Raw genomic sequence first — 86,024 nt, 5'->3', positions numbered from 1 at the left:
CTAATTGCAGCGCCTGTGGCGCTGCGTTCGCGGCCCCCTTGTGTCTCGCGGCCGAGCGCCCGAGACTTGCGACTTCGTCGCGTGCGCTTCGGCCACTTGGATGCGAGACGGGCCGCGAACCTCGCTCGTAAGACTCGCTCCGTGGTGGCTGAGTAATCGATGAAACCTGCGTTGTCGCCCGCACCGTCTTTCGGGACGGTGCGGGCGGTTTCGTTTGTGGCTATTCGGAGAACGGCGCGCGGCTGATCAGCTGACGGAAGCCTGCGGTTCGGATGAGCCATCGGGTGCGGCCGTCCGGTACCGCGGCCGCCTCGTTCGTGAACGCTTGTGTCATGTGCTGTTTGAAGTTGTGCCGCGGATGACGGCGCAGTAGTTCTTCGACCCAGTTCGGATCGAGATCGGACATTCGAGCCCCGAACACGTCCACGCCCGCACCGGCGGAAACGAAGCCGAGATCGTCGACGTTGTCGGCGACCCCGATGGTGAGATGCGCGGCGATCGCGGCGCCGACCGTCTCCGCCTGCTCCGGTGTCGCACCTGCGCCGAGGACGAAGTCGACGGCGCGCTCCGCCCCGGTCACTGCGAAACATCTTCCGGGCGTTGGATGTTCGAGCTGCAAATCGTGCAGCAGGCAGGAGACGTAGGCCAGTTCGTCGTCGTATTTCGTGCCGTCGAATTCAGCGAGCGCACGCCCGAAGAAGTAACTCCGATACGAGTGCTCCAACACGTGCACCGAAAGGCATTCCCGCGCTTCCTCTTCCGCGGCCTCGGCCAGCTTCGAATCGGGCAGTCGGAGTTCCGCGAAATCCACCCGCCCGCTCCCGCCTCTCCCAAGTGCCAACGCGGCCTGCCCGGCAACGAGCCGAGGCACACCCGCAACGAGCTTGGCCGTCAGCTGCCTCCGCTGACCACCGGAAAGCGCCCCACCGGTATGCCTCGCCCATTCCCAATCCATCCCCACAGGCGCACCCACGTCATCTCCTTCTCCTCGAATACGTCTCACTTTCAGTGAAGCCCCCCGAACCACCCCCCACGAGTAGCACAAATGCCAGTAACCCTCGGATTCCCGCCAATCAGGCCCCCAGCCAAGGATTCGGACTGGACAGGCGATCACGTGGAAACGACGGCGGCAAAACGCGAGAGGCCTCCGCCGTCAGGTCCACCTGATCTTGATCGGTCAGCGGAAGTCGAGAGCGTGATCTTGTGCCCACTGGGCGAAGGTGTGGGCGGGGCGGCCGGTGATGTCTTCGACGATCGTCGATACCTGCGGTGGTTCGGTGACTCCCGCCTTCCATCCGGCCAGGACGGCCTCGACGCCGATCTCCGGCATGGTCTTGCGCATCTCCACGCGGGCCTGTTCATCGGAAATCACTTCGAAAGCGATCTCGCGATCGATGGCCGCACCGATCCGCTGCACCTGCTCGCGCAGAGTCAGTGACTCCGGGCCCCAAACGGTATAGGCCTGGCCTTGGTGACCGGGCTCGGTCAGCGCGGTCACCGCGAGTGCTGCCAGATCCTTCTCGTGGATGGGTGCGGTCCTGGCATCGGGATACGGAATCCGGACGGCGCCCTCGTCGCGGATGGAATGCTGCCACCACCAGAGGGCGTTCGTGGCGAACATGCCGGGGCGGATGAAGGTCCAATTCAGACGGGACTTCTCGATGGCGGACTCGATGACGCTGTGCATCAAGGCAATTGGATTGCTCGACGCATTGCTCTGCAGCACAGCGCCCGACGACAGGAACACCACATGCTGGACCCCGGCGGCCTCGGCGGCTGCCACGAAACCGTCGATCCCCTCGGGCTTGGCGTAGAGGAATACACGCTGCGCGCCTTCGAGAGCGGCGGGCAGCGTTTCGGGCCGCTCGAGATCGGCCGCGACGACCTCCGTGCCCGGCGGGAAGCCTGCGCCGGCGGGTGCCCTGCTCGTCGAACGGACCTGTTCCCCTCTCGAAATCAGGCCCTCCACCACATGGTGACCTACATTGCCTCTGGCTCCGAAAACGACTGTGACCATGGCGGCAGCGTAGGCCGCAGGGCTTACCTGTGGTAAGGACATACCTCCAGGTAAGCTCCAGAAATGGCGGTACGTTCGCAGGTCGAGCCCACTACCTGGCAGGGCATGAGTGACGCATTCAACAGTGAGTGTCCGGCACGCGAGGTGCTCGATCACATCACGAGTCGCTGGGGCATGCTGATCCTGACCGCGCTGACCGACGGGCCGCTGCGGTTCTCCGAGTTGCACGCCAAAATCGGTGGTATCAGCGAGAAAATGCTGTCGCAGACGTTGCGCACCCTCGGGCGCGACGGCCTGATCGCGCGCACCGTCGAGCCCACCACACCACCGCGGGTCAGCTACGAACTCACCGAACTCGGCCACGGGCTCACCGAGTCGCTGCACCAGTTCCTCGGCTGGATCCGTGAGCACACGGTCGAGGTGATGGCCGCCCAGCGCCAGCACGACCGCCAGCGCCGGTGACCTCTCGGTGCTGTCCAAATCGCATGCGTCGCATAGTGATCGGCTATTGCGCACAGGGTATGCGCTGTGCGTGATGGCCAGAGCCTATGCGTCAGCCCAGGAGTCTGGGCATCTGATCGACACGTGCCCAAGGCGGGTGCCGCACCCTCGCGGTGGGTAGTTGTTGGCATGGATTCCGGTGATGCTTGGATTCGTGCCAAACTGAGGGCGTGAAGCAGGTAGTCGCGCTGGCGCTGGATGGCGTCATGACCTACGACCTGGCGTGTGCGGTGCAGGCATTCCGTCACGGGTCGGGCAAGACCGGAGAACCGGTGGGGTTCGAGATGCGGACCTGCGGAGTGCGGCCGGGTCCGGTGTGGACCCCGAACGGTTTCGAACTCCGGGTCGACGAGGGGCTAGAGGCGCTGGCGAGCGCCGACATCGTGGTGGTTCCGGGAATCGGGTTGCCCACGCTGCCGCCGGCCGACGAGGTGCTCGATGCGCTGCGGGCCGCGTCGGCACGGGGCGCGACCATGGTCAGCATTTGCGTCGGCGCGTTCATCCTGGCGCGGGCCGGACTCCTGGACGGGCGGCCCGCCACCACCCACTGGGCGTATTGCGATGAATTCGCCGCACTGTTCCCAGCGGTAAAGCTCGACCCCGCCGCACTTTACGTGGACGACGGCGATGTGCTCACCTCGGCGGGATTGTCCGCGGGAATGGACCTATGCCTGCATATCGTGCGTCGAGAGCTGGGCGCGGGTGTGGCGGCCGATCTGGCCCGCTGGAATGTGACACCACCGCACCGCGAGGGCGGTCAGGCGCAATACATTCCGGATGCCTTGGGCGGCAGTGACTTCCCCGGCGCGCTGGCCGCGACCATGGCCTGGGCGGCGGCGAATCCGGCAGCGGCGCCGGATGTTTCGGCGCTTGCTGGGCATGCGCTGATGAGTGAACGCACGTTCATCCGCCGATTCAAAGCCGAGGTGGGCACCACGCCGCGGCGCTGGTTGGAGGCGCAGCGCACCATGCGTGCTAGAGAATTGCTGGAGACTACCGAACTTCCCGTCGAAGTTGTTGCGGCACAGTCTGGATTCGGTAGCGTCACCGCGCTGCGGGTGCATCTGCGTGCGGTCACGGGTACGACGCCCGCCGGCTATCGCCGGTCGCTGCGTCGCTAGCAAATCTGGTCGGCGAATGCGCGTACCAGGCGGTATCGATCCGCCGATGTTCTCGGATTGCCGGATCTGCGGCCGTCGGTGCGCTACGGTTGATTTGCCGGGACGTGCTTCGTATTGGTAAGAAGCCGGTCCGGGAGGGGCTTATGCTTCGCGTGTTTTCCGTCTCATGACCGACCGGTTCGATTGCCAATCATTAACTGTCTCACTTGGATTGACTGAGCTACTTCCCTTTCGATTCGCGAGTCCGCCTACCTGCGGCCAGCGATGAGATCGACGCATGAGAGGTGGTTGGAACATGACCGATCTGGAAATCGGCCCGCTGGCGGCGCCGCAGGTCGAGCCGGCGACCGCGAGCACACCGCTGCGGCGCGCTGCCGGACGTTTGCAGGATGCGCTGCCGTCGGGTTGGCAGGTCGAAATCGTCGACGCCGGTGCGCCGAGCATCGTCGAGGCACCGGGCCGTCAGCCGGTAGTCCGGGTGGTTATGCCGGGAGCTTGACTACCCCGTCCATCCCATCGGCATCAGCAGGGACTTCTGCTCGCAGAATGCGTCCAGACCCTCTGGTCCGTTCTCCCGGCCGAGGCCGGAGTTCTTGTAACCGCCGAACGGCGAGCTCGGGTCGAATGCGTACCAATTGATCGCGTAGGTTCCGGTGCGCACCCGCGCCGCGATTTCCGCGCCGTGCTCGACATCGGCGGTCCAGACCGAGCCGGCCAGGCCGTATACGGAATCGTTCGCGATGGCGACCGCTTCGTCCTCGGTCTCGTATGGGATGACCGACAGGACCGGGCCGAAAATCTCCTCCTGCGCGATCGTCGACTTGTTGTCGACATCGGCGAAGATGGTCGGCTCGACGAACCAGCCGCGGTCCACATCCGCCGGGCGGCCGCCGCCCAGCACCAGTCGCGCGCCCTCTTCCTTGCCCTTGGCTATATAGCCCTCGACACGGTCACGCTGACGTTCGGAGATCAGCGGACCGAAGGTCGTCGCCGGATCGGTGGGATCGCCGGTCTTCAGTGTCTTCACGTGCTCGACCAGCGCGTCCAGTATCTCGTCGTAGCGGCTGCGCGGCGCGAGAATGCGGGTCTGCGCGACGCAACCCTGGCCGCTGTTCATCAGACCGGAGAAGGCGAGCACCGGAATATTGGCGATATCCATATCCGGCAACAGGATTGCCGCCGATTTGCCGCCGAGCTCGAGCGAGACGCTCTTGAGCTGTCCGGTCGCAATGGCGCCGATCTTGCGACCTACCGCGGTGCTGCCGGTGAAGGTGACCTTGTCGACGCCCGGATGCGAGACCAGATACTCCGCGGCATCCGCCTCGGCGGGCAGGATCGACAGCACGCCCTCGGGCAGGCCCGCCTCGGTGAAGATTTCCCCGATCTTGTTGGCGGTCAACGGAGTCAGCGGCGCGGGCTTGAGTACCACCGTGCATCCGGCGAGCAATGCGGGCGCGAGCTTATTGGCCGCGAGGAACAGCGGGACATTCCAGGCCGTGACGGCCGCGACCACACCGCGCGGCTCCCGCGAGACCCGCGCGGTGCCGAACAGGCCGGTGCGGGTTTCATTCCACGGGAAGGACTCGGCCAGTCCGGCGTACGCGTCGAGCGCGGCCACCGCCGGAATCTGGTTGAGCGTCATCGCGATCATCTGCGGTGCGCCCATTTCCGCGGTGAGCGTGGCCAGCAGATCGGCCGAACGCTCCTCGATCAGGCGCGCGGCTCGCGTCAATACCTGGGCGCGCTCCGCCGGCGGTGTGGACGGCCACGGACCGTTGTCGAAGGCGTGCCGGGCGGTGGCTACAGCGGCGTCGACGTCGGCGCGACCGACCACCGGGACGCTGCCCACCGGCTCGACCGTCGCGGGCGAGATGACCTGGAGGCGCTCGGTGGCGGCGGGTGCGGTCCAGCGGCCGCCGATGAACAGGCTGTCGTAATGCATGAGAACACGTTACAGTTTTGCGGCCCGATTGTCTGTAACGTGTTTCAGTTTTCCGTCGGGCCGACCGTCTGAACAGCGCGAATTCCAACCTGTCGGTTCGCTTTTCAGAGAACGCACTATTGCGTTCTGTTGTTGCACCGGTCATGCTGTAGCTACTGATCAGCTCGCTCGATTCATGAACCGATTACGCAATTGGGGAGTCAGAGTCATGGCGGTGCAAGTGATCGGTCGGTCGCTGATGACCAGCGACCAGACCGAGCATCAAGCTAAAAGTGTCGGCGCAGGTGGGTGGGTGGTTTCCTTCCTACCGGGCCGGACGCTGACCATCGAGCAGGCAACCGCCGCGATGCAGGCCGCCGAGGCGGTCGCGGTCGTCGGAGTGCTGGCTGATCAGGTCGGTCTGACCACCCTGGAGACGGTCGGCTTGGCCATTCAGGAATCGCCATGGGCGGCGACGATCAACGCATGCGGGCGCAGGAGCTGGCGCCGGGGCTGGTTGGAGAAGTAGCGCTACGACTTGGTGGCAACTACCACCAGATTGCTCACCAGTAACTCTCGCAACACGGGTACGCGAACCACCCACCAGGCCCAACGCGGGTGGTAGCGCGGGAATGCGATGCGCACATCTGCGGAAGTGCCTGCCGCCCAACGCAACCCGTCGGCAGCGCCGACCGCGAACAGCGACTTGCCGAAGCGGTTCTTCGGTTCCCGGCCGGTTTTGCGACGGTATCGGCGCGCTGCGTACTCACCACCGAGGTAGTGCCATGGCCCTGTTTCGTGGCCACCGAACGGACCGTGCCACACCGTGTACGAGAGCACGATCAAGCCGCCGGGGCGGGTCACGCGGACCATTTCGTCGGCCATGACCCACGGCTGCGGCACATGCTCGGCGACGTTCGAGGAGAAGCAGATGTCGACCGCGCTATCCCGGAACGGCAGTGCCATACCGGACCCGCGGACCGCGCCCGCTACCGAGAGTCCGGCGGCGTGCATCTCCGATGGGTCGGGCTCGACGGGGATGTAGCGGGCACCGGTCTTGACGAATTCGTCGGCGAAATAGCCGGGGCCGCCGCCGACATCCAGGATGGTCGCGCCCTCGAGGCCGTGTCCGGTGACATCTGTGTAGAAATCGCCGATCATCGCCGCGCTGTCGGCGGCCAGACCGCCGTAGAACAGTGCGGGATCGGTCTGCTCGAACCGGAAACTGCCGAGCAGTCGCAGCGACCGGCGCAAGGTTGCCCGCCGCGCGAACCGGGACATGGCTCGTCCGCGCCGTGGGGCACGCGTCGCCACGGCCTCGGCTGGCTCGGTTTCAGCAGTCGGCACGGCGCAGAGTCTCGCATAGTGCGGGCGACGCACCGCAGTGCCGCCTGCCTGGGGTGGGAATTCCCGCGCGGTGCGGATTGGCCGGTTGGTCGCGCGGGTTAGGGTGTACGGCGATAATCCGTGACCCTGCCGACCGAGAGAAGCTCCACCGTGCGCGAAGTCCTCCTGCTGTGCTGGCGTGACACCGGGCACCCGCAGGGCGGCGGCAGCGAACGGTACCTGGAACAGGTGGGTGCGCAGCTCGCCGCGCGGGGGGTCAAGGTCACCCTGCGCACCGCACGTTATCCGGGCGCAGCGAAGCGGGAGCGTGTCGACGGCATCGATATCAGCCGGGCGGGCGGACGCTTTTCCGTCTATCCGCGGGCGCTGGCCGCGATCGCACTCGGACGGCTCGGCATCGGGCCGCTGCGGGGTCTGCGGCCCGATGTGGTGATCGATACGCAGAACGGGATCCCGTTCTTCGCGGGAGCGGCGACGAAGGCGCCGTCGGTGGTGCTGGTGCATCACGGGCATCGGGAGCAGTGGCCGGTCGCCGGACGGTTCGTCGGGCGGATCGGCTGGTGGATCGAGTCGCGGCTCTCGCCGCGGGTGCATCGACACAACCAATACCTGACCGTTTCGCTGCCCTCGGCCGAGGAACTGGCCACGCTGGGGGTGGACGGTTCCCGGATCGCGGTGGTGCGCAACGGCGCCGAACCCGTTCCAGTGGACGCCCCGACCGGCTGCGCGCAGACGCGCACCGAAGAGCCGCGCATCGTCGTGCTCTCGCGGCTGGTGCCGCACAAGCAGATCGAAGACGCGTTGGCGGTTGTTGCGCGGCTACGGAGTCGGATTCCCGGCCTGCGGCTCGATGTGATCGGCGACGGCTGGTGGGCGGACAACCTGAAGGCCGACGCCCGCCACCTCGGCATCGCCGACGCGGTCACCTTCCACGGCCACGTCGACGAGCGGCGCAAACACGAATTGCTCGCGCGCGCGTGGGTACATGTGCTGCCCTCGCGCAAGGAGGGCTGGGGCCTCGCGGTCATCGAGGCGGCGCAACACGGGGTACCGACGATCGGTTACCGCAGTTCGCGCGGACTCACCGATTCCATTGTCGACGGGGTGACCGGGGTGCTCGTCGACGATGTGAGCCAGCTCTGCGAGTCCGTCGGTGAGCTAGTCGACGACACCGAGGTGTGCGCTGTCATGGGGGAGAAGGCGCGTGCCCGTGCACGTGAATTCTCTTGGGAGCAAACCGGGAACGGTGTGTACGAGGTGCTCGCGGCCGCGGCTCGAGGTGAGCACAGCTCGGGGCTTATCCCGCCCGGACCCTGATCGGTTGTGGATCGCGGTCATGCGACGAACTCGTCGTTGACCGGCAATGCGCGTGCGGGCGTTCGGGATGGCGTGGCCCTTTGAAGCGATCGCGAAGTCGGTGCGCAGTGCGTCTGTGGTTCCTGTTCGGCTGACAGCGGCGGCGTGCTCCCGTCGTGTGCCGGCTGGGGAGGTCGCCGATGTCGAATGTCATAGGCGTTGTAGGCCTGCGCGATTCACGCCCTGCCCTGAGCGTGGGTTGTAGTCCTATTCGTGTGCGTGTGCTGCCGCTCGGGTCAACGGCGTGGGCGCAATACGGCCGCGAGCAGCAGACCGCCGACCAGCAGGGCGGCCCACAGGAAGTGGGCGGCGTAGGCGATCACGCGGTGTGCGGACTGTGATTCTTCGAAATGGCCGGTGGCGTCGGGGACTCGGTACAGCGCCAGTTGGGAGTCGGCGTAGACCGAGTCCAGCTGGGCGAGTGTTGTTTTCGACTCGCCGAGTGGTCCGGGTGTTGTGCGTTCGACGAGAACCCAGCCGACCCCGAGCTCACCCAACCGCCGTGCCGAATCACCGTGCAGCAGTGCGGTTTCCACCTCCCGAGCCCTGGTACCCTCACCGGCCACGGTGCGCCCGTGCACCGGAAGCTCACCGGTCTGCAGCACATCGCGCGGCAACATCCGTGGCGCCGGATCCAACACCGCCACCTTGCCGCTGTACGGAAACTTCCGAAACATCCCGCCGGGCAACACCGCAACATCCCCGGGCCCATCGATCCGCTCCGCAACCCGCTGCCAGCCGACCGGATAATGCACCGGCTTCAGCGCCCCGCCGACGCCCCAAGCCAGATCGAACAGCGGCAGCACCAGCAGCGCGATGAATACCGTTGTGGTCAATGCCATCCCGGGCGAGCGGGCAGGCTCCTTCGTCGCGGCGCTATTCGCCGCGAAGCGCACGGCGACCGCTCGACACCCAGCGGCGGCGCACAGCGCATACGCGGGTATGGCAAGCGCCACATACTTCTGCGTATCCCGCAACAACCCCGCCCCCGGCACATGAGCAACAAGCCACTCCATACCGCTCATACCCCACGATGTCGCCCCCAGTGCAGGCAGCACGACGGCGAAAGCCGCCAGTACCAGCAGCCCCCGGCCAACTCGCAAGCTCTCACGATCGATGCCGTCGCCAGCGGGTGCAGCGTTGTCTCCGCTGGTCGTGACAGCGATTTTCCCGACCTCGGGATGCTCCGACGGGATTGTTGCGGAATCGGATTCGTTGTCGGCGCGACGGCCGATTGCGGCCTCGCCGGTTGTCCCGACCGGAGTTCGGGGCGAATCCGGATCGGCGTCGATGGTGCGGTCGCTCGGGACGGACGACTGGGTTGCGCTGTCGTCGATGGGGGTTGCGCCGAGGCCAGCGGGCTCGGCTGCTCCGCGACTCGAACCGGCGTCGCCTATCTCGGATGCGACGTCATCGGCTCGGCGACGGGTGTCAGACATTTCGTCCGTGTGGGCGGGCGAATGCTTTGTGCCGGTGTTGGACTCATCGACACGTGCGGTGCTGGCCGGGGGTGTGGACTGAACACCGGCATTGCCGTTTGCGCTCGTCTTGATCCCGGCGGTGGTGCGGATGCCGATGGCTACCAGGGTCAGGAGTAGTGCGGTGCCGATCAGGGCGAGGGGGGTGGTGCGGGAGGCGGGGACCGAGTCGGCGTTCCAGATTCCGCCGAGTCCGGCCAGGGAGCCGAGCGTGCCGAGGGCGGGTTCGGCGCGGGCGGCGAAGGCGGCGATTCCTGCGGGGTCGGAGGGTTCGGAGCCTGCGCCGGACAGTGCCGTCGCGGTCGACCACGGTGCGGACGTGGCCAGCAGCAGTGCGAGCGCTCCAAGCAGATTCCGGCGTCCGACCAGGACCATGGCGGTGCAGCCCGCCAGCAACGCACCCGTCGGGGTCAGTCCCGCGGCCGCGAAGCATCCAGCCAGAGCCGCCCACGAACTCACGGCACTCCTGCGCGAAGCGGACTTTCCGCTTCGGCTCGGGGCCGCTTCGGCGTTCGGCTCGAGTGGCGGCTGCTTGCGGGATGCGGCGTCCGGGTTGATCGAACAGCGGATTCGGTAGGCGGCCAATGCGGTCCAGGGCAGGGCTGCATATCCGGTCAGGAGGCTCCAGTGGCCTTGTAGCAGACGCTCGGCGACGTATGGGTTCCACATGGCGACCGTGACGGCGACCAGTTGAGGGCCGATCGATACCCGAAGCAATTCGCGGGACAGGACCGCGGCGCCGAATCCGGCTGCCCACAATGCGACGAGCAGTATTGCCTTGACGATCGAACCGCCGTCGATGAGCGGCGAGAGCACTGCCAGCAGCGCGTCCTGAGGGACTGCGCGTGGGGCCGCGTCGCCGAGACCGAGCGCGGAGTCCGTCAGGTAGGAACGCGGCGTGCTCACTGCGTCGCGCAGCAGAAGATAGCCCGGCCCGAGCAGTGGGCCTGTGATGAGCAGCGCCAGCAGGCCGCTGTAGCAGGCGGGTGCGAACCGTACCCACCGTGCGCGCCGAGCCGGGCTGTCACTCACGCGTGCACCCTACGTTCCGAACGCGAAGCCGGCCGCCCCGGGTTGCTGGGCTGTGTCGGCACTCGCCGGCGCTGGAAGTCAGCGCCCGCCACCGGTTGCGCAAGCAGAACCGACCTGGCGTTCGGCAGCATGCGCCGGCGTAGGCAGACGGCAGCGCCGTTGTCGGAGACCTGTGGGCCGGGGGTGTGCGATCCACGGGACGGTAGGTGGGACGATTGCCGCGTGCCTGCAGTCCGTCGTCTTCCCGTTGTAGCGGATCTGACGTTGGTGACGGCCGGGGCGATGACCGCCAATGTGGCGGGGTATCTGCTGCAGATGCTGGCCAGCCGTTGGTTGGGTGTCACCGGCTACAGCGAATTCGCCAGCCTGCTCGCGGTGCAACTCTTGTGCGCGGTACCCGCCCTTGCCCTCCAGAACGTGGTTGCCAGGGAACTGGTGCGCGGGGCGAATGTGGCGGCGCTGCGCGGGTTGCAGTGGCGGTGTGCGGTGATCGTCGCTGTGATCGCCGCGGTGCTGGTGCCGGTGGTGACGGCAGTGCTGAACGTCAGCGTGCTCGCCTGCGCCGCCGCCCTCGGCGCCGCTCCCGCCCTGGTCCTGCTATCCGGCGAACAAGGAATCCTGCAGGGCGGCAGACGCTTCCGAGCCCTGGCCATAGTCCTGGGCGCAGCCGGAGTAGCGCGCGTGGCCCCGGCCCTCGTGGTCCTCGCAGCCGGTGGCGGCACCGCACCCGCATTGTGGGGCGCTGCCCTCGGAATCATCGTCGCCGCCGCATTCGCCCGCTCCACCGCAGGCTCGCCCCCATCCCGCCCGCGCCCCGCTATTGCCCCGGAGACTGAATGGTCGCCGGGTGTTACCCCCGAAGGGCCGCAAGATGGCACTGCCGTCGAAGGACCTTTGCCTGGGATCGCGGTCGAAGGACCGGCACGTGGAGCTCGGGCACAAGATGACGGTGACTCCGGCACCGAGTGGCCGCCGTCTCTGGGGCGTGGTGTTTCCGAGGGTGAGGTCGCGGCATCTCGGCGCGACGGTGCGGCAGAGCGATCGCGGCTCGGGGGTTCGACCGAGGGGAGAGCCGCGCGAGGGCGGGCACGCGGTACGCCGGGCGAGGCCGTGGGGCGGGGCGTAGGTTCGGTCGGCGTGTTGCCGGTGTTGCGGGCAGCGCAGGTGCAGGCGGCGTTGATGGCGTTGTCGTCGGCGGATTTGATAATTGCGCGGGTCGTTTTGGATGAGGCGGACGCGAGCAGGTATGCGCTCGGGGCGATTGCGGCGAAGATCGCGTTCTGGCTGCCGCAGGCGGTGGGGGTGGTGTTGTACCCGCGGATGGCGCAGCCCACGCATTCGGCGCGGGCGATTCGGGATGCGCTGGCCGTGCTGTCCGGCATCGGGACCATCGCGGTGTTGGGCGCGGCGGTCGCTGCACCGATCGCGCCGGTGTTCGCTGGACAGGACTATGCGCCGATCGAGGGCCTGCTATGGCTGTTCGCCCTACAGGGCGCCATCCTCGCGGTGCTGCAAGGGGCCCTGCTCTCGGCAATCGCAGTAGACCGCACTGCCCTCGCGGCTCTGACCTGGCTCGGCCTGGCAGTCGAAGTGGTCCTCATGATCTCGTTCGCACGCTCCGTCCCCACCCTCATAACCACCGCCGTCGCCGTAGCAGCCGCCACCACCCTCCTCGTCGCGGTCATAGTCCTGCGCACCGCCGCCCACTCTCGCCCGTCCGACTGACGCCTTCTGAACAATCACAGGTGAAAGTCGCTTACGATCACGGCATGATCACCGCTGTGCACACGCTGGTCTATGCGGAAGATCCGGATGCGGCTCGGGGGTTCTTTCGCGATGTACTCGGGTGGCCGAATGTGGATGCGCATGGGGGGTGGCTCATATTCGGGACTCGGCCGAGTGAGCTCGGGGTGCATCCGGCGGATGGGCCGCCGCGTCACGAGATTTCGTTGATGTGCGATGACATCGAGCAGACGATGGCGGAATTGGGCGGGCGCGGGGCGGAATTCGTGGGCGAGATCGCCGAGCGGGGTTTCGGGCGCTGCATCGATATGAAGATTCCGGGCGCCGGAGTGATGCTGCTGTATCAGCCGTCGCATCCCGTTGCGTACCCGCTGGGGCCGTCCGCGCCCTGAGTACCGCCGGAACCATCTTGCGCCGAAACGAACTCGGCTCCCCGACATAACGCCGGGGAGCCGAGTAGGCGAACTAACCGTCAGAGATTCTTCTGGATCCTGATCTGCTCGGTCGGAGCATCATCTCGACCGCGACCCGGCCCACGCCGACCCGCACCGGCCGGAGCTGCCCCGCCGCGAATCCCGAGGAACACGCCGCCGACCACGGCGACAACACCGAGCACACCGAGCACGATCGGCATGATCCGGCCGTACAGCGACAGCTTGTCGATGTTCTCCTTGGCCACCGAGATCTGCGATTCGATGGTGTTCTCGTCGAAGACGAGGTGCGACTTCAGCGCGGTGACATCCGGGTGGTCGCCGCTGCGCGCGTAGTACAGGTGGATCTGCTCGCCACCCTTGATCACGGTTCCGGTCTGCGGCTCGACCCACAGGTCGCGGGTGTCGGTGTAGAAGCGGGTCATGGTGACCGGGTCGTCGCCCTCGAGGCCCCACTTCGAGGCGGGCAGGCTCAGCTTGTTGGTCGGCGACTGGATCACGTCCCACATGTTTGTCACCGGGACCGACATCTGGAAGTGGTAGACCTTCATGTCGTTGATCTCGGACTCATCGATGAACTTGGCGTCGTAGGACTTACGCGCATTGACATCGAAGTACGGGTAGCTCTTCTTCTCGGTGCCGATCGGGAAGCGGTACTGCAGACCGGTGTGCTGGACCGGGTCGGCGATGCTCTGCATGTCCTTGTTCACCGTGACGGCGATGGAGCCGTTGGGGTCCTTGGCCACCGGGGCGCCGGTCTTGCGGTCGATGGTGACCCGGTCGACGGTCGCGGTGAGCAGGCCGGTGTCGCCCTGCTTGTCGATGCGCCGCAGGGTCTGACCGGCCTGGACGGTCATCTCGGTGGCGTCGGAGGGCTCTTCGACGGTGAGGAATCGCTGCGAGATCAGCGGCACATTCGTGTCGATCTTGGCCGCACCCTCCGGTGCGGTGAGCGACTTGGAGTCCAGGACCAGGCTGTCTTCGCCCGGCTGGTTCGTCGCGATGGTGGTGATCTCGAGATCGAGTGGAGTTTTCGCCAGTTTGCTGACGGTGTAAGTCGGGATCATCACCGCGGCGACGATCAACAACGCGCCCAGACCCACGAGCAGGCAGGCCACCGTCCTTCTGGTTCCGGCACTCAGTGCCATGCAAACTCTCCTCGTCGTAGAACACAGGTCTATACGGCGAGTACTGCGGGCGCGCCGCTGCACTCGTGAGCCCCGACACTAACAGCCCGATGTCGTACCATGCGGTGCCGAGCCCGGATTCGACCCAGAAATCGCCCGAGTTTAGCGCGAAATCTGAAACGTGGGGTTACCAGCTGGTAGGACATATCCGTCGCGACTGCTTGCAGGTCGCTCGAAAGGACCTGCAGACTGGAGTTCGATGACCGCCACCCTATCCACGCCGACCATCGACGCACCCGTGCGCACGCGCGGTTTCGTGCCCGCCTTGGAAGGTATGCGCGGCATGGCCGCACTCGGTGTGCTGCTGACGCATGTCGCATTCCAGACCGGCGCGGCGAATGCGCCTGTGCTCGGGCGCGTTTGGGGACGGTTCGATATGGCGGTCGCGGTGTTCTTCGCGCTGTCCGGATTCCTGCTGTGGCGTCCGCATGCGGCGGTCGCGCGCGGACTGGGCACCGCGCCGTCGGTCGGCCATTACCTACGGCATCGGGCGGCGCGCATTCTGCCCGCGTATTGGGTTGTGGTCGCCGCGGTGCTGATCCTGGTGCCGAGTGCGGCCGATACCGCGGGCCTACGGGTATGGGCTTCGAATCTGGCGTTGACGCAGGTATTCGTGCCGCTCACGCTCACCGACGGCCTCACTCAGATGTGGAGTCTGTCCGTCGAGGTGGCCTTCTATATTGCGCTGCCGCTGCTGGCATTCGCGGCGGTGCGGTTGCGTGGCGATGCCGCGCGCTGGCGCATCCCCGCGATCCTCGCGCTCGCGGTGGTGAGCCTGGGCTGGAACTTCATTCCGGTGCCGACTCCCGACGCCATTCACTCCGATAATTGGCTGCCCGGATATCTGCCGTGGTTCGCGGGCGGCATGTTGCTCGCCGAGCTCGTCGACAATAGGGATCAGCTATCACCGCGGCTTCGGCTGCTCGCCAATCAGCCGGTGATGTGGAGCATCGCGCTGGTCGCCTTCTTGATCTCCGCCACCGACCTGGGCGGTCCCGCCGGGCTGACGCGGGCCGAGCCCTGGCAGTACGCGGCGAAGATGGGTTTCGGCGCGATCATCGGTTTCGCGCTGCTCGCTCCGCTGGTGCTGCGCCCGCCCGGCGCGCGTCCACATCGCTGGTTGGAATCCGGGGTCGCCGCGATGATCGGGCGCTGGTCCTACGGCATCTTCCTCTGGCATCTCGCGGTGCTCTCGGTGGTGTTCCCGATTTTCGGAATCCTGCCGTTCGGCGGCAACTTCGGCAAGGTGCTCATCCTGACGATCGCGATCACCCTCCCGATCGCGGCGGCCAGCTATGCGCTCATCGAGGAACCGGCGCGCCGGTTCGCGCGTGATCGCGATCGCGCCAAGGCGGCGCGCTCGGCTACGACCGTGACGGAAGCGCGCGACGAGACGGTCGGCTGACCGGATTCGGGCCTGCGGCGAGTGAATTGCTCACGCTCGGTGACTCCGCAGGGCAGGAGATCGGGCGATTGTGGGAATGATCAGCTGTCGAGCTGGCGGCGGATGTCGAGCAGATGGTGCCGGAGTTCGTGCAGCGTGTGCAGGGCGAGCCAACGCAGCGGACGTTCCTGGCGCTGCGGGAAGTTGTAGATGATGCTCCGGTCCCAGTCCGCGCGTGTCAGCCGATCGAGGACGTTGGCGAAGAGCAGGGCCGCATCGTCGAGCTGTCGGGCGACATCGGCCGGCTGCTGTTCGTTGTACCCGTCGTGCTCGACGCGTTCATCGCGACCCATCGGCTCGAGCGCCGGAGTATCGACCCGGCGCGCGAGCAACACCCGTTCTCGTTGTGCGAGCAGGACATCCCGCACATGGCATGCATACTCCAACGGCGACCACACATCCGGCGCGGTGCGCTGCCGAAGTCCCCGACCGTCGCCGGCGAGCAGTGCCGCGTATTCCGCTGCGTGGCCCCTGGTCAGTGCCGATACCTGGGGAACCAAGGCCGGGTCGTACTCGAATCCGCACTCCGCGCAGTCCGTCACCTATTCGAGGCTATTCCCTCGACGATGTTCACGTCGGGCGGGCAGCGCGGCGATGCCGACGGCGATCACGGCGAGCAGTGCGGGTACTTGCACCCACAGCGAGCCGCCCATGTATCCGCCTGCGGCGCGCCATGGTCCGGTGGACAGGGCTGCCGCCGCGGTGGCGGTGCCGAGGCCCGCGACGGCGGTGAGGACTTTCGGCGTCATCCGTGCGGAGAACCGAGTGGCGGCGAGCGCGACCACGGTCAGTGCGGTGCCGACCGGTCCGGCGATGACTGTTGCGACAGCAGTGATTCCGAGCGCCCCGAGAATGCGATTGCCCCAGGTGGTCGGGGGCGCCGCGCCGGCGGCGGTTTGCTCGGCGTGCACGTTGGAGTCGGCACGGCGGCGCGTACCAGGCGGATTTCGAGTGGCGTCTGCGCCCGCGGGTGAATTCGGCTCCGGGCCAACGGTTGCCGGGATCCGGCGCTTGCGGGGGATGGCGATCAGGATCAGCAGGATGAGCAGCAGCAGGCCGCCGAAGATGCTGAGGCGGTACCAGCGGTCGATGGGGAATGAAACGGTTATGGGATTCGATCCGGCGGCGTAGTCGTCCGGGAGCAGCCAGCCTTGCTGCCAGCCGTTGACCACGACCGGCTCGAGTTCTTTGCCGTCGGCGGTGCGCGCCTGCCAACCGATATTGGTACTGAGCGGCAGGACGAGGAGCTGTCCCGATGTCGTAGTGGGCGTAGCCGCGGGGGCGAAATCGGTCCGGTTCAGGCGAAGCCGGTCGACGAAGAAAAGATCCGTCGGTGCCACCGTCACGTCCGCTCGCCCCGCGGCCAACGCGATCGTGTCGGTGGATTCGATACCGGTGTCGGCCGCATCCGGTGTGCGAGCCGCACTCGCGCCATTACCGAGTGCGGGGTCGGCTGAACCGAGGCGGCCGTTCTCGGTGCCGGCCAACCCGGGCGGAAGTTCCGAGTCCGCACACACACGAGCGGGAACCGGTGCACCAGAGCGCAATTCATCAGCGGTCGCGGTGACGGACGTATGCACGAAACGTCCCCCGAGCGCAATCGTCGGCCCCTGCGCACACGGAACGGTGATCAGCCGATCCCCTGGGGCGGGCGCTGGGTAATCGGGACCGAGTACCGATACCTCGGCGAGACCGGGCGGCTGCGTCTGGGCGAACCCGAGGGCGGTGCGGTCGAGGACCGGCTTCCAGGTCTGGATGCTCAGTTCGATGCGGTCGGTCACGGTGGGCTGCAATGAGACTCGGGTCGATTCGCCCGGTTCGATCTCGCGAACCTGTGGGCCGTCGCCGAGATTTACGACTATCGAAAGCGGTGCGGCGGGCATCTCGCCGAGCGACGGTGTCACGTCCAACCCGGTCACCAGCGCCGGTTCGGGCAATTCCAGTGTGAGTGTCGGTTTGCCGCCTGCCGGATTCCGCACCGAATCCTCCGGCGCGGTCCAACTCGTGCGCGGATCCCCATCGGTGGCCGCGAAGGCGGAACCACGAAGGTCACCGACATCTGCCTTACCCCGGGCGACGGGGTGCGTGTTGTCGGTGAGCAGCGCCTCGAGCGCCGGACCCTGTCGAGTCCGCACGGTCAACTGCGGCGTCACATTCACTGGTTCGGGAACCGACAGGGTGCGTTCGAACGTGCCGGGTTCCTCCGGCGCCAGGGCGAGTCCCTTGCTGCACCGCACCCGATCCGGCGCATCGAAACACGCGCTACGCCCGGGAAATTCCTGGCCGAGATCCCAGGACCGCACCTGCGCGCCCGGCGGGGTGGGCGGCAGCACGGTCCGATGCCGAATATCGACCCGCACCGGCGCACTCCGGTTGGTGTAGTCGTCCAGAGTCAGCTCGCTTATTCCGAATTGCCCACCGCGCGTGCCGTCCTCGGTACGGATGGCGGTGATGGTGAGCCAGTCCGTTTTGCCCGCAGGCAGCGAAATCGACACCGGCATACCAGGTTCGGGAATCCGCGCGGATACACTCCCGTTCGCGGTCCGCACCTCGACCCACTTCACCGGATCGCCGATCGCGGCCGCGCTGGTGGTCAGCTGCAACAGCCCGGAGCTGATCGGATGGTCGAGATCGAGCCGAAGCCATTGTCCCAGTGCGTGTTCGGCGCCATTGCTGATCCACGCGGTCGACGGATCACCATCGACAACCGCGGCCGTCGAACTGCCGGGCGCGGAGCCGCCCAACTGCGTGGCGTCGGCGGCGGAACTCGATGCGGTGACCGTCGCACCCGACCATTCCCCGCGCGCCAATTCCGCACCGGGAACGGGATAGTCGGGCACAAGGTTGTGCGTGCGGCGCGCATCGTCGGGCGCGCGCAGCGCCGAATTGTGATTGTCCACCCGGCCGAAGTCGGCCTCCCGGTCCATCGGCGTATCCGTCACCGTCACAGGCCCGATCGGCAATCCGGCCGCCGCCGCATCGGATGCGAGCAGTGTCGGCGCGGTTCCGGGATCGCGACGCAACCGTTCGAGCACTTCTGGCCCGCCCTGAACCGTCCCAACCGAGGGCATGCGCACCGTGTAGGCGCCAGGGAATGATGTCGGCGCGCCTGTGCCGCTGTGAATCTCGATCGGAGTGCCCGCAGGCGATGCCGCGACGCGATAGATCTCGACCGCCGGATACGCGGGGCGCAGATCACCATCGGCGACCAGACCATCGGGTCTGACAGTCTCGATCGGGTTGCCGAATTCGGCCACCTTGCGCAATCCCGGCGACCCGTCGATCGCCTGATGTGCCAACATCGGCCGTGTCGAACGTGACGTCTCCGGATCGAGATCGTTGCGCAACACCAGAATTCCGATGCCCTGCTCGGCCAGTGTCGCGGCGAGTCCGGTCGACGGTCTACCGTCGGCGATCAACCGCTGTACCGAATCCATGGCCCGGATGGTGCCCGGCGGGTTCAGCGGCACCGCATCCCGGATAGCCCACGGCGTACTCGCGAGCGCCTGTAGCGGTTCGTCGCGGGTGAGGCCCCACACCTGACTGCCGAAGGGTGCGCCGGGCACAACCAGCGCTCGGGTATCGGATGCATTGTGGGACAACCACTGCGCCGTCTGTTTCCAGTATCCGGGCACTTCGTCGTAGGCGCCGCGCGGTGCCAGCTTCGCGGTCCAGGCCAATGAGGTGGACAGCGCGAGCGCGGTGAGGATCAAGGCGGCGACGGCGACCGACTTATCGCGTTCGGGATGGGCGAAGGCGCTGCGCCACACCGGCATCGGGACGGACGCGGGCAACGGCACCTTGCTCAACATATGCGCGAGACCGAGCATCAACGGAATTCGGATCAGCGGTTCCAGCTTGTGCACATTGCGCAGCGGCGCGCCTCCGGCATCCAGGAATACCCGCACCGAATCCGCGAACGGCCCGCTCAACTCACCGACAAATCCGGCACAGATCCCGACCAGCCCGACCAGCAGGATCAGCGCGAGCCGCCCGCGATACGGCATGGACCGCATCGCCAATCCGGCCATACCCGCCGCCGCGAGCAGTCCGGTGGCCAGCACCGCGGCGGGTTGGGTCACCAGCACCGCGCCCGCGATCCGCTCCGGCGAGACGAACGGCGTCCAACTGTCGGTGCCGCGCAGCACTTCACCGAGCGAGGCCCACTGGGTGGTCACCCCTGACGATTCGATGTAGTCCAGGAACGGCGGACTCACCTTGCCGAGCACCAGCAACGGCACCGCCCACCAGAATGTGGCCAGCACCAGCAGCGGAATCCAGGCCCGGGTGAACCGCCACCACTTCCGGTTCGGTCGATACGACGCCCACCACAGCAGCGCGGGCAGAAATGCCGCGACCGTCGCCACCGCATTGACCGCACCCATCAATGCCAAGGCCAGCGCACTGCCGGCGGGCGACGCCGCACCGCCGCGCCGGTTCCGATAGGCGGTGCCCAGCGCGGCGGGCGCGAGCAGCACCCACGGCGCGAGCACCATCGGCAGCGTCTCCGAGGAGATCGAACCCAGCGTGGTCAGCACCCGCGGTGACAGTGCGAATGCGGCCGCCGCCACGATTCTGGACCCGCGCGAGCCGATGCCGAGCGCTTCGCAGAGCCGCACGATGCCCCAGAACCCGGCGAGCAGCAGCAACGCCCACCAGATCCGCTGCGTCACCCAGGCGGGCAGACCGAGTAAATGTCCGGCGGAGAAGAACGCACCGTGTGGGAAGAAATACCCGTAGGCCTGGTTCTGCACCTGCCCCATCGGGGCCTGACTGCTCCACAGGTGGGCGGCGCGTTCGAGGAAGCCGAGCGGATTCTGCGCCAGGTCGTATTTGGTGTCGGCGACCGTCAGGCCGGGCGCCTGGAGAAAGGTGAGCAGGAACGCCGCGACCACGGTCCCGACGAACCAGCCTCTGCCCAGCGGGGCGCTGCCGTGCTGACGCGCCGCGCCGGAGGTTCCGAACGAGTCGGAAAGTGAACCGGAACGCTGTGTTGAATCTGCGGCGCTCACGGGCCCTCCGTGGTTACGCAGGCTGCCGCCTACGGGCCTATCGCTCGCACCGCGGGGGATCAGCGGCTGCCGTACTCAACGTTGTTGAGTAGCGAGGAGGTGGAGTCGGTGCGCTCGATATCGGGCCGCGTGTTCTGCTGCACTGCCATCGTGATGACGAACACCGCGATCACGCCCAAAACGGCGCCCGCGACCGCACTCGCAACACCAGGGACAGCAAACTTCATCGCGGCACTCCAATACATCGATGCAGGCACATTCTGGGCCAACCTAGCAGGGCCGCGCGCGATCACCTACGTTCAGGCCACCGATAGCGGAACCGAATAGCGGGCGCGGGTCGCTCAGCTCGGGATGGCGCAGTGCAAACTGCCGAGCAATGTGCGCAGTTTGGCGGTGGTCTCGTCCAACTCGGCGCGCGGATCCGAAGCGGCCACGATGCCGCCGCCCGCGAAGGCGCGGATCGAGCGCCCGTCGGCGGCGATTTCCGCGCTGCGAATCGCGACCACCCATTCGCCGTCGCCGTATGCATCGCACCAGCCGACCGCGCCGCCGTAGAAGCCGCGTTCCTCTTCTATATGCGCGATGGTGTCGAGGGCGAGATCGGTCGGCGTGCCACAGACCGCGGGGGTGGGATGCAAGCGGATCGCCAGGTCGAGCGCGGTCGTCGCAGGATCGCGTAGGCGACCGGTGATCGGAGTGGCCAGATGCCAGACCTCGTGGGTATTGATCAGCTGCGGGCCGTCCGGGATGGTGAGTTCCGCGCACACCGGTGCGAGCACCTCCCGAATCCACTCGATGACGAACGCATGCTCATCACGATTCTTGGTGCTGGCCAACAACTCTCGCGCCTGCGCGGCATCGTCGTCCGGATCGGCGAGGCGCGGCAACGTCCCCGCGAGCGGATGCAGCGTGACGGTGGCGCCGTGTCGTGCGACCAGTACCTCCGGGGTGGCGCCGACCAGCGTCGCACCCGGCCGCCCCGCGGCCGTCAGGTCGACCGCGAAAACATTCGCATGCGGATGCCTGGTCAGCAGATGTCCCGCGACCAACTCCGGTTCCAGCGCGCTATCGGCTTCGGCCAGCACCGATCGAGCGGCCACGACCTTGCGCAACGGCTGCGCCGTATCGTTCAACTGCTCGACCAATTTCGTCACCCGCGCGACATGCTCTGCCGGACTCGGTATTTCGGTGATGACCCGGACGGCGGGCAAGTCCGGCAGCGCCGCGGGCCGCCATGGCCCGACCGTGCGCTCTGCCTGCTCGGGCACGCAAAGCGCGGCCGGATTCCGGGGATCGAACGGCAGGGCGCCGACGATCAGCTCGGCGGTCCCGTCCCGCAGCGCCGCCACCGCCCGCGTCGCCTCGTCGAAGGTGACCCGGGTCCCCGACGCGCGGATCACCCCACCGGGCTGAGCGAGCAAGAAACCGTTCATGATCCCTCGACCCTAACCCCGCAAACCCGGAGCAGAGCCACCCGAGCGACCCAAATCTCAGCGACGCGGTTCCCTGCCCGGCGGCACCATGAGCACCGGACGGTGGCAATGCTTGAGTACGGCGTCGGCGACGCTGCTGTGCATCAGCGCTCGAATACCGGTGGCGCCGCGCGTTCCTGCCACGATGATGTCGACGTCCAGGTCGTCGGCGGTTTCGACGATGGCGTTCCAGATCGTCGACGTGCACTCCGCGGTGCGCGCCTCGGCGTTGAGGCCGGCGAGTTTGGCCAGGCGGACGCCTTCGGTATTGATATTGCGGGCGTCGACATAGGCGACGTCCTCGATCTCCTCGTCGGGCACCCATTCCGGCTGCATCACACCGGAGAGTCCGGACAGCCGAGCGGCCTGGCGCACCATCGGTTCCCAGGCGGTGAGCACCACCGCTCTGTTCGCCGCGAGGAACCGGCCGGCGTATTCGATGGCCCGCTTGGCATTTTCGGAACCGTCATAGGCAATGAGCATGAGATCGCACGGCACGATGACCTCCAGGTAGGAGTCATTTGGCTACGCCACAACATTACTCCGGACAACCCCGTCACGAGGTATTGCCGCGCGCGGATAATCTGCTGCGGGAACGGATCGGCGGAAAACCGACTGGGCGACATGGACCGGGAGCGGATATGCCCGATGCGAACGAACTGGTGTTCTTCGGCAGGCACGAGATCGACCCGCGGACCCTGCTGTTCTATGAATGGCGACAGCGACTCGAATCGGGCTATCCGGTGGCCGAGTTCGAGTCCGAGGTGCACGCGCTCGTCACCGCCGATCATGTCGAACCGGCCGAATGCTGGGTGGTTTTCGATCGACTCGAAAGCATCGAACGCGATCCCTACTGGGGTTATGACGAATCCGAAACTGCGGCACCACAGTCGGTAGTGCCCCCGGTCGCGCCGATACCCGAACTGTTCGAGCGGATCCACGGCGGATGGCTCGGGCGCTGCGTCGGCTGCACGCTCGGCAAGCCGCTGGAAAACGGATTCGTCTGGACGCCCGCGCGAATCCGCGCCTACCTCGAGCGGGCCGGCGCCTATCCACTTACCGACTATGTGCCCGCATTATTGCCGCCGTCGCCGGAATATCCGTTGAATCCGACCTGGCCGGTATCGGCAAAGGGCCGTATCGACGGTGCACCGCGCGATGACGATGTCGATTACACCGTGCTGGGATTGCACCTATTGGAAACATGCGGAACGAAATTCACGCAATCCGATGTCGCGGATGCGTGGTTGGCACATCTGCCATTTCTGCAGACCTACACCGCGGAGCGGGTCGCTTACCGGAATCTGATCGCCGGTCTGCACCCGCCGGCGGTGGCCAGGTATCGAAATCCGTATCGCGAGTGGATAGGTGCGATGATCCGCGCGGATATCTACGGTTACGTCAACCCGGGTAATCCGGCGCGCGCGGCCGAACTCGCCGCCCGCGATGCCGGGCTTTCACATACCGGCAACGGCGTGTACGCGGCGATGTGGGCTGCCGCTTTGGTAGCCGCGGCCTTCACCGCCGAAGGTATATCGGATGCGCTTTCGGTTGCCCAGCAATGCATTCCGGAACGTTCGAGGTTGCACGTCGCGGTCGCCGAGGTGCTCGCGGACCATGACAGCGGCAGGTCATGGGAGCAGGCTCACGAAGCCATTCACCGCCGCCACGACCACTACAACTGGGTGCACGCCATTCCGAACGCCTGCCTCGTCACCGCCGGTTTACTCTGGGGCGCAGGCGATTTCACCCGCACCATCGCGCTGACCGTGCAAGGCGGTTGCGATACCGACTCCAATGGCGCGACGGCGGGTTCGGTCGCTGGAATTCGCGCCGGTGACCGCGGAATCCCGACCCACTGGACCGATCCGTTCCACGACCGGCTGCACAGCGCGGTCTTCGGCCACGATGGCAGCCGAATCTCCGACCTGGCCCGCCGGACGCTGCGACTGGCCGCTAGCCATACCTGAGTCGGACCGTCCCGAGCACGCCGATTACCGTGGACTTATGCGGAAGACGCCTCTCGTCCTGCTCGCAATCCTCGCCGCCGTCGCGACGGCGTGCTCGAACGGCGACTCCACTCCCGCGCCGTCGAAATCCGCGATTCCGGCCGCGACGGCCGGTTCCGCGGCTCCCGTCACCACCACCGCCAAAGGTGACTGCGGTGCCGACTTCCTCGCGAAACTCACCCTGCGCGAGAAACTGGGGCAACTGCTGACGGTCGGTGTCACCGGTGCCGACGACGCCACGAATGTGGTGCGCAATTCGCAGGTCGGCGGTATTTTCGTCGGCGGCTGGACCGATAAGTCGCTGCTGGCCGACGGCCTGATCAAACAGGTCAAGGCCGCCGCCAAAGTGCCGCTGATGGTGACCATCGATGAGGAGGGCGGCCGGGTCTCCCGGGTCAAGGATCTGATCGGCCCCGCCCCATCGGCCCGGGTGACCGCCCAGACCATGACCGCCGAGCAGTTCCACGACGCCACCGTGACCCGCGGCCGCGCGCTGAAGGATCTGGGCGTCACGGTGGACTTCGCCCCGGACGTCGATGTGAGCAGTCAGCCGGACGACTCCGTCATCGGTGACCGGTCCTTCTCCGACGATCCCGCGGTGGTCACCGAATACGCCGGCGCCTACATCCGCGCTATGAACGAGATCGGGGTCGGCACGGTGATGAAGCACTTCCCGGGCCACGGCTCCGGATCGGGCGATTCGCACACCGGCGCCGTCCGTACCCCGCCGTTGACGGAGCTGCAGAGTGTCGACCTCGTGCCGTTCCGCAATCTGGTCGACTCCGGCGCCGCTGCCATGGTCGGCCACCTCGACGTACCCGGCCTGACCACCCCCGATGTCCCCGCCAGCATCAGCCCGCAGGCCATGGCGCTGCTGCGCGATGGCACCGGCTACGGCGCGGCACCGTTCCAGGGGCCGATCTTCACCGACGACCTCGGCGGCATGGCCGCGATTACGAGCCGGATGAGCATCGAGGACGCGGTCGAGGCGGCGCTGATCGCCGGTGCCGACAATGCCCTGTGGATCACCACCGATGCGGTGCCGCAGGTGCTGGATCGCCTCGAGCAGGCGGTATCGAGTGGACGCCTGTCTGCCGACCGGGTCGACGCGTCGGTGCTGCGGATGGCTCGATTCAAGGGCGCGCTGCAGCCCTGCTGACGGTTGGCCTTTCTGCCGACCCGGCAAGCAGTGGCTAGCGGGTGTCGTATGTTGTACAGCCGCCTTATCGCCGTACACCCGTAGTATTCCTCTGCTGCACAGCTGAACAGCTGGGCACGCGAATCCAAGGACACCGCGGTCCGAAGGATGGGAGCCGAGTGCCGATAGTTCGCCGAACTTACGAACGCGCAATCCGACCCGCCGAACTTACCTTGGAGTAATATAAGAGTTTCACCATGTGGTAGGAGAGTGATGGCGGGCGGAACGAAGCGACTTCCTCGGGCGGTTCGTGAGCAGCAGATGCTCGACGCCGCGGTCGAGGTGTTCTCGCGTAGGGGGTTCCACGACACCTCGATGGACGCGATCGCCGCCGAGGCGAAAATCTCCAAGCCGATGCTGTACCTCTACTACGGCTCCAAGGATGAATTGTTCCGCGCCTGCATCCAGCGCGAGGGGCTGCGCTTCATCGAATCGGTGGCGCCCGCCGGCAATCCGCAACTGTCCCCGCACGAACAGGTCCGCACGGCGCTCGAGGGTTTCCTCGGATTCGTCGATCGCAACCGCAACTCCTGGCAGGTGCTCTACCGCCAGGCGATCGGCCAGCAAGCCTTCGCCTCGGAAATCGAGAACGCTCGCGAACGCGTCATCGAACTGACCGCCAAACTGCTCGAATCCAGTGCCAAGCACGCCGAACCCGGCACCAACTTCGACGTCGTCGCCGTGGCCGTCATCGGCGCGGGCGAGGCCATCGCCGACCGAGTTGCCAGCGGCCGCATCGAAGTCTCCGAGGCGGTCGACCTCCTGGACGACCTCGCCTGGCGCGGTCTCGCGGGCCGCAAAAAGGCCGAATAACCCCGTCACCCTTGTCGACGGTAGTCAAATGGTCGCAGCCACCATTCGACTCCCCCGGCGATGAAACGCTCGAGAACGCCCGGGATGTCGGTGCAGGACAACAGGACCCACCGCAGCAACCCGAATCGGACTGCGGCAACCGGCAAGCACCGCTCGGCTTGCGGCCGTGTTGACAGGCTGCGAGAGTGCGGGAGATCAAGAGAGTGGACCGGCGCTGTGGTCGGGGAACGGGGCGGAATTGTTCGGGATGTTGCGGCCGTGTTCGCATGGGGCCGAGAAGTACGGGATCGATGCGAGCACGTGGCGTGCACATATGTGTGGGCTGTGTTTGGGGTTGCGGGATGGGCACGGGCAGTTGGCGCGGACGGCGACCAATACCGATGCGATCGTCCTGAGCGTGCTGACCGAGGCGCAGATGTCCGGCTCGATCGGGCGGACCACGGCAGGCCCGTGCGCCCTGCGGGGGATGCGTCGCGCGGAGGTGGCGAGTGCGGATTCGCCGGGCGTACTGCTGGCTGCCACCGCGTCACTGTTGCTGGGATCGGCCAAGATTCGCGATCACGTCGACGATGGTGACGGCTCAGCCCTCACTCGGCGTCCGATGACGAAGGTATCGAGCCGCTGGGCCGACCACGCGCGATCGCAGGCATCCTTGATCGGCCTCGATGTGGAACCGCTTGTCGCCGCGATCAATTCGCAGTCGCGGTTGGAAGCTCTCGCCTCGGTGGGTACCATCCGCTCCACCGGCGCCGCAGCGGGCACGTTGCTCGACGAAGCGTCGGAACGTGCATCTCGCACGATCTCGCTCGACGCGCTGACCGCACCGACCCAGATCTGCGCGGCGGAATTCTTCGCGCACACTGCGGTGCTGGCCGACCGCCCGGATAACGTCGCCGCGTTGCGTGAGGCGGGCAGGAATTTCGGACGGATAGCGCATCTCGCCGATGCCGTCGCAGACTTCGACGACGACCGGACCCGCGGCCGCTTCAACCCGCTCGCTGCCACCGGAACCTCCATGCCGGAGGCATACGACCTGCTGCGGCAATCGGATTCGCACCTGCGCAAGGCCGTCGCGGAGGCGAAACTGGACCAGGTCCCGACCATCCGCTGGATGCTGCTCGACCCGCTGCACGCCTTGGTGCACAGGGTCGGCCGCGGCCTCGGCGCAACCGCCCACGCCTGCAGCACATCTCGGCACACCGCGACGATGCAGTACCCGATGCCGCCGGGGACGGGATTCGAGAAGCCGCCGCGTCGCCCTGGCATCGGCGAGGCGCTCGCATTGGTCCTGGGCGTCTATTGCACCGGCTACGCCTGCTGCGCTGACCACACCAACCCGTGCAACGGCAAGCGCAAGGACGCCTGGATCAAGAACTGTGACTGCGGCGATTGCTGTGACTGCGGCGATTGCAGCTGTAACTGCTGCGGCAACTGCTGCGACTGTGACGGTTGCTGCTGCGACGGCTGCGGCTGCGACTGCTGAAACTCGGCCCAGTAACAGCGAAGCCGCACTCCGAACCAGGAGTGCGGCTTCGACGTCGGATCAGCGCAGGGTGGCCGTCAGATGCGGATACCCCTTCTTCGGGTTCAGCAATGCCAGGTCCCAACCGCCGTCGACCTGATCGGCGTATACATTCACCGTGGAGGGCAGCAGGATCGGCTTGCCGAATTTGACCGCGTAGCTGGCCTTTTCGGGAATCCGCCCCTCCACATTCGAGAGGATATTCGCGGCCGACCACATGCCGTGCGCGATCGCCTTCGGGAAGCCGAATGCCTTGGCGCCCAATGCCGAAGTGTGGATCGGGTTGTGGTCACCGGAGGCGGCCGCGTAGCGGGTGATCGTCTTCTGATCCACCCGAACGGTGCGCATCGGCGGCGGCGGAACCTCTTCCGGCTTCGGCTCACCCTTCGGCTCGCCCGAGAGCGAGGTGCGCTGCTGGTGCAGGAAGGTGGTGACCTGACGCCACACCAGCTCCCGGCCGACATTCACCTCGGTGATCGCATCCACCAGCAGCCCCTTCGGGTGCTCGCGCAGATTCTCGATGTGTGTGGTGAAGTCCAGCGGCTCGCTCACCGAGATCTCGCGACGGCGCTCGATCAGATTCTGCGCGTGCACCGCACCCACCGCGACGAACGGAAAGTCCCGTGCCACAACGAGTTGCATCGCCAGCGGGAAGCTGAGGATGAACGGGTAGGTCAGCGGCAGCGAGTCGCCGAACCGCAGCCCGGTCGCCCGGCAGTACGCGGCCAGGTGATCCGGATCCACGCGCAGGCCCTCCAGCCGGACGACGCGGTCGGGCAGCGTCGCTTTGCGCCCCGAGACCAGCGGCACCGGCACCGCACCGAGCGCGGCCTTGACGAAAAGGCTGCTGTTCTTGGGAGGTTCGGTGAGCGTGATCGTCTCGGTCATCATGCTCCGATCAGGCTCTGACCGCAGACCCGAACCACATTGCCGCTCACCGCATTCGACGCCGGGCTGGCGAAGTAGGCGATGGTCTCGGCGACGTCGACGGTCTGTCCGCCCTGCAGCAGCGAGCTCATCAGGCGACCGGCCTCGCGGGTGGCCAGCGGAATGGCCGCGGTCATGGCGGTTTCGATGAAGCCGGGCGCGACGGCGTTGATGGTGATGCCCTTCTCGGCCAGCTTGGGCGCCTCGGCATCGACCATGCCGATGACACCGGCCTTGGACGCGCCGTAGTTGGTCTGGCCGCGGTTACCGGCGATGCCCGCGATGGAGGACACGTCGATCACCCGACCGCCCTCCTTCAGCGCGCCACGCGCCACCAAGCCCTCGGTAATGCGGTGCGGTGCGGCGAGATTCACGTTGATGACCGAATTCCAGCGGCCCTCGTCCATATTGGCGAGCAGCTTGTCGCGGGTGATACCGGCGTTGTGCACGACGATATCGATGCCGCCGAAGCGTTCGGTCGCGAATTCGGCCAGCTTCTCGGCGGCGTCGGGTGCGGTCACGTCGAGTGCGAGCGCGGTGCCGCCGACCTTGTTGGCGGTGGCCGAGAGGGCCTCACCGGCGGCCGGGATATCGGCGACGATCACGGTCGCGCCGTCACGGGCGAAAACCTCCGCGATGGTCGCGCCGATGCCGCGCGCGGCGCCGGTGACCACGGCGACCTTGCCGTCGAGCGGCTTGTCCCAGGCAGCCGGAGCCACCGCGTCGGCTGAGCCGACCCGGATGACCTGACCGTCGACGAATGCCGACTTGGCCGAAAGCAGGAAGCGCAGTGTGGATTCCAGGCCGGACGCGGTGGCGGAGGCCTCGGGGTGCAGGTAGACCAGCTGGGCGGTGGCGCCGCGCAGCAGCTCCTTGGCGACGCTGCGGGTGAAGCCCTCGAGCGCGCGCTGGGCGATCTGCTCGTCCACGCCCGCGGTCAGTTCGGGGGTGGTGCCGATGACGACGATGCGACCGGACGCCGCGACGCTGCGCATGGCGGGCTGGAAGAATTCGAACAGCTGCGAGAGATCCTCGACCGTGCCGATGCCGGTCGCGTCGAATACCAGCGCGCCGTACTTCTGACCCGAGGCGGGCGCATCGGCGAAGGTGTAGTCCGAAAGCAGGGTACGCACCGGTTCGGCGACGCGGCCCTTGCCACCGACCAGCACCGGACCGGGCAGCGGCGGCTCACCGACCCGGTAGCGGCGCAGGTTCTCCGGCTGCGGCAGGCCCAACTTGCTCGCCAGGAATTGGCCGGGAGCGGAGTGTACGAACGATCCGTAGAGGTTGGGAGCACCCTTGCTCTTGCTGGCTACCACTGTTTCTCCCTTTTCTCGTGTGTCGTGGTTTCGCACCCGCCGGTGGCTGCGTTGCCGAATGGTCTGCATGCCCCGGCGCGAATTTACGCAGACTTGCGGGGTACGGTGTCGACAACAAACTTACTCCAGAGTAAGTTTAAAGTAAACCAACCGCGACGGGGCGCCGATCTGCGCGGACACGTCCGTGTCGAACGGCCCACCGGGGCACCCGACGAGACCTTGGAGACTCGAGTGACAACCAAAGCCCGTTCAGCGAAGAGCACGGCAAAGAAGGGCCCACGCCCGGTTGCGATCGTGGGCGGCAACCGGATTCCGTTCGCCCGCTCCGATAAGGCCTATGCCCACGCCTCCAACCAGGACATGTTCACCGCCGCACTGGACGGTCTGGTGAGCCGGTTCGGCCTGCAGGGCGAACGCCTGGGCATGGTCGTCGGCGGCGCGGTGCTCAAGCGGGTCGGCGAGCACGGCATGGTCCGTGAGAGCGTGCTCGGCAGCAAGCTCAGCCCCTACACCCCGGCCCACGACCTCCAATTGGCCTGCGGCACCGGTCTGCAGGCGATCGTCACCGTCGGTGACGCGATCGCCGCCGGCCGCATCGATGCCGGTGTCGGCGGCGGCACCGACACCACCTCCGATGCCCCGATCGGGGTCAGCGAGTCCATGCGCGAGTGGATGCTCGACGCCAATCGCGCCAAGAGCAATAAGGACCGCCTCAAGCTGGTCGGGCAGCTGCGCCCCGCCATGCTCGGCATCGAGATCCCGCGCAATGCCGAACCGCGCACGGGTCTGTCGATGGGTGAGCACGCCGCCATCACCGCCAAGGAATTCGGTATCGCGCGCGAGGCCCAGGACGAACTGGCCTACCTCTCGCACAAGAATATGGCCGCCGCTTACGACCGCGGCTTCTTCGACGATCTGATCACCCCGTTCCTCGGCCTGACCCGCGACGACAATTTGCGTCCCGGTTCCACCATCGAGAAGTTGGCCACCCTGAAGCCGGTGTTCGGCAACAAACTGGGCGATGCCACCATGACCGCCGGTAACTCCACCCCGCTCACCGACGGCGCCTCCGCGGTGCTGCTGTCCAGCGAGGAATGGGCCACCGAGCGCAACCTGCCGGTGCTCGCGCATCTCGTCGACTCCGAGGTCGCCGCGGTCGATTACATCCACGGCCCCGACGGCCTGCTGATGGCGCCGACCTACGCGGTGCCGCGCCTGCTGGCCCGAAATGGCCTGACCCTGCAGGACTTCGACTACTACGAGATCCACGAGGCCTTTGCCTCGGTGGTGCTCGCCACGCTGCAGGCGTGGGAGTCGGATCGGTACTGCAAGGAGCGCCTGGGCCTGGACGGTGCGCTCGGTTCGATCGATCGCAGCAAGCTGAACGTCAACGGTTCCTCGCTCGCCGCGGGTCACCCGTTCGCCGCGACCGGCGGCCGCATCGTCGCCTCCACCGCGAAGCTGCTGGCGGAGAAGGGATCCGGTCGCGCGCTGATCTCCATCTGTGCCGCGGGCGGACAGGGCGTCGTCGCGATCCTGGAGCGCTGAGTCCGAAATAGCCGACAGGAGGTGGTGTCCGGCTCAGCCGGACGCCTCCTTCTGCTTTCGTACCTCGCGAATTGTGAGTTCTGCTCGATGTCAATGGATTTCGTGTCGAGATCGGAGAACTCCGGTTTCGACTCGCCCGACCGGGTAGGTTGGTTCTATTCGGAACCTTTGTCCGAGACCGCTATCGGGTACAGGAGCGATGGATGCCGACCGCGAGGACCCTGGCCGAAGCGCAGATCTACCTGAGCCTGCTCGCCGCCGCTGAGAACGTCGATGCGAGCCCGCCCCAGACCTCGCTGACCGAAGGCGAACACGCATGGACAATGCACTCGACGTTCGGTGACGTCGAAATCCGGTACGACTCCGAGGCGGCGTGCCGGAGGCTCGACGTGCGGTTCGGTCTCGGCGTCTCCCCGCTGGTCGACGCCGGGCAGTGGATCCTGATCTCGGGCACCTTCGCACGCCGTGCGCTCGATGCGGACCTGGCCTACCAGGGCAACCCCGAACAGGATCGCAAAACGGTGGAGATGAACTGGCAGTTCGCCGCCGATGCAATCGACGAGGCGATCAAGTTCCTGCCCGAGGGCACCGACCGCCTCCCGGCCTCGGCATTCTGGTCCGAGCAGGGCGAGCAGCTACAGCGCGACCAGCCCGAACAGATCACGCGTGCTCAGCTCTTCGACGACCTGGAGTACTACACCGGCACACTCGAGGACTTCCGCGCCCTCTACGGCGAGTCCCCCTGAGGACTCATTCGCGAGCCAGTGCCGCCCGATCCTCGACGAGTTCGCGGGTGGTCTCGGCCAGCCGATCCGCCGGAACCTCCACTGCGCCTTCGGCATTGATGACGACCACCGTCGGATAGATGCCACGGGTGAGATCCGGTCCGCCGGTGGCGGTGTCGTCCTCGGCGGCATCGAAGAGCGATTCGACGGTGATCCGCAGCGCCTGATCCTCATCGATGCCACGGCTGTAGGTCTTCTTCAGCGAGGACTTCGCGAACAGCGAACCGGAACCGACCGCGGTATAGCCGAAGCGCTCCTCGCTGCGACCGCCGACGACATCGTAGGAGAAGATCCGCCCGACCTTCTCCGGGGCGGTGGCGCTCAGGTCGTAGCCGACCAGCACCGGGACCACCGCCATATCCTGTAGGGCGGCAGGCAGATTGTCGCGCACCATCTTCGACAGCTTGTTCGCCTTCCCCTCGAAGGTCAGCCCGACACCCTCGATCTTCTCGTAGTGTTCGAGCTCGACCGCGAACAACCGGATCATCTCGATGGCCATGCCCACGGTGCCCGCGAAACCCGCCGCCGAATAGGTATCGGTGATGAACACCTTCTCCATATCCCGGCTGGCCAGCAGATTTCCCATGGTGCCGCGCCGGTCGCCGGCGAGCAGCACGCCGCCGCGGTAGGCGACGGCCACGATCGTGGTGCCGTGCGGCGCGATGTCCTGCCCGTGCACCGTGGCATTGCCGAAATCGCTGCCGGGCAGGAGTTCCGGGGCGTATCGGCGCAGGTTCTCCGAGAAGGAAGACGTCGCGTACTCCATAACGTCTACCGTAACGACTTCCCGCCCGGGCGTCAGCGCACCAGACTTCCGCGGGCGGCGAATCGGACGAGGCTGGGACCGCGGTGAGTCCGTCGCGGGCGTGCGGCGGATTCTCGGCCCAGGTCGAGCGGGAGATGCGCAGTCCGTTGGCCATATCCTGTTTGAATGTCGATGCGAGACAAATGTTCTCGCGCGTTGCCCCCTCGACTGCGAAAAGTCCGGTGCGCCACAGCCGTTCGCTCACGTCGACCTCGATCGCGGCGCTGGGCAGTACCGGCAGTGCGAGGCGGGTCGAGTAGGCGACCGAGCCGAGCTACGCCAGTGCCATTTTGTCTGAGACGGTGAGTTTTCGGGTAGTCCTACTCCGGGGGCAGCTCGATGTGACCGCCGAAGGCCTTGCGCATGGCCGAGAGCATCTTGTCCGCGTATAGCGCCTCGCCGCGCGAGGAGAACCGCGCGAACAGCGCCGCCGCGAGCACCGGCGCGGGGACGCCGGTATCGATCGCGGCGTCGAGGGTCCAGCGGCCCTCGCCGGAGTCCGATACCCGGCCGTCGAAAGATTCCAGGGTCGGATCGGCGTAGAGCTCGCTCGCGGTGAGGTCCAGCAACCACGAGGCGACCACCGAACCGCGCCGCCACACCTCGGTCACCTCGGGCACGTCGATGTCGTATCGGTACCACTCCGGATGTTCGAGCGGGGTCTCCTCGGCGGAGGCGACGGCATCGTGCGTCGCGCCGATATCGGCCTTGTGCAGGATGTTCAGTCCCTCGGCGTAGGCGGCCATCGCGCCGTATTCGATGCCGTTGTGCACCATCTTCACGAAATGGCCGGCTCCGGCCGGCCCGCAGTGCAGATAGCCCTGTTCGGCGGGTGACGGCTCGCCCGTGCGGCCCGGCGTCCGTTCGGCCGCCCCGACCCCCGGAGCGATGGACTTCAGCAGCGGATCCAGATGTGCCACCGGCTCGGCCTCGCCGCCGATCATCAGACAGAAGCCCCGGTCCAGTCCGAAGACGCCGCCCGAGGTGCCGATGTCCACATAGTGGATGCCCTTGGGCTTCAATGCCGCGGCGCGCGCGATGTCGTCGTGGTAGCGGCTGTTGCCGCCGTCGATGACGATGTCGCCGGGCTCGAGCAGCTCGGCGACCTGGTCGATCACCTGACCGGTCACCGCGGCCGGGATCATCACCCAGACCACGCGCGGGGTCTCCAGCCGGGATACGAAGTCCTGGAGATCGGTGGAACCCTGGAAACCATCGCTGCCCAGCTCCGCGACGAGCGTGTCGATCATCTTGGGTCTGCGTTCGAAGCCGATCGCGGTATGGCCGTCCTTGACTATCCGGCGCACGATATTGCCGCCCATCCGACCCAGGCCGATCATTCCCAGCTGCATTCCATCCATCTCCCTCGTCGCGTGCGGAGCCCTGGTGGCAGGAAGTTCAGCTCGATTGTCCCGCGCATGTGTAACGCGCAGTGCGCCGGACCAGATAAACGGATTGGCTCCGCGTAGTTGCCAGACCCCCGACCCGGCAACTTCGCGGGGCCCTTCCATGTGTGGCGTGGTCCGTTGCACGGGATTTGCTGATGGACCGCGCTGTGCTGACGATGTCGGTGGAGACCACTATCGTTGGCGGGGCTCGCACCGTGCGGGCTCCTTACAATCGAGCGGGAGGACGGTTCGTGACGAGCGAATCGAGTACCGGGCGGCAGGGTCGACACGAAGGCGGCCAGGTCGGACTACGACAGCTCCTCGACTCGGCTCGATCCGCCGCACCGCAGCAGCCACCGCCGCCGCGCACGGTTTCGCAGCAGGCGCCGGGCACGGACACGACGCCGCAGCCGCCCAGGCCGCGATCGGCGCAGCAGCAACCGGGGTCGTCCGAGCCCGCGGCGCAGCCCCAGTCGGCCGCTCAGCAGCCGGCTCCGTCGGGACATCAGTCACCGGAGTGGGCTGGGGATGCCATGCCGACCGAGCCACTGCGGGCATCTCGGCGGCCCAAGGCAACCGCGCCCACCGGCGGGCAGCGGGGTCGCGCACCCGAACAGCCGTCCAGACCGAGTGGGCTGAGATCGCCCATCGCGAAACGCATCGGTATCGGCGTCGGCGCACTGATAGCGGTTTGCGGTCTGGCTTACGTTGCGGACCTTGTACTTTCGTCGGGTCACGTACCGCGCGGCGTCGTCGTGGCCGGTATCGATATCGGCGGTGCGGACACCGCGGCCGCGGAGGCTCGGTTGCGCACCGCGCTGGATCCGCGCGCCGACCAGGAACTGCCGTTGCAAATCGGCGACGTGCAGACCAGGCTCACCCCCAAAACCGCTGGCCTGGGGGTGGATTGGGATGCCACCTGGGCCCGCATCGGCGGCCAGCCGCTCAATCCGTTCACCAGACTGACTTCGCTGTTCGTCACGCATACGGTGCCGGTGGCGAGCACCGTCGACGAGAACGCACTCGATGCCCAGCTCACCGCCCTGCGCGTGCACGACCGCGCGACGGTCGAGGGCACCATCGCCTTCGACGGCGCCCGCCCGGTCGCCGTGCCGCCGGTACCCGGCCGCATCCTCGATGTTCCGGCCGCGCGCACCGCGCTCATCGAAAACTGGTATCTCGGTGCGCTGCTGGATCTTCCGGAGACGGCCGCACCAATTGCCGTGCGCGCGGAGGCGGTCGAACAGGCTCTGCACACCATTGCCGAACCGGCGGTGAGTGCGCCGATTGTGTTCGCGGGCAAGAACGATGCGGCGGGCAAGCTGGAGCCGGAGCAGATCGCATCCATACTGTCCTTCGCACCCGATGGTCAGGGCGGTCTCGCTCCGTCCTTCAAACAGGATGTCGCACTCGGGGTGCTGGGTCCGCAACTCGCGCCGTCCGAGGTCGAGGCCAAGGATGCAACCTTCGCTGTGACCGGGTCGAGCGCGACGGTGGTTCCGGCCGTGGTCGGCGACAAGATCAATTGGGCGAAGACGTTCGAGCAGTTGCCGAATCTCGTCGTCGCCCCGCAGGAGCGCACCGCGCAGGCCGTCTACGAGAAGGTGGATCCCAAGCTCACCACCGAGGCCGCCAACGCACTCGGCGTCACCGAGGTGATGGGCCAATTCACCACGAGCGGCTTCAGCGGGCCGTCCGGTGTGAATATCCGCGTGGTCGCCAAGAAGGTGAACGGCGCCATCGTCAAGCCGGGAGAAACCTTCTCGCTCAACGATTTCACCGGCCCCCGCGGCACCGCCGAGGGGTACGTCGAATCCGGCATCATCGACCACGGTCGCCCGAGTACCGCGGTCGGCGGCGGCATCAGCCAGTTCGCGACCACCCTTTACAACGCCGCCTATTTCGCGGGCATGGAAGATGCCGGTCACACCGAGCACAGCTACTACATTTCCCGCTATCCGGCGGCCCGCGAGGCCACCGTTTTCGACGGCGCCATCGACCTCAAGTTCCGCAATAGCAGCCAGTCCGGTGTCTACATCGAAACATCGACCACCGACTCCGAGGTCACCGTCCGCCTCTGGGGCACCAAGACGGTCAACGTCGAATCCATCACCGGGGAGAAGACCAAACCCACCGAGCCCACCGAGATCAAACTCCCCAAGGGCAAGGACTGCATCGCCACCGAAGGCGCGCCGGGGTTCACCATTTCCGATACGCGAGTCATCACCGACCGCAAAACCGGTCGGCAGATCTCGCGCACCACGCGGACGGTGAAGTACGACCCGGTACCTGTCGTGAAATGCGAGTAGGCGACTCCTACAACGGGGTTCGCATCAGCAGGACGTTGTACTGGTTCCATACCGACAGCAAGAAGTACAGGTCACCGCCGGTCTGATACGGGAAGATCATCGGCGCGTAGGCGCTCGGCAGCGCGGGGCCGTCGATGAGCACCTCCGGCTCGCTCCATGGTCCCTCCGGCGCCGATGCGGTGCGCAACACCACCGAATTCCGGGAGTCCGTGGTGAGCATGATGAATTTGCCGAGATGCTCGTTCCACATGACCGACAGTTCGCTGACATCCCCGACGATCGGCGTGGCGTCCTTGGCCTCGGGCTTCCACTCCTTGCCGTCCCAGTATTCGTAGCGATCGAGATCAGCGATATCGGATTCCATTGCCCGCGAGACGAATCCGGGATTCAGCCGACCTGCCGGGGTGCCGTAGCGGTAGACGTAGCCGGCGTCCTTCAGGAAGGCATTCAGCTGAAAGTTCTGATGGCCGTCCACATTCGCGCGCCGGGTCGTGGTCAGCGGGGTCCAGGTCTGCCCGCCGTCACCGGAGGCGGCGAGGGTAGAGAAGTTGGTCGACCACTTGCCGTGCTCACCCCATTCGCGCACCGACATCAGGCTCATGTACTGCACCCCGTCGACCGAAATGCCCGCTGTCGGAATGAGACTGATCTCGATACCCGGAATCTTCGGGCTCGGCAGCGGATTGGTCACGGCGCTGTCGAAGGAAATCCCCTGCGACGGATTCTTGGTCGAGCTGTGGAAAAGTACCTGGCTGCTCCAAGCGAAGACGCTGCCTACGAGCAGGTTTGGGAAGCCGAGGCCCGCGCTGTCACCGAAGGCGGTGATCATCCGGCCGTTGCCGTCGTCCCACATGACGCCGAGGTCGGTGCCGAGCACATTGACGTTCTGGGTGCGATTCGGGCTGTCCATACCGGTCATCTGGAAGACCGCCTGGGTCAGTCCGGGTAACCGCGGCAGGCCGCGTGGCTGTCCGTTGATGCCTGGAATGGGGTTGATGCCAGGAATGGGAAGCAGGAAATTCGAATCTGCGGCGGCCGGTCCGGCCAGCGCGACCGATATTGCGGCGGCGAGTACACCGGCTCTGCTGAGTGCGGACAGCGATCGGTTCATCCGGACGATCCCTTCTTGCGCGCGGTCTGCCCGGTCATTGTGCCCCGTTTTGTGATCTATGTCCGGCTCCTGTGTGCTGGAGGCCGACATGTGACCACCGCTACACTGAAGATCATCAGGAGACGGGGGCTTCGGCAGGGGCTGGCCTGTCACCGCTTGCTTAATGGTCGCTCGAAATGGCAAAGCTGTTCGGTACATCCAGCAGGATTTCGTGAACGCTAGGCGGTGGCTCCATGGGTGACAGTCGCGCGATACTTCGGAGTTGGTGGCGCGATCCGGCGCACTATCGCTGGTTCGTGCGGACACTCGAATCTCATTCCGGGCTGCGCCTGATCAAGGCGATCATCGGCGCGGGCGGTGCGATCATGCTCGTGATCAATATTCTGATCTGGATGTCGCCCGCCGGTCCGAACGGCACGGTGGGCCGCACCATCTTCGCGGTGGCCGGTGCGACGGCCGCGGTGTGGACGGTCCGCTGGTGGCTGTTCCCATGGCCTCGCGCCGTCACCTCGCTGGCCCTGTTGACCTGGGCGGATGTCGCGATCACGGCATCGTGCCTGGTGGACAGCGATCGGGTGTACGGCGCATTGAGCGCGATGCTGCTCGTGGTCACCGGCGCCTACATCACGTTCTTCCACAGTCCGAAGGCACTCGCCGCGCACGCCGGATGGTCGCTGCTCACGGTGGGTGCGCTGGCCGTATTGCTGGTGACCGACGCGCAGAGAAATGATCTCGCGCTGGCCGGCGCGATGGTATTGATCATGGTCGCGGCCATCGTGGTGGTGCTGCCCGCGTTGCAGTTCTGCTACTGGGTGTTGCGCATTGATGTGCTCTCGGATCCGCTGACCAAGCTGTTGAATCGCCGCGGACTCGATTATTACGCGCACCGTTCGCGATACCAGCGCCGACTGTGCGTGATCACCCTCGACCTCGACCACTTCAAGGCGGTCAACGACACCTTCGGCCACACCATCGGTGACGAGGTGCTGGTCTCGACGGCCGCACGGTTGCGCGCCGCGGCCGATCCCGATGCCGTGGTCGCCCGCACCGGCGGGGAGGAGTTCGCGGTGGTCGATCAGTTGGATCGCGCTGCCGCGCTGAGTCTGGGCGAGCGATTGCGCCTGGCCGTGGCGGAGACGCCCGGCATATCCGTCACCGTCACGGCCAGTGTCGGTGTCGCGGTGTGCGACGGCGGCACGGGCGCGGGACGGCCGCGATTGCTGCTGCGGTGTGCTGACAACGCGATGTATCAGGCGAAACGGCTGGGCGGCAATACCGTTGTGCTGGCGGAAGATCCGGAACAACCGACGATCGATCTCGCTGAGCCCGCCCGAGAGATGTTGCACCGCACCAAATAACAACAGCGGCCCCGGAAAATCCGGGGCCGCTGCGTGCGAAACCTATTGGATCAGAACGCCGCTTCGTCCAGCTCCATGATGTCGTTGTCCAGGTTGGACAGGATGGCGCGGGTCGCGGTCAGCTCCGGCAGCACATTGCGTGCGAAGAACTGCGCGACGCCGACCTTGCCCTGGTAGAACGCCTCGTCGGCGCCGGTCGCGCCATTGTCGAGGGCCTTGATGGCGATGTCGGCCTGACGCAGCAGCTGCCAGCCGATGAGCAGGTCACCGACCGAGAGCAGGAAGCGCACCGAACCCAGACCGACCTTGTACAGCTCGGACGGCTGCTCCTGGGCGCCCATGAGGTGCCCGGTCAGGGTGGCGGCCATGGCCTGCACATCCTCGAGCGCGGTGGCGAGCAGCTTGCGCTCGGCCTTCAGCCGGCCGTTGCCCGCCTCGGACTCGATGAACTTCTGCACCTGGCCGGCCACGTGGGCCAGCGCGACGCCGCGGTCACGGGCGATCTTGCGGAAGAAGAAGTCCTGCGCCTGGATCGCGGTGGTGCCCTCGTAGAGCGAGTCGATCTTCGCGTCGCGGATGTACTGCTCGATCGGGTAGTCCTGCAGGAAGCCGGAGCCACCGAAGGTCTGCAGCGATTCGGTCAGGTACTGGTAGGCCCGCTCGGAACCGACACCCTTGACGATCGGCAGCAGCAGATCGTTGACGCGGAAGGCCACATCCTTATCGGCGCCGGAGACCAGTTCGGCGATATCCGCATCCTGGTGTGCGGCGGTGTAGAGGTAGATGGCGCGCAGCCCCTCGGCGTAGGCCTTCTGCAGGGCCAGGCTGCGGCGCACGTCCGGGTGGTGGGTGATGGTGACGCGCGGGGCGGCCTTGTCGGTCATCTGGGTCAGGTCCGCACCCTGGACGCGCTGCTTGGCGTAGTCCAGCGCGTTCAGGTAACCGGTCGACAGGGTCGCGATGGCCTTGGTGCCGACCATCATGCGCGCGTTCTCGATGACGTCGAACATCTGCGCGATGCCGTTGTGCACCTCGCCGACCAGCCAGCCCTTGGCGGGCACGCCGTGGCCGCCGAAGGTGACCTCACAGGTGGCCGAGACCTTGATGCCCATCTTGTGCTCGACATTGGTGACGAAGACACCGTTGCGGTCGCCCAGGGTCTGGGTCTCGAAGTCGAAGTGCCACTTCGGCACGTAGAACAGCGACAGACCCTTGGTGCCCGGGCCTGCGCCCTCGGGGCGGGCCAGCACCAGGTGCATGATGTTCTCGAACAGGTCGTCGGAATCACCCGAGGTGATGAAGCGCTTGACGCCCTCGATGTGCCAGGAGCCGTCCTCCTGCTCGATCGCCTTGGTGCGGCCGGCGCCGACATCCGAACCGGCATCCGGCTCGGTCAGCACCATGGTGGCGCCCCAGTTGCGGTCGGCGATGATCTGCGCCCACTTCTTCTGCTCATCGGTGCCGTTGTTGTAGAACACCTGCGCGAAACCCGCACCGGCGGCATACATCTGAGCCGGCGGGTTGGCGCCGAGGATCATCTCGCCGAGCGCCCAGGAGACGGCACTCGGGGCACCCAGGCCACCCAGCTCCTCGCGGACGGCGACCTTGGCCCAGCCGGCGTCTTCCAGCGCGCGGTAGGACTTCTTGAACGATTCGGGGAGAGTGACCGTGTGGGTCTCGGGATCGAAGGTCGGCGGGTTGCGGTCACCGTCGACGAACGAATCGGCCAGCGGACCCTCGGCCAGGCGACGCACCTCGTTGAGCATCTCCTTGACGGTTTCGCTGTCGAGATCGCCGTAGGCGTCGCTGTCGAGGATGGCGCCGAGGCCGAGTACCTCGAAGAGGTTGAACTCCAGGTCGCGGACGTTGCTCTTGTAGTGGCCCATGTCTGTTACTCACTCTCCGTTGAGTTGGTGCGGTCGGTTGGTTGCCGTTCCCGCCCGTTGTCCGTCCACCGGGTAGCCGTGCCGGTTTCTCCGCATGCTACTCGCGGGTAACTTATGTGCCATATTACCGGTCGGTAATGGGGTCGCAAAGGCTCGAGCGGGCAATGTGACGTGAAAAACACTCGAAGGCGTTGCCGTTCGTCTACGGCTCGCGTAGTAGAGGATCGCGCCGGGTTTGCCGACGCATTCCTGGCGGCCGCCGCGCTGCGGGTGGCTGGGCGTCTCGGGATAGCTGGGGACTACCTTGGAAATGTGCGAATCGAGACGAGCGCCGGGCCCGCGGAGATCGAGTTCGACAAGCCGCGCAAAGCGGCGTTCCTACTGCTGCTCACGCATGGATCCGGTGGCGGTGTCGACGCGAAAGACCTGCTCGCCGTGCGCGACTGCGCCCGCGAACTGGGCGGCGCGGTGGCGCGAGTGGTGCAGCCGTACCGGGTCGCCGGACGACGCGCCCCCGGTTCGGCGGTGAAACAGGACGAGGCGTGGCTCGAGATCGTGACCGACCTGCGCAAGCGAGTGAAGAAGGTTCCGCTGATCCAAGGTGGGCGCAGCAATGGCGCTCGGGTGGCCTGCCGCACCGCCATTGCCGCGGGCGCGCGCGGCGTGCTCGCGCTGTCCTTCCCGCTGCATCCGCCGGGTAAGCCGGAGCAGACGCGTCGCGAAGAACTGCTGGCTCCGGGCGATATCGAAGTGATCGTGATCAACGGCGCGAACGACCCATTCGGGATCCCCGACCCCGCCGACGCTGCCGAGGTCCGCGTAATCCCTGGTCAGCCGCATTCCTTCCGGTCGGGATTCGACATCATTACCGACACGGTCGCGCCCTGGTTGCAGCGCTGGTCCAGCCTCGGCTAGCTGGGAGGCGCGGGTTCGACGGTGGGCGGGTCTGCCGGGGGTTTGGTGGCGATGACCAGGGCGTCTATCGCGTCGCGTTCCTCGGTAGGGCGGTAGACGCGGTCGGCGAGGCGGACCCGGATGCGTTCGGGGTCGGTACCGAGATCGGCGATGATGTCGTCGGGGGTGAATAGGACCGAGGGGTCCTGCGGGCCGCCGAAGCCGTCGGTGAGATTGGTGGTGTCGTGGCCGAGGATCAGCAGGGTGCCCTCGGGGGCGAGCAGATCGGCGAGGCGGCGGACCAGTGGGCGGCGTTGTTCGGCGTGCAGGTGCAGGAAGACCATCAGCACGAGTTCATATGGGCCGGTGATGCCCGCGGCATCCAGATCGGTGACATCGGCGCACTGCCAACTGATCCGGCTGCGGACCGAGCGGGACAGCCGGGTCGCGATGGTGCGGCCCTTGTCGACGCCCACCTGTGAATAGTCGACGGCGTGCACCTGCCAGCCGTGCGTGGCCAACCACAGCGCGTTGCGCCCTTCACCACAGGCGAGATCGAGGGCACGCGGCAGGCCGGGCGGATCGCCGTCGGGAGTGTCCGGTACCAGCGGGGCGATCCGCTCCAGTCCGTAGACATGCTCCACCACAGTGCTGTTCGGCGGTGCGCCCCAAACCAGTTCACTCTGCGCATACCGCGTATCCCAATCGGTCGCGTCCATATGCGCGAGTGTATTTGCCCCGCGTACCTCGCGATGGCCGCGTACCTCGCGACCGCTGTGCGCCCTGCGGCGGTCGTGCGCTTTGCGACCGCTGTGTGCCCAACGATGGCTGAGCACCTTGCGATGGCTGAGCACCTTGCGATGGCTGAGCACCTTGCGATGGCTGAGCACCTTGCGATGGCTGAGCACCTTGCGATGGCTGAGCACCTTGCGACGGCTGAGCGCCCTGCGGTGGTTGTGTGCCCTGCGGTGGTTGTGTGCCGAACGACCGCTATGCACCCTGCGACGGCTAAGCACCTTGCGACGGCTGAGCGCCCTGCGGTGGTTGTGTGCCCAACGACCGCTATGTGCCCTGCGGCGGCTGTGCGGCCTGCGGCGGCTAAGCACCTTGCGGCGGCTAAGCGCCCTGCGGTGGTTGTGTGCCCAACGACCGCTATGTGCCCTGCGGCGGCTGTGCGCCCTGCGACGGTCGTGCGCTTTGCGACCGCTGTGCGCCCCGCGGCGGCTGTGTGTCCTGCGGCGGTCGTGGCGCCCTGCGGCGGCTGTGTGTCCTGCGGCGGTCGTGGCGCCCTGCGGCGGTCGTGCGCCCTGCGGCGGTCGTGCGCCCTGCACCCCGCCGCGCACTGCGTAACAGCCGCACACCCGCGACGATCGCGAATCCCGTCGGCGGCTTTGCGACGGGGATCATCGCGGGCGGTTGCGAGCTCTAAGAACTCGCTTGCGGCAACCAGTGCACCGGCGAGGTCTCGCGCATGTGGACGAGGACGTCGAAAGCATCGACGAGAGATCGCACGCTCGTGTGGGCGGCGGCGTCCTTGGCCGGATCGTAGATACCGCTGATCGTGCGCAGCTTCGCCGGTCCGTGCAGCCACTGTTGCACCGATTCCGGTGCGTCGTTGTGCAAGTCGACGTAGAACGCGGACAGATCTACCTCGCCCAGCGCCGCGTCGACCAAGTCGGGCAGCGGTTCCGGTGCCACCGCCATACCGAGATTCCCGTGATGGAAGCCGATGGCGACCGAGATGTACCGCGCACCGAAATGTTCGCGCAAATAGCTACCGGTACCGCGGAATTCGGCGGCTTCCGCCGGACCGTCACCGAGGGTGAGGGCCGCGGTGTGGGCGATGCCGTCCCAATACGCGATCTTCGCGCCGCTATCGCGCTGCCATTCGATGACCCGATTCGCGGCGGGTCGCTCGTCGCGCGCGAAACCGCCCTGCCCGGCAACGCTCTTCTCGTGGAATTCGACGATGAGCCGCAGATGCGTCAGTACGTTTTCGAGTTCTGTGGTCACCGGAAGCTTTGCGAACAATGCCAAGGCATCGCGGGCGTCGTCGAGGAACGGGCGGCCGGGGTGAATTCCCTGATGGCGCTGCACATGCTCATCTACTTGATGTGCGGTGCGGATCGGAGCGAGGTGGGATTCTATGGCGGCCAACCGATCCGGTGCCTGCTGCCGGACATAATCCAGCACCACGTCGTAATCCGACGGTTCCGCACGCGGCGGTTCGACGCCGAAAATCCGCACGGGATCGTTCGGGTGCTCCCTGTTGAATTCGCGAATCCACACCAGTGCCGCCGCCATTTCGCCGGTACGGGTCGGCCGCCACGCACCCGCGAGCACCGACTCGGGATCACCCGCGCCGTTCCCCGCATAGGCATCGAGCCGCTCACCGGAACGCGCACTGTCCTGCACTGCGAGCGCGCGGAAACCGTACTCCTCGACAAGCACCCGGAATACTCGCTCCCGCAGTCCGAAAGTCTGTCGAGAGAAGCGGGTCGACTCGCCGAGCCCGACCACGGTCGCCGATCCCAGCCGCTCGGTTAGTGCCGCAATATCCGATCCGGTGCCATTCGAATCCGTATCGGAGATCGGCCGCGCATGCGCACGCAGCCATTCACGCAAATCCGAAGTGCCGGTATCTGATTCGCTGGATGTGAGGGTGGTGCCCATGGTCTCTCCCGAAGCTCGGCTACACAACGCGACCCAGCTTCATACCTGAAGTGCAATTGAGGTCAAGTCGGGGAACACGCGCAACGGCACACGGTCGCGGCCATGTGCCGTTGTGGCGGGACTAGAGGGAGGTACGCATCAGGACGACGTTGTACTGGGTGTGAACCGTGGTGACGAAGTACAGGTCGCGTCCGGTTTGGTACGGGAAGATCGACGGAGCGTATGCGGCCGGCAGTTCGCGGGTGTCGATGAGCACCTCGGGATCGCTCCACGGACCCGCGGGCGAGGCGGCTCGTCGCATGACCACCGAGTTGAACGGATCGGTGGTGAGTGAGATGAACTGGCCGAGGTACTCGTTGTACATCACCGACATCTCGCCGACGCCCCCCATGATCGGCGCCGCCGCATTGACATCGCCCTTCTTGCTCCAGTGCTCGCCGTCCCAGTACTCGTACTCGGCCAGATTCGTGACATCGCCTTCGCGGACCCGCCCGATATACGCCGCCCGGTTGCGCCCGGACTGGGTGCCGTATTCGTAGACGTACCCGCCGTTCTTGACGAAGGCGTTCATCTGGAAGTTGGCGTTACCGCCCTCGTTCGGACGTCTGGTCTCGGGTAGCTCGGCCCATGTCTCGCCGTTATCGCCGGAAACGGCGAGCCCAGAGAAATTCGTGGTCCACCGGCCGACATCGTCCCAGCTCTGCACCGACATCAGGCTCATGTACTGAACGCCGCCGACCGAAATTCCCGCGGTGGGGATACGGCTGATCTCGATGAATGGAATCTTCGGGCTCGGAATCAGATCGCGCGCCTGGCCGAAGATATCGCGCACGACGCTGTCGAAGTAGATGCCGTTGGATGGATCGTGGGTGTGGCTGCGCACGAGAATATTGCTGCGCCACGCCCAGGTGCTGCCCGCGAGGAGATTCGGCAGGCCGAGTCCGGCGGTATCGCCGAATGCGGTCAGCATCTCGCCGTCGCCGTTGTCCCACATGATGCCCAGATCGGTGCCGAGCACGTTATAGGCCTGGGTGTTATTCGGGCTGGCCATGCCGGTCACCTGGAATACCGCCCTGGTTCGGCCGACCAGGTTGGGGAGTCCATTGGTGCCGTTCAGCACCGGAATCGGGTTGATCGCATTGGGGTTTGCCGTGGCTTGGGTAGTCGCTACGAGGAGCAAGGCCGAAGCTCCTGCCAGTGCCGAGAGCAAGGCGGACGCGGTCTTGTGCAAGTCTCAAAGCCCTCCGGTTCTGGCCGAAGTGGCACGATACGCACGCCCCCCACCTCGTGTGTCGTGTCACATTTCGGCTGGCTGGCAAATCGTTCAAGATGCTAACAGTGAAACCGGGGAAATTGGTGGCTTGTGTGATTGGTCTGGAAAGTTGTAAGCGCAGCGCTACCTGAATTGTGATCAGCGACTACGAGATATGGCCTGACGCAGGATCAACGGCAACTGAGTGGCCCGCTCGATCGCGAAGGTGCGGCGAGCCGAGGCGTGCCAGGAACGATCGAAGAGTTGTTTGGCTCCCGCGACGGCGAGCGGGGAGCGGATGGCGATGCGATCGGCGAGCTTTTCCGCCGCCGCGACCGGGTCCGCGGCCACCTCGGTGACCAGGCCGATTCGCTCGGCGTATGCGGCGTCGACGATGTCGGCGGTCATGGTGAGCAGCAGCGCCTTGTCGACACCGATCAGCCGGGACAGCGTCGCCGCGCCGGTCATATCCGGGACCAGACCGTACTTGGCCTCCATCACCGAGAATTCCGCGTCGGCGCTGGCGAAGCGGACGTCGGCGGCCAGCGCGATCTGCAGCCCGCCGCCGTAGCAGTGGCCGTGTACCGCAGCGATCACCGGCACCGAGAGCCGACGCCAAGCCCAGCAGGCTTCCTGGAAGGTATTGGTGCCGCGCCAGGGCCGCGGGATGAAGCCGCGGATGACGGCAAGCGGATCGCGGCTCGTACCCGCGATATCGAGGCCACTGCTGAAACTCGGACCGTTGCCGGACAGGATGACCGCGCGGACTTCCTTGTGATCTGCGACGGTATGCGCGGTCGTGACGAGATCGCGCAGCATCTCGATGGTCAGGCCATTGTGCTTATCCGGCCGGTCCAGCGTGACGTAGGCGCGGTCGTCGACGAACCGCAGCGCGATATTCGAGGCCATTCCTGGATCTTACCCGCGAGTCAGTTGGCAGGACATTGCTTGCGCGCATGCGCGTTTGTTCTAATCGAACGCAAGTTACCGTCAACATTGACGGTAAAGAGTGGAGGAACCATGCTGCCACCCGGACTGGACCCGCGCACGCCGGTACTCGCCGGCGTCGGACAGATCGTGCACCGAACCGGCGAGCCCGGACTGCCCGGACCGGTCGAACTCGCCGCCGAATCGCTGCGCCGCGCGGGCGCCGATAGCGGCACCGGGGATCGGCTATTGCGCTCGGCCGATCTGATCGCGGCCGCGGCCCCGGTCAGCAGGCCGTATCCGGATCTCGGCGGGTTGGTCGCGGCGGAACTGGGCGCCGCGCCGAAGCGCACGCTGCAATCCGCGCGATTCGGCGGTGACGCGCCGCAGCGCCTGATCAATACCGTCGCCCAGGCCATCGCCGACGGACGGTGCGAGGTCGCGCTGATCACCGGGGCCGAATCGGTCGCATCCTGGAATGCGGCCACTCGCACCGGCGCCGCCCTCGGCTGGCCCGAGCAGGGCGAGGATGTCCGGCCGACCGAGTTCATCGGCACCGAACGCGGACCCAATACCGAGATGGAGACCGCGGCGGGACTGTGGGGGCCGATCTATTTCTATGCGCTGATGGAGACCGCGCTGCGCGGACGGCTCGGCCTGAGCGAGGCCGCGCATCGCGAGCGCATCGGCGGACTGTGGTCGCGGCTCTCGGCGGTGGCCGCCCGGAATCCGTATGCGTGGCAGCTCGCCGAACAGTCGATCGAGGATCTGGTGACGCCGTCGCGCGCGAATCGCATGGTGTCGTCGCCGTATCCGAAGTTGCTCGTCGCGAATCTGTCCGTGGATCAGGGCGCGGGGCTGATCCTGTGCAGTGCGGCGGCGGCCGATGCTGCGGGCGTGCCGAGGGACCGCTGGGTCTTTCCACACGGTGGGGCGAGCGCCACCGACGAGTGGTTCGTCTCCGAACGTGCGGATATGTCGAGTTCACCGGCCATTGCCGCGGCCGGGCGGGCCGCATTGTCGGGTGCGGGTATCGGCATCGACGATGTCGCGCATATCGACCTGTACTCGTGCTTCCCGGTCGCGGTGCAGGTCGCGGCCGAGGCGCTGGGGCTGCCGATCGACGATCCGGCGCGGCCGCTGTCGGTCACCGGCGGACTCACCTTCGCGGGCGGCCCCGGCAACAACTACGCGACCCATTCGATCGCGACGCTGGCTGGTCGGCTGCGCGATGATCCATCGGCCTACGGCCTGGCGAGCGCACTCGGCTGGTACGTCACCAAGCACGCCATCGGCGTCTACTCCGCTCGCCCGCCCGCGCGACTCTTCCATGCCGACGAACCGGAAGTGCCTGTGGCACGGCGCGATACGGCGCCCGGCTACACCGGACCGGCCACCGTCGAGGCCTACACCGTCGCCTATCGCAAGGGCCCCGCGCCCGAACACGCCGACGAACCCGAGGCCGTGGTGATCTCCGCGTTGACTCCGGCCGGTGCCCGCATACTGGTTCGGGCGTCCGATTCGGAAACCGTCGCGGCGTTCACCGACGGCGACCCGATCGGCGCGCAGGCCCACGTGATCGCCGCCGACAAGCTCACCTTGCTCACCGAGAGGACTGTCAAATGAATGCAGCGTCGCACAGCGACTCCACAACGGGTGGTGGCCGGGAGACGGGTGGGCCCGATCTCGTGCTGGTCGAAAAGCGTGATGCGATAACGCTGTTGACCGTCAATCGTCCGGAAGCCCGCAACGCCGTCAATTTGGCCACCGCGCAGGCCATCGAGGCGGCGGTCGACGAATTCGAGGCCGACGATACCGCGCGCGTGCTCGTGCTCACCGGTGCGGGCGGAACCTTCAGTGCCGGAATGGATCTCGTCGCGGCATCGAAGGGGGAGATGCCGATAACCCCGAAGCGCGGTCCGCTGGGCATCGCCGCGAAACCGCCTGTCAAGCCTATGATTTCGGCGGTCGAGGGTTTCGCGCTGGCCGGTGGCTTCGAACTCGCGCTCTCCGGTGATCTCATTGTCGCCGCGAACAATGCCCAATTCGGAATTCCGGAAGTAAAGCGCGGTCTGGTCGCCGCGGGCGGCGGCGTACTGCGGCTGACCCAGCGGCTGCCGCGTCCCATGGCCGCGGAGCTGGCGCTCACCGGTGGCCGCATCGATGCCGAACGGCTTTACCAGCTCGGACTGGTCAACCGGGTCACCGAGCCCGGTGCGGCACTCGACGGTGCTTTGGCCCTGGCGGCTGAAATCGTTGCGGCTGCACCGCTTTCGGTGGCGGCGAGTAAGCGGATCATCGACGAATCGCCGGATTGGTCCGTCGCGGAGGGTTTCGCCAAGCAGGGCGAAATCGCGCTGCCCGCGCTGTTCTCCAAGGATGCCGCCGAGGGTGCGCTGGCCTTCGCGCAGAAGCGCGAACCCCAGTGGCAGGGACGCTGATCCGATGCCCGAACGCGTCCGGGAGACGCAGGCGCAGCGGCGCTCGCGCATGCGCACGCGGCTCCTGGACGCCGCGGTGGAGAGTCTGGTCGAGGTCGGCTACGCGGGTACCACCACGCTCGAGGTGCAGAAGCGGGCGGGGGTTCCGCGCGGCACATTGCAACACCACTTCCCGACCAAGGCAGACCTGCTCGCCGGTGCCGTAGAACATCTGGCCGAGCGTCGATTCGCCCAGCTGACAGGGGAATTCGAGGCGATCCCGGCCGAGGCCGATCGCCTGGAAAAGGCGGTCGAGCTGACCATGCGCATGTTCACCGGGCCGTCATTCTGGGCGGCGCTGGAGATGTGGGTCGCCGCGCGCACCGATCCGGAACTGCTCGCGGCCTTCCTGCCGCTGGAATATCGGCTATTCGACCTGATACACAACAGCATTCGCGACATCTTCCGTCAGGAATTCCCGGACGACCCGCGCGTGCCGACCATTACCGAATTCACCATCGAGATCATGACGGGTCTCGCCATGCGTGTGCTGCTCACCGGCGATCTGGACCGGAACCGAATCCTGCAGCACCGCTGGGGAAATGCGGTCCGGATCCTGCTCGGCGAGGCGGATCCGGCAACGCTGACGCGAGCGGTCAGGGATGTGGGCTGATGGTGTCGAGCAGAACCCGCGCGCAACCGGCCGGATCGTCGAAGAACGGGGTGTGGCCGCTGCCGTGCAGCGTGACGTGGCGGGCATTGGGCAGCACGGCGCGTGCCTTCCTGCTCTGCGTGGCGTAGGTCAGCAGGATATCCCGGTTGCCCCAGGCGATGGTGACGGGAATGTCGGCCAGCGCACCGATTTCGTGCAATTTCGCATCGGTGAATGAAGCGAGGGCGGGCTCGAAGCCGGGTGCGTCGGCCGCGTCGGCGGCGGTGTCGATGGCCACCTGTGGATCGAGCGCCCAGGGCTTGCCGAAGATCAATGTCAGGAATGTCGTGCGGCCTGCGGCGGTGCCCAGCACGTCGGGCAACCACCGGCGCAGCACCCGGGCGAGTTGGCGGGATTTGCCGAGCGACTGTTGGCACCACACGCGGCCGGGGGTGTCCCAGAATCCGATCGGCGAAAAAGCCGTGACCGAGCGGGCCGCCCCCCGTGCGCCGAGGTTCAGGCTGATGAGTCCGCCCATCGAATTGCCTGCCAGGTGCGGGCGCTCGATGCCCTGTTCGCGGAGGAAGTCGGCGAGCGCTTCGGTGAGAGTGTCGACGGTGGTGTGCTCGATCGGTGCGGACCCCGCGAAGCCGGGCAGATCGACGGCGATGACGTCGAAGGATTCGGCGAGGGTGCCGATGATCGGCTCCCACACCTGCCAGCGGCTGCCTACGCCGTGCACCAGGACCAGCGGTTCCCCCGCGCCTACCCGGTGGTGGTTCAACGTCGTCATATCTGTGACCGTACAGCGATTCGCAGCCGTCGGACCGAGATTTCCGGCCACGACCGGACCGGATTTCCGCTGGCAGTCGGCCGAAACGGCGGTACGATAAATGGTATGGCAACGCGTAAGGTCACCCTTTCGCTGGACGCGGCGTCCTGGGCCTTCGCCGAACAGGCGGCGGCCCGCGCGGGGATGTCGCCCTCGGCGTGGATATCGAAGGCAGCGCGTCGCGAGGCCGTGCGGACCGGTGTCGGCCCGGTACCCGATGTGACGGCCCTGGCCGCGGCGGACGAAGCGGAGCTCGCCGCCGCCGAGGAGGCGATGCGTGCGCAGGGGTGAACTGTGGCTCTATCACCCACACGGTTCGCCGCGGCGCCGTACCGTCGTGCTCATCAGCAGTGATGGCATCAATGAATCACCGAGGCAGTGGCTGATCGCCGCCGAGGTCGTCGACGAGGATCCGCAGGACATTCTGGCTGTGCCCGTCGAGCGGCACGGTTGGGTGCATGCCGGGAATATCGGTCGTATCTATCGCGGCTGGCTGGCCGAGCCCATCGATGAGATGGAAACGGACGCGCTGGATCGGTTGGATACCGCATTGCGCGCGGCCATGGACCTTTAACCCATTTCCCGATTGGGAAGCCGATCGCTCGGCTACCGCTGGGCGTCGTACGGCATTATCGTTGCGGCGCCACCGCGGTGGCCGTAGATACAGACTGAATCGAGAAGAGGAACAGGTGCGGACCTTCCTGATCGCCGCAGCGCTGGTCGCGCTGCCGGTACTGGCGGCGTGCGGTAACGACAAGGCCGCGGACCAGCCCGCGGTGACCCAAGCGGACCTCTCCAAGTCGCTCCAGGACAAGGGACTCAAGGACAAGAACCTGGCCGACTGCGCCGCCAAGCTCTATGTGGACCAAGGCATTTCGCAGGAGGGCCTGCGCAAGATGGTCAGCGACGAATACGACGCCAAAGCCGCCGACGCCAATAACTTCGGCATGAGCCAGTCCGATGCGGACAAGGCCCGTGAGGCCAACACCAAGATCTTCACCGAATGCCGCTCGAAATAACGGGTTTATCAGCCTTTACGCGCCCCGGACCGGCTGGGTTCGGGGCGCGTTCGGCCGAACTCTCAGGCAGCCGGGCAGTTCGCCGACGGAGCCGGATGCCGGGGTAGCGCGACCGGCGTCCCCACCTTCCGCGCCGGATCATCGGCTTTGTCCCGGATCACGGCGATATCGATCGTCGCACCATCGCAGTCGGGCCGATCGGCACAGTGACTGTCGCACAGTCGAATTCGGCATTCTCCTGGCAAGGTTGCCGATTCAGCGTGGGTGTCGGACTCGATGCGGAAGTGCAGACGACCAGTACCAGCGCGGCCACGATGGCGGCGAACATAGTGCGGCGGAAGACCATGCCGCCGATCATCGCCTCGTCGTCCATCCACTCACATCCTCCGTCGAGCCATCCCGCACCAGCACTCGGTAGTGCGCTGGAACGGCTGAATCTGCTCGTGGGGGAAGGGATTTGGCGACAGTGGGGCGGATGAGAAAAGGCTCCCGGCAAGTCGCCGGGAGCCTCGTCCGAGCCGATGACGGGAATCGAACCCGCGCTGTCTGCTTGGGAAGCAGAAGTTCTACCATTGAACTACATCGGCAGACCCCGAAGGGTACGTCCGAGACTGTAGCAGAATCGTCCGGCGGCCGGTAAAACTCCAGGTAGATATCGCTGACCTGCTCTGATGCGGACAGGCGGTGGCAACCCGCCGTGGCCACCGGATCGTAGTCGTCGCGGACACCGGCCTGTGCGATGCGGCGAACCCATCGCGTTCGGCATCGATGTGATGAAATAATCTCTTCGACACCGATTCGCCAATTTCGATGAAAAAGCGAAGATCGCAATACGGCTATCGTGTGTTAACAACAAAATCTAATTTATATGGATTTGCCGTCTTTGTATTACATTTCGGTCGGTTTATACATCGCGTGTATTATCGACGTTTAGAGTATTTGGTCATGGATCCGGGGGCGAAGGTCCCTGTGTTGCAAGACGTTGCATTCCGCCTGTCGATGTGTCGTGCCTCTCGTGGGAGAGCCGGGAGATCCGCAGGTCGCTACCTCGAATCGGGTGAAAATTTCACGGTGCAGATTCCGGAATGTGGGTATACATACGCGAATGATTCGGCTTAGACTGGCCGTGGTCGGGGTTAGAGGAAAGTTCAATGACCGTTCTGCGACCACAGCTTTACCCCGACCGGGGGTCGAGCGTAGTTACCGAGCCGGACGTGTCAGCAATAGTGCAGGTACCGCTGTCCGCTGGGCAGCGTGGGTTGTGGCTGGCGCAGAAATTGAGTCCGGATGTGCCGATATGCGAGGCACAATATATCGAGTTGCGTGGCGATCTCGATGTCGATCTACTGCGCGAAGTCTCGATCCGAGCTGGCCAGGAGTTCCAGTCGGGCTATCTGCGGCTGGTAGAGGTGGACGGCGAGCCGTACCAGTTGTTCGACCCGTTGCTCCATACGACGGGGCCGTTGATCGATGTGCGCGGCGAGCCGGATCCTGTTGCGGCGGGCTTGGAGTGGATGTATCGGGAATACACCACACCGCTCGACATGACGCGGGACCGGTTGCTCGGATCGGCGATTGTGCAGGTCGGCGACCATCATTACCTGCTGTACCTCAAAATCCACCACGTCGCGATGGACGGCTACGCCGGAGTGCTGATCGTGAACCGCATCGCTGCGCTGTACACGGCGGCGGTGCAGGGACGGGAACCGGAGCCGAACCAGGCGGCGGACCTACGCACGCTCTTCGAGGCCGACCGCAGCTATCGGGAGTCGAAGCGCTTCGCCGACGACCAGGAATACTGGCTGAACAGACTCGCCGATGTCCCGGACGAGTCCAGTCTGGTCGCCGGGCATGCACCTGCCCGCGCGGACAGTGCGGTCGCAACCGCCGAACTTTCGCCGGTGACGGTACAGCGGATCGGTGATTCCGCGAAAGCGTTGAACGCGAGCCCGGCCGCGGTGGTGATCGCCGCATTCGGCTGCTATCTGGCCCGGATGACCGGCCGCGACGAGGTCATGGTCAACATTCCCGTCTCGGGTCGCACCAACGCCGTACTGCGGCGGTCCGGCGGGATGTTCGTCAATGTCGCACCCCTTCCGCTCGCGCTGGGTCCGGGCGATACCGCGGCGACATCGACGCGGCGGGTGCAGTCCGATCTGGTCGGGGCATTGCGGCACCAGCGGTGCGGCCTCACCGATATCCGTACCGCCGCCGGATACCACGGCGGACAGCGGCGTTTCGCGGGCCCGGTAGTGAATGTCATGTTCTTCCACCAGGAGATCCGGTTCGGATCGATGAGCGGGGAGTTCCATATCCTCAGCTCGGGGCCGGTCGACGATTTGCTGATCGACCTGTATCAAACCGGGGACACGCCGCGGACGATCCTGCACTTCTTCGCCAATCCCAACCTCTATACCGACGCCGAACTGTCGGCACACTGCACCAGATTCGGGGAGTTCCTCGATGAATTCGCGGCCGATCCGGACGCCGCGCTCGAGCAGATTCACCCCGCCAGCATCGGTGATGGCGTCCGGATCAAGCGTCGCCATGAGAATCTGGCCTTCTGGCGAGCCGCACTCGCGGACCTTCCCGAGGAGCTTCACCTACCGTTCGACCGGCCACGGCCGGCGGTGCCGTCGAATCGAGCCGCCACCGCACGGTACCCATTACGTGCCGATCTGGTTCCGGCGTTGGATCGGTACTCGCGGCAGCACAACTGGTCACTGTTCACCGCGATCCATGGCACGTTGGCGGTTCTGCTCGCCCGGCTGAGCGGCACCACCGACATTCCGATCGGCACACCGATCACCGGGCGCGCTGTGGCCGCGCTCGACGATGTCGCTGACGGGTTCGTCGATACTCCGGTGCTACGGACCGAGATCGATCTAGATGAACCGTTCAGCGACCTGCTCGGCCGCGTCGCACAAGCCGATCTGGACGCCTTCGAACATGCCGATCCTCCGTTCGAGCAGGTGCTGGATGAACTCGTTCCGCAGCGGTCCCGGCATCCGATGTTCCAGGTGATGTTGGCGGTGCGGAGTGTGGAGCCGGATCCCGAACTGTCGGCGGACGATCTGCCAGCTGAAGCATCCCGGTTCGACCTGCAGTTTCTGCTGTCGGCCGACCAGGGCAGCGGCGCCGCGACGATCGCGGTCACCTATGCCACCGACCTGTTCGACGCCGCGACCATCGATTCTGTTGTCCATCGGTGGATTCGGATTCTGGAATCGCTCGCCACCGATCCGACCGTGCCTGTCGGGGCGATCGACGTTCTCGAACCCGCTGAGCGAGCTGATCTGCTGACCCGCTCCGGTGTCCCGTCGGCGTCGCCCACCACGTTGCCCGATTTGCTGGCGGCGGCCGCCGCGCTCGATCCCGACGCCACCGCGATCGTGTACGACGGACAACAGTTGAGTTACCGACAGTTGGACGAACGTTCCAACCGGTTGGCGCGGCAGCTCATCCAGCGCGGTATCGGACCGGAAGACATTGTCGCGATCGGAATCCCACGTTCGATGGACTCCGTGCTCGCGGTATGGGCGGTCACCAAAACGGGGGCTGCTTTCCTGCCGATCGACCCGACTCATCCGGCTGAACGCATCACCCACATGATGGCCGATTCGAAAGCTGCAATCGGTCTGACCGTGACATCCGTCCGGGCACAGTTACCGGACAGCACGGACTGGTTGGTATCGAACAATCTCGACACTTCCGACGACCAGCCGACCACAGACGGTCGGCCCGTCAACGACAGCGACCGGGTTCGTCCATTGCGGATCGACGGCATCGCCTACGTCATCTACACCTCTGGATCAACCGGACGCCCCAAAGGCGTCGCGGTCACCCACCGCGGACTCGCCAACTGCGCCGCAGCACACCGGGCTGCGATGGGCATCGAACCCGGCTCCCGCACGCTGCATCTGGCATCACCGAGCTTCGACGTGTCGGTACTGGAGATGCTGCTGCCCTTACCTGCCGGCGCGGCCATGGTCATCGCACCCGACGACGTCTACGGCGGTAATGAACTCGCCGCACTGCTCGACCGCGAACACATCAGCCACGTCCTGGTCACACCTTCGGTACTGTCCACCATCGACCACGCCCGTTGGCCACTACCGGATCTGAAGTATCTGATGGTCGGCGGCGAGGACTACGGCACCGAACTGGTCGAACGCTGGGGCGTCGACCGCGTCGTGCTCAATGAATACGGTCCCACCGAAGCCACTATCGCGGCGACGCTGATCTCGCCGTTGGCGGCCGGAGAGTTGGTCACGATCGGCGGTCCGATCCGCGGGGTCTCGGTATGGATTCTCGACCAGCGTCTGCAGCCGGTTCCGGTCGGTGTGGCCGGTGAGTTGTATGTCGCTGGTGATCTGCTCGCGCGCGGATATCACCAGCGCCCCGGCGCGACGGCTGGACGTTTCGTGGCCTGTCCCTGGGTATCCGGTCGGCGGATGTACCGCACGGGGGATGTTGTGCGTTGGACTGGTAGCGGAAGGATTCAGCATCTCGGTCGTTCGGACTTCCAGGTGAAGATCCGTGGCTTGCGTATCGAGCTGGGTGAAATCGATTCTGCGCTCGCCGCCCACGAAACCGTTGCCTATGCCGCGACGATCGGTCACCGTAACGACGCTGGGACTCAATCGCTCGTCTCGTATGTTGTGGCCGCATCGGGCCGCACTGTCGATACCACGGTGTTGACCGAATATCTCACCGACCGGTTGCCGTCCTACATGGTGCCGTCTTCGATCATGGTCTTGGACCGTATTCCGTTGACGCCGGTGGGCAAGTTGGATCGAAGGGCGTTGCCGAAGCCGGTTTTCGCAGACCGTAAACCCTTCCGAGCACCACACACACCAACCGAACACATCATCGCCCAGGCAATCATCGACGTGTTGGGCATCGACACAATCGGTCTCGACGATTCGTTCTTCGCCCTCGGCGGCGACAGCTTGATCGCGACCCGCGTCGCGGCGCGACTCGGGGCCACATTGGATGCCGAGATTCCGGTGCGACTGTTGTTCGAGGCGTCCACGGTCGCGGAACTCGCCGCTCGCATCGAGCAGCATGCCGGTACCGGGCGCAGACGCCCACCGCTCGTCGCCGGGCCGCGGCCCGATCTCGTGCCGCTGGCGCCTGCCCAACAGCGGATGTGGTTCTTCAACCAGTACGACACCGCATCGGGCGCATACAACATGCCGATCGCCATTCGGCTGCGTGGCGACTTGAACGTCGACGCCCTGCACGCGGCGGTTGTCGATGTGCTGAGCAGGCACGAGTCGTTGCGAACGCGTTATCCGGATCACCACGGAACGCTGATCCAGCTGATCGAGCCCGTCGAGAACATGGATCGCGAGCTGATCGTGGTGCCGGTCGTGCCGAGCCAGTTGGTCGCGACGGTAACCGAATTCGTCGCCGACGGCTTCGATGTGACCGTCCAGGCGCCGGTGCGTGCCCGGTTGTTCCGCATTGTCGGCGGCGCGGAACCGGAATACGTATTGGCGGTCGTGGTGCACCACATCGCCGCGGACGGCTTCTCCATGACGCCGCTGGCCCGCGACCTGACAACCGCTTATGCCGCGCGGATTCGCGGCAGAGCCCCGGCCTGGACACCGCTGCCGGTCCAGTACGCGGACTACGCGCTGTGGCAACAAGCGACCCTCGGCACACCCGACGATCCGGAATCGCTGTGCGCCGAACAGATCCGATACTGGACCAAGGCGCTGAACGGCGTTGCCGAGGAGCTTCGTCTGCCGTTCGACCGGCCGCGACCGGTGGTGCTGTCGAATCGTGGCGCCACTATCGACTACTCGGTGTCTGCCGGTTCGGTGCGGGCATTGGAACAGTTTGCGCGGCAGCATAATTCGTCGTTGTTCATGGCGATCCACGGCACGCTGGCGGTTCTGCTCGCCCGGTTGAGCGGCACCACCGACATTCCGATCGGCACACCGATCGCCGGGCGCGGAATGGCCGCACTCGACGACATGATCGGCATGTTCGTCAATACCCTGGTGCTGCGGACCGAGATCGATCTCGACGAATCCTTCACCGACCTGCTCGGCCGGATCAAACAAGCCGATCTGGACGCCTTCGAACACGCCGACGTTCCGTTCGAGCAGGTGGCGGACAAACTCGTCGTACAGCGGTCCCAAGCGCGACATCCGCTGTTCCAGGTGCTGCTGGCGTTCCAGAATCTGGAACCGGTAACACTGCGACTTCCCGATCTCGAGCTGTCGGTGGTCGAACTGCCCAACGAGGTTTCCCGGTTCGATCTGCAATTCATCCTGTCGGAAAACCATGACAGCGGAGATATGAGCGTCGCGGTCACCTATGCCACCGACCTGTTCGACGCCGCGACCATCGATTCTGTTGTCCATCGGTGGATTCGGATTCTGGAATCGATCGCCGCCGACCCAACGGTGCCTGTCGGGGTGATCGACGTTCTCGAACCCGCTGAGCGAGTCGATCTGCTGACGCGGTCCGGTGCGCCGTCGGCGTCGCCCACCACGTTGCCCGATTTGCTGGCGGCGGCCGCCGCGCTCGATCCCGATGCCACCGCGATCGTGTGTGACGGACATCGGCTGAGCTATCGAGAGTTGGATGAACGTTCCAACCGGTTGGCGCGGCAGCTCATCCAGCGCGGTATCGGACCGGAAGATGTTGTCGCGATCGGCATTCCACGTTCGGTGGATTCCGTGCTCGCGGTATGGGCGGTCACCAAAACGGGGGCTGCTTTCCTGCCGATCGACCCGACTCATCCGGCTGAACGCATCACCCACATGATGGCCGATTCGAAAGCGGCCCTCGGCATTACGGCCGCATCCGTACCCGCGCGATTGCCGGACGACACCGATTGGTTGACGTTCGACAACCTCGACGAGGCCGACAGCGATTCGATCACCGACGGCGAGCGGGTTCGTCCGTTGCGGATCGACGATATCGCCTACGTCATCTACACCTCCGGATCAACCGGACTGCCCAAAGGCGTCGCGGTCACCCACCGCGGACTCGGCAACTGCGCCACCGCACACAACGGTGCCATAGTCATCCAACCCGGCTCCCGCACACTGCATCTGGCGTCACCGAGCTTCGATGTGTCGGTACTGGAGATGCTGTTGCCGTTGTCGGTGGGGGCGGCCATGGTCATCGCGCCCGCGGATGTCTACGGCGGGGACGACCTCGCCGCGTTGCTCGACCGCGAGCACGTCAGCCACGTCCTGGTCACACCTTCGGCGCTGGCCACCATCGACCACACCCGTTGGCCACTACCGGATTTGGGATGCTTGATCGTCGGCGGCGAAGACTACGGCAGTCAGTTGGTCGAACGCTGGGGCGTCGACCGGAAGCTGTTCAACGAGTACGGCCCAACCGAAGCCACCGTCACCGCGACTCAGAGCCCGTTGGCGGCCGGAGAGTTGGTCACGATCGGCGGTCCGATCCGCGGGGTCTCGGTATGGGTTCTCGATCAGCGATTGCAGCCGGTTCCGGTCGGTGTGGCCGGTGAGTTGTATGTCGCTGGTGATCTACTCGCGCGCGGGTACCACCACCGAGCAGCCACCACTGCCGACCGCTTTATCGCTTGCCCGTGGGTTTCCGGTCGGCGGATGTACCGCACGGGGGATGTTGTGCGTTGGACTGGTAGCGGAAGGATTCAGCATCTCGGTCGTTCGGACTTCCAGGTGAAGATCCGTGGCCTGCGTATCGAGCTGGGTGAAATCGATACCGCGCTCGCCGCCCACGAAACCGTTGCCTATGCCGCGACGATCGGTCACCGTAACGACGCTGGGACTCAATCGCTCGTCTCGTATGTTGTGGCCGCATCGGGTCGCGCCATCGATACCACGGTGTTGACCGAATATCTCACCGACCGGTTGCCGTCCTACATGCTGCCGTCTTCGATCATGGTCTTGGACCGTATTCCGTTGACGCCGGTGGGCAAGTTGGATCGAAGGGCGTTGCCGAAGCCGGTTTTCGCAGACCGTAAACCCTTCCGAGCACCACACACACCAACCGAACACATCATCGCCGGAGCCTTCGCCGAGATACTCGGCGAAGACGCGGTCGGTCTCGATGATTCGTTCTTCGCCCTGGGTGGCGACAGCATTATGGCGATCCAGTTGGTGGCCAGAGCCAGGGCAGCCGGTGCGACGTTCTCCGCCCGCGACGTGTTCGAGCGGAAGACGATCGCCGGACTGGCCCAGGTCGCCGCCCGCGACAGCATCGCTGCCTCCCAGCTGACGGAACTGCCCGGCGGCGGCGTCGGACCGGTACCGCTGACGCCGATGATGCGAAGGCTGCTCGAACGGTCCGGTCCGGAGTTCGCCCGCTATTCGCAGGCGATGATGCTGAATCTGCCGATCGGAATCGACCTGGAGCGGTTGGCGAATACGGTGCAGGCGGTCCTCGACCGGCACGACATGCTGCGCGCACGGCTGTGCTCGGACGACGAAGGCCGCCGGGCGTGGGATGTGCTGCCGGTCGGCACGGTTCGCGCCGCCGATGCCATCCACCGGGTGCCGATGCAAGCAATGCCGGCAAGTGCCGAGTTCCGGACGTTGGCGGCGGCGGAGTCGACTTCCGCTGCGGACCGGCTCGATCCGTACGCCGGGATCGTGCTGCAGGTGGTCTGGTTCGATCCGGCGGATACGGCCGAACCGGGCAGGGCGCTTGTGCTGGTGCATCATTCGGTGATCGATTGGGGTTCCTGGCGGGTGCTGGTGTCGGACCTCGCGGTCGCGTGGGCGCGGATCGAGTCCGGCGAGCCATCCGAGCTGGCCCCGGTCGGAACCTCGATGCGCAGGTGGGCGTATGGGCTGATCGAGGCGGCCCGACGGCCGGAGCGGGCAGCCGAGCTCGAACGGTGGCGAGCGATGGCCGACGAGCCCGACCCGATGATCGGGTCGCGGGCCCTCGACCCCGCGATCGACGTGGCCGCAACTGCTCGGACGGTTGAGGTCGAGCTGTCCCCCGAGGTGACCCAGGCGCTGTTGACCGAGGTGCCCGCGATATTCCACGGCGAGGTGGTCGACGGGCTAGTGGCTGCTCTGGCGGTTGCGCTGACGAAGTGGCGGCGCGAACGGCAGCCCGCGGCCGCGGGGCTGACGGAGGTGGTGATCGGTCTCGAAGGACACGGTCGGGAGGAAGGCGTCGTCCCGGGCGCGGACCTGACCCGGACGGTCGGCTGTTTCACCACGAGTTTTCCGGTGCGTTTGGATCTGTCGGGCATCGATATCGAAGACGCATGCGCGGGCGGGCCGGCCATGGGCGCAGCGGTCAAGTCCGTCAAGGAACAGCTGCTCGCCGTCCCGGACCACGGGATCGGCTACGGCTTGCTGGAGTATCTCGACGAGGACACCGGCGCGCTGCCGATGCCGCAGATCGCATTCGACTACCTCGGCTCGGACTCCACCGGGGTTCCCGAAGGGAAACCGGCGGACGGATGGCGGCCGGTGGACGGCAGCGAGTTCGCCGGTGCGCGGCATCCGGACATGCCGGTTTCGGCGGTACTGGACATAAATGTCCGCACCCGTGACGACGGACGAGGGCCGCAGTTGCGGGCCGGCTGGTCCTATCCCGCCGAGGTACTCACCGCCGACGAGGTGCATGCGGCGGCGGAGTCGTGGCGCCGGGCATCGACCGCGTTGGCGACCCACGCCCGCCGGGCCGGCAGCGGGGGACGGACACCATCCGATCTGGATCTGGTCAGGCTCGGGCAGGCCGAAATCGAGCGACTCGAGCACAGATACCCGACGCTGAGCGACATCTGGCCGTTGACGCCGTTGCAGGAGGGGCTGCTGTTCCACGCGTTGGTGTCCGAGGAGTCGGTGGACGCCTACCTGACCCAACTGGTCGTCGAGTTGCGCGGCCAGGTCGATCCGGAGCGGCTGCGCCGCGCCGGACAAGTGCTGCTGGACCGACACGCGAATCTGCGTACCGCCTTCGACACCGATGTCGGTCCGGTGCAGGTGGTCCAGCAAGATGTCGAGGCCGCCTGGTCGGAGCTCGACCTGTCCGGCCTCGACGACAGTGCCCGCGATCGCGAGTGGGAGCTGCTCATGGCCGCGGACCGGGCAACCAGGTTCGATCCGGCTCGAGCCCCGCTGCTGCGCTGGATGCTGGTCACCACCGGGCCGCAGCGCTATCGGCTGGTACTGACCAATCATCATCTGCTGCTCGACGGCTGGTCGACGCCGCTGCTCCTGAAGGACTTGCTGGTGCTCTACGCCACCGACGGCGATCCAACGGTGCTACCCGAAGTCCGCCCGTACCGGGACTTCCTTGCCTGGATCGCCGGGCAGGACTCGGCTCCGGCGCTCGACGCGTGGGCTCGCGCGTTCGACGGCGCCGAGGAGCCGACCCTGATAGCGCAGGCCGACCCCGGCCGCCGCTACACCGAATCACGCGATGTGCTCGGCGAGCTGACCGAGGAGCAGACAACGGCGCTGACGAATCTGGCCAGGGCCCGTGGCGTCACCCTCAACACCGTGATCCAGCTGGCATGGGCAATCGTGTTGGGCACGTTGACTTCTCGGGACGATGTGACGTTCGGCGCCGTGGTCTCCGGACGGTCCGCGCGGATCGCGGGTATCGAATCGATGATCGGACTGTTCATCAACACAGTGCCGGTGCGGGTCCGTCTCGACGCCGACGAGAGCCTGGGACAACTGCTCGACCGAATCCAGACCGAACAGGCGGACCTGCTCGACCACCAGTTCGTCGGCCTCACCGAAATCGAGCGGGTGGCCGGGCCGGGGGCGGTGTTCGACACGATGACGGTATTCGAATCGTTCCCGATCGACCGTTTCGGGCTGACGGCGGACACCGATATCGCGGGCATGCGAGTAGTCGACGTCGCGGGGACCGACGGCGCGCACTATCCGCTGGGAGTGGTCGCGCGGATCGACACCAGACTCCACCTGAAGATCAAGTACCTGCCCGAACTCTTCGACCACGACACGATGACCGCGACCCTGCAGCGCATCCTGCGCGTGCTCGGTGTCGTCGTAACCGACCCGGATCTGCCGCTGGACCGCCTGAATCTGCTTTCACCCGCGGAATACCGGGAGCTGACGCCGGTATCGGGCTCCCCGGCGGTGCCGGGGCGAGTGCTGCCGGAGCTGTTGGCGGCGACGGTGCAGCGGGATCCGGGCGCGGTCGCGATGGTGTACGAGGATCGGCTGTGGACCTACGGCGAACTCGATGCGCAGTCGAATCGGTTGGCCCGGTTGTTGATCGATCGGGGTGTGGGGCCAGAGACCAATGTGGCGGTGGGGCTGCCACGATCGGTCGAGTCGGTGCTTGCGGTATGGGCGGTGGCGAAGTCGGGGGCGGCATTCGTGCCGATAGACCCGCAGTATCCGACCGGCCGGATCGAGCACATGCTCACCGATTGCGGTGCGGCAGTGGGAATCACCTTGTCACAGTGGCGAGATCGCTTGCCAGGAACGGTGTCTTGGTTGGTCCTCGACGAGGCGGTGGTCGAAGCCGAGGTGTCGGCGGCGTCGGCGGCGCCGGTGACCGATGCGGAGCGAACAGGGCCGATCCGGCTCGATCATGCGGCGTACCTGATCTACACCTCCGGTTCGACGGGTGTGCCCAAAGGCGTGGTGGTATCGCACCAAGGTTTGGCAGACCTGGTGGCCGAGCTGTGTTCGCGGTTCGATATCGAGCCCGGCGCGCGGGTGCTGCATGTCGCGTCGCCGAGTTTCGACGCGGCCGTCCTGGAACTGCTCTGGGCGTTCACATCGGGTGGGCGGCTGGTGATCGCGCCGCCGACCGTCTACGGCGGGAACGAGCTGGCGCGGATCCTGTCCAGCGAGCGGGTGACCCATGCCGCACTGACACCGACGGCCTTGGCGACCGTCGACCCGGCCGGCCTGGAGAACCTCGCGACGGTCGTGGTCGGTGGCGAAGCGCCCTCACCCGACCTCGTGGCACGGTGGGCGCCGGGCCGGAGATTGTTCAACACCTACGGTCCGGCAGAGGCCACGATCCAGACCGACGCCAGCGCGCCGCTGGTGGCAGGTGAGCCTGCGACGGTCGGCGGACCGATCCGCGGGGTCGGGCACGTCGTGCTCGACGCCTGGTTGCGGCCGGTGCCCGTCGGAATTGTCGGCGAGCTGTATCTCACGGGCCCGGCTCTGGCTCGTGGTTACCGCAACCGGATGGGGTTGACGGCCTCGCGCTTCGTCGCCGCTCCGTTCGTGGAGCAGGGCCGGCGTATGTATCGGACCGGTGACCTGGTGCGGTGGCTGCGGCTACCGGAGGGGAATCTGACACTCGACTATGTGGGCCGGGCCGACTTCCAGGTCAAGCTCCGTGGTTTCCGCATCGAACTCGGCGAGGTCGAATCGGGCCTGCTGGCCTGTGCCGGTGTCGCGCGAGCGGCCGCGACCGTCCGCCGGGGCGCGGCCTCGGGTGACCGGTTGGTCGGGTACGTGGTGCCCGAGCCCGGCGCCGAGCTCGACTCGGCCGCGGTCCTCGCGTGCGCCGAACAGCGGCTGGCCCCGCAGATGGTGCCCGCGACCGTGATGGTGCTCGACACGTTGCCGGTGACGGCGAGCGGCAAGCTCGACCGCGCCGCGCTACCCGAGCCGGACTTCACCACCGGCCGGGCCGAATTCCGGGCGCCGGTCACCGAGGTGGAAAGGACGCTGGCCGGACTGTTCGCCGAGGTATTGGGCATCGACAGGGTCGGAGTCGATGATTCGTTCTTCGGCCTGGGCGGCGACAGCATCATGTCGATCCAGTTGGTGACCCGAGCCAGAGCAGCCGGTGTGGTGTTCTCCACTCGGGAGGTATTCGAGCGGAAGACGGTCGCGGAACTGGCCCATGTCGCAGTCCAGGACAGCACCGCGGCGGCCGCTCTTCCGGCGGAGCTTCCCGGCGGCGGCGTCGGGCCGGTACCGCTGACGCCGATCATGTGCTGGATGTTCGAACGCGGCGGATTCGACCATTTCTGCCAGTGGGTGATGCTCACGCTGCCGAGCGGTATCGATGTCGAGGGGATCGAGGCCACCGTGCAAGCGGTGATCGATCAGCACGACATGCTGCGGGCCCGACTGCAGCCGGAGCAAAGGCACCCGTCCGGGTGGGCATTGCAGGTGCCGCCGACCGCGACAATCGCCGCCGGGCTGATCCGGTGTGTGCCGGTGGCAGCGGCGCCGGACAGCGCCGCCTTCGCCGCGATCGCCGACGCCGAGGCGCACGCGGCCGCCGAACGCCTCGACCCCGCCGCGGGCGTCATGCTGCAGTTGGTCTGGTTCGACTGGGCGCAGCGGCCGGGACGGCTGCTCGTTGTCGCACACCACTTGGTCGTCGACGGGGTGTCGTGGCGGATCCTGATTCCCGACCTCGCCACAGCCTGGGCCCAGATCGGTGCCGGGCTACGGCCGCAGCTCGCACCCGTCGGCACGTCGATGCGACGCTGGGCGCACGGCCTGAACGCCGCCGCCGAGAGCCTCGATCAACTCGACTGGTGGCGATCCACGCTCGGCGCCGCCGATCCGCCGATCGGCTCGCGCCCGGTCGACCCCGAGCTCGACGTGCAGGCCACCGTCGCGACCGTCGAGGTGACGCTGCCGACCTCGGTGACCCGCGCTGTGCTCACCACCCTGCCCCAGGTGTTCCGCGGCAGTGTGGACGACGCCCTCATCGGCGGGCTCGCACTGGCACTGACTCGATGGCGACAGCGCCACGGCGACCACGTCACCGAAACGCTGCTCACACTCGAAAGCCACGGCCGCCACGACACCGTGCTCCCCGGCGCCGACCTGACCCGCACGGTCGGATGGTTCACCACCGCCTACCCGGTGCGGCTCGACCTGTCCGGTATCGACATCGACGACGCATTCGCCGCGGGTGCTGCCGCGGCGGCGGTCATCAAATCGGTCAAGGAACAACTGCGCGAGGTCCCCGACCGCGGGATCGGCTACGGGCTGCTGCGCTACCTCAGCGCCGATACCGCCCCCATCCTGCGTGCGCTGCCGGCCCCGCAGGTGAGCTTCAACTATCTCGGTCGTCTGGACACCGTTCCCGAGGCGTTGCGCGACAGCGGATGGCTGCCCGCCGATGGCGCCACCGGCGGCGGCAACCAGAATCCCGAGGCGGCCGCGGCTGCCGTGCTCGGCGTCAACGCGGTCACCACGGATACCTCGGATGGCCCCGCCTTGACCGCCGCCTGGGACTACCCGTCCGGCGTGCTCACCTGCGCCGAAGTCACCGACATCGCCGAACTGTGGTGCGACGCCGTGACGGCTCTGGCTACCTACGCGGCCCGTCCCGGTGTCGGCGGGCTGACACCCTCCGATGTCGGCCTAGTCGATCTCGACCAGGCCGCGATCGACCGGTTGGAGACCCGACACCCGGCTTTGGACGACATCTGGCCGCTCACGCCGCTGCAGGCGGGGCTGCTGTTCCATGCCCAGCTCGCCGACGGCGCAGTCGACGCCTACATCGTGCAACTCTCTGTCGAACTCGGCGGGCGCGTCGACGCGGACCGGCTGCGCCGCGCCGCGCGGACTCTGCTCGGACGGCACCCGAACCTGCGGACCGCGTTCGTGCGCGACCGCGCCCGCGAGCCGGTCCAGGTCGTGTACCGGCAGGTCGACGTACCGTTCGCCGAGCTCGACCTGGCCGAGCACGACGACACCGCGGCCGCACTCGAGCAAGTCATGGACGGCGACCGACATTTCGACGTGACCGTGGCGCCACTGTTACGACTGACACTGATCAGGATCGCCCCGCAGCAGTACCGGCTGCTGTTGAGCATGCATCACATCCTGATCGACGGCTGGTCCACACCACTGCTGATCCGGGAACTGCTGATCCTCTACGCCGGCGATGGCGACCCCTCGGCACTGCCCCCCGTGCGTCCCTACCGCGATTACCTGATGTGGCTGAGCGGCCAGGACCGGGTCGGTGCGGAAACCGCCTGGGCACAGGCACTGGAAGGGGTCGCCGAGCCGACGCTGCTGGCTCCCGAGGACCGCGGCCGCCGAACCACCGCCGCGGCGCGCGAAGTGCAGGTGCAGCTGAGCCAGGACCACACCGCGGCCTTGGTCGAGGTGGCCCACCAACACGAGACCACGCTCAACACCGTCGTCCAAGCGGCCTGGGCGCTCGTGCTCGCCAACGCGACCGCCCGCGAAGACGTGGTGTTCGGCACCACCGTCTCCGGGCGTCCGCCACAGCTTCCCGGCATCGAATCGATGATCGGACTGTTCGTCAACACGGTGCCCGTGCGGGTCCGGCTCGACCACCGCGAAAGCCTCGCCCAGCTGCTGCGGCGAATCCAAACCGAACAAGCCGCGCTGCTCGATCATCACCACCTCGGACTCGCCCGGATCCAACAGGTGGCCGGTGCCCCCGCGATGTTCGACACCGTGACCGTCTTCGAGTCCTACCCGGTCGACCGGGCCGGGCTGTCCGAAGACCTCGACATCGCCGGCATGCACGTCCGCGGCATCGACGGACGAGACGCCGCACACTATCCGCTCGGCCTGGTCGTGCACCACGACACCCGGCTGCACCTGACCTTCGAATACCTGCCTGAACTGTTCACGCGACAGCAGATCGACGCCCTCGCCGACCGGGTGCTGCGCGTCCTGGACACCGTCGCCGCGCATATCGAGCTCCCGATCACCGAACTGCAGCTGTTGTCGCCCGTCGAGCAGGCCGCGCTGGTGCCCGTCCACGGTCGGCCCGGCACGATGCCGTCGGTACTGCCGCAGGTGTTGTCGGCTGCGGTCGCGATGACGCCCGGTACGGAAGCGCTGGTCTGCGACGGCGTGCGGCTGTCGTATCGCGAACTCGACGAAACCTCCAACCGCTGGGCGCGCGTATTGATCGATATGGGAATCGGTCCGGAAGCGCTGGTTGCCGTGGCGCTTCCGCGCTGTATCGACGCTGTCATCGCCGTGTGGGCGGTCGCCAAGTCCGGCGGCGCGTTCGTTCAGATCGATCCCACCCATCCGCGCGACCGGGTCACGCGGATTCTCACCGATTCCGGTGCCGCAGTCGGGCTGACCCTGGACACCTACCGAGAGCAGTTGCCGGACACACTCGAATGGCTCGCCCTCGACGATCCCGCCTTCGTCGCGATGACGGCGGAGACGGACCCCGCGACGATCGATGACGCCGAGCGCGCAACCCCGCTACGGCCGGAGCATCCCGCCTACCTGATCTACACCTCGGGCTCCACCGGGACACCCAAAGGAGTTGTGGTCACCCATACCGGGATAGCGAATCTCGCCGCCGAAATACGGGAGCGGTTCGGCCTCACCCCGGCCTCTCGGATGCTCGCCGCCGCCGCACCGACCTTCGACGTCTCGATCCTCGAATGGTTCAGCGCGACCGCCGCCGGCGCCACCCTGGTCGTGGCCCCCGCATCGGTAGTCGCCGGCGCCGCATTGGCCGAGTTGATCAATGCCGAACGGGTGACCCATGCCGCCGTCACTCCCACCGTGCTCGCATCACTGCACGCCGACGAAGTCGACACCCTCGACACACTGATCCTGGGCGGCGAGACCTGCCCACCCGATCTGGCAGCACAGTGGACGCCGGGCCGCACCGTGCTCAACGCCTATGGGGCCACCGAAACCACAATCGTCAGCTGCGGCCATGCCCCGCTGACCACGACCACCGGCGGCCCGATGACAATCGGCGGCCCGGTGCTCGGATTCACCGCCGTCGTACTCGACCGCAGATTGCGCCCCGTCCCGGCCGGAGTGGTCGGCGAACTGTACGTGTCCGGACCGGGCCTCGCCCGCGGGTACCACCGCCAACCTGCAACCACAGCAGCCCGATTCGTCCCCGACCCGTACGGACCGGCCGGGACACGCATGTACCGGACCGGCGACCTGGTCAGCTGGACTACCGATCGAACACTGCGATTCTCCGGTCGCAGCGACGCACAGCTCAAGATCAACGGCCACCGCATCGAACCCGGTGACATCGAGGCCGCGCTGCGCGACCACCCCGGCATCGACCAGGCCGCCGTCACGGTGCACACCGGCCCCAACGGCAGCACTCAACTCGTCGGCTACGTGGTGCCCGCTCCCCGCAGTACGACCGACACCGCCACACTGACCGCCCACCTCGCAACGCGACTATCCACGCATATGATCCCCACGGCCATCCTGACGGTGGACCGGATACCCCTCACCTCCACCGGCAAAGTCGATTACCAGGCCCTACCCACACCCGACTGGCGGCCCGCCCGGTTCCGGCCGCCGTCCACCGCACTCGAGGGCACCGTCTGCGACGCCTTCACCCGGACCCTCGGCATCGAGCGGGTCGGCCTCGACGACGGCTTCTTCAGCCTCGGCGGCAACTCGCTCGCCGCGGCCGAGCTGGTGGCACGCCTTGCGGAGTCGACCGGTGTCGACGTGCCGGTTCAGTGGATTTTCACCGATCCGACGCCCGAGTCACTGGCCCGCCGCATCGACATGCGTCGGCACGGGCTCGACGAACAGGACCCCGGCGATGCGTTGTCCGTCCTTCTCCCGCTGCGCGCCGCCGGAACCGAGCCGCCGCTGTTCTGCGTCCACCCGGCCATCGGATTGGCTTGGGGTTTCAGCGGACTCGTGCAGCACCTCGATCCCGACCGCCCCGTGTACGGGGTGCAATCCCCGGCATTCAGCGAGGCCGCGGCGGAGTTCGAGACGCTCGACCAACTCGCCGCCCGCTATGTCCGAGAGATCCGGAGTGTCCAGCCGCACGGCCCGTACCACCTGCTCGGCTACTCGCTCGGCGGCACCATCGCGCACGCGATCGCGGTCCAACTCCGCGGCGACGGTGAGTCCGTCGTCACCCTGGCCATGATGGACACCCGCGTCGTCACCGCCGATACCGTCCGCGTGCCCACGCCTTCCATCGCGCAGCTGCTCGCCGAGTTCGCCGGTATCGACATGCCACCGGACGCGGCCGATCTCACCGCCGCGGACGCGGCCGAACTGCTCCACCGACAAGGCAGACTCTTCACTGCCGTGACCCCCGAGCACCTCGTGATCCTGCACGACGACTACACCCGGCTCGTCGATCTCACGTGGAACCACCGGCCGACTCCCTTCGACGGCGACTTGATCTACTTCAGCGCCGCCGCCCACACAGACGACGGCCCCTCGCCGGCCCTGGCATGGAACAACCTGATCAACGGCCAGATCACCGACCATCACATTCCGGTCCGGCACGAGCGGATGATCGAACCCGAGTCGCTGCGCGCGATCGGACTCGTCCTCACCGAGCACTTCCGCTCAGCCGGGACCACCCCGATGGAACCCGCCACCTCCGCAAGGACAAGCCGATCATGAAGCCGTACCGAATCGTCGGGACACGCTCCGGCATCGAGCCGGTCAACCTATTCGCCGCCGATCCGGCGCCGCGTATCGCCCCGCACCCCTGTGCTGCCGAATTACGCAGGTGGACTTGCGACTACCTGTGTCGGCCACACCCCGACCTCGGCCGATCCGGTCCGGTTTGTCCTTACACCGGCCACGCCGTCGCAAACCAGTCGCTCTGGGCCGTATTCTTCGAGGGCCCTTCCGTGGACGCCGAGTGCCTGACCGCGATCATCGACGATCTGTACGACATGTTCCCCGCCCTGCCACCCCAGGACGAACCCGAGTGCAAGTTCAAGGCCGTCCTCGCGGTCTTCCCGGACCTCACCGATTACGCCGACATCGACGCGGTGCAACATGACCAGAAGTCGCGGTTCGTCGCGCAGGGGCTGATGCTCGGTCAGTTCTATCCGGGCTGCACCGTCCCGGGGCTGCGCAACCCGGCCTTTCCCGCACTCGACGCGCCCCTGCCCATGCTCGCCATACGCCATATGGCCGCCACCGACTTCCCATTCCTCAGCTCCCGCCATGAATGGGTGGACTCCTATCTCAAAATATTCGCCCCCGCGATTCCCAAGTTCATCACCAGCGCCATGTCCGACAGACTCGTGCAGACAACCGAAGCCTCGGACGGAAATCACTGAGATCGGGTCCGGGACAAGGCAACCGAGCCATCGACAAGGTGGCGGCAGCTCGTCACCATGCGGCGGCTGAGCAGCGGTATCGAGCAGGCGCTACGCTCGTCGGCGTGCTGCTTTCCGATCGTGACATCCGTGCGGAGATCGCCGCTGGGCGTCTCGGCGTCGAGCCGCTCCTGGAAAATCTGATCCAGCCGTCGAGTATCGATGTGCGCCTCGATGGGCTGTTCCGGGTATTCGACAACACTCGGTACACCCATATCGATCCGGCGCAACGTCAGGATGAGCTGACCAGTCTGGTCGAGCCCGGCGCGGGTGAGCCGTTCGTGCTGCACCCCGGCGAATTCGTGCTCGGCTCCACGCTCGAGGTGTGCACGTTGCCGAACGATCTGGCCGGTCGGCTGGAGGGTAAGTCGAGTCTCGGACGGCTCGGCCTGCTGACTCACTCGACGGCGGGCTTCATCGATCCGGGCTTCAGCGGCCACATCACACTGGAACTGTCGAATGTGGCGAATCTGCCGATCACCCTGTGGCCGGGTATGAAGATAGGTCAGCTGTGCCTGTTGCGCCTGACCAGTCCGGCCGAGAACCCCTACGGCAGCACCAGCGCGGGCTCCAAATACCAGGGTCAGCGCGGACCGACCCCTTCCCGGTCATATCTGAACTTCCCGCTGCCCACGTAATCAGTGGCAGTGCGGGTTTCGGCGGGCCGGAAGTAGTTGCGGCCGGCGGCAGGCACTTTCGGCGGTGACCCGTACGCCTCGGCGTCGATCCGAACGATCTTCCTCGTCTCGCTCGAATCTTGCAGATGCGTACGGGTTTCGGCTCCAGGACGCAACCCCACTGCCCTTTCGCTGCCTCTTCGCCCACGTTGGATCGGCCCGCAAAACGCCCGACCGAGCCCGCCCCTGTCGACTGCCAGTAGAGGGGCGGACTCGGTAGGGCCCGGCGGCGGGGACCGACGACGCATTCAGTCCCCGCCACCCGCCCCCACCGCGAGTGCCGTCGTGATGACGACGGATAACGGTGGGAGCGTGTCGCCGCGACTCGGTGGGTTGACCCAGAAGCACCCTTCCCGGGTCCATCGACCGAGCCCGGTCGGCAACATCACGGCACTGCCGATGGCCGGTATGCCTATATCGAGACGGTTCAGCACCTCCAATACCTGTGCGCCCGGCCGACTGTCCGGCTCGGCGAGGAAGCTCCAGCGGATCTGCCTGGCCAGCATGGGGCCCCTCGTCCCTTGCTGTTCCAAAGCGGCCCTGACCTTTTCGGCCCGGCGCGTCGGCAGATGGACAACGCAGACCCGGCCGGTGATGGGCAGCATCACGAACCCGCCGCGTTCAGTGACCGGTAATCCGAACTCGTGCCGGTAATAGGCCACCCAATCGTCGACTGTTCTGAGTTTCTCCACGTTCACGGCCAACTCCTTGCCTCCTCGTGTCCAAGGGTCCTGTGCCGGACGGCGATTCGGGAATTGCCCACCCGCTCGCCTTCTACTGCCATTCCGCTGCCTCTGATAGCGGACGGCTTTTGCCTGTGGCCGCACTCACAAAGCGCTCGTACCCTGGGAAGGAGTTCGTTCGGAAGGGATGACATCGTGGTCCGGCAGTGGTCAGGTAGAGAGGCCCGAGCCCTTCGCGATGCCAGGCGGATGAGTATCCGGGAGTTCGCGGCACATCTGGGTGTGCACGAGCGGCTCGTATCGAAGTGGGAGGCCGGCGGCGCGCGGGTCCATCCACGCCCGGTGAATCAAGCCGCCCTCGATACCTCCCTGGCCAGGTCCGACGATGTTGTGCGGGCGCGGTTTGCGGCCATGATCGATCAACCAGTGTTCGATCGGCCGACCGCGCCCGGATTCGAAAGGCGGGCCGATGTCTCGGCTCGCGCCAATTATTCGAGTGACGCGGACCTTTTGGCTCTCATAGACGCCGGTGCGATGAGAGGTGATGCGTTAGCGGCGATTTCGGAGAGGGATCTGATCATGGCGGCTGCCCATGAGGCGAGCGAGCATGCCGGCCAGGCCGAGAGTACCAATGTGGGTGCCACCGCCTTGGAACAGCTCGATGCTGATGTCACGCGCATCGCGAACGAATATGTGCACATCCCGCCCGTACCGATGATGGTGGAGATGCTGCGAGTGCGCCGCCGGGTGTACCGGCTGCTGGAGGGACATCAGCGCCCCGCCGATACCAGCCACCTGTATCTGCTGGCGGGCACGCTGTCGGGATTGCTCGCCAATGCGAGCACCGACCTCGGCTATCTCGATGCCGCGGGCGAGCAGATCAGAGCGGCCTGGGCCTATTCGGAATTGTGTGGTCACAACGGGTTGCGCGCCTGGACCCGCGGCATGCACGCGCTGATCGAATACTGGTCCGATCGACCGCGTCGGGGAGTGCTGCTGGCACAGAGCGGGCAGGACTTCGCCGAATCGGCCACGGCCAAGGTTCGACTATTGAATATCGAGGCCAGGATCTGGTCCCGGTTGGGCAGTGACGCCGATGCCGATCGCTGTATCCGGGCCGCCGACGATGCCCGCGAGGTGTCCGATACCGACTCGCTGCACGATGAGGTCGGCGGCGTATTCGGCTTCAACGAGGCCAAGGCCCACTACTACGCGGGCGCGACCTATATCCATCTCGGTCAGGCCGAACCCGCGTTGGCCGCGACGCAACAGGCCATCGAGTTGTACGCGAACGGTCCGTCCGAGCGGCGTTCCTACGGCACCGAGGCGATGGCCCGGGTCGACAGCGCCGCGGCGCATCTGATCAACGGCAGTCTGGACGGCGCGGCCGCCGCGCTGGTTCCGGTACTCGGCCTGGCCGAGGACAAGCGCATCGCCCAACTGGAGGAACGGCTCGTCGGGCTGCGGCGGCGGATCGCCGGACCGGAGTTCCGCGACGCCGTCGAGGCGCGGTTCCTCGACGAGAAAATCGAAGAGTTCTGCGGAACCACTGCGGCCAAAGGCATCCCACCGGGCAACGCGTCGTCCTGATCCTGCGGTGAGCGCGCTGGACCGAGCTGCGGCTACAAGCACTGTCGACATCACGGAGCGAGTTTTACGAGCGAGGAGTTCGCGGCCCGTCTCGCGTCCGAGTCGTCGAGGCGCATGCGCCGCAGGCGCGAGTCTCGACGGCTCGGGCGCGAGACAGCAGGGGGCCGCGAACACGCAGCACCGAAGGCGCTGCCATCAGGCGTTCATTAACCAGTTGCCCGGGATGGCACCATAGGCAGGGTGAGTCCTAGCCATCTACCGCATCACCCGCCGCGCGTCCTGGAGCAATCCACGAAGCTGCAGAACGTCCTCTACGAAATTCGTGGACCGGTGGGCGCACATGCGGCACGGCTGGAGGCGGAGGGGCATCGCATCCTCAAGCTGAATATCGGCAATCCCGCGCCCTTCGGTTTCGAGGCGCCCGATGTGATCATGCGCGACATCATCGCCGCGCTGCCGTATGCGCAGGGCTACTCCGAATCAAAGGGCATCCTGTCGGCCCGGCGCGCCATCGTGACCCGCTATGAGCTGGTCCCCGGCTTCCCCGAACTCGATGTCGACGGCGTCTACCTGGGTAATGGCGTCTCCGAGCTGATCACCATCACCATGCAGGCGCTGCTCGACAACGGTGACGAGGTGCTGATCCCGGCGCCCGACTATCCGTTGTGGACCGCCATGACCAGCCTGGCCGGTGGCACCCCGGTGCACTACCTGTGTGACGAATCCAACGGCTGGCAGCCCGATATCGCCGATATCGAATCCAAGATCACCGATAAGACCAAGGCGCTGCTGGTCATCAATCCGAACAACCCGACCGGTGCGGTGTACTCCACCGAGGTGCTGCAGCAACTGGTCGACCTCGCGCGCAAGCATCAACTGCTGCTGCTCGCCGACGAGATCTACGACAAGATCCTCTACGACGACGCCAAGCACATTTCGTTGGCGACGCTCGCGCCCGATCTGCTGTGCCTGACCTTCAACGGACTTTCCAAGGCCTACCGGGTCGCGGGCTATCGCTCCGGGTGGTTGGCGATCACCGGACCCAAGGAGCATGCGGCTGGTTTCCTCGAGGGCATCGATCTGCTCGCCTCGACCAGGCTTTGCCCGAATGTGCCTGCGCAGCACGCGATTCAGGTGGCACTCGGCGGACATCAGAGCATCGAGGATCTGATCCTGCCCGGCGGCCGACTGCTCGAGCAGCGCGATGTCGCGTGGGAGCGGCTGAATATGATCCCGGGCGTTTCCTGTGTGAAGCCGAAGGGTGCGCTCTACGCGTTCCCGAAGTTGGATCCGAACGTCTATGAAATCCACGATGATTCGAAGCTGATCCTGGATCTGCTGCTGCAGGAGAAGATCTTGATGGTGCAGGGGACCGGGTTCAACTGGCCGAATCATGATCATCTGCGGATCGTCACGCTGCCGTGGGCACGGGATCTCGCGGTGGCGATCGAGCGCTTCGGGAACTTCCTGTCGAGTTATCGGCAGTAGCGACTGGACGGTCCGAACTTCCTCGTCAGCGTGCGCTGGGTTACCGGATCGCCCCGCTTCCGGGGGCAAAACATACCCGGCGTACGGATAGTTGCGAGTTTTGGTTACTAGCTAGCGCTAAACGAGACTTTTTGTGTACAGTGTCTCTTGGCACTTCGAGTGCCCGGTCAAGTTGTCTACCCCCCCTGGACAACCTGGCCTCGGGTTAGGCTGCCTACCCCCCTGGGCGCCAACCTGCGGGCGGCGGAGACATCCCCCTGCTCTCCGCCGCCCCCTCCCGAACTTCCCCCCGGTACAGCATCGCGAAGCGATTCGATGAGCGGTGATGGTCGGGCGACGGGTGGGCACCTTTTCCTGACTCTTCGTCGGTCGCTGCCGGTCCGCGAGTCCGATCTTGAAAATGAAATCCTTTAAGCTCGCACCCTGGACTACAGACGAAAAGGTAGGAGTCCGGTGAGCCATGAGTGATCATCACCATCACCACGACCATTCCGGCCCCATCGCGATCGGCGCGACCGCGGCCCGTGTGGTCGTCGGACTGCTCGCCGCGATCGGTGTCGTTGTCGTGATCGCCGCGATCGTGCTGTGGCCGAGCAGCCAGCACATCGATATCCCGCTGCCGATGCAGAACGCGGGCGGCGGCGCGGTGCAGACCGAGGCCGGAACCGTGGTGATGCAGGACGTCGGTGCGTGCGGCAGCAGTTCGATCGGCAAGGTGTTCATCGATAAGCCCGAGCAGCCGCGCGCCGCAGGCTACACCTGTCAGCGCAGTCTGATCAGCATCGATTCCGGTCCGCACAAGGGCAATCACACCCTGTTCGAAATCGCTCCCGGCCCAGGACAACCCGATCTGCATGCCGGTGACCACATCCGGATCGTCCGGCAGACCGATCCGAGCGGAATGCCACTGTACTCGTTCGAGGACTACTCGCGCGGGCTGCCGCTGACCCTGATCGTGCTGGCCTTCGTGGTCGTGGTCATCGTGGTGGCGCGCTGGCGCGGGTTGCGGGCGCTGCTCGGGCTGGTCTTCGCCTTCGCGGTGCTCGTGCTGTTCATGCTGCCCGCATTGTTGGACGGTAAGCCCGCTATTCCGGTCGCGCTGGTCGCGGGTGCGATGATCCTGTATGCCGTGCTGTATCTGGCGCACGGTGTGAATCTGCGCACCAGTTCGGCGCTGCTCGGCACGCTGACATCGATGATCGTCGCGGCAGTTCTGTCCTGGATCGCCATCGAGGTCACGCATCTGACCGGCCTATCCGAGGAACAGAACACCAACGTCGCCACCTACATCGAGCACGTCAGCATTACCGGTCTGCTGCTGGCGGGCTTCATCATCGGTTCGCTCGGTGTGCTCAACGACGTCACCATCACCCAGGCCTCGGCCGCCTTCGAACTTGCCGCCATCGATGAATCCGCTTCGCGCCGCGAGGTTTTCGCAGCTGCCATGCGCGTCGGCCGGGACCACATCGCGAGCACGGTCTACACCCTGGTGTTGGCCTACGCCGGTGGCGCGCTCCCGTTGCTGCTGCTGTTCAGCGTCGCGGGCCGCTCCATCCGCGACGTACTGACCGGTGACGCGGTGGCGATCGAAATCGCTCGCTCCTCCGTCGGCGGTATCGCGCTGGCGCTTTCGGTCCCGTTGACCACGGCGATCGCCGTAATGCTCGCCCGTCCCTTCGGGCACAAGCCCGAACCCGTTGCCCCGGCCCGGCACTCACGCCATGCGAAGTCCGAGTCGTCCGCACCTGCCCGGCGCTCCCGGCCGTCCACACGTAACTCGACCGGCGCCACGACAGCTCCCGGCCACCAACGGACCTCTGCCCCGACCCGGGACGACGAGCCGGGCCCGGATTCCTGGAACGACCAACCCGCGAATCCCCGTGCATACGATCGCAATCGGGGCTACCGCAGCGCCGACCCACAGGACTACGAGCCAGACTACGACACCGACCCGCGCGGATACCCCCGCCCTGACCAGCGCGGATACTGGGACGACGACGGACCGATTCCTCGGTAACCGCCGCCGGCTGCGGCAGGTGGCACCGCCCAGTGCCCCTCGGTCACCGCACATATTCGATCGCGCACGTGTCGTGACCGAATCGCCTCTGCGTAATGCCTGACCAGTTCAGCGCGGCGCGGGTGGCGGGAAGGGGAGGATCACGGGCGGAATCGTCGGCACCACGATCGGCGGAAGTCCTGGCACGACAATGGTATTCGGGCCGGCCGTGGGCGCGGGCGACTCCGTGGTCGTCGCACGGTACGGTGGCGGGGCGGCTACTGACTCGGCGGACTCGGTGGTGCTGGCCGGGGCGACGGCGATCTGCGGGTCCAGGGTGGTGGTGCGCGGCGGACTGGTCGGCGAGACCGAGGTCGGGTGGTCACTGCTCTGCGAATCGCGCGTGAGAACCTGTGGGCCGTAACCGAGTCCGAGTCCGATCGCCGCGACGACAGCCAGCGCGCTGACGGTCAACACCGCACCATTGATTTCCCGCTTGCCGCGGCGCCGCTTGGGCGGTGCGGATAGCCAGGCGGGTGAGAGTTCATCGTCATCGAGCAGCGCATCCGCGGCGGGCGCGTGCTGCTGCGGGGTCTGAACGACCGTCCGCACCGGACGCGCCATCAGGGCGGCACCGCGGGTGACCACCGTCTCCGGGTTGTCGGGGACGATGACCGGCACACCCATCCAGCGTTCGAGCACCTTGGCGATCAGCGGAATTCGCGCACAACCGCCGATCGCGAGCACACCGTGCACCGGACGATCCGAGCGCACGATGACATCGCGCGCCATCCGCGCCGACGATTCGATCGCCAGCATGATGAGGGCTTCGAAATTCTCCTGGGCCAGCAGCACCAAACCCTGCTCGCTGGGCAGTGCCACGGCGGTATTCGAGGACAGTTGCTCTTTGGCCTCGCGGCACAGTGCGTCCAGGGCGGCCAGCCCCGCCGAATCCGGCGGATGCGCGATCCGGCCCGAGGCGATCTGCTGTTCGCGGATCAGCGAATCCAGGTAATCGCCGCTGATATCGCTGGTGCGTTCGCTGTGCCGGATCTCACGGGTCTGGGTGTCGACGACGCTGACCGTCAGTCCGGAGCTGCCGAGGTCGTAGACGACGAGTGAGGAGATGCCGCGGATATCCCCGGTGGCCTGCGCGAATTCGACCGCGGCGACAATTTCGGGCACCAGTTCGTAATTGGTGAGCTGCTGACGCGCCATGGCCGCGCGCAGCGCCTTGGCATGCTGCTCACTGCGGTAGGCGATCGCGGTGGCCGCGATACCGGGCATGGATTCCAGCGTCACGCCGATCGCCTCGGCGGCCAGCTCCTCCACCTGGTGCTCGACAACCGGAATGGTCTGCAGATCGAAGGAATGCGGGGCGATGGGGCCGTGGGGGCTCGCGGTGTGTGGTCGCGCCATACGGACGGCGCCGGCCCCCACCGAAACTCCCAGAACCGAACTCATCAGCTGCCCATCCCGTTTCACACATCACGACATGCGAGCCTGCGCCGCCCGCCAGGGGAATCGGCCCGCTTTCGGGACCCTACCGCCGACGTCCGACAGACCCGAAGGCAGGACCTGATCGTCCCGGCGTCGCCCCCGCGTCGCAGGCAACTCTACGGTGTGCCGAGTCCCGCGTACACCCATCCGGCGTCTCTCCAGGTGGCTCGATTGAGACAGTTCCGACCGTCGATGATCGACCGTTTGCGAACCACCGGATCGAGGTCTTGCGGACGCAATGCGACGAATTCGTCCCACTCGGTCAGCACCAGCACCACGTCGGCGCGATCGCAGGCCTCGGTCACCGAGGTCGCGTAGTTCAACGTGGGGAAGACCCGTCGCGAATTTTCCGCCGCTTTCGGGTCGTACACCGTCACCACCGCACCGTGCAGCTGGATCATCCCGGCCACATTCAGCGCGGGTGAGTCACGCACATCGTCGGATTCGGGTTTAAAGGCCGCACCCAGCACCGCCACATTGGCGCCGAGCAGCGACCCGCCGCAGGCCCGCGCGGCCATATCGACCATCTTGGTGCGGCGGCGCATATTGATGTTGTCGACCTCGCGCAGGAAGGCCACCGCGTGATCGGCGCCGAGTTCGCCGGAGCGCGCCATGAATGCGCGGATGTCCTTGGGGAGGCAGCCGCCGCCGAAACCCAGTCCGGCATTGAGGAATCGGCGGCCGATGCGCGCGTCGTAGCCGAGGGCGTCGGCCAGCATGGTCACATCGGCGCCGGTCGCCTCGCAGACCTCGGAGACGGCGTTGATGAAGGAAATCTTGGTCGCGAGAAAGGCATTCGCGGAGACCTTGACCAATTCGGCGGTGGCCAGGTCGGTCAGCAGGAACGGCACCTCGGCCGCGATCAGATCGGCATAGATCTCGCGCACCAATTCCTCGACCCAGGCGGCGTTTTCGCGTGCGCGATCCACGCCGAGCACCAGTCGATCGGGGCGCAGTGTGTCCTTCACCGCGAAACCCTCACGCAGGAACTCCGGATTCCACGCCACCTCGACCTCGGCGTCGGTCAGCGCGCGGGCCCGCGTACCCAATGCGGCGGCGGTTCCGACCGGCACCGTCGACTTCCCGACGATCACCGATGGCCGCTCCAACAGCGGTGCGAGCGTATCGACCACGGCGTGCACATATTTCAGGTCCGCGGCGTACTCGCCCTTCTTCTGCGGTGTCCCGACTCCGAGGAAATGCACCTGGGCGTGGTCGGCGGCCTCCGCGTACGAGGTGGTGAAGCGCAGCCGACCGGCGTCCAGGTTCCGGCGCAGCACCTCCTCGAGCCCGGGTTCGTAGAACGGCACCACGCCATCGGACAGCTTCGCGACCTTGCCCGGATCGATATCCACGCCGATCACATCGTGTCCGAGCTCGGCCATGCACGCCGCGTGCGTGGCCCCGAGGTACCCGGTTCCGAAGACTGTGCATCGCATGATCGATTGATAGGTCCCGCCGATGGCCACCCCACGTCAGCGAGGCAAGGGTCTCGGCAACAGCAGATGTACATGTGGCGACATGAATTGCGGATAGCCCTGTTGACCTGCTCAAACCCCTCCGATGACGGCCCGGTTACGATCGATCTTGTGCGACGCCAGCGCAGCATCCGGGCCCGCAGCGCCTGGGTGGTACTCGGTGTTGCGGTGGTGGTGCTGATCGCCGGTCTTTGGCCGGTTTACGTCCGGCCGCAGGTGGACGTGCCCGCGAAAGCCGATGCGATTCTCGTGCTCGGCGGTGCGCACGATGGGCGCGAGAAGCTGGGACTGCGGTTGGCGAGCGAGGGCTACGCGCCCCGGGTGCTGTTCTCCGACCCGTATGAAGACAGCGCGCTGGTGAATCGAATCTGCCACAGCCGCTACAGCTTTCAGGTCACCTGCTTCGATCCGTCGCCGCGCACCACGCGCGGCGAAGGCCGGGAACTCGCCGAACTCGCCGCCGCGGAAAATTGGCGTCGAGTCATCGTCATCACGTTCACGCCGCATATTTCGCGGGCCCGCTACGTCCTCGGGAAATGCTGGGACGGCGAGGTGCTGATGGTGGATCCAGGGCCGCGTCTGTCGGTCGCCAGGTGGGCCTACGACTACGTCTACCAGTCCGCTGGATACATCAAGGCCGCCTTCGAAGATTGCTGACACCCGCAAGTGCAGGCAGGTGGCATCAGTTTGATTTTAGGGGTGAGACAGACGTACATTGCGTCTCATGGGGCCGCAGGACGACCCGACGCAATGACGCAGATCCCTCCGGGAGGGCAGATGGATTACGACTGGTCAGCGGCCGATCTGGCCTTTCGCGACGAGGTTCGCGCATTTCTCGGCGAGAAGCTGACGCCGCAGCTGCGGCGGGCCGGACGCTTGGCGACGAGCGTGTACCCGGACCACGAGGCGAGCATGCAATGGCAGCACATCCTGCATGAGCGCGGCTGGGCCGCACCGGCCTGGCCGGTGGAGCACGGCGGCTGCGATTGGAGCCTCACCCAGCACTACATTTTCAATCGCGAGTCGATGCTGGTCGGTGCGCCGTCGCTCTCGCCGATGGGCATCCGGATGGTCGCGCCGGCGATCGTCGCATTCGGTACGCCGGAGCAGAAGGCCTTCTATCTGCCGCGCATCCTGACCGGGGAAGTCTTCTTCTGCCAGGGCTATTCGGAACCGGAGGCCGGTTCGGACCTGGCCTCACTTACCATGGCCGCCGTCGATGACGGCGCCGATTTCGTCTGCACCGGCAGCAAGATCTGGACCACCCACGCCACCGAGGCGAATTGGATCTTCTGCCTGGTCCGGACCTCGCGCGAGGGGAAGAAGCAGCAGGGCATCACCTTCCTGCTGATCGATATGACCACGCCGGGCATCGAGATCCGCCCGCTGGTGATGACCTCCGGCGAACAGGTGCAGAACCAGGTCTTCTTCGATAACGTCCGGGTGCCGAAGGCCAATGTGCTCGGTCGGATCGATGACGGCTGGACCGTCGCGAAATATCTGCTCGTGCACGAGCGTGGCGGTGCGGCCGCGCCGATGCTGCAGGTCATGGCCCAAGATGTGGCCACCGCGGCGGCTGGGCAGACCGGGCCGGACGGCAATCCGCTGATCGATGACGCGGCATTCGCGGCGAAGTTGGCGGAGGCTCGAATTCGCACCGAGGTGCTCGAAATCCTGGAGTACCGCACGCTTTCGGCGATGGCGCGGGGCAAGAATCCGGGTCCGGCGTCCTCGATGCTCAAGATCCTGGCCACCGAATTGAGTCAGCGGCTCACGGAATTGGCGCTGGAGGCAGCCGGTCCGCGCGGGCGGGTTTATCAGCCGCATGCCACCGCGCCGGGTGGGCCGATCGCCGAGTTCACCCCGCCCGCCGACGGTTATCGCAGCGGCGCGGACTGGCAGGCGGTCGCGCCGCTGCGCTACTTCAACGACCGGGCGGGCTCGATCTACGCGGGCAGCAACGAAATTCAGCGAAATATCCTCGCCAAGGCAGCATTGGGGCTCTGATGGACTTCACCTTCACCGATGAGCAGGAACTGCTCCGCGACGCGGTGGCCGGATTCCTCGGCGCCCGTTACGAATTGGACAAAAGCCGGGGCGCGGCGAAATCCGATGCCGGTTGGCAGCCGAGCGTGTGGCGCGGATTCGCCGAAGAGCTGGACATTCTCGGTGCCACCCTGCCCGAGCGGGTCGATGGCATGGGCGGTGGTCCGGTCGAGCTGATGATCATCACCGAGGAACTCGGCCGTGCGCTGGTCGTCGAGCCGTATGTCGACACCGTGGTGGTCGGCGCCGGTCTGCTGAATCGGGCCGGTGGTGAGCGTGCGGATTCGGTACTGCGACAGATCGTTTCCGGTGCGGCGCGGACCGCGTTTGCGGCGCTGGAGCCGAACTCGGGGCAGACGCTGCACGATGTATCCACCACCGCGCGTCGCGATGGTGACGAGTGGGTGCTCGATGGCGTCAAGACCGTCGTGACCAGTGCGCCGCTGGCGACGCATCTGCTCATTACCGCGCGTACCGCCGGTGATCGGCGCGATAAGGACGGAATCTCGCTGTTCCTCACCGAATTCGATGCCGCCGAGCCGCCCGCCGGTGTCGAGCTGCATTCGTATCGGACGATCGACGACCGGGTCGGCTCCGATATCACCTTCACCGGCTTCCGGTTGCCGGCCGATGCGCTGCTCGGTGCCGAGGACGTGGCATGGGAGGCGATCGATGCCACGGCGGACGAGGCGATCGCCGCGATCGCGTCCGAGGCAGTCGGCTGCATGCGAAAGGTGCTGGCGGACACCGTCGAATATGCCAAACAGCGGCAGCAGTTCGGTCAGCCGATCGGCGGCTTCCAGGTGCTCCAGCACCGCATGGTCGATATGTACATCGAGCTCGAGCAGGCCATTGCCGCGGTGTATCTGGCCGTCTACTCCTTGGGTGCGGCAGCGGCGGACCGGGCGCGTGCGGTCTCGGCCGCGAAGGTCACCATCGGCCGGGCCGCGCGCTTCATCGGCCAGAACGCCGTGCAGCTGCACGGTGCGATGGGTATGACCGAGGAGCTCGCGATCGGCCACTACTTCAAGCGCCTGAGCGCGATCGAATACGAATTCGGTTCCAGCGACCAGCATCTCGCTCGCTATGCGGCGTTGACGAGGCCCTAGCCAGGGTCGACCCGCCGCCGACACCGCTGTGACTCGCATCTCTGCCGCATCCCACCAGCGCTGAATCGTAGTCAGGAGACGAATTGTCCTACAGCACTATCACTTACAGCGTTGTTGATGCGATCGCCACGATCACATTGAACCGACCGGAAGCGCGCAACGGTTTCACCACCCAAATGGCCGATGAACTCGGTGCCGCCTTCACCGCCGCCGATAACGACGATGCGGTCCGCGTCGTCGTATTCGCTGCGGTGGGAACGGATTTCTGCGTCGGGATGGACCTCACGGCGGGTGGCTCCGATGAGGATGTCACCGCGCCCGACTGGGTCGAATGGTCCACGCGCGTGGTTCGGCCGATGACGAATCTCGACAAACCCGTCATTGTCGCGATGCAGGGTGCTGCTGTCGGGGTCGGCCTGTCGATGACGCTCGCCGCCGACTTCCGCTTGGCCGCAACGGATTCCCGCTTCGGCTTCGTCTTCGCCCGCCGTGGCCTCTTTCCCGAGGGCGGCTCTCTGTGGTTCCTTCCGCGCATCGTCGGCCTGGCCAAGGCCAAGGAATGGATGATCACCGGCCGCGTTTTCGGCGCCGACGAGGCTCTGGCCGCAGGCCTGGTCACCAGCCTGCACGCCCCCGAAGACCTACTCCCCGCCGCCCAAGCCCTGGCAACCGAACTGGCGACCCAGGTAGCGCCCGTCTCCATCGCTGCCATCCGCCGCGGCCTGGTAGCCATGTCCGGCGACAAAACCCCCGAAGACGTCTTCACCCTCGACGCCCGCCTCATCTCCTACGCCTTCTCCAGCCCCGACCTCCGCGAAGGCATCCTCTCCTTCCTCCAAAAACGCCCACCCACCTTCACCGGAAAAGTAGCCACCGAACTCCCGTCCCTGGACGACTGGTTGGCGTAGGACCGGGCGGTCAACGAAAAGCGAGCGGCCCGGGTGCGCATTGCGCACCCGGGCCGCTCGCTTGTTTCCGCTTACCCGTCAGTTCTTGCGGCCGGGGGCCTTGGCGCCGGATTTGAAGCCGAGGCCGCCGGGCTTGGCGGGTGGGGGTGCCACGGCGGGGGCGCCGTTGCCGTTGGCGGGCCGGTCCGGTTCGTCGGCGGGTTCCGTTGCGGCTTCCGGGGCGGGGGAGGCCGGTTCGGCGGGGGCCGATGGTGCCGGAGTGGGCGTGCCGGGGGCCTTGGGACCGGGGCGTTTGAAGCCGGACTTCATGGCCAGGCCCTTGGCGGGGACGGACGGCTTGGTTTCGGTTGGGGTCGAAACCGGTTCGGTGGCGGGGGTTTCCGCTACCGGGGCGGCATCGGCGGGGGCCGAGGCTTCCGGTGCCTTGGCTCCGGGTGCCTTTGCCGCGCCCTTCATGGCGAGGCCCTTGCCCGGCGCCTTCGCGGGACCCTTCATTGCCAGACCCTTGACCGGAGGTGCGGCCGGTGTCTCGGCGGCGGTAGCAGCGTCGGGAGTCGCCTTGGCGCCGGGCGCTTTTGCGCCGCCCTTCAGGCCGAGGCCCTTGCCCGGTGCCTTCGCGGGGCCCTTCATCGCGAGGCCCTTGACGGGCGCGGCCGGAGCAGCGGTCGTCTCTGCCGCGGCGTCCTCGGCAGGAGCCGGAGTTGCCTTGGCCCCCGGCGCCTTCGCTGCACCCTTCATACCGAGACCACCACCGGGCGCCTTGGCGGCACCCTTCATACCCAGACCACCGGGCGCCTTGCCGCCGCCCTTCATCGCCAGACCGCCACCGGCCGGAGCCGCCTTCGGTTCGGTGGGCGCTTCGGCCGCGGGCGCCGGTTCGGGTTCGGTGGCAACCGGTTCCGGCTCGGGGGCCTGCTTCGGTTCCTGCACCACGGTCAGGTTCTCGGTGAGCTTCGACGGCTCGACCCGGTCGATGGCGTCGAGCATCAACTGCGCGACATCGACGACCTCGACGCCCTGGCCGACCTCGCCGCCGTCCTTGCGGGCGGTGACACCGTCGGTGAGCATGACGCGGCAGAACGGGCAGCCGGTCGCGATCTTGGACGGTTCGTTGCCGCCGTTCAAGGTGGACAGCGCCTCGTCGACGCGATCGATATTGATCCGCTTACCGAGCTGCTCTTCCATCCACATCCGCGCGCCACCGGCGCCACAGCACATGGAACGTTCGCCGTGCCGCGGCATTTCCACGAGGGTCGAGCCGGAGGCCTCCATCAACTCGCGCGGTGCGTTGTAGACCTTGTTGTGTCGGCCCAGGTAGCACGGGTCGTGGTAGGTGACATTCTGCGATACCGAGGCGACCGGGATCAGCTGCTTGGTGCGCACCAGCCGGTTCAGCAGCTGGGTGTGGTGCACCACCTCGTAGGTGCCGCCGACCTGCGGGTACTCGTTGTTCAGCGCGTTGAAGCAGTGCGCACAGGTGACGACGATCTTCTTGCGCGACTGCTCGACACCCTCGAACACCGAGTTCAACAGTTCGATGTTCTGCTGCGCGAGTTGCTGGAACAGGAATTCGTTACCCGCCCGGCGCGCGGAGTCACCGGTGCAGGTCTCGTCGGCGCCGAGCACCATGAACTTCACGCCCGCGGTGGCCAGCAGCTCCGCGACGGACTTGGTGGTGCGCTTGGCGCGATCCTCGTAGGCACCCGCACAGCCGACCCAGAACAGGTACTCGTACCCGTCGAAGGAGTCCGCGTCCTGGCCGAAGACCGGGATCTGGAAGTCGAGTTCGTTGATCCAGTTCAGCCGGTCCTTGGCGTTC

59 protein-coding genes, 1 tRNA gene and 1 pseudogene (1 of these 61 only partly in view) are annotated in these 86,024 nt (G+C 66.3%); 33 read left to right on the top strand and 28 right to left on the bottom strand.

All coding sequences use genetic code 11. From position 1 onward, the window contains the following. Positions 1-220: 220 nt before the first annotated feature. Together ACIBW7_RS00540 and ACIBW7_RS00535 are read right to left on the bottom strand one after the other, a co-directional pair. The gene (locus ACIBW7_RS00540) at positions 221-955 is read right to left on the bottom strand and encodes a phosphohydrolase (RefSeq protein WP_397044094.1); all 735 of its coding nucleotides are present in this window, start codon (positions 953-955) and stop codon (positions 221-223) included. Positions 956-1,177: 222 nt separating this feature from the next. Beyond that, positions 1,178-2,017 (bottom strand): NAD(P)H-binding protein, encoded by an 840-nt coding sequence (locus tag ACIBW7_RS00535; protein WP_397042716.1) that lies wholly within the window; start codon positions 2,015-2,017, stop codon positions 1,178-1,180. Positions 2,018-2,080: 63 nt separating this feature from the next. On the opposite strand from ACIBW7_RS00535, the gene ACIBW7_RS00530 reads away from it, so the two are divergent. The 3 genes from ACIBW7_RS00530 (at position 2,081) to ACIBW7_RS00520 (ending at position 4,138) form a co-directional block, all read left to right on the top strand. Further along, the gene (locus ACIBW7_RS00530; protein WP_397042714.1) at positions 2,081-2,479 is read left to right on the top strand and encodes a winged helix-turn-helix transcriptional regulator; all 399 of its coding nucleotides are present in this window, start codon (positions 2,081-2,083) and stop codon (positions 2,477-2,479) included. Between the two features lie 209 nt (positions 2,480-2,688). Continuing rightward, complete coding sequence (locus tag ACIBW7_RS00525; RefSeq protein ID WP_397042712.1) at positions 2,689-3,639, top strand: GlxA family transcriptional regulator; 951 nt, start codon at positions 2,689-2,691, stop codon at positions 3,637-3,639. Positions 3,640-3,934: 295 nt separating this feature from the next. Beyond that, complete coding sequence (locus ACIBW7_RS00520; RefSeq protein ID WP_397042711.1) at positions 3,935-4,138, top strand: hypothetical protein; 204 nt, start codon at positions 3,935-3,937, stop codon at positions 4,136-4,138. Here the strand turns inward: ACIBW7_RS00520 and ACIBW7_RS00515 are convergent, their stop codons facing one another. Then, positions 4,139-5,581 carry an aldehyde dehydrogenase gene (locus ACIBW7_RS00515; RefSeq protein ID WP_397042710.1) on the bottom strand — a complete coding sequence of 481 codons (1,443 nt, stop codon included), beginning with the start codon at positions 5,579-5,581 and terminating at the stop codon, positions 4,139-4,141. It lies immediately after the preceding gene. Between the two features lie 208 nt (positions 5,582-5,789). On the opposite strand from ACIBW7_RS00515, the gene ACIBW7_RS00510 reads away from it, so the two are divergent. Beyond that, complete coding sequence (locus tag ACIBW7_RS00510) at positions 5,790-6,089, top strand: hypothetical protein (protein WP_397042708.1); 300 nt, start codon at positions 5,790-5,792, stop codon at positions 6,087-6,089. A gap of 2 nt (positions 6,090-6,091) precedes the next feature. Here the strand turns inward: ACIBW7_RS00510 and ACIBW7_RS00505 are convergent, their stop codons facing one another. Continuing rightward, positions 6,092-6,841 (bottom strand): class I SAM-dependent methyltransferase, encoded by a 750-nt coding sequence (locus ACIBW7_RS00505; RefSeq protein ID WP_397044092.1) that lies wholly within the window; start codon positions 6,839-6,841, stop codon positions 6,092-6,094. A gap of 216 nt (positions 6,842-7,057) precedes the next feature. Here ACIBW7_RS00505 and ACIBW7_RS00500 point away from each other — a divergent pair, with 216 nt between their 5' ends. Beyond that, the gene (locus ACIBW7_RS00500) at positions 7,058-8,224 is read left to right on the top strand and encodes a glycosyltransferase family 4 protein (protein WP_397042706.1); all 1,167 of its coding nucleotides are present in this window, start codon (positions 7,058-7,060) and stop codon (positions 8,222-8,224) included. A gap of 275 nt (positions 8,225-8,499) precedes the next feature. On the opposite strand, the gene ACIBW7_RS00495 is transcribed toward ACIBW7_RS00500, so the two are convergent. Then, entirely contained in the window at positions 8,500-10,773 is a 2,274-nt protein-coding gene (locus ACIBW7_RS00495) for a hypothetical protein (RefSeq protein WP_397042704.1), read from the bottom strand. Positions 10,774-10,995: 222 nt separating this feature from the next. Here ACIBW7_RS00495 and ACIBW7_RS00490 point away from each other — a divergent pair, with 222 nt between their 5' ends. Next, positions 10,996-12,498, top strand: a complete 1,503-nt coding sequence (locus ACIBW7_RS00490) for a polysaccharide biosynthesis protein (RefSeq protein ID WP_397042702.1) — start codon at positions 10,996-10,998, stop codon at positions 12,496-12,498. Between the two features lie 44 nt (positions 12,499-12,542). After that, positions 12,543-12,908, top strand: a complete 366-nt coding sequence (locus tag ACIBW7_RS00485) for a VOC family protein (protein ID WP_397042700.1) — start codon at positions 12,543-12,545, stop codon at positions 12,906-12,908. A gap of 80 nt (positions 12,909-12,988) precedes the next feature. Here ACIBW7_RS00485 and ACIBW7_RS00480 read toward each other — a convergent pair whose 3' ends face one another. Beyond that, positions 12,989-14,095, bottom strand: coding sequence for a DUF3068 domain-containing protein (locus ACIBW7_RS00480; RefSeq protein ID WP_397042699.1), 1,107 nt, complete (start codon positions 14,093-14,095; stop codon positions 12,989-12,991). Positions 14,096-14,333: 238 nt separating this feature from the next. Here ACIBW7_RS00480 and ACIBW7_RS00475 point away from each other — a divergent pair, with 238 nt between their 5' ends. Beyond that, a complete protein-coding gene (locus ACIBW7_RS00475) occupies positions 14,334-15,539 on the top strand; it encodes an acyltransferase family protein (protein ID WP_397042697.1) in 1,206 nt (401 codons plus the stop codon). Positions 15,540-15,619: 80 nt separating this feature from the next. On the opposite strand, the gene ACIBW7_RS00470 is transcribed toward ACIBW7_RS00475, so the two are convergent. From ACIBW7_RS00470 to ACIBW7_RS00450, 5 genes are all read right to left on the bottom strand, one after another. Next, positions 15,620-16,120: a DinB family protein gene (locus ACIBW7_RS00470; RefSeq protein WP_397042696.1), complete on the bottom strand. Its 501-nt coding sequence runs from the start codon at positions 16,118-16,120 to the stop codon at positions 15,620-15,622. Continuing rightward, positions 16,121-20,500 (bottom strand): alpha-(1->3)-arabinofuranosyltransferase family protein, encoded by a 4,380-nt coding sequence (locus ACIBW7_RS00465; RefSeq protein ID WP_397044090.1) that lies wholly within the window; start codon positions 20,498-20,500, stop codon positions 16,121-16,123. It lies immediately after the preceding gene. A 149-nt stretch (positions 20,501-20,649) separates the two neighbouring features. Further along, positions 20,650-20,817, bottom strand: coding sequence for a DUF2613 domain-containing protein (locus ACIBW7_RS00460; RefSeq protein WP_327095051.1), 168 nt, complete (start codon positions 20,815-20,817; stop codon positions 20,650-20,652). A 114-nt stretch (positions 20,818-20,931) separates the two neighbouring features. Next, a complete protein-coding gene (locus ACIBW7_RS00455; protein ID WP_397042693.1) occupies positions 20,932-22,023 on the bottom strand; it encodes an isochorismate synthase MenF in 1,092 nt (363 codons plus the stop codon). 57 nt (positions 22,024-22,080) lie between these two features. Beyond that, positions 22,081-22,560 (bottom strand): universal stress protein, encoded by a 480-nt coding sequence (locus tag ACIBW7_RS00450; RefSeq protein ID WP_397042691.1) that lies wholly within the window; start codon positions 22,558-22,560, stop codon positions 22,081-22,083. A 143-nt stretch (positions 22,561-22,703) separates the two neighbouring features. Between ACIBW7_RS00450 and ACIBW7_RS00445 the strand changes: the two genes are divergently transcribed. The 4 genes from ACIBW7_RS00445 (at position 22,704) to ACIBW7_RS00430 (ending at position 27,565) form a co-directional block, all read left to right on the top strand. Beyond that, entirely contained in the window at positions 22,704-24,032 is a 1,329-nt protein-coding gene (locus ACIBW7_RS00445; protein WP_397042690.1) for an ADP-ribosylglycohydrolase family protein, read from the top strand. 37 nt (positions 24,033-24,069) lie between these two features. Next, positions 24,070-25,230 (top strand): glycoside hydrolase family 3 N-terminal domain-containing protein, encoded by a 1,161-nt coding sequence (locus ACIBW7_RS00440; protein WP_397042688.1) that lies wholly within the window; start codon positions 24,070-24,072, stop codon positions 25,228-25,230. A 252-nt stretch (positions 25,231-25,482) separates the two neighbouring features. Continuing rightward, positions 25,483-26,082: a TetR/AcrR family transcriptional regulator gene (locus ACIBW7_RS00435; RefSeq protein ID WP_354956604.1), complete on the top strand. Its 600-nt coding sequence runs from the start codon at positions 25,483-25,485 to the stop codon at positions 26,080-26,082. 247 nt (positions 26,083-26,329) lie between these two features. Beyond that, the gene (locus ACIBW7_RS00430; RefSeq protein WP_397042686.1) at positions 26,330-27,565 is read left to right on the top strand and encodes a DUF5685 family protein; all 1,236 of its coding nucleotides are present in this window, start codon (positions 26,330-26,332) and stop codon (positions 27,563-27,565) included. Positions 27,566-27,625: 60 nt separating this feature from the next. Here ACIBW7_RS00430 and ACIBW7_RS00425 read toward each other — a convergent pair whose 3' ends face one another. Both ACIBW7_RS00425 and ACIBW7_RS00420 read right to left on the bottom strand, forming a co-directional pair. Then, complete coding sequence (locus ACIBW7_RS00425) at positions 27,626-28,492, bottom strand: MaoC/PaaZ C-terminal domain-containing protein (RefSeq protein ID WP_397042684.1); 867 nt, start codon at positions 28,490-28,492, stop codon at positions 27,626-27,628. Continuing rightward, positions 28,492-29,850: a 3-oxoacyl-ACP reductase gene (locus ACIBW7_RS00420; RefSeq protein WP_397042682.1), complete on the bottom strand. Its 1,359-nt coding sequence runs from the start codon at positions 29,848-29,850 to the stop codon at positions 28,492-28,494. Before ACIBW7_RS00420 ends, ACIBW7_RS00425 begins: the two co-directional genes overlap by 1 nt. A gap of 231 nt (positions 29,851-30,081) precedes the next feature. On the opposite strand from ACIBW7_RS00420, the gene ACIBW7_RS00415 reads away from it, so the two are divergent. Continuing rightward, positions 30,082-31,398 carry an acetyl-CoA C-acetyltransferase gene (locus tag ACIBW7_RS00415; RefSeq protein WP_397042680.1) on the top strand — a complete coding sequence of 439 codons (1,317 nt, stop codon included), beginning with the start codon at positions 30,082-30,084 and terminating at the stop codon, positions 31,396-31,398. Positions 31,399-31,601: 203 nt separating this feature from the next. After that, positions 31,602-32,144: a hypothetical protein gene (locus ACIBW7_RS00410; protein ID WP_397042678.1), complete on the top strand. Its 543-nt coding sequence runs from the start codon at positions 31,602-31,604 to the stop codon at positions 32,142-32,144. A gap of 4 nt (positions 32,145-32,148) precedes the next feature. Here ACIBW7_RS00410 and prcB read toward each other — a convergent pair whose 3' ends face one another. Both prcB and gnd read right to left on the bottom strand, forming a co-directional pair. Further along, positions 32,149-32,949, bottom strand: a complete 801-nt coding sequence (gene prcB, locus ACIBW7_RS00405) for a proteasome subunit beta (protein WP_397042676.1) — start codon at positions 32,947-32,949, stop codon at positions 32,149-32,151. A gap of 359 nt (positions 32,950-33,308) precedes the next feature. Continuing rightward, positions 33,309-34,340, bottom strand: a complete 1,032-nt coding sequence (gene gnd, locus ACIBW7_RS00400; RefSeq protein ID WP_397042674.1) for a phosphogluconate dehydrogenase (NAD(+)-dependent, decarboxylating) — start codon at positions 34,338-34,340, stop codon at positions 33,309-33,311. A gap of 569 nt (positions 34,341-34,909) precedes the next feature. On the opposite strand from gnd, the gene ACIBW7_RS00395 reads away from it, so the two are divergent. Further along, on the top strand, positions 34,910-36,685 hold the full coding sequence (locus tag ACIBW7_RS00395) for a VanW family protein (protein ID WP_397042673.1): 1,776 nt from the start codon (positions 34,910-34,912) through the stop codon (positions 36,683-36,685). A gap of 7 nt (positions 36,686-36,692) precedes the next feature. Here the strand turns inward: ACIBW7_RS00395 and ACIBW7_RS00390 are convergent, their stop codons facing one another. Next, positions 36,693-37,796, bottom strand: a complete 1,104-nt coding sequence (locus ACIBW7_RS00390) for a DUF4185 domain-containing protein (RefSeq protein ID WP_397042672.1) — start codon at positions 37,794-37,796, stop codon at positions 36,693-36,695. Positions 37,797-38,029: 233 nt separating this feature from the next. Here ACIBW7_RS00390 and ACIBW7_RS00385 point away from each other — a divergent pair, with 233 nt between their 5' ends. Further along, entirely contained in the window at positions 38,030-39,154 is a 1,125-nt protein-coding gene (locus ACIBW7_RS00385) for a diguanylate cyclase (RefSeq protein WP_397042670.1), read from the top strand. 50 nt (positions 39,155-39,204) lie between these two features. Here ACIBW7_RS00385 and ACIBW7_RS00380 read toward each other — a convergent pair whose 3' ends face one another. Beyond that, entirely contained in the window at positions 39,205-41,040 is a 1,836-nt protein-coding gene (locus ACIBW7_RS00380; RefSeq protein WP_397042668.1) for an acyl-CoA dehydrogenase, read from the bottom strand. A 312-nt stretch (positions 41,041-41,352) separates the two neighbouring features. Between ACIBW7_RS00380 and ACIBW7_RS00375 the strand changes: the two genes are divergently transcribed. After that, positions 41,353-41,955 carry an alpha/beta family hydrolase gene (locus ACIBW7_RS00375; RefSeq protein ID WP_397042666.1) on the top strand — a complete coding sequence of 201 codons (603 nt, stop codon included), beginning with the start codon at positions 41,353-41,355 and terminating at the stop codon, positions 41,953-41,955. On the opposite strand, the gene ACIBW7_RS00370 is transcribed toward ACIBW7_RS00375, so the two are convergent. The 4 genes from ACIBW7_RS00370 to ACIBW7_RS00355 all read right to left on the bottom strand — a co-directional run bounded on the left by ACIBW7_RS00370 (position 41,952) and on the right by ACIBW7_RS00355 (position 46,768). Beyond that, positions 41,952-42,653, bottom strand: a complete 702-nt coding sequence (locus tag ACIBW7_RS00370; RefSeq protein WP_397044088.1) for a class I SAM-dependent methyltransferase — start codon at positions 42,651-42,653, stop codon at positions 41,952-41,954. The two genes, ACIBW7_RS00375 and ACIBW7_RS00370, sit on opposite strands and share 4 nt — an antisense overlap. 706 nt (positions 42,654-43,359) lie before the next feature. Beyond that, positions 43,360-44,607: an erythromycin esterase family protein gene (locus tag ACIBW7_RS00365; protein WP_397042664.1), complete on the bottom strand. Its 1,248-nt coding sequence runs from the start codon at positions 44,605-44,607 to the stop codon at positions 43,360-43,362. A gap of 121 nt (positions 44,608-44,728) precedes the next feature. After that, complete coding sequence (locus ACIBW7_RS00360) at positions 44,729-45,838, bottom strand: DUF4185 domain-containing protein (protein ID WP_397042663.1); 1,110 nt, start codon at positions 45,836-45,838, stop codon at positions 44,729-44,731. A 180-nt stretch (positions 45,839-46,018) separates the two neighbouring features. After that, positions 46,019-46,768, bottom strand: coding sequence for a crotonase/enoyl-CoA hydratase family protein (locus ACIBW7_RS00355; protein ID WP_397042661.1), 750 nt, complete (start codon positions 46,766-46,768; stop codon positions 46,019-46,021). A gap of 111 nt (positions 46,769-46,879) precedes the next feature. Between ACIBW7_RS00355 and ACIBW7_RS00350 the strand changes: the two genes are divergently transcribed. From ACIBW7_RS00350 to ACIBW7_RS00340, 3 genes are read left to right on the top strand one after another with little or no spacing between them, the layout of a single operon-like run. Beyond that, positions 46,880-48,412, top strand: a complete 1,533-nt coding sequence (locus ACIBW7_RS00350) for an acetyl-CoA acetyltransferase (protein ID WP_397042659.1) — start codon at positions 46,880-46,882, stop codon at positions 48,410-48,412. After that, complete coding sequence (locus ACIBW7_RS00345; protein WP_397042657.1) at positions 48,409-49,227, top strand: crotonase/enoyl-CoA hydratase family protein; 819 nt, start codon at positions 48,409-48,411, stop codon at positions 49,225-49,227. The genes ACIBW7_RS00350 and ACIBW7_RS00345 overlap by 4 nt, the downstream gene beginning before the upstream one ends. A gap of 4 nt (positions 49,228-49,231) precedes the next feature. Continuing rightward, complete coding sequence (locus ACIBW7_RS00340; protein ID WP_397042656.1) at positions 49,232-49,879, top strand: TetR/AcrR family transcriptional regulator; 648 nt, start codon at positions 49,232-49,234, stop codon at positions 49,877-49,879. Here the strand turns inward: ACIBW7_RS00340 and ACIBW7_RS00335 are convergent. Next, positions 49,863-50,651 (bottom strand): alpha/beta fold hydrolase, encoded by a 789-nt coding sequence (locus ACIBW7_RS00335; protein WP_397042654.1) that lies wholly within the window; start codon positions 50,649-50,651, stop codon positions 49,863-49,865. The two genes, ACIBW7_RS00340 and ACIBW7_RS00335, sit on opposite strands and share 17 nt — an antisense overlap. Before the next feature lie 105 nt (positions 50,652-50,756). Here ACIBW7_RS00335 and ACIBW7_RS00330 point away from each other — a divergent pair, with 105 nt between their 5' ends. The 3 genes from ACIBW7_RS00330 to ACIBW7_RS00320 all read left to right on the top strand — a co-directional run bounded on the left by ACIBW7_RS00330 (position 50,757) and on the right by ACIBW7_RS00320 (position 51,709). Further along, a complete protein-coding gene (locus ACIBW7_RS00330) occupies positions 50,757-50,981 on the top strand; it encodes a hypothetical protein (RefSeq protein WP_063046440.1) in 225 nt (74 codons plus the stop codon). Further along, on the top strand, positions 50,968-51,264 hold the full coding sequence (locus ACIBW7_RS00325; protein ID WP_357475789.1) for a hypothetical protein: 297 nt from the start codon (positions 50,968-50,970) through the stop codon (positions 51,262-51,264). The genes ACIBW7_RS00330 and ACIBW7_RS00325 overlap by 14 nt, the downstream gene beginning before the upstream one ends. A gap of 115 nt (positions 51,265-51,379) precedes the next feature. Further along, complete coding sequence (locus ACIBW7_RS00320; protein WP_063046442.1) at positions 51,380-51,709, top strand: hypothetical protein; 330 nt, start codon at positions 51,380-51,382, stop codon at positions 51,707-51,709. Positions 51,710-51,866: 157 nt separating this feature from the next. On the opposite strand, the gene ACIBW7_RS00315 is transcribed toward ACIBW7_RS00320, so the two are convergent. Further along, positions 51,867-52,082 carry a hypothetical protein gene (locus tag ACIBW7_RS00315; RefSeq protein WP_397042651.1) on the bottom strand — a complete coding sequence of 72 codons (216 nt, stop codon included), beginning with the start codon at positions 52,080-52,082 and terminating at the stop codon, positions 51,867-51,869. 143 nt (positions 52,083-52,225) lie between these two features. Then, positions 52,226-52,296: transfer RNA gene (locus ACIBW7_RS00310), tRNA-Gly, on the bottom strand. Positions 52,297-52,923: 627 nt separating this feature from the next. Between ACIBW7_RS00310 and ACIBW7_RS00305 the strand changes: the two genes are divergently transcribed. The 3 genes from ACIBW7_RS00305 to dcd all read left to right on the top strand — a co-directional run bounded on the left by ACIBW7_RS00305 (position 52,924) and on the right by dcd (position 71,368). Further along, on the top strand, positions 52,924-70,020 hold the full coding sequence (locus ACIBW7_RS00305; protein WP_397042649.1) for an amino acid adenylation domain-containing protein: 17,097 nt from the start codon (positions 52,924-52,926) through the stop codon (positions 70,018-70,020). Next, positions 70,017-70,691 (top strand): DUF6875 domain-containing protein, encoded by a 675-nt coding sequence (locus ACIBW7_RS00300; protein WP_397042647.1) that lies wholly within the window; start codon positions 70,017-70,019, stop codon positions 70,689-70,691. Before ACIBW7_RS00305 ends, ACIBW7_RS00300 begins: the two co-directional genes overlap by 4 nt. A gap of 104 nt (positions 70,692-70,795) precedes the next feature. Beyond that, positions 70,796-71,368 (top strand): dCTP deaminase, encoded by a 573-nt coding sequence (gene dcd / locus ACIBW7_RS00295; RefSeq protein WP_397042645.1) that lies wholly within the window; start codon positions 70,796-70,798, stop codon positions 71,366-71,368. Between the two features lie 287 nt (positions 71,369-71,655). On the opposite strand, the gene ACIBW7_RS00290 is transcribed toward dcd, so the two are convergent. Then, a complete protein-coding gene (locus ACIBW7_RS00290) occupies positions 71,656-72,105 on the bottom strand; it encodes a hypothetical protein (protein WP_397042643.1) in 450 nt (149 codons plus the stop codon). 234 nt (positions 72,106-72,339) lie between these two features. On the opposite strand from ACIBW7_RS00290, the gene ACIBW7_RS00285 reads away from it, so the two are divergent. From ACIBW7_RS00285 to ACIBW7_RS00275, 3 genes and pseudogenes are all read left to right on the top strand, one after another. Continuing rightward, positions 72,340-73,680, top strand: a complete 1,341-nt coding sequence (locus ACIBW7_RS00285; RefSeq protein WP_397042641.1) for a helix-turn-helix domain-containing protein — start codon at positions 72,340-72,342, stop codon at positions 73,678-73,680. A 231-nt stretch (positions 73,681-73,911) separates the two neighbouring features. After that, the gene (locus tag ACIBW7_RS00280; protein ID WP_397044086.1) at positions 73,912-75,168 is read left to right on the top strand and encodes a pyridoxal phosphate-dependent aminotransferase; all 1,257 of its coding nucleotides are present in this window, start codon (positions 73,912-73,914) and stop codon (positions 75,166-75,168) included. A gap of 460 nt (positions 75,169-75,628) precedes the next feature. Next, positions 75,629-76,897: pseudogene (locus tag ACIBW7_RS00275) on the top strand (YibE/F family protein); the annotation flags it as partial. 396 nt (positions 76,898-77,293) lie between these two features. Here the strand turns inward: ACIBW7_RS00275 and ACIBW7_RS00270 are convergent. Further along, the gene (locus ACIBW7_RS00270) at positions 77,294-78,628 is read right to left on the bottom strand and encodes an Hsp70 family protein (RefSeq protein ID WP_397042640.1); all 1,335 of its coding nucleotides are present in this window, start codon (positions 78,626-78,628) and stop codon (positions 77,294-77,296) included. Positions 78,629-78,780: 152 nt separating this feature from the next. Beyond that, positions 78,781-80,103, bottom strand: coding sequence for a UDP-glucose dehydrogenase family protein (locus tag ACIBW7_RS00265; protein ID WP_397042638.1), 1,323 nt, complete (start codon positions 80,101-80,103; stop codon positions 78,781-78,783). 150 nt (positions 80,104-80,253) lie between these two features. Here ACIBW7_RS00265 and ACIBW7_RS00260 point away from each other — a divergent pair, with 150 nt between their 5' ends. The 4 genes from ACIBW7_RS00260 to ACIBW7_RS00245 all read left to right on the top strand — a co-directional run bounded on the left by ACIBW7_RS00260 (position 80,254) and on the right by ACIBW7_RS00245 (position 84,205). After that, a complete protein-coding gene (locus ACIBW7_RS00260) occupies positions 80,254-80,799 on the top strand; it encodes a YdcF family protein (RefSeq protein WP_397042637.1) in 546 nt (181 codons plus the stop codon). A 120-nt stretch (positions 80,800-80,919) separates the two neighbouring features. After that, positions 80,920-82,149: an acyl-CoA dehydrogenase family protein gene (locus ACIBW7_RS00255; protein WP_397044084.1), complete on the top strand. Its 1,230-nt coding sequence runs from the start codon at positions 80,920-80,922 to the stop codon at positions 82,147-82,149. Continuing rightward, positions 82,149-83,297 (top strand): acyl-CoA dehydrogenase family protein, encoded by a 1,149-nt coding sequence (locus ACIBW7_RS00250; RefSeq protein WP_397042635.1) that lies wholly within the window; start codon positions 82,149-82,151, stop codon positions 83,295-83,297. Before ACIBW7_RS00255 ends, ACIBW7_RS00250 begins: the two co-directional genes overlap by 1 nt. Before the next feature lie 83 nt (positions 83,298-83,380). Continuing rightward, positions 83,381-84,205 (top strand): enoyl-CoA hydratase-related protein, encoded by an 825-nt coding sequence (locus ACIBW7_RS00245; RefSeq protein ID WP_397042633.1) that lies wholly within the window; start codon positions 83,381-83,383, stop codon positions 84,203-84,205. A 78-nt stretch (positions 84,206-84,283) separates the two neighbouring features. Here the strand turns inward: ACIBW7_RS00245 and ACIBW7_RS00240 are convergent, their stop codons facing one another. Next, positions 84,284-86,024, bottom strand: partial view of a (Fe-S)-binding protein gene (locus tag ACIBW7_RS00240; RefSeq protein ID WP_397042631.1) — the 3' portion only. Its footprint extends 1,352 nt past the window's final position; only the last 1,741 of its 3,093 coding nucleotides appear in the window; the start codon falls outside the window, past its right edge; the stop codon is at positions 84,284-84,286.

It is taken from the genome of Nocardia sp. NPDC049526, assembly GCF_044465765.1.
Classification (GTDB): Bacteria; Actinomycetota; Actinomycetes; order Mycobacteriales; family Mycobacteriaceae; genus Nocardia.
The sequence above is the reverse complement of the archived record's forward strand: the minus strand, read 5'-3'. Positions and strand labels throughout refer to the sequence as shown.

Coding starts and splice junctions, on each gene's coding strand:
- ACIBW7_RS00540 (WP_397044094.1), bottom strand. CDS start 955: ATGGATTGGGAATGGGCGAGGCATACCGGTGGGGCGCTTTCCGGTGGT.
- ACIBW7_RS00535 (WP_397042716.1), bottom strand. CDS start 2,017: ATGGTCACAGTCGTTTTCGGAGCCAGAGGCAATGTAGGTCACCATGTG.
- ACIBW7_RS00530 (WP_397042714.1), top strand. CDS start 2,081: ATGGCGGTACGTTCGCAGGTCGAGCCCACTACCTGGCAGGGCATGAGT.
- ACIBW7_RS00520 (WP_397042711.1), top strand. CDS start 3,935: ATGACCGATCTGGAAATCGGCCCGCTGGCGGCGCCGCAGGTCGAGCCG.
- ACIBW7_RS00515 (WP_397042710.1), bottom strand. CDS start 5,581: ATGCATTACGACAGCCTGTTCATCGGCGGCCGCTGGACCGCACCCGCC.
- ACIBW7_RS00510 (WP_397042708.1), top strand. CDS start 5,790: ATGGCGGTGCAAGTGATCGGTCGGTCGCTGATGACCAGCGACCAGACC.
- ACIBW7_RS00505 (WP_397044092.1), bottom strand. CDS start 6,841: ATGTCCCGGTTCGCGCGGCGGGCAACCTTGCGCCGGTCGCTGCGACTG.
- ACIBW7_RS00485 (WP_397042700.1), top strand. CDS start 12,543: ATGATCACCGCTGTGCACACGCTGGTCTATGCGGAAGATCCGGATGCG.
- ACIBW7_RS00480 (WP_397042699.1), bottom strand. CDS start 14,095: ATGGCACTGAGTGCCGGAACCAGAAGGACGGTGGCCTGCCTGCTCGTG.
- ACIBW7_RS00475 (WP_397042697.1), top strand. CDS start 14,334: ATGACCGCCACCCTATCCACGCCGACCATCGACGCACCCGTGCGCACG.
- ACIBW7_RS00460 (WP_327095051.1), bottom strand. CDS start 20,817: ATGAAGTTTGCTGTCCCTGGTGTTGCGAGTGCGGTCGCGGGCGCCGTT.
- ACIBW7_RS00455 (WP_397042693.1), bottom strand. CDS start 22,023: ATGAACGGTTTCTTGCTCGCTCAGCCCGGTGGGGTGATCCGCGCGTCG.
- ACIBW7_RS00445 (WP_397042690.1), top strand. CDS start 22,704: ATGCCCGATGCGAACGAACTGGTGTTCTTCGGCAGGCACGAGATCGAC.
- ACIBW7_RS00440 (WP_397042688.1), top strand. CDS start 24,070: ATGCGGAAGACGCCTCTCGTCCTGCTCGCAATCCTCGCCGCCGTCGCG.
- ACIBW7_RS00435 (WP_354956604.1), top strand. CDS start 25,483: ATGGCGGGCGGAACGAAGCGACTTCCTCGGGCGGTTCGTGAGCAGCAG.
- ACIBW7_RS00430 (WP_397042686.1), top strand. CDS start 26,330: ATGTTGCGGCCGTGTTCGCATGGGGCCGAGAAGTACGGGATCGATGCG.
- ACIBW7_RS00425 (WP_397042684.1), bottom strand. CDS start 28,492: ATGACCGAGACGATCACGCTCACCGAACCTCCCAAGAACAGCAGCCTT.
- ACIBW7_RS00410 (WP_397042678.1), top strand. CDS start 31,602: ATGCCGACCGCGAGGACCCTGGCCGAAGCGCAGATCTACCTGAGCCTG.
- prcB (WP_397042676.1), bottom strand. CDS start 32,949: ATGGAGTACGCGACGTCTTCCTTCTCGGAGAACCTGCGCCGATACGCC.
- gnd (WP_397042674.1), bottom strand. CDS start 34,340: ATGCAGCTGGGAATGATCGGCCTGGGTCGGATGGGCGGCAATATCGTG.
- ACIBW7_RS00395 (WP_397042673.1), top strand. CDS start 34,910: ATGCCGACCGAGCCACTGCGGGCATCTCGGCGGCCCAAGGCAACCGCG.
- ACIBW7_RS00390 (WP_397042672.1), bottom strand. CDS start 37,796: ATGAACCGATCGCTGTCCGCACTCAGCAGAGCCGGTGTACTCGCCGCC.
- ACIBW7_RS00385 (WP_397042670.1), top strand. CDS start 38,030: ATGGGTGACAGTCGCGCGATACTTCGGAGTTGGTGGCGCGATCCGGCG.
- ACIBW7_RS00380 (WP_397042668.1), bottom strand. CDS start 41,040: ATGGGCCACTACAAGAGCAACGTCCGCGACCTGGAGTTCAACCTCTTC.
- ACIBW7_RS00370 (WP_397044088.1), bottom strand. CDS start 42,653: ATGGACGCGACCGATTGGGATACGCGGTATGCGCAGAGTGAACTGGTT.
- ACIBW7_RS00365 (WP_397042664.1), bottom strand. CDS start 44,607: ATGGGCACCACCCTCACATCCAGCGAATCAGATACCGGCACTTCGGAT.
- ACIBW7_RS00355 (WP_397042661.1), bottom strand. CDS start 46,768: ATGGCCTCGAATATCGCGCTGCGGTTCGTCGACGACCGCGCCTACGTC.
- ACIBW7_RS00350 (WP_397042659.1), top strand. CDS start 46,880: ATGCTGCCACCCGGACTGGACCCGCGCACGCCGGTACTCGCCGGCGTC.
- ACIBW7_RS00345 (WP_397042657.1), top strand. CDS start 48,409: ATGAATGCAGCGTCGCACAGCGACTCCACAACGGGTGGTGGCCGGGAG.
- ACIBW7_RS00340 (WP_397042656.1), top strand. CDS start 49,232: ATGCCCGAACGCGTCCGGGAGACGCAGGCGCAGCGGCGCTCGCGCATG.
- ACIBW7_RS00335 (WP_397042654.1), bottom strand. CDS start 50,651: ATGACGACGTTGAACCACCACCGGGTAGGCGCGGGGGAACCGCTGGTC.
- ACIBW7_RS00330 (WP_063046440.1), top strand. CDS start 50,757: ATGGCAACGCGTAAGGTCACCCTTTCGCTGGACGCGGCGTCCTGGGCC.
- ACIBW7_RS00315 (WP_397042651.1), bottom strand. CDS start 52,082: ATGGACGACGAGGCGATGATCGGCGGCATGGTCTTCCGCCGCACTATG.
- ACIBW7_RS00300 (WP_397042647.1), top strand. CDS start 70,017: ATGAAGCCGTACCGAATCGTCGGGACACGCTCCGGCATCGAGCCGGTC.
- ACIBW7_RS00285 (WP_397042641.1), top strand. CDS start 72,340: ATGAGTATCCGGGAGTTCGCGGCACATCTGGGTGTGCACGAGCGGCTC.
- ACIBW7_RS00270 (WP_397042640.1), bottom strand. CDS start 78,628: ATGAGTTCGGTTCTGGGAGTTTCGGTGGGGGCCGGCGCCGTCCGTATG.
- ACIBW7_RS00265 (WP_397042638.1), bottom strand. CDS start 80,103: ATGCGATGCACAGTCTTCGGAACCGGGTACCTCGGGGCCACGCACGCG.
- ACIBW7_RS00255 (WP_397044084.1), top strand. CDS start 80,920: ATGGATTACGACTGGTCAGCGGCCGATCTGGCCTTTCGCGACGAGGTT.
- ACIBW7_RS00250 (WP_397042635.1), top strand. CDS start 82,149: ATGGACTTCACCTTCACCGATGAGCAGGAACTGCTCCGCGACGCGGTG.